At 36.0% G+C, this 115,343-nt stretch carries 101 protein-coding genes and 2 pseudogenes (1 of these 103 running past the window's edge); 59 read left to right on the top strand and 44 right to left on the bottom strand.

Features of this window, described 5'->3' with window-relative positions:
• Both kdpA and CUB63_RS18015 read right to left on the bottom strand, forming a co-directional pair.
• Window positions 1–1,126 carry the 5' portion of a potassium-transporting ATPase subunit KdpA gene (kdpA, locus tag CUB63_RS15905; RefSeq protein WP_109848484.1) on the bottom strand. Its footprint begins 578 nt before the window's first position, so 1,126 of the gene's 1,704 nt are visible here — the first part of the coding sequence; the start codon lies at window positions 1,124–1,126; its stop codon lies off the left edge, out of view.
• A 2-nt stretch (window positions 1,127–1,128) separates the two neighbouring features.
• The gene (locus tag CUB63_RS18015) at window positions 1,129–1,212 is read right to left on the bottom strand and encodes a potassium-transporting ATPase subunit F (RefSeq protein WP_109848483.1); all 84 of its coding nucleotides are present in this window, start codon (window positions 1,210–1,212) and stop codon (window positions 1,129–1,131) included.
• A 228-nt stretch (window positions 1,213–1,440) separates the two neighbouring features.
• On the opposite strand from CUB63_RS18015, the gene CUB63_RS15895 reads away from it, so the two are divergent.
• Both CUB63_RS15895 and CUB63_RS15890 read left to right on the top strand, forming a co-directional pair.
• Window positions 1,441–2,127: an ankyrin repeat domain-containing protein gene (locus CUB63_RS15895; protein WP_109848482.1), complete on the top strand. Its 687-nt coding sequence runs from the start codon at window positions 1,441–1,443 to the stop codon at window positions 2,125–2,127.
• Window positions 2,127–2,588 (top strand): nucleoside deaminase, encoded by a 462-nt coding sequence (locus tag CUB63_RS15890; RefSeq protein ID WP_109848481.1) that lies wholly within the window; start codon window positions 2,127–2,129, stop codon window positions 2,586–2,588. The genes CUB63_RS15895 and CUB63_RS15890 overlap by 1 nt, the downstream gene beginning before the upstream one ends.
• An 86-nt stretch (window positions 2,589–2,674) precedes the next feature.
• On the opposite strand, the gene dmsD is transcribed toward CUB63_RS15890, so the two are convergent.
• From dmsD to dmsA, 4 genes are all read right to left on the bottom strand, one after another.
• Window positions 2,675–3,286: a Tat proofreading chaperone DmsD gene (gene dmsD / locus CUB63_RS15885; RefSeq protein ID WP_072063958.1), complete on the bottom strand. Its 612-nt coding sequence runs from the start codon at window positions 3,284–3,286 to the stop codon at window positions 2,675–2,677.
• A gap of 174 nt (window positions 3,287–3,460) precedes the next feature.
• Window positions 3,461–4,318: a DmsC/YnfH family molybdoenzyme membrane anchor subunit gene (locus CUB63_RS15880; protein WP_006536762.1), complete on the bottom strand. Its 858-nt coding sequence runs from the start codon at window positions 4,316–4,318 to the stop codon at window positions 3,461–3,463.
• 1 nt (window position 4,319) lies between these two features.
• The gene (locus CUB63_RS15875) at window positions 4,320–4,937 is read right to left on the bottom strand and encodes a DMSO/selenate family reductase complex B subunit (protein ID WP_023582154.1); all 618 of its coding nucleotides are present in this window, start codon (window positions 4,935–4,937) and stop codon (window positions 4,320–4,322) included.
• A gap of 11 nt (window positions 4,938–4,948) precedes the next feature.
• Entirely contained in the window at window positions 4,949–7,387 is a 2,439-nt protein-coding gene (gene dmsA / locus CUB63_RS15870) for a dimethylsulfoxide reductase subunit A (protein WP_072063956.1), read from the bottom strand.
• Window positions 7,388–8,069: 682 nt separating this feature from the next.
• Between dmsA and CUB63_RS15865 the strand changes: the two genes are divergently transcribed.
• The 12 genes from CUB63_RS15865 (at window position 8,070) to CUB63_RS15810 (ending at window position 20,254) form a co-directional block, all read left to right on the top strand.
• Window positions 8,070–9,440 (top strand): sucrose-specific PTS transporter subunit IIBC, encoded by a 1,371-nt coding sequence (locus CUB63_RS15865; RefSeq protein ID WP_109400457.1) that lies wholly within the window; start codon window positions 8,070–8,072, stop codon window positions 9,438–9,440.
• On the top strand, window positions 9,441–10,838 hold the full coding sequence (locus CUB63_RS15860; protein WP_072063954.1) for a sucrose-6-phosphate hydrolase: 1,398 nt from the start codon (window positions 9,441–9,443) through the stop codon (window positions 10,836–10,838).
• Between the two features lie 69 nt (window positions 10,839–10,907).
• Window positions 10,908–11,921 (top strand): LacI family DNA-binding transcriptional regulator, encoded by a 1,014-nt coding sequence (locus CUB63_RS15855; RefSeq protein ID WP_109848480.1) that lies wholly within the window; start codon window positions 10,908–10,910, stop codon window positions 11,919–11,921.
• Between the two features lie 156 nt (window positions 11,922–12,077).
• Entirely contained in the window at window positions 12,078–12,791 is a 714-nt protein-coding gene (locus tag CUB63_RS15850) for an AzlC family ABC transporter permease (protein WP_072063952.1), read from the top strand.
• Window positions 12,788–13,102 carry an AzlD domain-containing protein gene (locus tag CUB63_RS15845; RefSeq protein WP_006536773.1) on the top strand — a complete coding sequence of 105 codons (315 nt, stop codon included), beginning with the start codon at window positions 12,788–12,790 and terminating at the stop codon, window positions 13,100–13,102. The genes CUB63_RS15850 and CUB63_RS15845 overlap by 4 nt, the downstream gene beginning before the upstream one ends.
• 314 nt (window positions 13,103–13,416) lie before the next feature.
• Window positions 13,417–14,661, top strand: a complete 1,245-nt coding sequence (locus tag CUB63_RS15840) for a PfkB family carbohydrate kinase (protein WP_109848479.1) — start codon at window positions 13,417–13,419, stop codon at window positions 14,659–14,661.
• Window positions 14,661–15,605 carry a tripartite tricarboxylate transporter substrate binding protein gene (locus CUB63_RS15835; protein WP_109848478.1) on the top strand — a complete coding sequence of 315 codons (945 nt, stop codon included), beginning with the start codon at window positions 14,661–14,663 and terminating at the stop codon, window positions 15,603–15,605. The genes CUB63_RS15840 and CUB63_RS15835 overlap by 1 nt, the downstream gene beginning before the upstream one ends.
• A 31-nt stretch (window positions 15,606–15,636) precedes the next feature.
• Window positions 15,637–16,074 carry a tripartite tricarboxylate transporter TctB family protein gene (locus tag CUB63_RS15830; RefSeq protein ID WP_109400451.1) on the top strand — a complete coding sequence of 146 codons (438 nt, stop codon included), beginning with the start codon at window positions 15,637–15,639 and terminating at the stop codon, window positions 16,072–16,074.
• Between the two features lie 15 nt (window positions 16,075–16,089).
• Entirely contained in the window at window positions 16,090–17,580 is a 1,491-nt protein-coding gene (locus CUB63_RS15825; protein ID WP_109848477.1) for a tripartite tricarboxylate transporter permease, read from the top strand.
• A 143-nt stretch (window positions 17,581–17,723) separates the two neighbouring features.
• Entirely contained in the window at window positions 17,724–18,719 is a 996-nt protein-coding gene (locus CUB63_RS15820) for a dihydroxyacetone kinase subunit DhaK (protein ID WP_109848476.1), read from the top strand.
• Window positions 18,720–18,721: 2 nt separating this feature from the next.
• A complete protein-coding gene (locus CUB63_RS15815; RefSeq protein ID WP_006536785.1) occupies window positions 18,722–19,324 on the top strand; it encodes a dihydroxyacetone kinase subunit L in 603 nt (200 codons plus the stop codon).
• Between the two features lie 18 nt (window positions 19,325–19,342).
• A complete protein-coding gene (locus CUB63_RS15810; RefSeq protein ID WP_109848475.1) occupies window positions 19,343–20,254 on the top strand; it encodes a dihydrodipicolinate synthase family protein in 912 nt (303 codons plus the stop codon).
• A 115-nt stretch (window positions 20,255–20,369) separates the two neighbouring features.
• Here the strand turns inward: CUB63_RS15810 and CUB63_RS15805 are convergent.
• The 8 genes and pseudogenes from CUB63_RS15805 to CUB63_RS15770 form a co-directional block, all read right to left on the bottom strand.
• Window positions 20,370–20,618, bottom strand: a pseudogene (locus CUB63_RS15805) (pyridoxal-phosphate dependent enzyme); the annotation flags it as partial.
• Window positions 20,619–20,731: 113 nt separating this feature from the next.
• Complete coding sequence (locus tag CUB63_RS15800; RefSeq protein WP_109848474.1) at window positions 20,732–21,484, bottom strand: type III secrection system effector, WxxxE family; 753 nt, start codon at window positions 21,482–21,484, stop codon at window positions 20,732–20,734.
• A 237-nt stretch (window positions 21,485–21,721) separates the two neighbouring features.
• Complete coding sequence (gene glgP / locus CUB63_RS15795; RefSeq protein WP_109848473.1) at window positions 21,722–24,172, bottom strand: glycogen/starch/alpha-glucan family phosphorylase; 2,451 nt, start codon at window positions 24,170–24,172, stop codon at window positions 21,722–21,724.
• Window positions 24,173–24,216: 44 nt separating this feature from the next.
• Entirely contained in the window at window positions 24,217–25,650 is a 1,434-nt protein-coding gene (gene glgA / locus CUB63_RS15790; RefSeq protein ID WP_109848472.1) for a glycogen synthase GlgA, read from the bottom strand.
• A complete protein-coding gene (gene glgC, locus CUB63_RS15785) occupies window positions 25,647–26,996 on the bottom strand; it encodes a glucose-1-phosphate adenylyltransferase (protein ID WP_109848471.1) in 1,350 nt (449 codons plus the stop codon). The genes glgA and glgC overlap by 4 nt, the downstream gene beginning before the upstream one ends.
• A 21-nt stretch (window positions 26,997–27,017) precedes the next feature.
• Window positions 27,018–29,087 carry a glycogen debranching protein GlgX gene (glgX, locus tag CUB63_RS15780; protein WP_109848470.1) on the bottom strand — a complete coding sequence of 690 codons (2,070 nt, stop codon included), beginning with the start codon at window positions 29,085–29,087 and terminating at the stop codon, window positions 27,018–27,020.
• 1 nt (window position 29,088) lies between these two features.
• Window positions 29,089–31,272 carry a 1,4-alpha-glucan branching protein GlgB gene (gene glgB / locus CUB63_RS15775; protein ID WP_006536798.1) on the bottom strand — a complete coding sequence of 728 codons (2,184 nt, stop codon included), beginning with the start codon at window positions 31,270–31,272 and terminating at the stop codon, window positions 29,089–29,091.
• A 366-nt stretch (window positions 31,273–31,638) separates the two neighbouring features.
• Window positions 31,639–32,520, bottom strand: a complete 882-nt coding sequence (locus tag CUB63_RS15770) for a LysR substrate-binding domain-containing protein (protein WP_082147359.1) — start codon at window positions 32,518–32,520, stop codon at window positions 31,639–31,641.
• Between the two features lie 142 nt (window positions 32,521–32,662).
• Here CUB63_RS15770 and CUB63_RS15765 point away from each other — a divergent pair, with 142 nt between their 5' ends.
• Entirely contained in the window at window positions 32,663–33,388 is a 726-nt protein-coding gene (locus CUB63_RS15765) for a sulfite exporter TauE/SafE family protein (RefSeq protein WP_167426081.1), read from the top strand.
• A gap of 100 nt (window positions 33,389–33,488) precedes the next feature.
• Here the strand turns inward: CUB63_RS15765 and CUB63_RS15760 are convergent, their stop codons facing one another.
• Complete coding sequence (locus tag CUB63_RS15760) at window positions 33,489–34,256, bottom strand: GNAT family N-acetyltransferase (RefSeq protein WP_072063942.1); 768 nt, start codon at window positions 34,254–34,256, stop codon at window positions 33,489–33,491.
• Between the two features lie 689 nt (window positions 34,257–34,945).
• Here CUB63_RS15760 and leuE point away from each other — a divergent pair.
• Complete coding sequence (gene leuE, locus CUB63_RS15755) at window positions 34,946–35,593, top strand: leucine efflux protein LeuE (protein WP_072063941.1); 648 nt, start codon at window positions 34,946–34,948, stop codon at window positions 35,591–35,593.
• Window positions 35,594–35,659: 66 nt separating this feature from the next.
• On the opposite strand, the gene CUB63_RS15750 is transcribed toward leuE, so the two are convergent.
• Window positions 35,660–36,679, bottom strand: coding sequence for a methyltransferase (locus CUB63_RS15750; protein ID WP_232240042.1), 1,020 nt, complete (start codon window positions 36,677–36,679; stop codon window positions 35,660–35,662).
• 238 nt (window positions 36,680–36,917) lie between these two features.
• On the opposite strand from CUB63_RS15750, the gene CUB63_RS15745 reads away from it, so the two are divergent.
• From CUB63_RS15745 to CUB63_RS15705, 8 genes are all read left to right on the top strand, one after another.
• Window positions 36,918–37,526, top strand: a complete 609-nt coding sequence (locus tag CUB63_RS15745) for a DNA-3-methyladenine glycosylase family protein (RefSeq protein WP_109848468.1) — start codon at window positions 36,918–36,920, stop codon at window positions 37,524–37,526.
• A 78-nt stretch (window positions 37,527–37,604) separates the two neighbouring features.
• On the top strand, window positions 37,605–38,453 hold the full coding sequence (ada, locus tag CUB63_RS15740) for a bifunctional DNA-binding transcriptional regulator/O6-methylguanine-DNA methyltransferase Ada (protein ID WP_109848467.1): 849 nt from the start codon (window positions 37,605–37,607) through the stop codon (window positions 38,451–38,453).
• A 61-nt stretch (window positions 38,454–38,514) separates the two neighbouring features.
• Window positions 38,515–38,835 (top strand): N(4)-acetylcytidine aminohydrolase, encoded by a 321-nt coding sequence (gene yqfB, locus CUB63_RS15735; RefSeq protein WP_006536811.1) that lies wholly within the window; start codon window positions 38,515–38,517, stop codon window positions 38,833–38,835.
• 302 nt (window positions 38,836–39,137) lie between these two features.
• Entirely contained in the window at window positions 39,138–40,238 is a 1,101-nt protein-coding gene (gene ddlA / locus CUB63_RS15730) for a D-alanine--D-alanine ligase (protein ID WP_006536812.1), read from the top strand.
• A 571-nt stretch (window positions 40,239–40,809) separates the two neighbouring features.
• Window positions 40,810–41,187: a lysozyme inhibitor LprI family protein gene (locus CUB63_RS15720; RefSeq protein ID WP_229096593.1), complete on the top strand. Its 378-nt coding sequence runs from the start codon at window positions 40,810–40,812 to the stop codon at window positions 41,185–41,187.
• Window positions 41,188–41,391: 204 nt separating this feature from the next.
• Complete coding sequence (locus tag CUB63_RS15715; protein WP_109848466.1) at window positions 41,392–41,925, top strand: carbapenem self-resistance protein CarG family protein; 534 nt, start codon at window positions 41,392–41,394, stop codon at window positions 41,923–41,925.
• Between the two features lie 218 nt (window positions 41,926–42,143).
• Window positions 42,144–42,944 (top strand): MetQ/NlpA family lipoprotein, encoded by an 801-nt coding sequence (locus tag CUB63_RS15710; protein WP_109848465.1) that lies wholly within the window; start codon window positions 42,144–42,146, stop codon window positions 42,942–42,944.
• 166 nt (window positions 42,945–43,110) lie between these two features.
• Window positions 43,111–44,394 (top strand): cystathionine gamma-synthase family protein, encoded by a 1,284-nt coding sequence (locus tag CUB63_RS15705; RefSeq protein ID WP_109848464.1) that lies wholly within the window; start codon window positions 43,111–43,113, stop codon window positions 44,392–44,394.
• A 65-nt stretch (window positions 44,395–44,459) separates the two neighbouring features.
• On the opposite strand, the gene CUB63_RS15700 is transcribed toward CUB63_RS15705, so the two are convergent.
• Window positions 44,460–45,017 carry a GNAT family N-acetyltransferase gene (locus CUB63_RS15700; RefSeq protein WP_006536819.1) on the bottom strand — a complete coding sequence of 186 codons (558 nt, stop codon included), beginning with the start codon at window positions 45,015–45,017 and terminating at the stop codon, window positions 44,460–44,462.
• Between the two features lie 220 nt (window positions 45,018–45,237).
• Between CUB63_RS15700 and CUB63_RS15695 the strand changes: the two genes are divergently transcribed.
• A complete protein-coding gene (locus CUB63_RS15695) occupies window positions 45,238–46,083 on the top strand; it encodes a helix-turn-helix domain-containing protein (RefSeq protein ID WP_109848463.1) in 846 nt (281 codons plus the stop codon).
• Between the two features lie 132 nt (window positions 46,084–46,215).
• Window positions 46,216–46,752 carry a metallophosphoesterase gene (locus tag CUB63_RS15690; RefSeq protein WP_072068090.1) on the top strand — a complete coding sequence of 179 codons (537 nt, stop codon included), beginning with the start codon at window positions 46,216–46,218 and terminating at the stop codon, window positions 46,750–46,752.
• A 163-nt stretch (window positions 46,753–46,915) separates the two neighbouring features.
• On the opposite strand, the gene ydeE is transcribed toward CUB63_RS15690, so the two are convergent.
• The gene (ydeE, locus tag CUB63_RS15685; RefSeq protein WP_109848462.1) at window positions 46,916–48,103 is read right to left on the bottom strand and encodes an efflux MFS transporter YdeE; all 1,188 of its coding nucleotides are present in this window, start codon (window positions 48,101–48,103) and stop codon (window positions 46,916–46,918) included.
• Window positions 48,104–48,405: 302 nt separating this feature from the next.
• Here ydeE and accA point away from each other — a divergent pair, with 302 nt between their 5' ends.
• Together accA and CUB63_RS15675 are read left to right on the top strand one after the other, a co-directional pair.
• Window positions 48,406–49,368 (top strand): acetyl-CoA carboxylase carboxyl transferase subunit alpha, encoded by a 963-nt coding sequence (gene accA, locus CUB63_RS15680; protein WP_109400427.1) that lies wholly within the window; start codon window positions 48,406–48,408, stop codon window positions 49,366–49,368.
• A gap of 78 nt (window positions 49,369–49,446) precedes the next feature.
• Window positions 49,447–50,334, top strand: a complete 888-nt coding sequence (locus CUB63_RS15675; protein WP_109400624.1) for a LysR family transcriptional regulator — start codon at window positions 49,447–49,449, stop codon at window positions 50,332–50,334.
• A gap of 3 nt (window positions 50,335–50,337) precedes the next feature.
• Here the strand turns inward: CUB63_RS15675 and CUB63_RS17880 are convergent, their stop codons facing one another.
• Window positions 50,338–51,114 (bottom strand): MFS transporter, encoded by a 777-nt coding sequence (locus CUB63_RS17880; protein ID WP_232240044.1) that lies wholly within the window; start codon window positions 51,112–51,114, stop codon window positions 50,338–50,340.
• A complete protein-coding gene (locus tag CUB63_RS17875; RefSeq protein WP_232240045.1) occupies window positions 51,114–51,842 on the bottom strand; it encodes an MFS transporter in 729 nt (242 codons plus the stop codon). The genes CUB63_RS17880 and CUB63_RS17875 overlap by 1 nt, the downstream gene beginning before the upstream one ends.
• Before the next feature lie 152 nt (window positions 51,843–51,994).
• Here CUB63_RS17875 and CUB63_RS15665 point away from each other — a divergent pair, with 152 nt between their 5' ends.
• On the top strand, window positions 51,995–52,591 hold the full coding sequence (locus tag CUB63_RS15665; RefSeq protein WP_006536829.1) for a TetR/AcrR family transcriptional regulator: 597 nt from the start codon (window positions 51,995–51,997) through the stop codon (window positions 52,589–52,591).
• Window positions 52,592–52,663: 72 nt separating this feature from the next.
• Here CUB63_RS15665 and CUB63_RS15660 read toward each other — a convergent pair whose 3' ends face one another.
• Window positions 52,664–53,254 (bottom strand): TetR/AcrR family transcriptional regulator, encoded by a 591-nt coding sequence (locus CUB63_RS15660; RefSeq protein WP_109848461.1) that lies wholly within the window; start codon window positions 53,252–53,254, stop codon window positions 52,664–52,666.
• A 140-nt stretch (window positions 53,255–53,394) separates the two neighbouring features.
• On the opposite strand from CUB63_RS15660, the gene CUB63_RS15655 reads away from it, so the two are divergent.
• Window positions 53,395–54,603 carry an MFS transporter gene (locus CUB63_RS15655; protein WP_109848460.1) on the top strand — a complete coding sequence of 403 codons (1,209 nt, stop codon included), beginning with the start codon at window positions 53,395–53,397 and terminating at the stop codon, window positions 54,601–54,603.
• A 63-nt stretch (window positions 54,604–54,666) separates the two neighbouring features.
• Here CUB63_RS15655 and CUB63_RS17870 read toward each other — a convergent pair whose 3' ends face one another.
• Window positions 54,667–54,792 (bottom strand): hypothetical protein, encoded by a 126-nt coding sequence (locus tag CUB63_RS17870; protein ID WP_006536833.1) that lies wholly within the window; start codon window positions 54,790–54,792, stop codon window positions 54,667–54,669.
• Window positions 54,793–55,169: 377 nt separating this feature from the next.
• On the bottom strand, window positions 55,170–56,768 hold the full coding sequence (locus tag CUB63_RS15650) for an ABC-F family ATPase (RefSeq protein WP_109848459.1): 1,599 nt from the start codon (window positions 56,766–56,768) through the stop codon (window positions 55,170–55,172).
• 253 nt (window positions 56,769–57,021) lie between these two features.
• On the opposite strand from CUB63_RS15650, the gene CUB63_RS15645 reads away from it, so the two are divergent.
• On the top strand, window positions 57,022–57,477 hold the full coding sequence (locus tag CUB63_RS15645; protein ID WP_006536837.1) for a YaiI/YqxD family protein: 456 nt from the start codon (window positions 57,022–57,024) through the stop codon (window positions 57,475–57,477).
• Window positions 57,478–57,580: 103 nt separating this feature from the next.
• On the opposite strand, the gene CUB63_RS15640 is transcribed toward CUB63_RS15645, so the two are convergent.
• Window positions 57,581–58,822 (bottom strand): TerD family protein, encoded by a 1,242-nt coding sequence (locus CUB63_RS15640; protein ID WP_109848458.1) that lies wholly within the window; start codon window positions 58,820–58,822, stop codon window positions 57,581–57,583.
• Window positions 58,823–58,993: 171 nt separating this feature from the next.
• Between CUB63_RS15640 and CUB63_RS15635 the strand changes: the two genes are divergently transcribed.
• The 4 genes from CUB63_RS15635 to CUB63_RS15620 all read left to right on the top strand — a co-directional run bounded on the left by CUB63_RS15635 (window position 58,994) and on the right by CUB63_RS15620 (window position 67,010).
• On the top strand, window positions 58,994–60,394 hold the full coding sequence (locus CUB63_RS15635; protein WP_109400421.1) for an amidohydrolase: 1,401 nt from the start codon (window positions 58,994–58,996) through the stop codon (window positions 60,392–60,394).
• Between the two features lie 389 nt (window positions 60,395–60,783).
• The gene (locus CUB63_RS15630; protein WP_109848457.1) at window positions 60,784–63,714 is read left to right on the top strand and encodes a PolC-type DNA polymerase III family protein; all 2,931 of its coding nucleotides are present in this window, start codon (window positions 60,784–60,786) and stop codon (window positions 63,712–63,714) included.
• 617 nt (window positions 63,715–64,331) lie between these two features.
• The gene (locus tag CUB63_RS15625) at window positions 64,332–65,984 is read left to right on the top strand and encodes a DUF4139 domain-containing protein (RefSeq protein ID WP_229096551.1); all 1,653 of its coding nucleotides are present in this window, start codon (window positions 64,332–64,334) and stop codon (window positions 65,982–65,984) included.
• A 282-nt stretch (window positions 65,985–66,266) separates the two neighbouring features.
• Window positions 66,267–67,010, top strand: a complete 744-nt coding sequence (locus CUB63_RS15620) for a DUF4184 family protein (RefSeq protein WP_006536849.1) — start codon at window positions 66,267–66,269, stop codon at window positions 67,008–67,010.
• An 86-nt stretch (window positions 67,011–67,096) separates the two neighbouring features.
• Here the strand turns inward: CUB63_RS15620 and mnmH are convergent, their stop codons facing one another.
• Complete coding sequence (mnmH, locus tag CUB63_RS15615) at window positions 67,097–68,182, bottom strand: tRNA 2-selenouridine(34) synthase MnmH (protein ID WP_006536850.1); 1,086 nt, start codon at window positions 68,180–68,182, stop codon at window positions 67,097–67,099.
• 362 nt (window positions 68,183–68,544) lie between these two features.
• On the opposite strand from mnmH, the gene CUB63_RS17815 reads away from it, so the two are divergent.
• Genes CUB63_RS17815 through CUB63_RS15595 form a run of 4 tightly spaced genes read left to right on the top strand, consistent with a single transcriptional unit; the run spans window position 68,545 to window position 73,086 of the window.
• The gene (locus CUB63_RS17815) at window positions 68,545–68,730 is read left to right on the top strand and encodes a membrane protein (RefSeq protein WP_006536851.1); all 186 of its coding nucleotides are present in this window, start codon (window positions 68,545–68,547) and stop codon (window positions 68,728–68,730) included.
• A gap of 3 nt (window positions 68,731–68,733) precedes the next feature.
• Window positions 68,734–69,774, top strand: coding sequence for a multidrug transporter subunit MdtN (mdtN, locus tag CUB63_RS15605; RefSeq protein ID WP_109848455.1), 1,041 nt, complete (start codon window positions 68,734–68,736; stop codon window positions 69,772–69,774).
• On the top strand, window positions 69,764–71,617 hold the full coding sequence (locus CUB63_RS15600) for an FUSC family protein (RefSeq protein WP_109848454.1): 1,854 nt from the start codon (window positions 69,764–69,766) through the stop codon (window positions 71,615–71,617). The genes mdtN and CUB63_RS15600 overlap by 11 nt, the downstream gene beginning before the upstream one ends.
• Window positions 71,617–73,086 (top strand): TolC family protein, encoded by a 1,470-nt coding sequence (locus CUB63_RS15595; RefSeq protein WP_109848453.1) that lies wholly within the window; start codon window positions 71,617–71,619, stop codon window positions 73,084–73,086. The genes CUB63_RS15600 and CUB63_RS15595 overlap by 1 nt, the downstream gene beginning before the upstream one ends.
• Before the next feature lie 80 nt (window positions 73,087–73,166).
• Here the strand turns inward: CUB63_RS15595 and CUB63_RS15590 are convergent, their stop codons facing one another.
• Entirely contained in the window at window positions 73,167–74,255 is a 1,089-nt protein-coding gene (locus CUB63_RS15590) for a linear amide C-N hydrolase (RefSeq protein ID WP_161669293.1), read from the bottom strand.
• A 105-nt stretch (window positions 74,256–74,360) separates the two neighbouring features.
• Here CUB63_RS15590 and CUB63_RS15585 point away from each other — a divergent pair, with 105 nt between their 5' ends.
• From CUB63_RS15585 to CUB63_RS15570, 4 genes are all read left to right on the top strand, one after another.
• Window positions 74,361–74,756: a DUF6122 family protein gene (locus CUB63_RS15585; RefSeq protein WP_109848452.1), complete on the top strand. Its 396-nt coding sequence runs from the start codon at window positions 74,361–74,363 to the stop codon at window positions 74,754–74,756.
• A 140-nt stretch (window positions 74,757–74,896) separates the two neighbouring features.
• Window positions 74,897–76,249, top strand: coding sequence for a molecular chaperone (gene yegD, locus CUB63_RS15580; protein WP_109848451.1), 1,353 nt, complete (start codon window positions 74,897–74,899; stop codon window positions 76,247–76,249).
• A 112-nt stretch (window positions 76,250–76,361) separates the two neighbouring features.
• The gene (locus CUB63_RS15575; protein WP_109848450.1) at window positions 76,362–77,387 is read left to right on the top strand and encodes a threonine aldolase family protein; all 1,026 of its coding nucleotides are present in this window, start codon (window positions 76,362–76,364) and stop codon (window positions 77,385–77,387) included.
• A gap of 164 nt (window positions 77,388–77,551) precedes the next feature.
• On the top strand, window positions 77,552–77,815 hold the full coding sequence (locus CUB63_RS15570) for a YjbD family protein (RefSeq protein ID WP_072063915.1): 264 nt from the start codon (window positions 77,552–77,554) through the stop codon (window positions 77,813–77,815).
• A gap of 75 nt (window positions 77,816–77,890) precedes the next feature.
• Here CUB63_RS15570 and xylB read toward each other — a convergent pair.
• The 4 genes and pseudogenes from xylB to CUB63_RS15550 all read right to left on the bottom strand — a co-directional run bounded on the left by xylB (window position 77,891) and on the right by CUB63_RS15550 (window position 83,398).
• A pseudogene (gene xylB / locus CUB63_RS15565) lies at window positions 77,891–79,346 on the bottom strand (xylulokinase).
• Window positions 79,347–79,419: 73 nt separating this feature from the next.
• Complete coding sequence (gene xylA / locus CUB63_RS15560; protein WP_109848449.1) at window positions 79,420–80,736, bottom strand: xylose isomerase; 1,317 nt, start codon at window positions 80,734–80,736, stop codon at window positions 79,420–79,422.
• A 10-nt stretch (window positions 80,737–80,746) separates the two neighbouring features.
• Window positions 80,747–82,222, bottom strand: a complete 1,476-nt coding sequence (gene nhaC / locus CUB63_RS15555) for a Na+/H+ antiporter NhaC (protein ID WP_006536869.1) — start codon at window positions 82,220–82,222, stop codon at window positions 80,747–80,749.
• A 6-nt stretch (window positions 82,223–82,228) separates the two neighbouring features.
• Complete coding sequence (locus tag CUB63_RS15550; RefSeq protein ID WP_109848448.1) at window positions 82,229–83,398, bottom strand: MalY/PatB family protein; 1,170 nt, start codon at window positions 83,396–83,398, stop codon at window positions 82,229–82,231.
• A gap of 188 nt (window positions 83,399–83,586) precedes the next feature.
• On the opposite strand from CUB63_RS15550, the gene CUB63_RS15545 reads away from it, so the two are divergent.
• The gene (locus CUB63_RS15545; protein WP_072063911.1) at window positions 83,587–84,753 is read left to right on the top strand and encodes a XylR family transcriptional regulator; all 1,167 of its coding nucleotides are present in this window, start codon (window positions 83,587–83,589) and stop codon (window positions 84,751–84,753) included.
• Window positions 84,754–84,793: 40 nt separating this feature from the next.
• Here the strand turns inward: CUB63_RS15545 and CUB63_RS15540 are convergent, their stop codons facing one another.
• The 3 genes from CUB63_RS15540 to CUB63_RS15530 all read right to left on the bottom strand — a co-directional run bounded on the left by CUB63_RS15540 (window position 84,794) and on the right by CUB63_RS15530 (window position 88,788).
• Window positions 84,794–85,084, bottom strand: coding sequence for a VF530 family protein (locus CUB63_RS15540; RefSeq protein WP_006536874.1), 291 nt, complete (start codon window positions 85,082–85,084; stop codon window positions 84,794–84,796).
• Between the two features lie 174 nt (window positions 85,085–85,258).
• Entirely contained in the window at window positions 85,259–86,857 is a 1,599-nt protein-coding gene (locus CUB63_RS15535; RefSeq protein WP_109848447.1) for an MFS transporter, read from the bottom strand.
• Window positions 86,858–86,919: 62 nt separating this feature from the next.
• Complete coding sequence (locus tag CUB63_RS15530) at window positions 86,920–88,788, bottom strand: amidohydrolase (RefSeq protein ID WP_109848446.1); 1,869 nt, start codon at window positions 88,786–88,788, stop codon at window positions 86,920–86,922.
• A gap of 693 nt (window positions 88,789–89,481) precedes the next feature.
• Between CUB63_RS15530 and CUB63_RS15525 the strand changes: the two genes are divergently transcribed.
• Window positions 89,482–90,603, top strand: coding sequence for a ribosomal protein uL16 3-hydroxylase (locus CUB63_RS15525; RefSeq protein ID WP_109848445.1), 1,122 nt, complete (start codon window positions 89,482–89,484; stop codon window positions 90,601–90,603).
• Between the two features lie 162 nt (window positions 90,604–90,765).
• Here the strand turns inward: CUB63_RS15525 and arsC are convergent, their stop codons facing one another.
• The 3 genes from arsC to CUB63_RS15510 form a co-directional block, all read right to left on the bottom strand.
• On the bottom strand, window positions 90,766–91,191 hold the full coding sequence (arsC, locus tag CUB63_RS15520; RefSeq protein ID WP_072063906.1) for a glutaredoxin-dependent arsenate reductase: 426 nt from the start codon (window positions 91,189–91,191) through the stop codon (window positions 90,766–90,768).
• 10 nt (window positions 91,192–91,201) lie between these two features.
• Window positions 91,202–92,491, bottom strand: a complete 1,290-nt coding sequence (locus tag CUB63_RS15515; RefSeq protein WP_006536905.1) for an arsenic transporter — start codon at window positions 92,489–92,491, stop codon at window positions 91,202–91,204.
• Window positions 92,492–92,564: 73 nt separating this feature from the next.
• A complete protein-coding gene (locus tag CUB63_RS15510; protein ID WP_006536906.1) occupies window positions 92,565–92,900 on the bottom strand; it encodes a metalloregulator ArsR/SmtB family transcription factor in 336 nt (111 codons plus the stop codon).
• 257 nt (window positions 92,901–93,157) lie between these two features.
• Between CUB63_RS15510 and dhaT the strand changes: the two genes are divergently transcribed.
• The 5 genes from dhaT to CUB63_RS15485 all read left to right on the top strand — a co-directional run bounded on the left by dhaT (window position 93,158) and on the right by CUB63_RS15485 (window position 96,443).
• Window positions 93,158–94,321, top strand: a complete 1,164-nt coding sequence (gene dhaT / locus CUB63_RS15505; protein ID WP_109848444.1) for a 1,3-propanediol dehydrogenase — start codon at window positions 93,158–93,160, stop codon at window positions 94,319–94,321.
• 148 nt (window positions 94,322–94,469) lie between these two features.
• A complete protein-coding gene (gene osmB / locus CUB63_RS15500; RefSeq protein ID WP_006536908.1) occupies window positions 94,470–94,691 on the top strand; it encodes an osmotically-inducible lipoprotein OsmB in 222 nt (73 codons plus the stop codon).
• Window positions 94,692–94,945: 254 nt separating this feature from the next.
• Window positions 94,946–95,695, top strand: coding sequence for a bifunctional NADP-dependent 3-hydroxy acid dehydrogenase/3-hydroxypropionate dehydrogenase YdfG (ydfG, locus tag CUB63_RS15495; protein ID WP_072063902.1), 750 nt, complete (start codon window positions 94,946–94,948; stop codon window positions 95,693–95,695).
• Between the two features lie 100 nt (window positions 95,696–95,795).
• Window positions 95,796–96,152: a DUF1283 family protein gene (locus CUB63_RS15490; protein ID WP_006536911.1), complete on the top strand. Its 357-nt coding sequence runs from the start codon at window positions 95,796–95,798 to the stop codon at window positions 96,150–96,152.
• 54 nt (window positions 96,153–96,206) lie between these two features.
• Entirely contained in the window at window positions 96,207–96,443 is a 237-nt protein-coding gene (locus CUB63_RS15485) for a DUF1161 domain-containing protein (protein ID WP_109848443.1), read from the top strand.
• Between the two features lie 268 nt (window positions 96,444–96,711).
• Here CUB63_RS15485 and bioD read toward each other — a convergent pair whose 3' ends face one another.
• From bioD to CUB63_RS15470, 3 genes are all read right to left on the bottom strand, one after another.
• Entirely contained in the window at window positions 96,712–97,383 is a 672-nt protein-coding gene (gene bioD / locus CUB63_RS15480) for a dethiobiotin synthase (RefSeq protein ID WP_072063901.1), read from the bottom strand.
• A 196-nt stretch (window positions 97,384–97,579) separates the two neighbouring features.
• A complete protein-coding gene (gene mlc / locus CUB63_RS15475; protein WP_109848442.1) occupies window positions 97,580–98,791 on the bottom strand; it encodes a sugar metabolism global transcriptional regulator Mlc in 1,212 nt (403 codons plus the stop codon).
• Window positions 98,792–98,919: 128 nt separating this feature from the next.
• The gene (locus CUB63_RS15470; RefSeq protein WP_006536916.1) at window positions 98,920–99,834 is read right to left on the bottom strand and encodes a LysR family transcriptional regulator; all 915 of its coding nucleotides are present in this window, start codon (window positions 99,832–99,834) and stop codon (window positions 98,920–98,922) included.
• 125 nt (window positions 99,835–99,959) lie between these two features.
• Between CUB63_RS15470 and CUB63_RS15465 the strand changes: the two genes are divergently transcribed.
• Together CUB63_RS15465 and tus are read left to right on the top strand one after the other, a co-directional pair.
• Window positions 99,960–101,243: an MFS transporter gene (locus tag CUB63_RS15465; RefSeq protein WP_109400397.1), complete on the top strand. Its 1,284-nt coding sequence runs from the start codon at window positions 99,960–99,962 to the stop codon at window positions 101,241–101,243.
• A gap of 447 nt (window positions 101,244–101,690) precedes the next feature.
• On the top strand, window positions 101,691–102,620 hold the full coding sequence (gene tus / locus CUB63_RS15460; protein ID WP_109848441.1) for a DNA replication terminus site-binding protein: 930 nt from the start codon (window positions 101,691–101,693) through the stop codon (window positions 102,618–102,620).
• A gap of 8 nt (window positions 102,621–102,628) precedes the next feature.
• Here tus and CUB63_RS15455 read toward each other — a convergent pair whose 3' ends face one another.
• Together CUB63_RS15455 and fumC are read right to left on the bottom strand one after the other, a co-directional pair.
• Window positions 102,629–102,982, bottom strand: a complete 354-nt coding sequence (locus CUB63_RS15455) for a hypothetical protein (protein ID WP_109848440.1) — start codon at window positions 102,980–102,982, stop codon at window positions 102,629–102,631.
• Window positions 102,983–103,057: 75 nt separating this feature from the next.
• Window positions 103,058–104,455, bottom strand: coding sequence for a class II fumarate hydratase (gene fumC, locus CUB63_RS15450; protein ID WP_006536921.1), 1,398 nt, complete (start codon window positions 104,453–104,455; stop codon window positions 103,058–103,060).
• Window positions 104,456–105,035: 580 nt separating this feature from the next.
• Between fumC and CUB63_RS17865 the strand changes: the two genes are divergently transcribed.
• A complete protein-coding gene (locus CUB63_RS17865; RefSeq protein WP_269669705.1) occupies window positions 105,036–105,251 on the top strand; it encodes a DUF945 family protein in 216 nt (71 codons plus the stop codon).
• Complete coding sequence (locus CUB63_RS15445; protein WP_269669706.1) at window positions 105,220–106,728, top strand: YdgA family protein; 1,509 nt, start codon at window positions 105,220–105,222, stop codon at window positions 106,726–106,728. The genes CUB63_RS17865 and CUB63_RS15445 overlap by 32 nt, the downstream gene beginning before the upstream one ends.
• A gap of 91 nt (window positions 106,729–106,819) precedes the next feature.
• Here CUB63_RS15445 and CUB63_RS15440 read toward each other — a convergent pair whose 3' ends face one another.
• Window positions 106,820–107,788, bottom strand: coding sequence for a vWA domain-containing protein (locus CUB63_RS15440; protein ID WP_006536924.1), 969 nt, complete (start codon window positions 107,786–107,788; stop codon window positions 106,820–106,822).
• 668 nt (window positions 107,789–108,456) lie between these two features.
• On the opposite strand from CUB63_RS15440, the gene add reads away from it, so the two are divergent.
• Entirely contained in the window at window positions 108,457–109,458 is a 1,002-nt protein-coding gene (gene add / locus CUB63_RS15435) for an adenosine deaminase (protein WP_109848439.1), read from the top strand.
• A gap of 137 nt (window positions 109,459–109,595) precedes the next feature.
• Here the strand turns inward: add and CUB63_RS15430 are convergent, their stop codons facing one another.
• Window positions 109,596–110,585 (bottom strand): bile acid:sodium symporter family protein, encoded by a 990-nt coding sequence (locus CUB63_RS15430; protein ID WP_109848438.1) that lies wholly within the window; start codon window positions 110,583–110,585, stop codon window positions 109,596–109,598.
• A 22-nt stretch (window positions 110,586–110,607) separates the two neighbouring features.
• On the bottom strand, window positions 110,608–111,651 hold the full coding sequence (locus CUB63_RS15425) for an oxidoreductase (protein ID WP_109848437.1): 1,044 nt from the start codon (window positions 111,649–111,651) through the stop codon (window positions 110,608–110,610).
• 132 nt (window positions 111,652–111,783) lie between these two features.
• Between CUB63_RS15425 and CUB63_RS15420 the strand changes: the two genes are divergently transcribed.
• The 4 genes from CUB63_RS15420 to rsxC form a co-directional block, all read left to right on the top strand.
• Window positions 111,784–112,251: a DUF2569 domain-containing protein gene (locus CUB63_RS15420; RefSeq protein WP_109848436.1), complete on the top strand. Its 468-nt coding sequence runs from the start codon at window positions 111,784–111,786 to the stop codon at window positions 112,249–112,251.
• 94 nt (window positions 112,252–112,345) lie between these two features.
• On the top strand, window positions 112,346–112,927 hold the full coding sequence (gene rsxA / locus CUB63_RS15415; RefSeq protein WP_109848435.1) for an electron transport complex subunit RsxA: 582 nt from the start codon (window positions 112,346–112,348) through the stop codon (window positions 112,925–112,927).
• Window positions 112,927–113,553, top strand: a complete 627-nt coding sequence (gene rsxB / locus CUB63_RS15410) for an electron transport complex subunit RsxB (protein ID WP_109848434.1) — start codon at window positions 112,927–112,929, stop codon at window positions 113,551–113,553. Before rsxA ends, rsxB begins: the two co-directional genes overlap by 1 nt.
• On the top strand, window positions 113,546–115,343 hold a 1,798-nt coding region (gene rsxC / locus CUB63_RS15405; RefSeq protein ID WP_109848433.1), incomplete at its 3' end, for an electron transport complex subunit RsxC. The genes rsxB and rsxC, both read left to right, overlap by 8 nt.

Raw genomic sequence — 115,343 nt, 5'->3', positions numbered from 1 at the left:
CTTCGCCTGTTTGCATTAACCACATTGGTACCATGCCACCTAATGCTGTTAGTGAGTCATGCATCGCATTAACAGCACCACAAGATGCCGCTGTTGTGACGGCAACAAAAATAGCGCTACCTATAATGCCAAAGCGTGTTTCTTTACCTTCCATATTCAACGAACTATCTGTACCCGCAAAGATAAATTCTGGATTTCCTTGCCATTCAGCCCAAGTGATCACACTAACAGCAACAATGAAAATTAACGTCATAGCCCAAAGCAAGGTATGGCCTTGCCGTTGTGTTCCACTTAAACGACCAAAGGCAAAACATAAGGCAGTAGGAATAAGAAAAATAGCGAGTATTTGTAAGAAGTTACTTAATGAAGTTGGATTTTCATAAGGATGTGCAGAGTTTGCCGCAAAATAACCACCGCCATTTGTGCCTAATAACTTAATTGCTTCTTGAGACGCAACAGGCCCCATTGGTAACCATTGTTGTTGCCCATCAAGGCCTTGACTTAATAGTGCTGGGTGAAAGTTTTGTATCACACCTTGGCTGACAAATAACAGTGACCAAATAATAGATAAAGGGAGTAGGACATATAATGTAATGCGTCCAATATCAACCCAAGCATTGCCTAATGAAGTACAAGATGACTGTGTTAGCGCTCTAATTAAAACAAAAGCGACAGCTATACCTGTTGTTGCAGATAAGAAGTTTTGCACTGCAAGCCCCGTCATTTGGCTTAAATAGCTGACAGCCGTTTCACCGCTATACGCTTGCCAATTAGTATTTGTGACAAAGCTAATTGTGGTATTGAACGCTAAATCCCAATTCATATTAGGGGCAAATTGAGGATTTAAAGGTAAATAGCCTTGGTTAAGCAGTGTGACAAATAATAGAATTGCGCCCATTAAATTAAAAATAAGTAGGGCGAGCATATAGTGATACCAGTTCATCGGTTGGATTGCTTTGCCTGCGGGCTTGAAACCACAGCAACGCCAAATAACATGTTCAGTTTGAGTAATCCAATGAGGTAAATCACCTTCGATAAGGCGAGCTAAATAATGCCCAAGCATTTTTCCTATCACAAATAATGTAATTAGAAAAACAGCAAGATATATCAACATTGTTGTTGCCATTTTTAAAATGCCTCTGCGTTAAATAACACATAGATAAGATAAGCAGTGAGCAAAATAACTAACGTCACAGCACCAAATATCAACATTAGAACTATCCTTCATCTATTTAGATTCAGTAAGCGTAATTAAAGGTCTGTAAAGATGTTGATAAAAGAGATAGGGGAAGTGTAAAAAAAGTATAAAAATGCCTTGATAGGCAGTTAATTACCTGTTGATTTGTTGAAATAATGTCATCGCTTTGTTAGATATAATTATGAGTTCAAATAGTATGCTAATTAAGTAAGTCAAAATTAGCATTTTCTAGGAGATATTGAATGAATACTCTCTATTTAAAGAGCAAATGGTTTTTATACTTCTTAAGCCTATTAATAATTTCATCTATCTTTATGGTTAAAGTGATGGCTAATTCTGATAAAGCATATCTGGTTACATTGGCACAAGAGGGAAATTTATCTGAATTGAAACGTCAGATAGAACAAGGTGCTAATATAGAACAACGAGATCTAAAATTGCGCACTCCTTTAATGGCTGCCACACATGCTAACCAAATTGAGGTTGCAAAATATCTGATTGAACAAGGTGCCGATGTTAATGCTCGTGATGCGATTCAAGATTCACCTTATCTTTATTCGGGAGCGAGAGGGTTGCAGGAGATCTTAGAATTAACGTTATCACATGGTGCTTCTCTTAAAAGTGTTAATCGTTATGGTGGAACAGCATTAATTCCAGCTTCTGAGCGAGGACATGTAAAAACGGTAAAAACATTAATTGATGCGGGTGTGGATGTTGATCATATTAATCGTTTAGGTTGGACGGCTTTAATCGAAGCTATTATTTTAGGTGATGGTAGCAAAAAATATGAAGAGATTGTGACTTTACTTATTGAAGGTGGAGCTAACGTTAACCTCGCCGATGGCTCTGGCCACACACCATTAACCTTAGCTAAAGATAAAGGCTATACAAACATCGCTAATATACTTGAAAAAGCGGGGGCAAAATAATGTCAGATAATCAATTTATACAACAAGCCATATCGCTGGCAATGGATAATGTGAAAGTGGGGGGAAGGCCATTTGGCGCGGTCATTGTGAATAATGGTCAAGTAATTGCAAGTGCAGTCAATCAAATAGTAACGACAAATGATCCCACTGCTCATGCTGAATTATTAGCATTACGGGAAGCTGGTAAAGTATTAGGGCGAACAAAGTTAGATGATTGTATTGTTTATGCCAGTGGACAACCTTGTCCAATGTGTCTTGCCGCTATGCGCATGGCGGGGATTTCTAAGATTTTTTATGCCTATTCTAATGAGGATGCCGAGCCTTACGGACTATCAACAGCCAGCATTGCTAAAGCATTAAGAAAGGCGCCAGAACAACAAGAAGGCCTTCAATTTACACAGATAAAAACCGAAGATGAAACACAACCTAGGCTTTATCAATTTTGGTCGAAACAATCTTAAGAACGTTAACTATTTATATATCAAAGCCCTAAAAGCGAGAGTTTTTTCCGTCTTTAGGGCTTCACATTTTTATGGTCTATTGTAAATCAACAAAATAACTGTTTTTCAGCAGGGGTCACATTTAACTGCGATTGCCAACTTTTGAGCGTTAATGTCGCCAACATGGCTAAACCTTCGTAATAAGGGAATGCCCCTTGTAAAGATAACTTTTCTAAATAACGATAAGCCCACGGCAGAAGGTGTTCGGCTAATAGCTCATTGAGCTTTTCAGGACGAGTTTCTGCAATCCAAGCTACCATCATCACCATTAAACCAAAGTGATCTTCCGGCTCATTTTGAGTTAACGCAATATCAATACCATTTTCTAGCATCCATTCGCGTAAATCTAATGTTGAGTTACCGAATAATACATTTTCATGATCAAGGTAAACCGAGCCCCAAGGTGGCGCAGGTAGTGCGTAAGGGCCGATAAATAAACGTTGATATGCTTGTGCTAAAGTTTCTTCTGCCAATGTGGTTTGTGAAAGAAGGCTAGCAATGCGCTGCTTTTCTTCCTCATTGCCATATGGCCATTCTTCAACCCACTTTTGACTCGACAGCAGCTCGACAATGTCACTTTTCTCAGTAGGCGCATAATAAAACGCAGCACCTAAAATACGGGCAGTGAGAGAAATATCAGTAATAAGTTGTTGTTCCATAATATTTTTATAATCCGCTTAGATTTATTGTCTTTACTATATGCGATTTTCTATCTAAACATAATGACGAAGATTAAAAAAGAGTGATACCGCAATATAAAAGGAAAACCGCCATAACAGATAAAAAGTGCGGGCTTTTTAACTATTACAGCGGTTTAAAGGCAGCGTTTTTAATTAACCAACCACCGCCATACCGACAGTCATATGTAAACCATAGAATACACCGCGTCCGATAAACTCACCGGCAAACATTAAAATAAAGCCCAATGCTAATAAAGCAACAGAAGGGTTATTTTTACGCAGAAGTGGTGCAATCCAGCAACTTAAGCCTAAGACTAAAGCCACTAATTTAATTCCCATTAGCGCACCATAGTTAGGGACTAAATCTACTGCTTTTTGCACAGAGGTTTGAATAGCGCCTAATTCAAAGCCTTGTGATGTTGCCACAATCGCACTCACAACAATTGCGATAACACTTAATAATGGCAATGCACTAACGCAGTTTAAGTTAAAGCCTGCAATGCGCATTAAGAGCGCTGCTAAAATAGGACCACTGATAAAGGCTGTCAGCACAAAATTAAATGTGGTATAGCTGTTATACCACGTTGGCACGGTATCAATTTGGTATACACGAGAGATCGCGATAATAAATAATGCGGCTAATACCATAACCAGTGCGACCCATAATTTGCCTAATGCAGCAGGCATTTTATTAAGTACAGCCAGTAACCAGTAAATCCCCCCTAGGGCAAAGAAAATTGAACCGCTGGCTATTTCATTACTTAATGATGAGTGACCAAGACGAAGTAATGAGTTAAATGCGCGTAATGGGGTTCCCATATGCATCATAGATAATAGGAAGCCAATTCCCATTAATGCCCAGAGTCCAAACATGCTGTAATGTACTTTTCGGTTCATTTCTGCGGAGAGTTTACCCGAAAGAATAGCGCATCCCATGATAATAAAAGCGCCAGCAACACTTTGACCGATAACTGTAAAGAACATCAGTGGCCATTCATGCAATCCCACCATCTTACACCTCCTCTGGGTTTGCCAGATGACCGGTGGTATCACCCACAGGACGGCTATTGGCATTTAATTTAAGGACAATATTTGGCTTGGTGTATTTTGCTGAAGGAAGTGGGGCAATTTCAGCTAAATCACCGTATTTAGCGCGTAATTCTTCAATTGGTGCCATATCTAATGCGCGTAGTGGACAAGACTCAACACAAATCGGTTTTTTGCCTTCAGCTACACGTTCATAGCAACCGTCACATTTGGTCATATGACCTTTAACTTCATCAAATTGTGGTGCGCCATAAGGGCATGCCATGTGACAATAACGACAACCGATACAAATATCTTCATTAACGACAACAAAACCATCTTCACGTTTATGCATTGCACCACTTGGGCAAACTTTTGCACAAGCAGGATCGTCACAATGGTTACATGAAATAGATAAGTAATAAGCAAAAACGTTCTGTGTATAAACACCATCTTGCTCTGTCCAATCACCACCGGCATATTCATAGATACGGCGGAAATTGACTTCAGGGGATAAATTTTTAAAATCCTTGCACGCCAGTTCACAGGTTTTGCAGCCGGTGCAACGACTTGAATCAATGTAAAAACCATATTGCGTTGACATAACCAGACTCCTTACGCCTTGACGACTTCAACAAGATTACTGTGAGAAGGATTACCCTTGGCAAGTGGCGAAGGGCGTTGTGTCGTTAACACGTTAATGCTACCTGCGTGATCAATGCGGTTACTATCTGGGTTATACCAAGCACCTTCACTTAAACCGACTACACCGGGTAAAATACGAGGTGTCACTTTTGCGTTGATCCTAACTTCACCACGATCGTTATAAATACGCACTAAATCACCGTGTTTAATACCTCGTTTTGATGCATCAACAGGGTTTATCCATATTTCTTGTGGACATGCCGCTTTTAAAACATCTACGTTGCCATAAGTTGAGTGAGTACGTGATTTATAGTGGAAACCCGTCATTTGTAATGGATATTTTTCCATTGCCGGATCACCATAGCTTTCAAAACCAGCAGAATAAATCGGCAGTGGATCAATGACATCGTCAGATGCAAGTTCCCATGTCGCTTTAATGTCAGCAAGTTGAGAAGAATAAATCTCAATTTTGCCTGATGGTGTCGTTAATGGGTTATTTTCAGGATCTTCACGGAATTTGCGATAAGCAACATGGTGACCTTCTGGGTCGCGTTTTTTGAAGATCCCTTGAGTACGGAATTCTTCAAAAGTTGGAAGTTCTGGTAAGTTTTGACGAGATTGTTCGTAAAGGTGACGTAACCATTCTTCTTGAGTACGATTTTCAGTGAATTTTTCACCTACACCCATGCGTTTTGCAATTTCGCTGGTCATTTCATAGATATTACGGCTTTCAAAGCGAGGTTTAATTGCTTGATCTGCAAAAATGACATACGCCATATTACCCGCCGATGCATCCATACAGAAATCCATCTGTTCTGATGCAGTGCAATCAGGAAGTAGAATATCGGCATATTTAGCAGATGCTGTCATATGGTTATCGATCACCACAATCATTTCGCATTTTTTATCGTCTTGCAAAATGTCGTGAGTACGATTGATTTCAGAATGTTGGTTTACTAAACAGTTACCTGCGTAGTTCCATACCATTTTAATAGGCACATCAAGTTTGTCTTTACCACGAACACCATCACGAGTTGCTGTCATTTCTGGACCACGTAAGATTGCATCCGTCCACATAAACATGGAAATGCTGGTGGTGACAGGGTTAGTGAACGTAGGCATACGAACAAAAGGAATGCTGTAAGAGCCTTCGCGAGCACCAGTGTTACCGCCATTGATGCCCACATTCCCTGTTAAAATGGAGAGCATCGCAATAGCACGAGAAGCAAGTTCACCGTTAGAACGGCGTTGAGGCCCCCAGCCTTGTGTAATATAAGCAGGTTTCGCTGTTGCAATTTCACGGGCTAATTTAACAATGCGTGAAGCAGGAATACCGGTAATTTGCGCTGCCCATTCTGGCGTTTTAGGCTGACCATCTGCGCCATCACCTAAAATATAGGCTTTATAGTGGCCATTTTTTGGCGCACCTTCTGGCATCGTCGTTTCATCGTAACCAACACAATATTTATCTAGGAAAGGCTTATCAACTAAGTCTTCTTTGATCATGACATACGCTAAGGCATTGACTAATGCGGCATCAGTTCCTGGACGAATAGGGATCCACTCATCTTCACGACCTGCACCTGTATCGGTATAACGCGGATCGATGATAATCATTCGTGCATCAGATTTCTCACGAGCTTGTTCAACGTAATAGGTAACACCGCCACCACTCATACGTGTTTCACCTGGATTATTACCGAACATCACGACAAGTTTGGTGTTTTCAATATCTGAAGGGCTATTACCATCTGCCCAACCACCATAGGTATAATTTAAACCTGCTGCGATTTGTGCCGTACTGTAATCACCATAGTGATTAAGATAACCGCCACAACAATTCATTAAACGTGCAATTAGCGTTGCACCTGGTGGCCAAGATTTTGTCATGGTGCCACCTAAAGTTCCTGTACCGTAGTTTAGGTAAATAGATTCATTACCATAATCTTTGATTAAGCGTTTCATGGTATCTGAAATAGTATCAAATGCTTCATCCCATGAAATACGTTCAAATTTACCTTCGCCACGTTTACCCACACGTTTCATTGGGTAGCGTAAACGGTCAGGATTGTAAACACGACGACGCATTGAGCGGCCACGTAAACAGGCACGAACTTGGTGTAATTCTTCGTAGACATCATTGCCTGTATTGTCAGTTTCTACATATTTAATTTCGCCATCAACCACATGCATACGTAATGGGCAGCGGCTACCACAGTTTACTGTACAGGCACTCCATACTACTTTTTCGCTGTTTATTGTTGATTGTGTTTCTGAGGCAACAGCTTGATGAAAGGGAAGGGATAATCCACCCGCAGTTATTGCTAAACCACCCGCTGCACCTGTTTTTACAAAACGACGGCGAGATAAGGGAGTGGAAAGTAACGCCATCTCTTTGATGTTTTTCATACATTACTCACTTGATTATTCACATTTTAAGAAGAAACAGAAGCCAACAAGCTTATAAAGAAATAATTATTGTTATTGTTGTTAAAAAATAACCACTTTAACGTAGGTAATAAAACCCAACTGTTAATGTGGATACTACGTATTTCCTAAAAGTTGTAGTTGCTTTACATCAAAGAAAAGTGATTTATAACAAGAGTTACCAGTTTTTAAAGGTTACCTTAAGTTTATGTATTAGCTATATTTAATCATTTGATTAACATCTTTGTATAAATAAATACATACCGATTGGTTAAGTGTTCTGATGTTATCAGTAACATTTTTAAAGACTGCTTATTCATTTCTATCTATATGATTTTGTTAGTTCAATAGTCATTTTTGTCTAATACTCAAAAGTCATTTTTAGAAGCTATAATTATCTAACAACCGATTAACCTGTTTAGCTAAACAAAAAATTAAAATTTGTTTAGCTAAACGTTATTTTTAACTATTTTTAAAAGTCAAAATATGATTAATAAATGTACTTTTTTGTAACTTGGATCACAATTAAAAGCCCTTTAACTGAGTTTTCATTGCTATCTTGAATTGATTTTTATTTAATCTAATTGTTAGCTAAACCGATTTAGTTTTTTTTGATTAAACTAAATACTCGCTACATAAATAAAAAAGAATCACAGAGGCTATGATGAATATTGAAAAAGTGGCTCACCAGCTTGTACCTTTATTAGGTGGTGCTGAAAACATCGCAAGTGCAGCACATTGCGCTACGCGCCTAAGGCTTGTTCTTGTTGATGACTCAAAAGCAGATAAAGAAGCAATAAACAAATTAGAGGGGGTGAAAGGGTGTTTTAGTAATGCTGGGCAGATCCAAATTATCTTTGGTACTGGCTTAGTCAATAAAGTACATGCTGCCTTTATTGCTGCGGCGGGCATTGGTGAATCAAGCAAATCCGAAGCAGCTAATATTGCGGCTAAAAAGCTCAATCCATTTCAACGAATAGCAAGACTGCTCTCTAATATCTTTGTGCCCATTATTCCTGCCATTGTGGCGTCAGGTTTATTAATGGGGCTACTTGGGTTAATGAAAACTAACCAGTGGGTGAGTCCTGATAATGCACTCTATATCATGCTTGATATGTGCAGCTCTGCGGCATTTATTATTTTGCCTATTTTGATTGGTTTTACTGCGGCAAAAGAGTTTGGCGGAAACCCTTATCTTGGTGCAACACTCGGTGGTATTTTAACGCATCCTGCATTAACTAATGCATGGGGTGTTGCCGCTGGCTTTAACACCATGAATTTCTTTGGGTTAGAAGTTGCCATGATTGGTTACCAAGGTACTGTTTTCCCTGTATTACTTGCCGTTTGGTTTATGAGTGTATTGGAAAAACAATTACGTAAAGTTGTTCCTAATGCTCTTGATTTAATTATCACACCATTTTTAACCGTTATTATTTCGGGCTTTGTGGCGTTATTAGTCATAGGGCCTGTTGGTCGCCTTTTAGGTGATGGTATCTCATTACTATTAAGCACCTTAATTACACAAGCGGGTTGGATAGCAGGGCTAATTTTTGGTGGCCTTTATTCTGTGATTGTTATTACGGGTATTCACCACAGTTTTCATGCTGTCGAGGCGGGTTTATTAGGTAACCCTAATATTGGCGTTAACTTTTTATTGCCGATTTGGGCAATGGCGAATATTGCTCAAGGTGGTGCTTGTATTGCTGTTTGGTTTAAAACTAAAGATGCAAAAATTAAAGCAATCACAATCCCATCAGGTTTTTCCGCGATGTTAGGTATCACTGAAGCGGCAATTTTCGGGATTAATTTGCGTTATGGAAAACCTTTTATTGCTGCGTTAATTGGTGGTGCAGCTGGGGGCGCTTGGGTTGTAGGCTCACATGTTTATATGACAGCTGTAGGATTGACTGCTATTCCGGGTATTGCAATCGTGCAAGCTGGTTCAATTATGAATTATATTATTGGCCTTGTGATTGCCTTTGTGACTGCGTTTGTTATCTCTCTTTTGCTTAAATACAAAGTGGAGTCTGCATAAATGAACACAAACGAAGAGTTATCTGCGATTTTACAATCGGTCATGCGTAATAGCGCTAACGCCATAAAAGATAAATATTATCCACATTGGCATTTAGCGCCAGTAACTGGATTATTAAATGATCCCAATGGGTTTTGTTTTGATGGTGAATATTATCATCTGTTTTATCAATGGAACCCTTTGTCTTGTGAACATAAACATAAATGTTGGGGTCATTGGCGTTCAAAGGATTTGATTACTTGGCAGCATCAACCTATTGCTTTACTGCCTGATGAAATTTATGACAAAGATGGCTGTTATTCCGGTAGTGCTGTGATCCACCAAGGGCAATTAACTCTTTGTTATACCGGTAATGTCAAATTTGAGGATGGCTCTCGTACGGCATGGCAATGTTTAGCCGTTGAAAATCAGCAGGGAGGTTTTGATAAGTTAGGGCCTGTATTAGGGCTTCCTGATGGCTATAGTGGTCATGTCCGTGATCCGAAGGTTTGGCAATATAATGATATCTGGTACATGGTATTAGGCGCACAAAACTTAGATAAACAGGGTAAGGTTTTGCTCTATCGTGCATCTCATTTATATCAATGGCAATTAGTCGGTGAGTTAGCTGGAAGTTATGTAGGGGGCTTAAAGGATGCGGGTTATATGTGGGAATGCCCAGATCTCTTTGAGCTTAATGGACATTTTATTTTATTAACTTGTCCCCAAGGTATAAAAAGAGAGCAACATCGATTTTTAAATTCGCATCCCAGTGCTTATTTAATAGGAAGCTTTGATTATTCAACATTACAATTTCAGCATGGTGAACTAATCGAACTAGATGCAGGTTTTGAGTTTTACGCACCTCAAACAACATTAGCGAATGGCAGACGTCTATTATTTGGTTGGATGGGAGTTCCTGATGGTGAAGAGATGTATCAACCAACTATTGCTAATGGTTGGATACATCAAATGACTTGCCCTCGTGAATTACATATAAAAGAAAATAAGCTTTATCAACAACCTGTAAAAGAGTTACAGCAACTCAGACAAAATCCAGCATATTGGCAGGGTATTGCTGATGATGCACCAGACATTAACGGATTTTTGTTTGAACTTGAAGTAGCGTTATTCGGCTCTCTGACTATTCATTTTTCTGATACTCTTGCTTTAATTATTGAAAATAACCAAGCCGTGTTAAAACGTCGTAGTGTTAAAAATGGAGAATGGCAATCACGTTTCTGGTCTGGTGATATAAAACATCTTCAAATATTATGTGATAACTCTAGTGTGGAAATTTTCTTTAATGGTGGTGCCGGTGTGATGAGCAGCCGTTTTTTCCCTTCAGAAGAGCAGACAATCTGTTTCTTGGGAAAAGACACAATAAACCTCACAACTTGGCAATTAAAGAATGCATGACTTAATTAAATACAATTATATAAACGATAAAATAGTCTACGCTCAGCGAATGTAACATTAAGTTGAATAATAGTGAAAAAACAAAAACGTATCACGATCACCAATATTGCAAAATTAGCAGGCGTTTCAAAAACAACGGCAAGTTTAGTATTAAATGGCCGAGGTAAAGAAATGCGCGTTTCTGATGATACTATTGCGCGTATTACGGCTATTGCTGAACAATATCAGTATCAGCCTAATATTCATGCTCGCTCTTTACGTGATAATCGTAGTTATGCATTAGGATTGGTTATTCCTGATATTACTAACTATGGTTTTGCTTCTGTGGCGTATGAACTAGAAATATTATGTAGAGAAGCGGGTATTCAATTACTTATTTCTTGTACTGATGAAAATGCGGCTCAAGAAACGCTGGCGATAGAACATCTCTTATCACGTCAAATCGATGGTTTGATTGTTGCCTCATGTTTACAAAGTGATGTTGAGTATCAGCGTTTGAGTCAACAAATTCCAGTTGTGTTATTTGACCGTTATTTTGAAGGAACAACGCTGCCTTTTGTTGTCACCGATTCAATAACTACGACACAACAACTTATTGCTGAGATTGCTTCAACAAAAGGTATTGATGAATTTTTTTTCCTAGGTGGGCAATCAACGCTTTCACCAACTAAAGATCGCCTTTTAGGTTTTACGCAAGGACTTTCACAAGCACAAATCAATCTAAAATCCGAGTGGATCATTCATGGACATTACCACCCAAGTTCCGGTTATGAAATGTTTGGCTCTTTGTGTGCCTCTTTAGGGCGCGCGCCTAAGTTTGTTTTTACGTCTGCTTGTGGCTTATTGGATGGCGTGTTGCGTTATCTAAGTCAAAATAAAATTATGCAAAATGAAGTCTATTTAGCGGGTTTTGATGATCACTATTTGTATGATTCATTATCAATTCCAATAGATACTGTTGCACAAAATAATCCTGAATTAGCATCACACTGTTTCCGACTGGTTATGGGATTAATTAACCAGACAAACTTAGAAGTTCATCAAATTTTTGTTCCAGCAAAAATACACCAACGACATGGGTAAGGTTAAGCAATTTTATGCAAGCTGAATATTTACATCACACTTTTTTACATCACACACACGAAAGCTTTTAATAGCAATTTTATACAATCCCATTTATCTTTACTGACTGATAATCATTCTCCATAGAATTAATGTATTAGACGTGAAGACAGGTAAATGGAAAAAATCAAAAATAACACTGAAGATAAGCAAACCATGCGTGCCTTTGGTTTAGGCGCTTTGCATGTTTTGCCTTTATGCCTTGCGGTGATCCCTTGGGGAATACTCGCAGGTTCAATGGCGGTTGATGCAGGATTAACTTTTGCACAAAGTATCGGAATGTCTGCCATTATTTTTGCAGGTGCGGCGCAATTAGTAACATTAGGGTTAGTTGTTTCTGGTGCAGGGATGCTGACCATTATTGTTTCTGTCTTTTTTATTACCGCCCAACATCTTTTATATGGTTTAACCTTACGCCCCCATGTTGCTCATTTAAAATGGTATCAACGTATTACGATAGGTTTCTTATTAACGGATGAGCTTTTTGCGGTTTCAGCACAACCTAAAGTGAAACTAACACCTGCTTATATGATCGGTGCAGGATTATGTTTTTATTTAGCATGGGTGGCGGTCAGTATTGTTGGCATTATTATGGCAAGCCAAGTTGCTGATTTATCGCGTTATCATCTTGATTTTTCTATTGTTGCCACGTTATTGGCAATTGTGATCCCGTTAATAAAAACATTTAGTACATTAGTGGGTGTTATTGTCTCTTTTTGTCTCTCGATTATTTTCAGTTGGTTGAATATAGAAGGTGGCGTCGTTATTGGTGGGTTAACAGGCATGTTTGTTGCTGTTTGTGTTGCTAGAGTCAGAGGGGAACAAAAATGACATGGTCGTTATTATTAATTTTGGCACTCGTCATTTTCCTGTTGCGTTATTTCTTTCTTGAACCGGCGATCCCCGTCAAATTGCCGTCAGTGATCAGGCAAGCATTAGGCTATTCTGCACCTTGTTTATTAACCGCCATTTGTGCACCCATTGTACTGTTAGAAAAAGGTGAATTTAAAGGTATTTTAGATAATCCTTATCTTTGGGGAACCTTATTATGTGTAGGATTAGCGCTTAAAATACGCAATACATTAATGGTGGTTTTACTGACCTTAGTGGGCTTTTATCTGCTTAATGGCTTATTAAACTAAATACCAATGTGATTTTATTTAACATGATATTTACATTTCAAAACTATCATTTCTTGTAATAATATAAGTCGTTATTTTATCAGCCGTCTTTGAACGGCTGATCTTACCTCTCTTTTCTTAATCACTATTCTTTATTCGACTCGTTTCACCTCTCATTTTTAACGTATACCAATTGATGTTATGTTAAAAAAATGTGATCTAAATTGCTTCGATTTGGTTTTGCTTCTGTTTTTGGTTTTTTGTTTTGAATACCATCGCAGAATCACAGACCTGATCTCCTTATTCTCGTTAGCAATGATACGGAGGCACTTTATATGTTTTCAGAAGAACGGCGACAGGAAATTTACACCATCATCAGGGAACAAAAGAAAGTTAAAGTGGCTCAACTTGCGGAAAAATTCAGTGTCACATTGGAAACTATTCGCAGTGATTTGAAATACCTTGAAGGAGAAGGGTTGATCAAACGTTGTCATGGTGGCGCCATACTAGGGAAACAAGAAATTAAAAAAATAAGTAAATTTAGTGATAGTTTTGATATTTCATGTTTATTGCACGATTTATTAATCGTAAGAGAACGAAAAGATAGAAAGCCTGAAGGCAAAGTCTGTGTGCTTGGGTCGTTTGTAGTAGATATTATTGCTAATGTCGAATCTTTTCCAAAAGTCGGTGAATTAATTAATTCAAAAAGCAATTCGATAGGCCCTGGTGGTAAAGGAACAAATCAGGCGATGGCAGCCAGCTTTTCTGATGCCAAAGTCCATTTAATAACGAAAGTCGGTGAAGATCATTTTAGTAAATATGCTTATAAATATTTACAAGAAAGCGGCATTGATTCTTTCACTATTTTTCAAACAGAAATAGAGCCGACAGGCAGTTCTATTAGCTATTTAGCAGATAAAACACAAAACAATATTACAGCAACTTATTTAGGGGCGAATAATACATTCTCAGATCAAGAGATTGATATTTCATTGCCTTATGTAAGTGAAGCGGATGTGTTATTGCTTCAAGGCGAAATTAATATAGATGCCAATATTAAAGCCGCCTTATTTGCTAAGTCGGTTAACAAGATCATCATATTGAATGTTGCGCCTTATAACGAAAACTTAAAACAACTTTATTCACATCTTGATTTTATTACCTTAAATGCGAATCAAGCATCACATTGGGCTGATATTGAAATAAATGATATTAATGACGCTAAACAGGCTATTGGTGTTATCTCAGGTGATGAAAACAAGAAAGTCATTATTTATATGGATGAGCTTGGTGTGGTTTATTTTGATGGTCGAGCCACATTCCATATTCCACCTATGCCATCGTTACGTGTGGATACGATGGCAGCAACAGATGCGTTTAATGGCGCATTTGCATCAAAGATAGCAGCAGGAGGCACAATGCATGAGGGTGTATTATTTGCCAGTGCTTTCCTCTCTGCATTTATAGAACAAAAAGGCGTAACAGCAATGCCGGTTCTTTCCCAAGTTCAGGCTCGCCTTAAATCAAGGCTTGAAGATATTCGGCCACAAATAATCTGCAATGAGAAAAGGTGCATATAATGAAAAAAACACTTCTGGCATTTACCCTATGCAGTTCCATTTTTACACTTCCGGCTTTCGCTCAATATCCTGAAAAACCGATTACTATTGTTGTTCCTTGGGCTGCGGGCGGTAATACCGATACGGTTGCACGTTTAGCAGCAAAAGGGCTACAAGAAGAGTTGGGCGTCACTGTTAATGTGGTTAATAAAACAGGTGGCAGTGGTGTTGTAGGTCATGATGCCATTAAAAATGCAAAACCTGATGGCTACACATTAGGAATTGCAACGGTTGAAATTACCATGATGCATCATCAAGGGATGACTAATTTAACGTATCAAGATTACACACCGATTACGCGTCTTGCTGTTATTTATGGTGGATTACAAGTTGGGAAATCTTCGCCATTTAAAAATGCACAGGAAATTATTGATTACGCGAAAGCCAATCCGGGTAAATTAAAAGCTTCCGGTAGTGGTTTAAATTCAATCTGGCATTTGAATACTATTGGTATGTTGCGTGCAGCTGGATTACCCGATAATGCTATTCGCTTTATTCCTTCTCAAGGTGCGAGTGCGGCATTACAAGAATTAGCATCAGGGGGTGTTGATATAGTGACATCTTCATTAGGTGAAGCCGACAGTATGGTAAAAGCGGGATTAGTAAAACATATGGCCATTATGTCCGATGAGAAATCCGCTTTTTATCCTGATGTCCCATTATTTAAAGAAGCCACACCTTATAATTGGGATTTACAAGCATGGAATATGTTAGTTGCACCTAAAGGGTTAGATAAAGAAGTACAAGACAAACTTACTGCTGCAATGAAAAAAGTGTATGCCTCTGGTGAATTAGCCGAGTTTGCAAATAAACAAGGATTTGAAGTTATTGAACTATATGGCGATGATGCCACTCAATTTATGGCCAATGAAGATAAAAAGTTTGGCGAAATTATAAAGAAATAACTGAGGAAACGGCTGAACAACAGCCGTTTTTATGCCTATGCTAAATCGTCATATTCTATCGCTCATATTTTGTTGCTTTGGTTTATTTCTTATTGTTTATAGTGCGTATTCATTAGGTGATTTTAGTGAATATGGTGCCGCATTTATGCCTTCTATTATTGGCGGTGGCATGATTATATTTTCATTAATAGATATATTTTCACGCAATCAAGAAAGTGATATTCCATTAGTAACGTGGCATGAAATAAAGTTTGTGTTATTCATTATTGGCATTATTCTTTTTTATGTGCTTGCATCTGATTATTTAGGATTTATTTTAACTGGGTTAATTATTACAGCACCACTAATGATGAAATATGCAACAACAAAACCTATATATAGTTTTATTATTTCAGCCAGTGTAGTGTTAGGAGTGTATTACTTATTTACCGCTGTACTGTTAGTACCGCTACCTCAGCTATTTTCATAAATAGAGAACAACAGTATGGATATATTAATTAGCGCACTTGCTTATATTGATTACACAACAATATTTGTCGTTATTGGTGCTTGTTTATTTGGTTTATTTGTTGGTGCAATTCCCGGGTTAACATCAACAATGGCTATCGCATTAATGGTGCCATTTACTTTTTTTCTTGATCCCATTCCTGCATTAGCTTTAATGATTTCTGTCGGAGCGTCTTCTATATTTGCGGGGGATATCCCAGGAGCCTTATTAAATATTCCGGGTACGCCTGCATCGGCAGCTTATACCAATGATGCACATACCTTAGTTAAAGAGGGTAAAACAAACCGTGTATTAGGTATGTCGTTAACAAGCTCTGTGATTGGTGGTGTTATTGGCACGATTATATTAGCCTCAACAGCACCCATTTTAGCTGAGTTTGCTTTAAAATTTAGCTCTTACGAATATATGTGGTTGTCTTTAATCGGTTTAAGTTGTGCAACTATTGTTTCAGGTTCACATATTCGAAAAAGCTTATTAGCACTGTTTTTTGGTATTGCATTAGCCACCATTGGTTATGATGAGTTTACAGGTCAAGCCCGCTTTACTTTCGGTGAAGTTTCTTTAATGCAAGGAGTCAGCTTTATTCCGGCAATGATAGGGTTATTTGCTATTTCTGGTGCTATCAAATATTACGTTGAACGTTGGAAAGAAAAACAAATTACATTAACAGAAATGCATGTGGAAAATAACTCTTACAATATCTTTAAAGGTGTGGGAAGTGTTGTTCGTCAACGTAAGGGCGGTATTTTCCGTAGCGGAATAATAGGAACATTAATTGGTGCTTTACCCGGCGCGGGAGCCGATATTGCAGCATGGATCTCTTATGCCGTTTCAAAGAAACTCTCTAAAAAACCAGAGAAATATGGTCATGGCTCTGAGGAAGGTATTGTTGATGCTTCAGCGAGTAATAATGCAAGCTTAGCCGGAAGTTGGATCCCATCTCTAGTCTTCGGTATTCCCGGTGATTCTGCGGCTGCAATTATTATCGGTGTACTGTATATGAAAGATATGCAACCAGGGCCAACACTATTCTTATTTAATCCCGATAAATTGTATGCTGTTTTTATTATCTTTTTTATTGCTAATATTGTTTTACTGCCGATTGCTTTTATTGTTGTCAATTTATTGAAGAAGATTGTTGCTATTGATAATGCGATTATTTACCCAGCAATCATTCTATTTAGTATCGTTGGTTCATATGCAATCACAAATACGATGTCTTCTATTATTGTTATGTTAGTAATGGGTGTTATCGGTTATTTCCTTCAAGAACGTAAATTCCCCATATCACCTATTATTTTGGGCATGATCTTAGGACCAATGTTAGAAAAAAATTTACTCTCATCATTAATGAAAGCTGATGGTGACTTAATTAACTTTGTTAATAGACCTATTTCGATGGTATTAGCCAGTGTGTTTTTATTTATTGTTATTATGCAAATTAGAGGTGCATTTAAAGCTAAATAAATAACCTATTTAATATTAACTATTTAATAATAAGCATTTATTTATAGAGAGATACTTTTTAAGCATCAGGGAAAACTCATCTTAAATAAAATTAATTTAGGATGTCAGAAATCAGTAGATAACTAAAAATATCGGGTGATCGCATGAAGAAAATATTAAATAAACCAGAAAATTATGTCGATGAAACATTAGCAGGTTTATGCCTTGCTCATAGTGATATTTATCGTCAACCACAGCCAAGATTGATTACTCGTTCAAAAAAAACAGATAAGCCGAAAGTGGGTATTGTAACAGGCGGAGGTTCTGGTCATTTGCCAGTATTCACCGGATATGTCGGTAAAGGCTTATTAGATGCAGCTGCTGTGGGAGATGTTTTTGCTTCACCTTCCGCCGATTTAATGGCAGATGCTATTCGTGAAGCCAATAGTGGCTTAGGTGTATTGCTACTTTATGGCAATTATGGTGGCGATATTATGAATTTTGATATGGCAACTGAAACGGTTGATTTTGAAGATGACATTCGTTGTACAACTGTTTTAGCTACTGACGATGTCGCTTCTGCAAAGCCAGAAGAAGCGCACAAACGCCGTGGTGTTGCTGGGATGATTTATGGTTTTAAAATGGCGGGCGCCAAAGCTGAAGAAGGGGCAACACTTGATGAAGTCACGCGTATTGCTCAAAAAGCCATGGAAAACACCCGAACTATTGGTTGTGCGTTGACATCTTGCACCTTACCCGCAGTAGGGCATCCTACTTTTGAAATTGGTGAAGATGAAATGGAAATGGGTATGGGTATTCATGGCGAACCGGGAATTTGGCGTGATAAATTACGCAGTGCAGATGATATTGCACAAGAGATGTTTGAGCGCTTACAAACAGAATTATCATTAAAAACTGGTGATAAAGTCTCTGTATTAGTTAACTCTTTAGGCGCTACACCATTAGAAGAACTTTATATTTTGTACAACAAAATTGCACAGCTGATTGATCAAGCGGGTGCAACAATTGTGCATCCATTAGTTGGCCGTTATGCCACTTCTATGGAAATGACGGGAGCAAGCTTAACGTTGTGCAAATTAGATGATGAGCTAGAAATTTTGATGAATGCACCAGCTCATTGTGCATTTTGGAGGGTATAGCGATGACTATTACGCTTGAAATGCTCAAACAAGCGGTGAACCGAATCGCTATCGCTTGCGAAAAATTTCAACCAATGTTGTGTGAAGCCGATAGTCGCCTAGGTGATGGAGATTTGGGGATCACCATGCAAAAAGGCTGGCGACAAATTGCAGACGATTCACAAGATTGGCCTGATGATCTAAGCAAAGCACTTTTTCAATGCAGTAAATCATTACAAAAAGCTTGTGCATCTTCTTTTGGCACATTGCAAGCAACCGCTTTTATGGCAATGGCAAAATACTGCAAAGAAAACCAAATTAAAGAAATATCGTCTTCCGACATTTCACCACTATTAACCGTTGCATATCAAAGTATGATGGCGAGAGGAAAAGGGGAATTAGGACAAAAATCCGTACTCGATATTCTTTACCATTTATCTGAAGCACTGAAACCATTAGCTATCGATGATCTAAAAGTAGCGGCCTTACAAAGCGTCGAAAGTACACTTACTGAATTTCGTCAAAAACCTAATTTATTAGGTCGAGCGCGTATGTTTCCAGAAAAATCTATTGGTTTAGATGATCCTGGCATGTTGGCAATTAAAGTTATTGTTGAAGCAATCTGATTTAATAAAGGTCTTAATATGAAAAAATTATTTGGCGTTACAGTGGCAATGGTTACTCCGTTTGATTCAAATGATCAAGTCGATATTAAAGCATTATCTGCATTAACTGACATGCTAGTCACCAAAGGCGTTGATTGCCTTTATCCTTGTGGTACAACAGGGGAAATGTTGCGTTTATCTGCATTAGAACGTAAAAATGTTGCGAAAACCGTTGTTGAAACAGTGAATAAGCGTTTACCGGTCTTTATTCATGTTGGCGCAATGACATTAATCGAAACCATTGAATTAGCGAAACATGCCGTTGAAATTGGTGCCGATGGTATTGGTGTGGTGACGCCACAATTTTTTGGTGCGACAGATAGAGAATTAGAAAACTATTTTGTGACAGTGGCAAATAGCGTACCAGATGATTTTCCTGTTTATTTGTATAATATTCCACAATGTGCCGCAAATAATATCAAGCCAGAATTAGCGGCAAAAGTACAACAACAGTGTAAAAATGTAATTGGTATTAAATACAGTTTTGCTGATAACAATACAACATTAAGTTATCTTGCGATTGCAGACGGTTTTTCAGTCCTTCATGGCTACGATAAATTATTCTTAGGTTTATTAGATGCAGGCTGTGACGGTACGGTTTCAGGTTGTGCATGTGTATTCCCTGAGCCATTTGTGAATATGTATAAAGCCTATATTGCAGGTGATCATCAAAAATCAAAACACTGGCAACAATTTTGTGTGAAATTTAGTGATGCACTTAAGTCTGGCGCGAATATGGCAATATTTAAATCAGCATTAACTATGCGTGGTTTAGATGGCGGTCATATGCGTTTGCCACAGCTCGATTTATTGCCTGAAGAAAATCAAAAATTAAAAGAGAATTTAACGCAATTGTGTAAAGACGCGGGGATCACTTTTTCACTTAATTAAAAAAGACTAAGCAAAAAACACCTTCGTTATCTTAATTGAATGGCAATATATTTATGATTTTAAGCAGTATGAAAAACAATCCATACTGCTTTTTTTAATTGTTAATAATATCTTTTTATTGTGCTAAAAAACGACCATATTGCGCAATATCGACATTACCACCACTAATAATAATGCCTATTTTCTTTCCTTTTAATTTATCACCAAATTGACGAGCTGCCGCCAAACTTAAACACCCCGTTGGCTCTACAATTATTTTCATTCGCTAGGCATAGAACTGCATAGCCGAAATTAATTCTTCATCTGTCACGGTTAAAATATCGTTCACATTGTTACGAATGATCTCAAAAGTATAATTGCCTAGCAAGGGTTTCAATATTTTGTAGTGTAAGATGTGGGGCCATTGTGCTTTTAAAGTAGATAAAACGTACATCCAATTATACATAATATCTAGTATTAGATTAATAGTTTGTTTTTTCACAAAAAAGCAAGAGTATGTTTATAATAAGGAGAAGGTTGAGTTAATTCATCTTTAGGAGTAACCAATGTTCGTTCAGCTATTTCTTTAACTGCTTCTTTTATTTTAGAAAAATCAACTTTATTTTCTGATAAGAAATTATAAATATATTCAGTTATTAAACAATAATTTTCATATTTTAAATATGAATTCTCAGAGCTCCCCAATTCATCTATTGCTTTTACGACTTCAGGGATATCTTGTAAATGTTGGATCATTGTACTTTGCGCAGCATTCTCATCTAAATTTAGATTAAATTTTTTAGAGATTAAAAAAAATAAAATTTGTTTAGTCTCTTTGTTTATAATAACTTTATCTCTTTTATATAAATTATCAATAGTCCGATTAATTATAGAAGAAGGAAGAATTTTTTTTTCATCTTTCCACCAGCCTGATATATCTTTATCTATTTTTTCATAAGCTTTATTTAATAGTTTTATTGATTTTTCTTTGTTTTCTTTACTAACTCTGTAAGAAGATATTTCTGTAGGTGTATAAGTTTTTAGTATTTTTGATAGTAAGGCGCGACTAATTTCTGTAATATTTACACTAACTTTCTTTCCATTACAACCACTAGGAATGTCTATTAAAGGGGTGTTTTTAATATCTTTAATATTATTTAAAAGTTTTACATAACCTTTTAAATTATCGTTATTAAAAACATTTTCTGCATTTTGTCTTTTAATTGCAAAGATATTTGAAATACTTTTCATAAAAACTCCTTTTTTTATTAAAAGAAATTTTGACAGAAAAAATAATAAAATATTTCATAAATAAAACAAATTTTCTTAATAAAAAAGAAGTGAAGATATAATATCTCTTTTTGAATCTATTTTAGAAACTGTAAGACGTTGCGCTTACCGTATAAAAATGTGTTTTGAATGTTCCAAAATAGTAACCGAGCAATAAAGCGCAGTTACTGTTCTACCCTTAGAAATTTAGCTTAGTTTTTACAATGTAATCGCAGAAGCTTTCCAAATTCGTTGCATATATTCTGTTACCGCACGATCCGCAGAAAAATAGCCCATCTGACAGATAGTTAACGCCGATTTTTTCAACCAAGCCTCTTCATCTTGATAGAGAAGATCAACACTATCTTGAGTATCAACATAGCTACGATAATCGGCTAATACCTGATAATGATCGCCAAATTCAATTAAGCTATCGAAAATTGATTTGTACTTATCAGGATAAGTTGGATTAAAGAAACCATTAGCTATTTGATTAAGCGCAGTATGTAACTCAATATCTTCATCGTAATAGCGACGAGGGGAATAACGCTGTCTTAACTCTGCCACTTCTTGTGCATTGTGGCCAAAGATAAACATATTATCAAAACCAATATGTTCACCAATTTCAATATTAGCACCATCAAGTGTGCCGATGGTTAATGCACCATTTAGGGCTAGCTTCATATTTCCTGTACCAGAAGCTTCTGTTCCTGCTAATGATATTTGTTCAGATAAATCTGCCGCTGGGATAATATGTTGCGCTAAACTTACGCCGTAATTAGGAATAAAGATCACTTTTAGTTTGTTTTTAATACGCTCGTCATTATTAATCTTGCTTGCAATATCGTTGATAAGATTGATAATTTTCTTCGCGTTATAATAAGCTGATGCAGCTTTACCGCCAAAAATAAATACGCGAGGCACCCAGTTTTTATCTGGATTTTCTAAAATGCGATTATAACGAGTGATAATGCCTAACACATTGAGAAGTTGACGCTTATATTCATGAATACGTTTTATTTGCACATCAAATAGTGCATTAGGATTAATATCAATATTTAACTCATCCTTAATGAGCAGAGCAAAACTTTGTTTATTGATACTTTTTGAATCTTTTAATTGGTGCAAGAAATTTTTATCTTTTATCAATGGCATTAATTCACCCAATTGCTCTAAATTTGTTCGCCAATTTGTACCAATATGGCTATCAATTGTTTTAGAGAGAGAAGGGTTTGCTAATGCCAACCAACGACGTGGTGTGATCCCATTAGTTATATTGCAAAATTTCTTAGGATAGATCGTCGCAAAATCAGCAAATAAAGATTGCACCATTAATTGGCTATGAAGTTCAGAAACCCCATTAACCTGATGACTAATAATAACCGCTAACCATGCCATACGGACATTACGACCATTTTCTTCATCAATAATAGAAACACGACGTAATAAGTCGTTATCATTAGGATATTGTTCTCTAACTTGCTTTAAGAATTTATCATTAATTTGGAAAATAATTTGTAAATGACGAGGAAGCGAACGACCTAGCATCTCAACAGGCCAAGTCTCTAATGCTTCACCCATTAATGTATGGTTGGTATATGAAAATATCTGAATAGTTTGCTTCCATGCCTCATCCCAGCTAAATTCATGCTTATCCATCAATTGACGCATTAACTCAGGAATAGCCAGCACTGGATGAGTATCATTCAGATGAATTGCAATAAAATCTTTTAGATTATCAAAGCGTTGATGCAGATGGTAATGACGTTGCAAAATATCTTGAACAGAAGCACTCACTAAAAAATATTCTTGTTGTAAACGCAACATTTTACCTGACATTGTTGAATCATCAGGGTAGAGAATACGAGAGATATTTTCAGAGCGATCTTTTGCTTCGGTTGCCTCTAGATATTCACCTTTATTAAATTTACCTAAGTTAAATGCAACATTTGATTTGGCTGACCACAAACGAATAGTATCTGTCGCTTGTGTGTTATAACCCGGAACAATAGAATCATAAGGTTGTGCTATAACATTGAAGGTATCAACCCAATAACTTTTCTCACCTTCTTGTTGTAAACGCCCACCAAAATCGACTTCAAATTGCAGATCATAACGAGGGAATTCCCAAGGATTACCTTTTTCAAGCCAGTTATCCGCAACTTCATGTTGTTCGCCATCTTTAATTTGCTGGCGGAACATGCCGTATTCATAACGAATACCATAACCTGTAACGGGATAACCTAGTGTGGCACAAGAATCAAGAAAGCAAGCAGCTAAACGACCTAAACCACCATTTCCTAAACCTGGATCTGGCTCAAGTTCGATTTGCTTTTCAAGATCAAGTCCTAATTCTTTTAATGCTTCTTTGACTTCGTGATAAACACCTAAAGAGAGCATGGCGTTTGTTAAAAAGCGCCCCATAAGAAACTCCATCGAAATGTAATAAACCTGTTTTACTTTCGGTGAAAGTTCCGCTTTGGTCGATTTTAACCAACGTTCAACTAAACGGTCTCTGATAGCATAAGAAGTTGCATTTAACCAATCTGTTGGTGTTGCATATTTGGGCGATGTACCAACGATAAACATTAGTTTGTAAACAATAGAACGCTTTAATGATTCAATATCTTTATCCGGGGATAGATAATCAAACTCACATAAATTTTTCATTATAAATCTCTTTTATGATCCACTGGTTCAAATAGACTTCATGTCTATAAATGTTGATACAGTGTTGCATACGTTTTCGCAGCGGTTTCCCAACTAAAAATAGTTTGATTCATGCCATCAGTTTGAGTTTGTTTCCACTGCTTTGGCATACTCCATAAGGTAAAGGCACGATTTATAGCCTGACGTAGAGAATCAGGTGTCGCATCATAGAAAACAAAACCCGTAGCTTGGTGATGCGCTAAATTTTCTAATGAACAATCATTAACCGTATCGGCTAATCCACCGGTGTGTCTCACTAAAGGTAAAGCGCCATATTTCAAGCCATATAACTGAGTTAACCCACAAGGTTCAAAACGACTAGGCACCATAATTACATCAGCGCCCGCGACAATTTGGTGTGAAAAGCTTTCATCATAGCCAATATGAACTGCTACATTTTGCGGATATTGTTGTTGTGCGTGTAAAAATGTTGCTTCAAGATGACTATCACCAGTACCTAATAAAACAAATTGACCACCTTGTTTAGCGATATCTGGGAGCGTTTCAATCACTAAATCGAGCCCTTTTTGCGAAGTTAAGCGACTTACAGCCGCAAAAAGAGGGGCATTGTTGTTGACAGGTAAACCACATTTTTTCTGTAATACGGCTTTGTTATCTAAACGCATATTCAGGTTTTGAACATCATAACGACGCGTAATTAACCTATCTATTGAGGGATCCCAAACCTCCTCATCAATACCATTTAAAATGCCACTTAATCGCTGTTCATAAGCACGTTGACGCAATAACCCCTCTAAGCCGTAACCACATTCGTGAGTGGTTATCTCCTTGGCATAAGTTGGGCTGACAGTCGTAATATGGTTAGCATAAAAGAGGCCTGCTTTTAGGAATGAAATTTGTCCGTAATATTCCAATCCATTAATTGAAAAACAGTAATTAGGTAATTCAAGTTGATGCAGATGATAAGGTGAAAACTCACCTTTATAAGCCAGGTTATGAACAGTAAAAACAGATTTTGCAGAGTAATGTTTAATCGCTAAATAAGCACAAGCTAGTCCTGCATGCCAATCATGGGCGTGAACAATATCCACTCGCCATAAAGGATCCAACCCCGCTGATAGTTCACTGGCAACCCAACCTAATAGGGCAAAACGAAAAACATTATCATCATAAGCATGTTGATGTTGATCGTGATAAGGACTACCTGTACGTTGATAAAGATGAGGTGCATCAATAAGATAAATATCAACGCCTCGGTATTGTCCGTAAAGCAGAGAAATATTACCTGCAAATGTATCGATATTAGTTACTAATTTGAGTTCGGGAATATTATCTTTGATAGCAGGATATGCTGGAATAACAACCCGTGCATCTAAACCGATCCTTTTCTGCGCTAAAGGCAAAGAGCCCATAACATCGGCTAATCCCCCTGTTTTTAGCAGAGGGAATAATTCAGAACAACAGTGAAGGACATTCACGAAAATGCCTCCTCATTTTGAAGTTTTTGTTCTGCACTTTTTTCTATTGGATTTTCTTTTTCTTTACGTGCTAATTGCTCCAGCATTTCTCTTGTTACAAGCACGATACCTTCTTCAGTGCGGTGGAAACGTGCAGAATCTTCTTCAGCATTCATCCCAATAACTGTACCTTCTGGAATTGTACAGCTACGTTCAATAATGCAGCGTTTTAAATAGCAATGATGGTTCACTGTCACATCAGGTAAAATGACAGAATCTTCAATGTGGCAGAAAGATTCAACGCGAACTAATGGAAATAGAACAGATGAATAGAGCGTTGAACCATTGATAATACAACCGTCAGCAATCAGCGAGTTCATCATTTGTCCATGTTCATCATGATTATCTTGAACAAACTTGGCTGGCGGTAAAGAGGTTATAAAGGTGCGGATTGGCCAATCTTTTGCGTACATATCAAGCTCTGGTGTTACAGAAACTAAATCGAGGTTAGCAGACCAATATGCTTCAATGGTTCCTACATCGCGCCAGTAGGGAGGAACTGAAGGGTCTGAGTTGACACAAGAGAGTTCAAAAGGGTGCGCAAGAACATCACCACGTTTCGTGATTTTAGGAATAATATCTTGGCCAAAGTCATGGTGTGAATTTGGATCACGGCTATCTTCTTCTAATAAATCAAAAAGGTAATCTCTATCAACCACATAAATGCCCATACTTGCTAATGAGTGTTCAGGATCATTCGGAATACAAGGCGGGTTTGATGGTTTTTCTAAGAAATTAAGCACTCTACGATTTCCATCGATATCCATAATACCAAATTGGAATGCATTTTTTTTAGGAACACGAATACAAGCTACAGTGAATTTTGATTTGTGTTCAACATGATCAAGCAATAAACGCGCATAGTTCATTTTATAAATATGGTCGCCAGCTAAAATCACGACATATTTTGCTTGGTAGTTACGAAGAATATCGAGATTTTGATAGATAGCATCAGCTGTACCCATATACCAATGTTCAGTATTACGGCGTTGCTGGGCGGGTAATAAATCAACGAACTCATTCATATCTTCATTGAAGAATGACCAACCACGCTGAATATGTTGAACCAGCGAGTGCGATTGATATTGGGTGATTACACCAATACGACGGATCCCAGAGTTAAGACAATTTGATAACGTAAAATCGATAATTCGAAATTTTCCACCAAAGAAAACCGCCGGTTTTGCACGTTTTGAAGTCAATGCTTTTAAACGCGTACCACGACCTCCCGCTAAAACGAGTGCAATTGCCTCTTTAGGGAGTTGTTGTGCCAACATTAATTTTTGGCCTTGTTCTGTAGTCATCATAGTTATAGCACTCCAATCAAATCACTTAATCTGGGAGGAAATAATGGGTAATTTTTTAGTAGAAGACTGAGTATAAAAAACACGCTTTCGCCAAAGAGTGATACTGTTAGGTTGTACTTCACAATGTTCAAATTGAGCCGGATGACAATCAGGCCAGCTAGTCGTATCAAGCAAGCAAGACCAATACCCTTCAGGTAAAGAAAAAACTATGCTGTTTCTTAATGGGTTAAACATTAAGATCCATTGTTCAGCGAAAAGAAGTTGTAATGGTGATGGGGGAAGTTGTTGCCAATCTTCATGGCTCATAGGTTGAGCATTCTGATTTAACCAAATAATATTTTGGCTATCTTCCTCCCACCATTTAAGCGAACTTAAAGGTGTAATTTGGTGACGTAATTTAATGAGATGGTGAATGTAATCAGTTAAGTTGTAAGGCCGTTTAAACCATTTGATCCAACTGACTTTATTATCCTGACAATAAGCATTGTTATTACCATATTGCGTATTACCCACTTCATCACCAGCGAGTAAATGAGGTGTTCCTCTAGAAAACAGTAAAGTTGCCAGCATATTCCTTGTTGCAAGCAATCTGTGTTGATTTGTTTTTTCGTTAACTATCAAACCTTCTTCACCAAAATTCACACTATAATTGGTGTTATGCCCATCTAAGTTTGATTCACCATTCTCCTCGTTATGTTTATTCTGATAACTCACTAAATCTCGCAGTGTAAAGCCATCATGGCTCGTTATCATATTGATACTAGAATAGGGAGGCCGACCGTTTTTATGGTATAACTTTGCAGAGCCCGTAATATTGTCTGCAAATGTCGCAATAGAGACGTCACGCCACAACCAAAAACGACGAATAACATCGCGATAGCTATCATTCCATTCTGTAAATGGAACAGGAAAATTACCAACTTGATAACCATCAGAGCCTAAATCCCAAGGCTCCGCAATAAGTTTAATACGAGATAACAGCGGATCTTGCCGTATCGCTGTTAGTAGTGGTGATTGAGTATCAAAATAAGGGACTCGACCAAGACTTGTCGCTAAATCAAAACGAAAACCATCAATATGAAATTCTGTCACCCAATAGCGTAGGCAATCCATCACCCATTGCACCGTTTCAGGGCGGTTTAAATTGAGTGTATTACCACAACCCGTCCAATTTTGAGCTTTGTTTTCGTCGTTTAGCCAATAATAGCTTTGGTTATCAATACCACGTTGCGAAACAATATAACCTTCAAATTGATCACTTAATTCCGCAGTATGGTTAAATACCACATCTAAAATCACCTCAATATTGGCTTTATGTAAGCATCTTACGGCTTCCCGAAATTCATCAATAATATTCCGACCTAAATTAGAATAATATTGAGTCGATAAAGCGAAAGGCGCTAATACGTTATAGCCCCAATAGTTTTTTAAACCAATTTTATGAAGATGTGGCTCTGTTAAATGATATTGAATAGGCAGCAATTCTAATGCCGTAATACCTAGTTTTTTCAGATGTGAAATAAAAGCAGGATGCCCTAATGCTGCATAAGTACCCTGTAAATTTTCGGGTATTTCAGGATGCAGTTTTGTCAGTCCTTTTACATGTCCTTCGTAAATAATAGTTTCTGACCATGGCGTATTTAATCGCTGATAAGTGCCTTTTTCTTTATAAAAATGGCAAAAGCAACCGCTATCATCCGTAATAACTGCTTTAGGTGTAATCGCACTATCATCATGCTCTAATGCATTAAAAACAGGAGAGGTGTAAGGTAATGTATTGTCAACAATACCTGTCACTTGTTTTGCATAAGGATCTAATAATAGCTGCTGAGGTTGATAGAACAATCCTTGATCAGGGTTCCATTCGCCTTCTACACGATAACCATAATGTAACCCAGGTCCAGCACCGGGCAAATATCCATGCCAAATTGCGCCTGTTTTACCCGGTAATGGGTAGCGGATCTCTTTGCCTGCTTTATCAAACAGACAAAGAATGACTTTAGTGGCGTTTTCACTAAAGAGTGTGAAATTTACGCCATAGCCATCATAATGACTCCCCATAGGAAAAGGACGCCCATAATCTAAAGACATATTAATCCTTCAATCTTAAATACAGTGTCGCAAGCGGAGGCAGCGACAATGACAATGAATAAGGTTTGCCATTAAATTCACTTGCGGTTGTTTCTATTTCACCTAAGTTTCCTACGTTACTGCCGTTATAAAACTCAGAATCACTGTTGAGAATTTCCCGATATGTACCTGCTTTATTTACACCAACAACGTAATTGTGATGCACAACAGGCGTGAAATTACTGATGACAATGACTTCATTGTCTTGTGTATCTTTACGACAAAAAGCAAAAACAGAGTTATCGCGATCATCAACGGTAAGCCACTCAAAGCCTTCGCGCTCAAAATCACATTCATAAAGCGGAGCATTAGCTCGGTAGGAAAGATTCAAATCTCGCACAAAATGTTGAATACCTTGATGCGGACTATTTGGCTCTTCAAGAAGATGCCAATCTAAGCTACTGTCATGGTTCCATTCATGCCATTGTGCAAACTCACACCCCATAAAGAGTAATTTTTTGCCAGGATAAGCCCACATAAAGCCGAGATAGGCACGTAAATTGGCAAATTTTTGCCAATCATCGCCAACCATGCGACCAATCAATGAGCCTTTGCCATACACAAATTCGTCGTGAGAAAGAGGCAAAATAAAGTTTTCGTTATAGGCATAGAGCATGCCAAAGGTCATTTGATTATGGTGGTATTTACGATAAATAGGATCACGTTGCATATAAGCTAACGTGTCATGCATCCAACCCATATTCCATTTGTAATTAAAACCTAAGCCACCAGCATCAGGCGGTAAGGTAACACCTGGGAAATCAGTTGATTCTTCTGCAATTGTGATCGTACCCGGACAAGTTGCACCTAATAACTTGTTGGTATGACGAATAAAATCAATGGCTTCTAAGTTTTCCCGTCCACCGTGTTTATTTGGGATCCATTCACCTTCTTTTCGGCTATAGTCACGATAAAGCATTGAGGCAACAGCATCGAAACGAAAGCCATCTAGCGCAAAGTGTTCATGCCAATACAATAAATTGCCTGAAAGGTAATTCAGTACTTCATTGCGTCCATAGTTATAAATCAACGTATTCCAATCGGGATGAAAACCTTCACGTCTATCTGCATATTCATAGAGTGATGTGCCATCAAAATTACGTAAACCATAATCATCTTCGGGAAAATGACCAGGAACCCAATCTAAAATGACATTAATTTCAGCCTGATGAGCTGCTTCGATAAAATCACGAAAATCCATAGGTGAACCAAAGCGACGAGTTGGTGAATATAACCCTAACGGTTGATATCCCCATGAGCCATCGAAGGGGTGCTCATTAATGGGCAATAGTTCGATATGGGTAAAGCCCATTTCTTTAACGTAGGGAATTAACTGTTCGGCTAGTTCACGATAACTTAACCAACTTTGATCGTCAGTGTGTCGGCGCCATGACCCTAGATGAACTTCATAAATAGAGATAGGTGCATTACGTTGATTCGCCTGCTGACGCGATAATGGCATTGGTTTGATGGGGGGTAATGTATTGATAATTGAGGCAGTTTCAGGGCGTATTTGTGTTTCAAAAGCATAAGGATCTGCTTTTAAACGACGTTCACCATTCGCATCAAGGATAGAATATTTATAGCAATCCCCAAGATGCGCTTGGGGAAGGAAAAGCTCCCACATTCCACTTTCACGACGTAGTCGCATTGGAAAACGTCGTTCATCCCAGAATGAAAAATCGCCTACAACGCTTACGCTTTTTGCGTTGGGTGCCCATACAGCAAAAGTAATACCATCAATATCACCCAATTTGGCAGGGTGAGCGCCTAAACATTGATAAGGGCGGGAGTGATGGCCTTGAGCTAAAAACCAAATATCCATTTCTTGCAATAAAATGCCAAATTGATAGGGATCATCAACAACACCTTGTGCATTTTCCCACGTTATATCTAAACAGTAACTAAAACGACGTTTACGTCGAGGGATCGCGCCACAAAAAAAACCACTGGGGTGTATACGCTCTAGTGTTGCGACTTTTCGTCCATTCTTTCTATCAATAACACTAACTGCAACTGCATCTGGTAAAAAAGCACGAACCTCTAAGCCAACTGATGTTTCATGCATACCAAGAAGTGCAAAAGGATCAGGCTCATATCCATTAATTAGTTTTTCTACTGATTTTTTGGTCACAGCTACAGACATCTTATCGTCCTTCGTTGTCAGCAAATAAATTAATAAAACTTATATTTATATATCAGCATAGAACGTTAATTTAAGTTAAACAATAAGTGTCTATAACCGATTATTTAAAATTAAAATAATTTATATAGGTTAATTTTCTTATTTATTGAATTTACTTAATTGAATTAAAACAATTTTAATGTATTTGGTAGAGAGGGGGTATGAATTATAAAAATAGCACAATTAGCTTTTTCAGATATTCATAAAAAAGAAGTTATCATTAGGTATTTTTAATAAATTGGCTGGTGGATAGTTCTAAAAAGTGTCATTAATAGGATTTAAATCGCCATTTTTATGAAAAAAAATCAATTATTTCATTAATAATGATTAACTTTTTTGTTGGGTGAGCCATTGTTCAAAATCAAGATGTGTTTTGTTTTTTTGTACTCCTAATGGTGTTAAAGCGTAGTAACTTATTGGTGCAATTTGGATATCAGGAAATAATACTTTTAAAGTACCGTTATTTATTTCATTCGATAAAATAGAAACAGGACCAATGCCTAGACCTAATCCTTCAATAATGGCTTGAAGAGAAATATGAAAGTGATCAAAGCGATAGTGACGTAAGAATGAGCGTTGTGTATTAAGGTGGGTCGCCATTAACCATTGCTGCCAATGACCAGGACGAGTAAGCGTATCGATAACAGGACAGTCAAAAACATCTTCAAATTTAGTGACACTGTAACGTCTTAAGAGTTTTTCAGAAGCAATTAAACAATGCTTATCCTCTAAAAAAACAACAGATGAATACTCTTGTTGCTGAGGTTGAGGGCGAATAATCAGATCATCATGACTAATTAAATGAAATCGTTCACTATTTGCAGAGGCAATTTGGATATTTGCATTAGGGTATTGAAGATAAAAATCCTCCATTCGCGGAATAAGCCATTTTAAACAAAGTGTTGTAGGAACACTGATATTTAAAATATCGTTTTTTCCACCATTACCATAACGAAAACCAATATCATTTAATTTATCAAAAACGTCACTTAACTCTTGCGCCAGTGTCAATGCATAAGGAGTGGGGACTCGACGTAAACCTTGTTTATTGAATAAAGTGACACCAAACCATTTTTCTATAACTTGGATATGGCGACTGATCGCTCCATGAGTGACACATAATGTTTGTGCGGCTTCAGTATAACTTTGGCTATGACAAGCGACTAAGAAAGCACGCAATGAAGGCAGTGGAGGAAGATTTCTCATCATAATTTCTCATTATGGTTTATTTATCATAAATAAAGCGACTATCTGATTAAAACTCACAATACCGTGACATTTTATCACAGGTAAAAATAAAGAAGATAGGTATGATACAGCGTCTTTAACTTATTGAACTTTAAGGATGATAATGAGTTTTATCGCAGTTATTTTATTGGCAATCTTGTCTGGCTTAATCAGTGGCGTTGTGGGAACGGGATCTTCTATTTTATTAATACCTGCTTTGACTTATGTATTTGGTGCCAAGGAAGCCGTACCTATCATGGCATTAGCTTCAGTAATGGGAAATTTGTCTCGCATTTACTTATGGCGTCATAGTATCCGTTTTAAGCCACTTTTTTATTATTTATTACTTGGTATTCCTGCGGTTATTTTAGGAGCCAATACATTATGGGTTATGTCTGAAAAATGGCTCAATATCGGGATGGGGCTGTTCTTCATTTTGATGATCCCCGTGCTCCACTTACTACGCAAATATCAAATCCAAATGAAAACCTACCAAGTTATTATGGCTGGTGCTGTTATCGGCTATTTAACGGGAGTGGTGTTTTCCACAGGACCATTAACGATCCCTATATTCTCGGCATATGGTCTAACATTAGGACCATTACTTGCGACTGAAGCTGCTGCCTCATTTGTTATCTATCTCACCAAAGCCCTGACATTTAGCCAACTTGGTGCAGTTAATAGCTTTATCTTAATTAGCGGGGTATTAGTAGGTTGTGGCTTAACAGTAGGAAATTATCTTGGCAAGAAACTGGTATTAAAACTAACACCAAGACTTTTTCAATGGTTATTGGATGCCATGTTGATCTTTGCAGGTAGTTCACTGTTTATTAATGGAATTATCAATTAGTTAAATTTTTATATTGTTAAGTAAGATGTGTAGTATTTTATAAGTAAATTTGTGCATTAAAAAAGAAGGCTCAATAGAGTGATTGAACCTTCTTATGAAATTATTTGTTAATAAAGCTTAAATAGTTAAAGAGTGGTTTAAAACCAAATTTACGATAGAGTGCCAAACCATCTGCTGATGCATCTAAAAAGCAGCGTTCTACACCTTGCTCACGACAAAACTCTAACACATGCTTAATCAAATGAGTTGCATAACCATTGCCTTGATAAGCAATATCGGTTCCAATATCGTCAAATCGCGCTAATTTATCATGTAATGTTAGCGTTAATGACGATACAGGTTGACCTTCAACTAATAAAGCATAATGGAAAATAGTGGCACCATTATCTAATGCTTTCTGGTGATAGCGAATATATTCATTAACAATCGTATCATCACTATCATCTCCCACTGGAAACGCTGTTTTTAATGGGCGCGCCCACTGCTCAAGATTGTGATTGGTTAAAATAATATCGCAAGGATTATTACTATAAGACGGGAATATTGCTTCCGATAATGTTAAATACATTGCTGTTGTCATACCATCACCAGTATAACCTGCATTTTTTATTATTCCTTCAAATTCAGGTAATAATGCCTCTGGTAATACCAAAATATGGTCTTTTTTCTGTGAAGTAAAAAGGATGCTGGCTTGCTGAAATGAGCTTTCTGTTGCGCCTTGGCGTAGATAAATAAAGTTAAAAATGGCAGCATCCATAGGTGTCATAAAGCAATGAGTATGATCACCAATACGAATATTATTTTCACAAATTTCTGACCAAAAAGCTTTTTCTACTATTTTAAATTCTTTATACAGTTGTGCATCCATAATGGTTCTCTAGCTGAGTCGTGATACGCGATATGGCGTTAATAAAGGTTCCGCTTTTTGTAAATGCGTGTTGTTCAACGCATTTGTAAAATAAAGGTGACAATGTCACGATAGCGTGCATAGTAACAATATATCCCCTCAGATAAGGAGATATTTCTCCAATAATTAGCATTTGATCTTTAGGCATAGACCTTTCACTAACTGTTTTATTGTTAGTTTACCTGTTTGCATAAAATTATCATAAAAAATCGTTTATACATGGCATACAATACGTTCAGGGTGATGTTTATCACTATTATCAATGTAATAGGTGAGATTGTTTGGGTTTTAAAAGTAGTAAATAGGTTCAAGATCACAAAAAGAATAATAAACTATAACAAAAAACAAACAATAGAATATTACATCCAAAGATAACCAAAAATACAGATTATAATTCTATGTATTAGTTTTTAGGTGATTATTAAATCTGTATAAAATTTAATTTCAGTATCATACTATAACGCATGTTTAAACTGGTTTTTAACTCTAAAAAATAAAATAAAGAAAGAGGTATAAACTGCTTTTTATATCAAAATGTGGAGTAATTAACTTATCTTTATTAATTATGAAGATTATTGTTTTACAAAAATATTATTATGGATATGATGGCTCACATATTCAGCATGTTATTTTTTTGACAAAGGCGTCGTATGTTAGAAAGTATCGGTATTTCAAATATTTGGACATACCTTTTAGGCGTTATTTTTATTACCTTAGTACCAGGTCCAAACTCGATTTTCGTTCTTACTTCCAGTGCGAAGCATGGCGTAAAAGGGGGGTATAAAGCCGCTCTTGGTGTTTTTACGGGTGATGCATTATTAATCTTTTTGGCATTTTTGGGGGTTGCTTCATTAGTCAAGACTTCACCCGTTTTCTTTATTATTATTAAGTATGCAGGTGCTCTTTACTTAACCTATTTAGGATTAAAAACGTTATATACAACGTTTCAAAAGAAAAATGAGACACCAGAGCAAGTTACTGAAGTTACAGTAAAAGCAAAAGATGGTCTTTATGTTAAGGCGTTATTTTTGAGCATGCTTAACCCAAAAATGATCATTTTTTATGTTTCTTTCTTTATTCAGTTTATCGATCCTAAGTATGAAAATGCAGGTATACCATTCTTTGTATTAGGTGTTATTTTAGAAATATGCAGTATGCTTTATTTATCAGTCCTTATTTTTGGCGGTGTTGCAATTACCAATAAAGTAAAACATAACAAACGGTTAGCTTCATTATCAAATAGTTGTATTGGTGCCGTATTCTTACTTTTTGGTGCAAAACTGGCATTAACTGCATAATTTTATTTAAAAAGCCACTTCCTAAAGTGGCTTTTTTTAATACAAACAAATGACCATCTCAATAGATTATTTAATAACAACCTCTAATATTGAGTTATATGTTTCTGTCTTTATCACATTATTTATTTTTAAATCTGCTTTATCCAATAAAGCTATAAATTCATCTTCTGTACGCTCACCTGATTCTGGGAATGCACTCATGCAAAGAACATCCATATACTTAGCAACATCAGGTATATTCTTCTTAAAAATAACAGGTTCAATAATAAGCACTTTTGAATCTTTCTTCATAGCTTTACGGAAGTTTTTAAATATTTTAATAACACTGTCATTATCCCAATCATGGATAATATATTTAATTAAATAGATATCAGATTCAGGATAATCTCCAAATAGATCACCAGGTATTAATTTCCATCGACTATCATCACCTAATTCAACTAATTTCGTTCTTTCTAACACATGCTGGCGATCAAACAACTGTCCTTTTAACGTCGGATTATTCTTTAAGACTTCTAATAATAATCCACCTAATCCTCCAGCAATGTCTGTCACTGTTTTATTCTCTGGAAAATTATAATGCTTAATAATAAAATAATTTTCTATTTTTGATAGTGAGCTCATACCCGCTTGAAAATCATGATCTTTTCTTACATTATCTTGCCAATATTGATAAAAAGACATGCCATATAGATTTTCAAAAGCGGGATTACCTTGAACAGACTCAATGACATCACCTACTGGGCGCCATAACGTTTCATTTGTTAACATTAGCACGGCATCACGTAAGCTATATTTATGATCGCTTAATAAAAACTGTCCTGCTGGAGCAAGAGAATAGCGAGAGCCTTCCGATTCATAAAATATACTTTCAGATGCTAACATTCTTAATATTCTATTTAGAACATAGGGAATTGAATTCGTTTTTTTTGCAAGTTCATTTATATCTTTAGGTCCTTCTTTTAATAAATCAGCAATTTTTAATTTAGCTGCAACTCTTAAAGCGGCAGGAATAGTAAAGCACATAGATTTTTTCATTAATTCTAATGCTGCTGACTTATTATTTAAATCTAAACTATTACTCATGATATTAATCTCCATTATATAATACATATTGGTTTATAAAAATAAGTATTTAGAATGAAGTATAGAATGTTTTTTTAAATTAGATAAATTTATAAATATTTAATTTCATTGTTTTTAATTGTGATTTTTCTATAATTATTATTAATGACATGAAAATAAAAAAAGCAAGAAATGGAGTGCATAATACCTTATTTTTCAAGTTATACTGTCATCTAGTATATTTTAATATGAGATAGTTATGTATTTTCAGTATGGCGAGAAAGAGATAAATACTTTAAAAAATCGTGATAAGCGTTTAGCCGCGCTTATTGAAAGAATAGGGGATATTAAACGGCCTCTTACTCCTGATTTATTTACAGCATTAATTAAAAACATTATTGAACAACAAATTTCAGTTTCTGCTGCCGAAACCGTTAATCTACGATTACTCAAATTATGTGAGGGAATTTACACACCAGAACGTATTGCAAAATTATCAGAACAAGAGATACAGCAGTGTGGAATGACTATGCGCAAAGCCGGTTATATTATCGGTATTGCGGACGCAGTTATTTCAGAAAAACTAAATCTAAATAAAATTCCTGATATGACAGATAAAGAAGTTATCGATACTTTAATTCAATTAAAAGGTATTGGGGTTTGGACTGCAGAAATGCTATTAATCTCTTCGCTTAATCGACCAGATATTTTAAGTTGGGGAGATTTAGCTATTCAACGTGGAATTATGCGTCTTTATCGTCATAAAACATTAGATAAAGTACGCTTTGCACGCTATCGAAAACGCTATTCACCCTATGGTTCTACGGCATCGCTTTATCTATGGGCATTATCTAAAGAACCAGAGTAATTGAGCAATAAACGGAGTTCTTTATTCATTATATTTTGTTACTAATAGCTATAATTCTGCATTTAAAGGACTACCATAATGGAAAATAAACATAATCAACTTATTGAGCAAGCCTGCCGTTTTATTGAAAAAAATAACGGTGACGTGTCGCTAACCAGTATAGCAGAGCATGTGATGGCAAGCCCATATCATTTCCATCGCTTATTTAAATCAACGATGGGGATCACTCCAAAAGATTATGCTAATGCTTATCGTCAAAAATTAATAAAAAAGGCGTTAGTTCAAGATGGCAGTATTACAGATGCGATTTATCAATCTGGCTTCAATGCTAATAGTCGTTTCTATGAAAATGCAAAAGCAATATTAGGTATGACACCAACGAATTGGCGTACAGGGGGCAAGAATATTGCTATCTTTTTTGCTATCGCGCAGTGTTCTTTAGGAAGTATTCTTGTGGCGCAAAGTGAAAAGGGGATTTGTGCCATTATGTTAGGTGATGATGCGGCGTTGCTATTAGACGATTTACAAAAACAATTCCCTCTGGCTGAATTAATTGGTGCGAATGAAGAATTTGAGCAAGTCATTGCACAAGTTATCGGCTTTATTGAGTTACCCAAACAACCCTTATCTTTACCTCTTGATATCCAAGGTACTGTATTTCAACAGAAAGTTTGGCGGGCATTATTAGATATTCCTTTTGGAAGCACGATGACTTACCAGGAAATTGCCGATAAAATTGGGGCGCCTAAGGCATATCGTGCTGTCGCTAATGCCTGTGCGGCTAATAAGTTAGCAGTTGCTATTCCGTGTCATCGTGTTATTCGACAAAATGGTGAATTATCAGGTTATCGTTGGGGAATTGAGCGCAAAGCTAAGTTGCTTCAGACAGAGGCGTTGAATAACCCTAATTTTGGCAAAAAAGAATAATAAGTCATTATTGCATGATAAGATAATCAGCAGATTATCAATAATTTTATGAGTCAATATTATGTCGGCAATACCAACAGAAATTACTTTTTTCGAGCGTTTAATTCCTTCTATTCTTGAAGAAAAAAAAGTGATTACTATCCGAGATGAGAGTGAAAGTAATTACAAGCCAGGAAGCATTGTTGAATTATTTGCTAATGAACATCGTACTTATTATGGAAAATTGAAAATCATAACGGTATCACCTTTACGTTATGACGAAATCAATGAGTATCACGCGCAACAGGAAGGCATGACACTCCCAGTATTGAAAGCGCTTATTAAAGATATTTATCCGACGACACAATCTTTATATCTTATTGAATATCAGCTAATAAAATAAGAACAAAGAAAGGATCGCATCGTGATCCTTTTTGCTTAAGCAAAATCTTCTTAAATTATCTTAAGTGTAATTTTCATTTCGGTTGGTTTACATCAGCCATGGTGTTTACCTTACACCAATAGAATTGATCTTGTTATTGCATCACTATATCTTGAAATAGTGACGTTTTAACACTCTAAATCATAGAATTTCATCATTTTATCGTAATTTTTCTCAGATAAGAACTATCTACCTACATTGGGGGTTTTTATCATGATATATTGCTACCTATTCGCTATAGCTGTCCTATAAAAGGTTAGAAAATGAGTAAATTAAGAGTCGCTATTATTTTTGGTGGTAAATCCACAGAACATCAAGTTTCATTACAGTCAGCAAAAAATATTATTAATGAATTAGATCGAACGAAATTCGACCTTTGCTTAATCGGTATTAATGAACAAGGTCAGTGGCATGAATATTCAGAAACTGATTATTTACTAAATAGCGATAATCCTAAAACTATTTCATTAAGTAAACCTTTAAGGGCAGTTGCTATTATTCCAGGTAGTGTAAAAAAACAATTTATTTCACTTGAAGATGGTCAGGCATTACCTCAAATCGACGTGGTATTCCCAATTGTCCATGGTGCATACGGTGAAGATGGGACACTCCAAGGCTTATTACACATGATTGATATGCCTTATGTGGGGCCTAATATCATGAGTTCAGCAGCTTGTATGGATAAAGATATTACTAAACGTCTACTTGATGGTGCAGGATTAGCGGTTGCACCATTTATTACCATTATGGCACATCAAATTAATGATATTCATTACAATGAAATGGTGCGTCAATTAGGACTTCCTTTATTTATTAAACCTGCGAACCTAGGCTCTTCAGTAGGAATTAGCAAAGTTAATAATGAAGAAGAATTCAACGCTGCATTAGAAATGGCTTTTGAATACGATCTTAAAGTAATTGTTGAAAGTGCTATTGTAGGTCGTGAAATAGAGTGTGCTGTTTTGGGTAATGAAGATCCAGAGGTTAGTCCTTGTGGTGAAATCGTATTAAACGATGCTTTCTATGCCTATAACACAAAATATATTGATGAAGATGGTGCTAAAGTTGTTGTTCCTGCAGTAATGGATGAAAACACAAGTTTGCATATTCGCCAAGTTGCCTTAAAAGCATACCGTGTTCTTAATTGCTTAGGTATGGCTCGTGTAGATGTGTTCTTAACACAAGATAATCGTGTTGTGATTAATGAAATAAACACACTGCCTGGTTTTACTAATATCAGCATGTATCCTAAATTATGGCAGAGTGCAGGTTTAGGCTATCAATCATTAATTACTAAATTAATTGAGTTAGCACTAGACCACCATAGAAAAACGGCTGTTTTAAAAACGAAGTGTGAACTTTAATTGATGTATAAAAAGTGGGTGCTTGATAAAAATTACATATCTCAATCAATTTAGTATTAACTGTTGCTGGTATTCAGATAACCTGTAATTTTTATCATCGCGTATTAGCAGGCTTTAACGTTATTACGTTTAAAGAAGTACGCAAAGCACTCACTTTTGGCTCTCAAAAAATAAATATTCATCAAGTAGGGATAGAGCATCAAGGGAATAACTATCTCGTCCTTGATAGTTCTGATTAGATAAAATCAATGTTCCAGATAATGTGCCTATTTTAGAAGAAAAGCTAATTGGTGTTATTGTTGATGTATTCAATTCAAAATCAGAATGCTGACTACGAATCATGATAATCAAACATTTTGCTTAATTTTTTTTGCAAACGATATTTATTTCTAAAAAACATAAATATTTAAAAGTATTAACATGGTTATTCAGCGTTAATACTTATTATCCAATAATAGAGTTATTTTTCCTTGTCTTTACTTAATTGCCATATAAAAACTTTGTTAAAATGATAAAGAACTTATTTTTTATTTTCTAAAACTATGTTTTTAATCAAAAAATGGACGGTGCGATGAAAAAACTTATCCTATTCGGTACAATATCTGGCGGTATACTATTTTGGTCTATACATTTACAAGCAGATAATTTTGATTGTCGAAATGCTGCGACTCAAACTGAAATTAACCAATGTGTATATCAAGATTTTCAGCAGAAAGATGAAGAGCTTAACCATATTTATCAGCAATATTATGCTAAGTTAGAAGGTGTTCGAAAAGATCAACTTAAACAAGCTCAGTTGGTTTGGATTAATTTTAGAGATCTCTCTTGCCAATATGAAGCTGATTATTATCAAGGTGGTAGTTTAGCACCAATGGTGTATAGCAGTTGTTTAAAAGATAAAACAACAGAAAGAATTAGTGATCTTAAAAATTACATTGCTCTATATTAACTGGAAACATTAAACCTAAAAAAACATATATTAAAAATATCTTCTTTTTATAATGGTTAAATAAATATAGTGATCGTCATAAAAATATTTTATAAATGGTGAAAATGTAAATTCTGTATTATTTTGAAACATAAAAAATCTTGACTAATCATTATCACAAAGTAGTCTGATGCGCAAGTAACAAGCAAAAAAGAACAGAATATAATGAATAAGATATTAAAACTTGGGCTAGGATTACTTTTTTTATCGCTACCATTTGCTTCAGTATCATCAGATATTAAACTCGAATATGGCGTAAATCTTATCGATTTTAATGGTGATGGTATTCCTGATGTTGTTGTTAAATCTAGACGATCATTTGATGATTCAACATCTGTTGATATGACAACTGTTTATATCAAAGGAAGTGATCAAAAGGTTTATATTGTTCCGTCTATCTATGCTAACGCTTTGAGTCTTTTTAACAATAAGATTAAAGGTACAAATATCACCATCTCTGATTTCAAATTTATTGAGAAAAAAACACACATTATATTGTTAAGTGCTGAAAAGATAGGAAACAATCTACAAAAACCCACTCCAGTTCGCTTTTCAAGCCATTCTATTTCAGAAAATAAAAAAAGTGATGAAACTCAGTTTAAATGGCAATTTAATACTTATTGTGTAACTGAATCAGCCTATCTCAGCGTAGAAGATGCATATTCTGATAATTGTATAAACAAAATCATTAATGAATAAATTTACAAATTAAATTGCAAACACATCATATTATGATGTGTTATTTTTTTATTTTATAAAACAATGTATTGTAAAAATATAAGCAATATTCTTTTCTTTATATGCATTTGGGACTTGTATCATTTCTTATTCCTTGTTATTAATCTATTGTTAGGATGATTCTTAATCAAAATAATTTTTATGGCACTGTTTTATCAAAGTTTGTTTTAGAGGGAGATATGAAGGAAATTATTACAGGTTTACTTCTAGCCTCAATATCATTATTTACTGTATCTTGTACACAAGAAGATACGCATAAAGTAAAAGTGGCAATTAATACAGGGCCTGATCAAGTGATTTGGGATGAAGTTATTCGTTTAGCGAAATTAACAGAAGGGTTAGACGTTGAAGTTGTCGCTTTTAATGACTATGTACTTCCTAATAAGGCATTAAATAATAAAGAAGTTGATGCGAATGCATTCCAATCCATTCCTTACCTTCAAACACAAATGAAAGAAAATGGTTATAAATTTCATATCGCGGGTAAAACCTATATTTTTCCTTTAGCTGCATACTCTAAAAAAATTAGCGATATAAATGAGTTACAATTAGGATCTCTTGTTGCTATCTCAAATGAAGCTAGTATGAGAGGCCGAGCACTTCTATTATTAGCAGAAAACCATCTTATTACTCTCAATGAGGGCGTAGGTTTCACCCCAACAGTAGACGACATTATCTATAACCCCAAAGAAATTAAGTTTATTGAAGTCGATACGCCACAGCTCACTGAAGCACTAAATGATCCAGCAGTCACAATAGCCATTATTAATAATAATTTTTCGTCTCAAATTGGGTTAATTGCAACTCGAGATGGATTAATTCTAGAAAATAAAAACTCACCTTATGCCAATGTTATCGTGACCCGTGAAGATAACAAAGATGATGAAAATATAAAGAAGTTGATTTCAGTGCTTCACTCACGACAAATCGAGTTGAAGTTTAAAGAAATGTATAAAGGTGATGCACTAAGAGCATGGTAACGTCTTAACTTAAAGATAGAGAGAATTCTTTTTATCTTTAAGTTTTTATTCCTAATTTCGCTATTTTTATATAACTGCTAGTTTTTATACTTTATAAAACATTCTAACAACATGAATTTTTTTCAGTATGATAACTCATCCTCCATTCCACAGAAGAAATAAAAAAATGGCTGACTCTCAACTAAAAAAACAATATATCGGTGAACATAAGCTATCACCTGAAACACTTATGATGAGTTATGGCTATGATCCATTACTTTCTGAAGGTTCAGTAAAACCACCTGTGTTTTTAACATCGACCTTTATTTTTAAAAGTGCAGAAGAAGGCAAAGCTTTCTTTGATACAGTGAGCGGAAGAAAGCCTTTACCAGAAGGTGAAAAAGCAGGTTTAGTTTATTCTCGTTTTAATCAACCTAATAGTGAAATTGTTGAAGACAGATTGGCTGTTTATGAAAATACGCAATCTTGTGTATTATTTTCATCAGGAATGTCTGCAATTACCACAACATTAATGGCATTAACGCAACCTGGTGATGTTATTTTACACTCACAGCCACTTTATGGCGGAACTGAGACATTAATTGCCAAAACACTGGCTAAATTTGGTATTCAAGCAACGGCATTTACTGACGGATTAAATCTTTCACTTATTCAAAAACAAGCAGAGAAAGCCAGTCAAAAAGGGCGTGTATCTGTTATTTTTGCAGAAACGCCTGCAAACCCAACTAACTCATTAGTAGATATTGAAGCATTAAAAAACGTTGCTGATCAATTAGAAAAAACGCAAGGTTATCGTCCTATTATTGTTTGTGATAACACACTACTTGGTCCTCTATATCAGCATCCGATAGAACAAGGTGCTGATATCTCAGTCTATTCTTTAACTAAATATGTCGGTGGGCACTCAGATTTAGTTGCAGGTGCTGCAATGGGCTCTCGTGAGACTATTAATCAAATCAGATTATTAAGAGGAGCCATCGGGACTCAACTGGATCCGCATTCTTGCTGGATGTTAGGTCGTTCATTAGAAACGTTACAAATTAGAATGGAAAAGGCCAATCAGAATGCATTATTAGTTGCAGAGTTTCTGCGTGATCATGAAAAAGTAAAAGCTATTCACTATTTGCCTTTTGCAGATAAAAACTCGGTTGAAGGTCACGTATTTGCAAAACAATGTACAGGTGCGGGTTCAACATTCTCATTTGATATTGTGGGTGGAGAGAGTGAAGCTTTCCGTTTTCTTAATGCTATGAAAATTTTTAAACTTGCAGTTAGTCTGGGAGGAACAGAGTCTTTAGCCTGCCATCCTGGCTCAACAACTCATTCTGGCGTACCGATAGCATTACGTCATAATATTGGTATTCAAGACACTACCATTCGTTTATCTATTGGTATTGAAAATCCTCAAGATTTAATTGCTGATTTATCCCAAGCATTAGCAAGTGCTTAATTAAATTGCCGTATTAATATTAAAAAACACCAGATAATATGAATTTCACAATCTGGTGTTTTGTTTTAATCGGTCTGTTCTTGGATTTCAATCCATTCATCTTTAGTTAAGCGACAAATATTTTCAACTTTCACTTCATCTAAAAACTCCATGTACTGTTCTTCAATAACGTGATGGAATTTAAATCCACATTTTTCTTGTGTTTTTTGTGATTTCTCATTATCAGCAAAATAGCCACACCATAAATTATCTAATTCCAATGTTTCAAAACTATGCCGACTGATTTCTTTTACGGCTTCTGGTATTAAACCTTTGCCCCAAAAAGGAACACCAATCCAATAAGAAACTTCAGCATCATTATCCCCAATCAGGAAATTACTCTCATTTGCAAAAGATAGTCCAACCAAGCCAATGGCAAGATCGTCATCAATTAACGTAACAGCATAAACTTCATCACGCATAAATATAGTGCGAATAATTTCGGCACTTTCTTCAACACTTTTATGTATTGGCCAACCTGCAATTGGCCCAACTCGTTCATCTTTTGCATATTGATACAAACTTGACGCATCAGAAAGTTTCCATGGGCGTAATGTAAGTCTTTCCGTTTTTAATGTTTTCATTTAATAAGCTCTCTTAATTTTTAAATATTTTGCAGTTTATCTTGCGTCTTTAAGATGTGTTTATTCTAAAGAAAACGACTAAAAAACGAATGTCATAAAAAAGGTAAAATCGGTACTTTTGACAACTAAATAGAAGGAAATACTTGTTATTAAGTTCAATATCATCAAATATAAAAACAGCAAATGAGCTAGGTAAGAATTAAAAGAGGTTAATTGATTTATGTTGAGTCAAGTTTTGTCACAACTTAATGCATCATCGCAACATGTCATAATGGGTGAAAGTAATATGACGAATGAAATAAGTTGTCCTCTACCACTATCTTATATTGTGGTCATGATTTGTTTAGAAGGAAGGGCTATAATCAATATTGGTTTTCAAGAACAGGCGATCAAAGCGAATGACATTCTTATTTTAGGTAATGACATGATGGCGGTTTTGCGTCAAAAATCAGCAAACTTCCGCTTATTTTACTGTTTTCTGGATAAATCTTTTGCCTCAGAAATTGCTTACTCTCTTTCTAATACTTTATTTGCTTTTCTCCATGAAAATCCCATTTGCTCCCCCCAAAAAGAACAAAAAGAAGCCTTAAATAGATGGGTAGAACAACTAAAATATATAGATAATCATTATTCTGAACATCGAAAGTTGATGTTAAAAAACCATCTACAAAATCTCTTTTTTGCAATCACAGAATCAATACCAATATATTTCTCTATCGCTAAAAAAGAATTTAGTCGCAAAGAAAAACTTTGTTGGCAATTTTGGGAATTAATTGGAAAACATTGTTTAAAGCATAGAGAAGTTGCTTTTTATGCAAATTGTCTTAATATTACGCCGTTTTATTTATCACAAATAACAAAACAATTTTTTAATGATTCACCTAAGACGTTGATTAATCGTCAAGTTATTCTTGAAATAAAAGCATTATTAATGCACACTTCACTTTCAGTAAATGAGATATCAATAAAACTTCATTTTGATGATCCTTCTTATTTATGCCGATATTTCAAAAGAGAGACGGGGCATTCTTTATCTGGTTACCGTAAACAACATCAACGACAATAAAACAGATGATATTGTACTTATTGTTCTATTTCTAGCGAAAGGAGGTAATTATGTTGAAAAAATATCACTATACAGACCGATGGAAAATACTTTCTTAAGGTTAAGATTTTTATTGATTATTAAGAACTTACTATGATTTACTTTACTTCTGATACACATTTTTGCCATTCAAATATCCTCAATCTTTGTGATCGTCCTTTCAATAGTGTAAGCCATATGAATGATACATTAATCCATAATTGGAACGCTTATGTATCTGATCATGACGAAATCTATATTTTAGGTGATTTTCTCTATCGAGGAACAGGGCAAGATGCCAACCGAATTTTACGTCGGTTAAATGGTAAAAAGTACCTTATCCGTGGAAATCATGACAAATTTCTCGATGATCCGGAATTTGACGCATCAGTATTCGAATGGGTGAAAGACTACTTTGAATTGGATTATAAAAAACGAAAAATTGTGATGTTTCATTATCCTATATTAGAATGGGGTGGTTTTTTCCGTGATGCTATTCATTTATATGGTCATGTGCACAATTCACAAAAAGATCCAACTCAACGTAAACGTTTAGATGTTTTAGGAAAAAATGCAATTAATGTCGGTGTTGATGTGAATGACTTTTTCCCTATTAGCATTGAAACTATTCTAAAAAGAACATCAAAATAATTTGAGTATGTTGTGTTTTTATTTAATTAAGGTAATAGCATTAACTCACCGTATAACTCAACTTTGAAAAGAAAAAATAGAGACTAATAACTCATCAAATTTCTATCTAAAACCCATAAAAAAGACACCAAGATGTCTTTTTAGTACGCTAAATTGATTAAAACTAAAGAGCAATTGTTCTTTCTTTATGGACATTCATACCTTGGATCATACAAAACCAAGCTAATGCAGATACTACCATTAAAATAGCGAATAAAGAGGCTGGCGGAAATGCAGTTAAAATAAAGCCACTAGCAAGCGGATTAAGTGCTGCACCTAACCAACCGAGTGATTGTGCAGAAAAATAACTAGCTTTCATCCCTAATGGTGCAATGTTATCAATCATCATATACTCACCAGGTGCATAAATTAATTCACCGAAGGTAAATACAGCGATAGCTAACGCCCAAAAGATTAAATTGTTGCCTGCAAACATAAACCCAAGTAAACCCATCATAAAAAATAGCGTACCAAGCGTCATTAATTTACGAAGTCTTTCGGCTGTAACATGCTTACCTACAATATATTGTAGCGAGACAACAATGGCAGCGTTTACTGGTAATACAACCGCAATGACAGATTCTGCTAATTTTGCATCGTAAACCACTAAAATATATTGCGAAATACACGAAGCAAAAGAGCCAAATGTTAATGTACCGAAAAAAGTAGAGAGCACAAACCAACTTAATGCTCTGTCTTTTAGCATTATTTTTGGATCCCATTTCACACTATTTTCTTCACCAACATTTATTGTTTTAGAACGTTGAACAAATAACTGGATCATAAAAAGTGGAACACTGGCAGAAATAGCTGCAAGCCAAAACGGTAATTGTGTTCCATACATTAATAATAAAGTGCCAATAGGTGGGCCAACCGTCCACCCCATATTAATAAAGGTATAGTTTAGAGAAAATATTTTAGGTTTTGCTGAAACTGACAACGTTTCAGAAAAATAGGCCTTTAACACGGTTGAGAATACTAAATAAGAGCAGTTAATCATCGAGAAAAAAATAACGACTAAAACAGTACTATGAACAATAGGTATTGCCGCAAATCCAAAGATAAACGTTATAATAGAGAGGAGCATATAACGTTTTTTCTCAAATTTATCAGCAAGCATCCCAAAGCCAAGGCTGAAAAAAATACCAGTTGTTAATGCAATAGACATGGCAATACCAATATCATCAACAGGTAATTGATACTCCCGCGATAAATAGATTGCCATAAATGGTAATGTCGCACCTCTTCCTATTGTAAGAAGAAGTGATGAAAATAACAGTGCAGTTGTTGATCGTGTTTTTTTTGAGAACATATTATCTTTATTCTAATTATTTGTATTTTATGGGATGTTTTATAAATTTTGCGATTTTTTACGGGTGAAAAATGAATAAATTCGCACTGTATATTAATACATGACTTAATAATTTCTGTATAGCCTAAAGTTAGAGAAAAAGCTCTTTTTGATCTTGTCTTTTTTCTTGCTAATCTTGTAGTAAGGTTTAATTATCCCATTTTTGATAATAGTGTTTATCAAATTCCTCTCTATCAACACACTGATCTTTTTTCTAAACTGCCAATTATTGTTTTATTTACCGCATTAAATCCGAGGTAGTTATGTCTTTTATTCATCTTGAATTTGAAAAACCCATTGTTGAATTAGACGAAAAAATAGATGCATTGCTCACTTTTAAGCAATCTCAAGATGAACCAACAGGTATTAATTTAGATGAAGAAATCGCACGTTTAAGGCAAAAAAGCCTTTCGCTGACCAAATCTATTTTTACTGATTTAGGTGCTTGGGAAATTGTGCAACTCGCTCGTCATCCCATGCGCCCATACACACTTGACTATATTAAAGCGATTTTTACTGATTTTCAGGAATTAGCGGGTGATAGGGCTTATGCCGATGATAAAGCGATTGTTGCGGGTTTAGCGCGTTTGGACAAAAAGGCAGTTATGGTGATTGGACAACAAAAAGGGCGTGATACAAAAGAAAAAATTCTTCGCAATTTTGGTATGCCATCACCAGAAGGTTATAGGAAAGCACTTCGTTTAATGAAAATGGCTGAACGTTTTCATCTACCCGTTATTATTTTTATTGATTCTGCGGGAGCTTATCCTGGTGTTGGTGCTGAAGAACGAGGGCAAGCAGAAGCTATCGCTCGTAATATTCTTGAAATGTCACGATTAAAAACACCTATTATTTGCACTATTACTGGTGAAGGATTCTCTGGCGGCGCGCTAGCCATTGGTGTTGGTGATAAAGTTAATATGTTGCAATACAGCACTTATGCAGCAATCTCACCAGAAGGCTGTGCTTCTATTTTATGGAAAAGTTCTGATAAAGCGCCAATAGCGGCAGAAACCATGGGAATGACTGCACCTAAATTACAATCATTAGGCATTATCGACGCTGTTATTCCTGAGCCATTAGGTGGAGCTCATCGTGATCATCAACAAGCTGCTGAATTTCTTAAACAACAATTATTAACCGACTTAACCTTATTAAAAAGCTATTCAACCGAGGAACTTTTAGATAAACGTTATCAAAAACTCATGTCTCATGGCTACTGTTAATTATTAACGAGATAAAAGAAAATGAATGATACACTGCCTATATTAAGCAATAGAAAGACAGTAGGCAGTGAATTATTTATGCAAATCGATCTTAATTTATTACGTATTTTTTCTGCCGTAGCAGAGCAAGGACAATTTGCCGCGGCTGCTCGATTATTATCTATGCCTACCTCAAATATCAGTCGCGCAATTAAACAGCTTGAACAGCAACTCAATTGTAAACTTATTGATAGAACAACGCGAAAGATGCGCCTTACTGAACAAGGTAAATTACTCTATCAGCAAGGAAAGAAAACCTTAACTGAATTAGACAATGTTGTTAGCAATATTACCAGTGATGGACCATTAACGGGCACTTTCCGTTTAACTATTCCAAGTGAATATGGTAGTGAACTACTGGCTGATATTTTGGCTGATTTTGCTGCACTTCATCCTAATTTACTTATTCAATGTGATACCCAATTAATGCCAAGAAATATCATCGATGATGATATGGATTTACTATTAACTTTTCATCGCGGAAATCTAGCAGATAGCAGTTACCATTCGCGGTTAATTAAATCGTGGCGCAGTATTGTTGTTGCATCTAATGAGTTATTAGAAAAAACAGGCGTTCCAACTCATATTGAACAATTAAGTCAAATGCCTTGTATTTCTAGTTTAAGCGCACTAGAAGGGCAGCCTTGGATATTTATTGATGAACATAAAAAACCAATAAAAGTTACTATTAATAGCCATTATCGAGTAAATAGCGCCATATTGGCAAGAGCTGCGGTATTAAAAGGATTAGGGTTTGCTATTTTAGCTGAGCATTGTTGCTTTGATGCAATTAAAGCAGGGGATTTGCGAGCTATTGAATTTCCTCAACAGCCCGCCAGTATCAATTTAATCGCAATATATGCAAGTCGTAGTGCGCTTTCTCGTAATATTGGATCTTTTCTTGAGTTTCTCACTCAACGTTTATAAATGTTAATCTGTGATTTGTTGAGTAAGTGCCTTATGTTTTGCTTTAACCGGAAAGAGCACAATAAATAAAGTCACAAAACATGAGATCCCCGCGGTTGCAATTGCATAAGCAAACCCAGAATTAAATGCCTCTGGTAGTAAAGTGGTGAATCCTTTGTCTAAATTGCTCGTAGCATTTTCAGTTACCAGGCTGACAATATCGATATAGTTTACAGATATTCCCAATGTCTGACTTTGCATAACCATATAATGGATTGCTTGTTGCACCATTAATGTACCGAGTAAAGCAATCCCCATTGTCATTCCTGTTTGTCTTAATGCATTCATGGTTGCAGACGCCATACCAGAGCGAGATGGTGAAACACTTTTCATCACTAAAGCACCAATTGCAGGTGTTGACAAGCCCATTCCAGCACCTAATACAAATAGGTAACTTCCAGTTATTCCATAGTGGCTATTTGTTGCCAATGTTGCTAATAAGCAAGAAGAAATAGCAATAAACAAGAAACCACAGATCATGAGTTTTCTGACTGAAAAATATGCAGATAAACGTCCAAAAGACATAGAAAACAGTGCCATCGCAATAAATTCAGGTGCCATTCTCCAGCCAGTTTCTAATGCACTCCAGCCTTGTGCTTTTTGCAGAAAAAAGGCAATAAAAAAGACATTACTATAAGTGGCAAAGCCCAAAGTGAAAGAAGAAAGGTTATATTGAAAAAATGCACGATCTTTAAATAAAGTAAGTGGTAATAAAGGGCGTTTAACGCGTTTTTCTATCATTAAAAAAAGGACAAGGAATATAATATGCCCACAATCAATGTCGATAAAGTTCGATAATGCGACCAACCAACCGATCCGGCTTCAATTAAACCATAAGTTATCAAGCCTAATCCTAACATACTGGTTAATTGACCAAAGGGATCGAGTGCAACATTTTCAGGATCGGCACTTTCACTTAATCCATACCAACCCAGTAATACAGTAATTATGCCTATAGGAATATTAATAAGGAATATACTTGCCCAACCATTAGTATGAACTAAAACACCACCTAAAATAGGACCAATGATGAGTGATAATGCACTAACAGAAGACCATATTCCTATGATGCGAACCCGTTCAATATCAATAGGAAAAGCATGAGTGATTAAAGACAGTGCACCCGGAATAAGTGCAGCAGCAGCAATACCTTGAATAATACGTCCAAGAATTAATATTTCATGTTGCTGTGCAATTGCACAAATTACTGAGCCTAATGTGAAGATAATCACACCCCATAACCACACTTTTTTTCGTCCAAAGCGGTCACTTAAAGGGCCTGATGACAAAATACAGGCAGATAAACAGAGCGCATAAGCATCGACAATCCACTGTAAGGTTGCCATATCAGCATGGATATCATTTTGAATAGTGGGTAATGCTACATTCACAATACTAATATCAAGTGTTGCCATAAAAGTACCTAAACAAATGGCACAGATAAGTGACAGTCGTTTCAAATAAGTCATAAGATTTATTGCCTTAATGATGAATAATAATGGCATAATAATACTCGACTGACCGTCGGTCAATACCTATTGATAATGAGTTTCATTTGTTATCATTGTGAATCACTTTAATATAAAGTACTCTTTACAAGCGGCTTTGAGGGAGATAAGCAATGTTATTAGAAGAACAAACCACAGATAAACCAAGAACAAAACCCGCCGAGGTTCGTTTAGAAGAGTTAATGAATGCGGCAGAAACGTTATTTCTTGATAAAGGTTTTGATGTCACAACCGTTAGCGATATCGTAAAAAAAGCAGGGGTAGCCAAAGGAACGTATTACCACTATTTTTCTGCCAAAACAGACGTTCTTGATGCACTCAGAACACGTTATATGGATTGGTATTTAAATAAAATAGATAACGCAATGGACGCCTGCTCACAACAAGATCATCGTGAAAAATTAAAACAATGGTGTGAAATTAGCGTTATTGCTTATGTTGAGAAACAAGCATTACACGATATGCTTTTTCATCAAGTATTTCATCAAAGCAGTAATATTCATGAAAATAGGGCATTGCAACAAATACAAACATTGTTAATTGCGGGAACTGAGAATAAAACGTGGCACGTCACACAGCCTGAATTAACCAGTACATTAATTTATCATGGTATGCATGCAGCTGTTGATAATTTAGACTATAGCAAAGAATATACCGCAAAAACATTAGGTAATATGTTATATCAGCAATTTACTCAATTGCTAAAATAAATGAAATCTTATCGTGACAGTGTCACGACATAAGGTTTTGATAAGAGAAAAGGGTAAAATTACCCTTTTTATTTATTCTGTCGAATTACGTAGACTGTTTAATAAACTATCTAATGTTGATTTAGCCTGCTCTAGTTGAGTTTTACCATCAAGACTATTCGCTATCCATAAAGCAGTCGCTTCTAAACTACCATAAATAAATAGAGCCAACATTTTTGAGTCGGTTTTGATAATTATTTTATTTTCGATAAGTTTATCAATCATATTGCTCATTGATATTACACAATGAGTGGGGAGTTCCATCAATTTATCACTTAATACGGCACGTGAATCTCGCATAATAATACGTTGAATTTCAGGCTCTAAAGCCATTTCTAAATAGGTATGACAACGCATTGAGAATGCCAACCAAGGATCATCAATAATATCGGAAATAGCCTGCAAACGCACATCCATCTCTGCATCTATTTGTGCAACAACAGCAGATAACAATCCTTTTTTATCACCAAAATGGTGATATAACGCCCCCCGAGTTAATCCTGCTTGCGCCGTTAAGTCATCCATTGATGCTTCTGCATAACCTTGTTCACAAAAGACTTTTCTCGCTGTTTGTAGCAATAATAGTCGTGTTTCTTCCATTTCGGCACGCGTACGTCTAGCCATTTCATCTCCTTTTTCAAATATACATACGTATTGTTTGTATATTTACATTCAGTTCGTATGTATATATGATTTATACATACGCAATGTATGTATTATCTTTAACCCTCGTCAAAATGGCAAGGGCAAACTTAAGGAAAACGATGATAAGCACTTATCGAACACTGTTTAGCTATAAAGGCACTCTATCTTTCACCTTAGCGGGAATGGTTGCAAGATTACCATTACCAATGATGGGGATTGGTATCATAATGATGATTTCACAACTTACAGGGAGTTATGCATTAGCGGGAACAATCTCTGCTAGTTTTGTATTTACTTACGCAATTCTATCACCCCAAATATCACGTTTAGTTGATAATTATGGGCAATATAGAATTTTACCTTTATTCACATCAATTAGTGTGATTGGGATCGTGGGGATGCTATTAGCCACATGGTTACAGTGGCATATTAGTTTATTATTTATTTTTGCAGTACTGATTGGTTTTATGCCGTGTATTTCTGCCATGATCAGAGCGAGATGGACTGCAATTTATAAAGAAGATAGTCGTTTACAAACAGCTTATTCATTAGAAAGTGTGTTTGATGAAGTGACATTTATTATTGGTCCACCCATTTCAGTCACATTAAGTGTCGCTTTTTTTCCTCAAGCAGGGTTATTACTAGCCGCTTTTTTTCTTATTATTGGTGTGTTATTACTCGTTTTACAACGTGATACAGAGCCGGCAATAATATCAATATCGTCTGAATCAACATCTCATAAAACACACTCTGTGATCCGTTTTTCTCTTGTCAAAATCTTAACTGTTATTATGATTTTTATGGGCGTTATTGTAGGTACTATTGATATTTTTAGTGTGGCTTTTGCCAATGCCCAAAAAATACCCGCAGGAGCCAGTTTTGTATTAGCAGCCTATGCGGTTGGCTCTTGTTTTGCAGGCTTATTTTTTGGCACGTTAAAATTATCAACACCTTTACACCATTTATTATGCTTAGGTGGCATCGCAACTTTCCTTACTATTTTGCCTCTTATTTTCGTCGGCTCTATTTATAGCTTAAGTTTTGTCGTATTAATTTCGGGGATCTTCTTTGCTCCTATGATAATCGTGACTATGTCACTTATTGAGAAAAATGTACCAGAAAATCAGCTAACTGAAGGAATGACATGGTTACTTGCAGGGTTAAATGTAGGTACAGCAATTGGTGCAACATTAACAGGGCAACGGATTGATTATTCCGGTGTTCAATCTGGTATATGGGTTGCAATTGGAGCAAGTGCTTTAGTGATGTTAATTGCATTTTTAGGTTTTCAACGCATTAATCATAAAAACAGTAAAAGTTATGTGTGATTAATAACGCACAAAGCCTAAGATATCAGCAAAAATTAATGACAATATCTTAGGCTTTTTAAATCAACGGCTACGATTTAACAACATTAAACAAAGGAAATAGCTACCACCTAAAATCGCCACCAACGTTCCTGCTGCAATTTGAGTGGGATAAATAAATATTTGCCCAAGCCAATCAGCCCACCCCATTAAGGTAAATTAATTTATGCAAAAATATCTATAAATGATAATTTTTGGGGTTAATTAATTGTTTATATCAATTCAAGTCGCCTTCCTCTGACAGAAGTGCTGCTATGCTACGCATGATGGGTTAAACATAAAGTTCGCATTCCTGCTACCTGCTGTAAATACTAAGCTCGAGCGCGCATTAAAGTGCTTGGCCACAATGGCGTTAAAATCACCATCCATTAATCCTGCAGGATAACCATTATTTTCGGGTGCGCCGTTATAGTGTTTTATTGAAAAAATAGTAGGGCAAAATTATTGTGATCTTTTTGATAACAATAAAAAAAGCTTGATAAAGAGTATCAAGCCTCATTTATTTATTGCTCTAATTTATTATGAAATTAAAGTGTAATGCCTTTTTTCGCAAGGAACTCATCATAAGTACCTTGGAAATTAGTCACTTTTTCAGGTGTAATTTCAATAATACGATTTGCCAATGAGCTCACGAATTCACGGTCATGAGAAACAAAAATCAGAGTACCTTGATAAAGCTCTAATGCCATATTCAGTGATTCGATAGATTCCATATCCAAGTGGTTGGTTGGTTCATCCATAATCAGAATGTTTGGTTTTTGCATCATCAGCTTACCAAATAACATTCTGCCTTTTTCACCACCAGATAACACTTGAACTGATTTTTTCAAGTCATCTTGAGAGAACAGTAAACGACCTAACACGCTGCGTACAGATTGCTCGTCATCTTCTGGTTTCATCCATAAGCTCATCCAATCAAACACTGTCATATCTACTTCAAAATCAGTAGCGTGATCTTGTGCATAATAACCAATATTTGAGTTTTCAGACCATTTTAAACGGCCTGTATCTGGTGTTAATTCACCGACTAATGTTTTGATCATCGTCGATTTACCTACACCGTTATTACCTAAAATAGCCACTTTTTCACCGACTTCAAGCATCATATTGACGTTTTTAAACAGTGGGCCATTATCATCATAACCTTTAGAGATATTTTCTACTTCAAGCGCATTACGGAATAATTTTTTCTCTTGCTCAAAGCGAATGAATGGGTTTTGACGACTAGATGCTTTAACTTCAGCTAATTGAATTTTCTCAATTTGTTTTGCACGAGAGGTCGCTTGGCGTGATTTAGAGGCATTAGCACTAAAGCGACTTACGAAAGATTGTAATTCACTAATTTGTGCTTTTTTCTTCGCATTGTCCGCTAATAAGCGTTCACGCGCTTGGGTTGCAGCAAACATATATTCATCATAGTTACCCGGATGAACAGCAAGTGCACCATAGTCTAAGTCAGCCATGTGCGTACATACCATATTTAGAAAATGACGGTCATGGGAAATAATGATCATGGTACTGCTACGTTCATTTAGCGTTTGCTCAAGCCAACGAATAGCATCAATATCCAAGTTATTCGTCGGTTCATCCAGTAACAAAATATCAGGATCAGCAAACAAGGCTTGTGCAAGTAACACCCGCAATTTCCAACCTGGAGCCACTTCACTCATAGGACCATTATGTTGTTCTAATGGAATACCTACGTTTAGCAATAATTCGCCAGCACGAGATTCAACGGTATAACCATCCATTTCACCAAATTTGACTTCAAGATCGGCAACACGTAAACCGTCTTCTTCACTCATTTCAGGTAAGTTATAGATGCGTTCACGCTCTTGTTTAACTTCCCAAAGTTCAGTGTGACCCATAATTACCGTATCAAGGACAGTAAATTCTTCATAAGCAAACTGGTCTTGTTTTAGTTTTCCAAGACGTTCATTAGGATCGAGGAATACGTTGCCACTAGTTGGCACTAAATCGCCACCTAAAATTTTCATAAAGGTTGATTTACCGCTACCATTGGCACCGATTAAACCATAGCGATTTCCGCCACCGAATTTGACAGAAATGTTTTCAAACAGTGGCTTTGAGCCAAACTGCATAGTGATATTATTGCTGATTAACAAGACGAATACTCATTATTAGTGAATGACAAAAGGTAATGGGGCGGCATTATGCCACAAGTTCCCCCTATTAAGACAGTAAAGCGACGAATGTCTGTTAAGAAATTATTGCCATAAGAGAAAAACTCATCTTTAAGTGAAATATTAGAAAAACGAGAAAGATTAAAGTTTCAATCAATTAGTCACAATTAATATGTTATTTTAAGCGCCATAAATACAGACTATTTTAATACTAAATAACAAAGAGAGTGTTGTTATGCCTATATGGGTTGATGCTGATGCATGTCCAAAAGTAATCAAAGAAGTGTTATATCGTGCAGCAGACAGAGAAAAAGTGATTATTACTTTTGTTGCTAATCAACGATTAACCGTACCCGCATCGCCTTTCTTACGTACATTACAAGTTTCTGCGGGGTTTGATGTAGCTGATAACGAAATTGTCCGCCGTACTAATAAAGATGATTTGGTTATTACCGCTGATATTCCATTAGCAGCCGAAGTCATAGAAAAGGGCGCAGTAGCTTTGAATCCTAGAGGTGAACGTTATACTGAAGCAACTATTCGAGAACGTTTAAATATACGTGATTTTATGGATACAATGAGAGCAAGTGGTATCCAAACTGGCGGGCCTGCTAGTTTAAGTCAACGTGATCGCCAACTTTTTGCGAATGAATTAGATAAATGGCTTTTGCAACAAAAGAAACACGCTTAATTACTCAGAACTAAACGCGTTAAATAAACGACAAACGGGCATAGTCATTATTGCCCGTTCTTCCTTAAGATAAACTTTATCTTATTTCTTTTTTAGAATGAGCTCAGACATAACGCTTTGTACCTAAAATACTCGGTTTCTTCCCTTTAAAAACATGAGGGCCATCCATCGTTAATTTAAGCTCATCACCAATACGAGTTAACCAAGGAGTGGCTTCACTGCCTGCTCTTGATGTCACCCCTGAAGGTTTTAACGTAATACTGTCTTGATCGATTTCAATAATACCAATGACATAGGTGTAAATCATATTATTGAAAAAGCCTTTTTTGTATTCACAAGAGCACTCAACGATTTGATTACCATACTCCATGCGCATTGTTGGTTTTAATGAAGCAACAGAAACACAACCATTACTAATAGCAGAGTAAACACTACAAACTAATGCCACTTTTCCGCCCATTAATTGAGAAATAGCAGGGTTTATTTCAACTGTTTCACAGCCGGGCTGATCTTGACTAACACTGACCACATCACCAGTATGGAAAACAAAAGGATCTGAATTAAAAGCACCACTTTTATCTGGAGCTTGAATAATAGACATTTGACCATTGGGGCGCAAAATACCCACACGAAGATCTAAATCATCGTTATCCTTACCATCACCATTATCTATCCACGTTGCACTGACTAAAATGCGCTTAGGTGCATCACTCCCTTTTAGTAAAGAAACACGGTGGCTACTATCTGGTTTTGTCAGTTTCACCACACTTTTTTGTATATTAACAGGTGGTGTTGACACTGGTGCAATAACGGGGGCAGGCTCTTCAACTTCAACGCCATAAAGGTTACATAAACCAGCAAGCCCAGAAGCAAAACCTTGCCAAACAGAACGAACTTTATTTTGACCATTTCTAACATAAAGCTCTAAAACGATAATACCTGTCTCTTGTGAAAACTGGCTTGGTGCTAACTCAATAATTTCATTATTTAGCAACACGTGTGCTTTTAACTGCTGAACAATAGCAAAACCGCCAGCACTGCCATCTTGCGTTAATGTGATGGCTATTTTAGTAATATTTGAAGGTAAACGAGAAAAATCAAAATCAATACTATGAATAACTGTTGAGCCTTGGGTTATCGGTGAAATAAATGAAGCAGAACCAGAAGCATGATGAGGCGCATTGAAGAAAACCATATCCTCGTCATTAACGACTTTTCCTGATCCTGTTACTAAAAATGCAGTCAGATTAATATCAAGATTATCGCCTACAGCATGAGAAACTTTAACTTGTCCTTTATTTTCGTTAAGTGATGTATTTTCACCAGGTTGCAACGTTTTACTCATAATACCGCTCCTTGATTGATAAGACTAACTGCAAAAAATTTAAGCCACAATGTAATAATAATCTTAATTAATTATTTATTCGGTGATCACATTCACTTTCAATTGATATCAAAAGCCAATGAATTTATTTATAATCTTAAGGAAATTTTCCCATCAAGACGAGAGGTAATGATGTCATTTTCTAAATCTATGCTTGCTTTGGCTGTAATGGCGATCTCATTTTCTAGTTACGCGACAAAACAAGCTGATTTGATGATAGTTGACGGCACAGTTCTGACTATGGATCAGCAAAATAAAATCATTGAACAGGGTACTGTTGTCGTAAAAGAAAATAAAATTATTGCCGTTGGTGGCCCTGAGCTTTCCAAAGAATATCAAGCTAATAAAGTATTAGATGTAGATGGTGATATTGTAATGCCAGGTTTAATTAACACCCATACTCACGGATCAATGACTGTATTTCGTTCATTAGCCGATGATGTGCCAGATCGACTTCATCGTTATATTTTCCCACTTGAAAGCAAAATGGTTTCTCGTGAAATGGTCAGAGTGGGTGCTGATCTAGCAAATATCGAAATGGTAAAAGGTGGCGTAACAACTTACGTTGATATGTATTATTTTGAAGATGAAGTCGCCAAAACGGTTGATAAAATGGGGAATCGAGCGGTATTAGGCGAATCTGTGATTAATTTCCCTGTTGCCGATGCAAAAACACCTGAAGAGGGTATCCAATATGCAGTAAACTTTATTAAAGAATATAAAGATCACCCTCGTATTACCCCTGCATTTGCTCCACATGCTCCTTATACAAACACCACAGAAAACCTTCAGAAAATTGCTAAATTATCAATAGAACTTGATGTTCCTGTTATGATCCATTTAGCTGAAACTGATCGTGAAAAAGAAGAAATCGCCAAACGTACAGGAGGTAAAAGCCCTGTTCAATATATGGCAGATATCGGAGCGTTAAATAATAAAGTTATCGCGGCTCATGCAATTATGGTGGATGATAAAGATATTGATTTACTGAAAAAATATGATGTTGGTGTTGCTCATAATATCAGTGCAAATACTAAATCAGCGAAAGGTGTAGCGCCTGTCGTCGCGATGCTAGAGAAAGGTGTCCGTGTCGGTTTAGGGACTGATGGCCCAATGTCGAGTAATACGCTAACAACCATGAACGAACTCAATCTTGTAGGTAAAATCCATAAATTAGAGAATAAAGATCGTGCTGCTATGCCACCATTAACTGTTGTAGAATTGGCGACAATGGGTTCGGCGAAAGTCTTGCATATGGAAGATAAATTGGGCTCATTAGAATCAGGCAAACTAGCAGATATTATCGTTGTTGATACTAAATCACCTAATATGGTGCCTATGTATAGCCCTTATGCGGCATTAGTGTATGGTGCAAATGGCAGTAATGTTCGCCACACCATTGTAGATGGAAAAATCTTAATGGAAGATCGCCAACTATTAACAGTTGATGAGAAAGCGATTATTAAAGAGGCACAAGATTTCTCTGATAAAGTACGTAAAACTGTTATCGACAGCGGTGAAGTTGTTAAATAAAAATTGATAACAAACATCTTGATCCTAGGCAGTTTGCTTTTAAACTGCCTTTTTATTATGGCAAAAATGAATTTGTTACTTAGCTGAGCTTTTCGTGTAATTTAATAGAAAGCTGATCTTGGGTTCTCATTTTTTTCGACTAGACCAAATTAACGCAGGTGCTCCAATAGCTGCGACTATCACCCCACTTCAATAAAAATAGCCATGTATTTTAAGTGAAAGTAATGAAATGGATGATATTTTATATATTCATTTTTAAAAATTAATTAACTTTATTATATTATACAATCTTTATTTTAGGCTATTATGAATAAATTATATATAAACAGAACCTATATCAAACAAAATAAAATAGATCAACTTTCAATTGAAAAAAAACAGATGACATCATGTCATATATAGATAAATTTAAAGATTTTTTTAGTAAAAATAAAGAAAAAACCGCTTTAAATTTAATATATGACATATATTATAATCCTAATGTATCCCTTCTAGAAAAATTAGATAAATATAATAAATTAAAAGATATTACTGGGGATAATTATAAACATTCTTTTGGTCTATCTTTTTATGATAAAAAAATTACTTTTTATATTTTTAATAAAGAGAAAGCCACTTTTAGCTTAGATAAAATAATTGACAGTATAGTTATGGATAGAGTAGAAAAAAATAATGGTATTCAATATGACTTCTCTACCGAAGAAATCTCAAAACACATTATAAAAAACATAAAAAATAAAAAAATCATAAAATATGATAGCAAACTATGCGATGTAATTAAATATATAAACGAGGAATATTTTAATCTTATCACTGACAAAGTAAACGATGAAAAAAAACACAACTTTAAAAATATAAGATATGAAAACATTAATTATATATTTAAAGAATATGAAAACATTGATACTATTCAGTGCTTAAAAGATCTTTTCTCTAATAAAGAAGAATCAAGTATCTCCATTGGTGAAAAGATCAAAACATTTAATTTACTCAAAGGTATCGCCAAGGATGAATATCAAAAATTCTTCTCATTAAATATAGATAATAATAATGAAATAACATTAAGTATTGGTAAGCTTATTATAAAGAGTGATTTTGATGATTTTATAAATGAAATGAAAGAATTAACAGAGCATGAATACAATAAAAATAGGCTTATTGAAAATAAAATCACATTAAACGATACTATAAATGAAGAAATTAAAAATAAAACACTACTATTAGAAACATTAGAAAATTTTGAAAAGCAACATTTTGAAAATATAAATAATTTAAAATACACATCTATATATGAAAAAAATATTAACCTTATCCAAGTGACTAAAAATGAAATAACAGAGAGATTACTAACCAAAGAAATCGAAAACTCAGAATTAAATTATAAGGAAATAAATAAAATTTTACATAATATCGGGGGAATAGGAGAAAATTATACAATATTTATAAACTATTTAATAGATAAGAAAGAGGCTTCAGATAATTTAAAGATAGAAATTATTAAATTTTTATTATCAAAAATAGACAGTAGTGGGTTAGGTAAAACAAATATCATCATTGATGATACCTCTATAAAATTAATCATTTATGGAAAGAATAACGAGAATGTTGAACTCGTAAACTTTAAAACAAAAAACAATTACTCATTTTTAAATGATATCGACAATGATAGTTTTAGATTTGGCATTAACATTACTGACAAACTATTAATTTTATCAGAAATAATACGCAAGTCTAATTCATCAAAAGTCTTTGAATTAGATAATGATCTAATTGCTAACTTTATATTAAAAGCGGTTAATAATAAAAAGTTATTTATTTCTTATGTGAATGGTTTAATGGATGATGTTAAATGTACCTATAAATTAAATGAAGATGAAACTTTATTGAAAGAAAATAACATTATATTAAAAGATAAATTTATTAAATATATTAGTAATCTATTTAATGATAAATTAAATCGTTATATGATGGAACAAACTGAATTAAAATTTTTATATTCAGTTATAAGTAATAAATCCCATCCTTATTATAGTGAGTTAAAAAACATAGCTGATACTTATAATAAATTAATAGAAAAATCAAATGATAAAAAATTGGTAGCTAATAACTATATCTCTTTATTCTTTAATGATAATAATTTAACCGATATTGAAAAAATAAAATATTTTGAAAATTTAAAATTAGACTTAAATGAAAATATTTTAGATTTTAATATTAATGATGATACTATTGATTTTTTTATAAAAAAAGATTCAAATAATGGTTTAGAAGAAAATATAAATTCTAAAATAATATCAACCAATGTAAAATTAAGTGATGAAATTTATGATAAATTAAAGTCATCAGATAGACAAGATAAAGCCACTCTATTAAAAAAGATAATAGAAATAGACAAAAAAAATAAAACAATACTTGCTGATGAAAAAAAACAAAACGAGTTTATTGAAAAATTAAATAAATATGTTAAAAGTGATTTATATGAAAACTTATATGAGGATTTTCTTAAAGTTAACGAAAGCCCTTCAGATTCTGAAAAAATAGAATTTATTTATAGCATAATGAATAACTTAGAAATTTATACTCTTGTTAATAAAGAAACCAGAATACAAGTTGATCATTCTTCACTAACATTAAAAGTTAAACCCAATTCCGTTGGAAAAATAATTGATTTAATTAAAATAAAAACGAACAAAGATTTATCCCACTTGAATAATTTAAGTACTTTTTATAATGGAAAAAATAAACTTGATATTATTCTAGAATTAGAAAAACCTAGTAATAATATAGAGTTAAATGAAGATTTAATGGTGACTTATTTAAGCGATAATTACTCTAATAAATCTCTATATAATAATTATAATAAGTTAATAAATGATTATATTGACAAAAATAAATCTTATTATAAAGAAGAAATCTTTTCTAAATCTGGAATAGATATTAATAACATTAATTATGATATAGATAATGATGAAGTAGATCAACGAAGAAAATTTCACCCCATAATAGTGGAGAATATAGAATATCACTCAGAAGAATCGGCTATTGATGTAAATAATAAAATAAATCAACTAAGATTTATTTATTCAGTAATAAATGATGAAAATAATAAACATTATGAAGTGTTAACAACATTAAAAAATAATTATCTTCGGTTAAAAAAAGAATATAATTTAAATATAGAATCCGAAGAATTCGTTTCTTTATTAGAAAAGGAAGAATTCCATGATTTATTTTTTAATAATAAAATATCTCTAAAAGAAAAATTAAATGCTTTTAATGACCTTGAGAAAAAATTAGCTAAAGATAATCAATTTATTTAAATTTTCCTATACTAGATAGTAGAGTTTTATTTCTTCTCAAAAAAATATCTCAACCAATCATAACAAAGACGATTTTAGTGACAAGGTGAAGAGTTATGTTTCCTTTGAACATATCGTCGAAACTAATATATTAAGTTTAGATAAAGAGGCTTAATGGAATTATATTCAAAACTTACCAGATTAAACATCAGAAATTAATCTATCTGAATAAAAACATTATACTCATAGACATAAATAAAAAAGGCTTGGTCAATTAAATTTGAACAAGCTTTTCATTATTTAGGCACAGTTGGTAACAAACCCTTATAGGGTAAGAGCAAACTACCCGTTTTACGGGGGGTTATGATCTTTATCCAAACAGGACTAATTAAGACCAAATAACTACTAAACCTTTCACCATTACTAAGATAGTCTTGATTATTTATAATGATTATTCTGTCTAATGCAGTAACACTCTGTTTTATCGTATTTTTTATATTCTTATGCCATTTTTTCTTTCGGTTTATTCTGTTATCTAAATGATTAGAGATGCAATACTATCTCAATATACTTATGCAATAGTGCATTCTTATTTAGCATCCTGACAACACTGTTCATCAACTATGGATAGAATAAAAATGATGATTAAACCTAATAAACTCACTCTGTCACTTTTTATATTATCAATTATTAGTACATCTAACGCTTTGGCTAATGAACCTAACTCAGCAGAGCTAACTAAAGCGCTTTATCAAGATGTAAAACTTAATCAAGCCACTATTTTCTTACGAGGCGCAGAGCTTGAAAATAGTACAACGCTCAATTTGCCTGCAGGGCAAAGTGAAGTTGTTTTATCCAATGTTGCAAATAATATTGATCCTAAGAGCTTATCAATTAGCCTTGATAATGACGATGTAGTTATTAACACAATTAACGTTAAAAAAATTCCTATTGCCCCTAGTTATCCTTCTGCAATTACCGTATTGATGGAAAAGCAGAGAGATCTTAACAAGAGAATTGAAGAGCTCAACATCAATATTAATGTGGGCGATGAACAAATTGCCTTACTAAAAGATCAATCTTTTTTTGGTTATGGCGAAACTCAGTCATTAGAACAATCATCACAAAAATTTGATTTTATTAGCAAAAAAATGACATCTATTTTAAATCAGCAAAAAATGGCACGTGAAGAAATTGCTGAACTGACAGAAAAACTTGAAGAATTAAGCCGACAATTAGAAATTGATATGCCTATTATTGCCAAAGAGAAAACACAAATTGTTCTATCTTTAGGTACATCAAAAAATCTAACCAGTAAAATGCGTATTTCTTATATAACACCAGATGCAGGGTGGTCGCCCGCTTATGATATTCGAAGCCAAGGAATGGGTAAGCCGATATTACTCACCTACAAAGCAGATGTTATTCAAAATACAGGTCTAAATTGGGATAAAGTAAAATTGGTTTTAACATCAACTAATCCATCACTTAATATTACTGCACCAACTTTATCACCTTGGTATCTCGCTCTTTATAATGATAATGCGAAATTTAGAAGCAAAAGTATGAGCATGGATATGGCAGCTCCAGTAGTGCCATCCCCAGCATTAATGGGAGAGGAAAGCTATGAAAAACAATTAAATAAAGGCGTAACAAGATATGTAACAACAAATAACAATGGTATTAATTTAAGTCACACCATCGCGTTACCTTACACCTTAAAAAATAGCACAGAGACTAATACATTAGTGATTAATCAAAAAGAAGTTACTGCAGATTATCGCTATTTAACCACACCAAAATTAGTTGAAGAAGTCTATTTACAAGCTGAAGTAAAAGATTGGGAAAATTTAAACTTACTCAATGGTCGTGCGAATATCTACTATATGAATAGCTTTGTAGGTAATACTTATATTAATACTAATGAATTAACAGAATTACTTAATATTCCGCTTGGAATAGATAAAAACATTCAAATTAGTCGCATTAATAATGAAAAAATAAGAAAAGAACCAATCTTTATTGGCACCACAATAGAACAAAAAGAAAGCTATACCATTAAAGTAAGGAATACTTATGACACACCGGTTAAAGTGACAATTTATGATCAATTACCACTTAGCCAGGAAAATAATATTAACGTGGCGAACGCTGATTATAAAGACGGCGTACTTGATAAAGATACAGGTGAAATAGAGTGGAGTATCACGTTAGGGGCAAAACAAGAAAAATCCTTACCATTAAATTATACGCTTTCTTACCCTAAAAATAGACAAGTTATGGGGCTATAATTACATTTTTCAGGTCGGTAAAAATAGAAGAGGGTGCAATTGCACCTTTTTCTATTTTAAGGAGGTCAATTTTATATTTTTTATCATATTATCTATTTTTTTACCTACTAATTAAGCAAAATTTTTTCCGATCCAATTGCAAGTAAATCAACATCATAATTTCACGATTAAAGTGCATTTTATAAATTTATCAGAACATAGTGATATCAGATAGAACTTAACTCATCTGCTGATATACTCATGCTTATTTTGTTATTAACTTTGTTATGTAGAGATATTTCTATGCCGTGGACTTTTTCACATCCTTCCATTGTTTTCCCGATAAAACAGTCCCGAATAGGTAAATACCTTAATTTACCTGCATTAATTATAGGAAGCACTTCACCTGATTTACTCTATTCTTTTGGTTTATATCAATCAGCAACAACAGCACATGGTTTATTGGGCTGGTTTTATACTGCATTTCCTTTTTGTATCTTCGTTTTTATCTTAAATTACTTATTCAGAAATCCATTAAAATGTGTATCACCCATACCTTTATATGATCCCCTAAAATTCAATCTTCGGACATTGAGCCTATTTGTTTTATCCCTGTATATTGGCGCAATAACACATATTATATGGGATTCATTTACCCATGAAACAGGAACTGCCGTTAGATTTTTTTCTGTATTACAGGCACAATTATTCCAAGGAATGACAGATAGCCAAGAGATTGCTATTTATAAATTATTACAACATTTAGGCTCGGCATTAGGGCTACTTTATTTGTGTTGGAAATACATTCAATATCAGCGTAAACAAGACCATCTAATACAAAAAGAAAACCGTATTAAATTATATCGCTTAGTTGGAATAGGCTTCCTGTCTGGGTTATGTGCTTTACCTTTAGCTTTGCAATTCTCAAATAGAGGGCAGGGAATTAACATTAACCGGTTTATTTTCTTAGAACTATCTTTAGCTGTACCTTTTTTCTTTAGCTTAATGATAATTTTAGGGATATGGTTATATCGAACTAAAACTTAACCAAGTAAACTAAAAAGCCCCGTAATATAAATTTACAGAGCTTTTCTTCGGTATATGCATTTAATACAAGAAATCTTAGCTATCTACTAATTTTTAAACCACTGCATGACTTCTTCGTAACTGCCTTGGTAAATAATTTTATCTTCCTTTTTGCTTAATTGATAACGATACATCGGATCGTAATACTCTTTAAGTAAAGGGATTAACCAAGAAAAATGTGCCTCTGTGTCGGACACTTTTTTCTGTATTTCTAAGGCATTATCTAGCAACTTGGTCAATTCCATTGCTCTTTGAGATCCCAATCGGCGACGGATAGCAAATAAACCATGGTGCAAATAATCACTGTATGCTTGCCAACCTTTTTCTTCGCCATACGCTTCCAGATAATCATGTGTCATGCGATCAAAGTATTCTGCCTTCAAACGTTCTATACGTCGTTCGAAGGGATCATCAACAACAACTATTGAAGCCTCAAGCATTTTTACTCGTAAACATTCAGGTAATCCATTAGCACCAATAGCGCGACCTTCATCCTCAAGTACCCATCGTGTATATTTTGGTGCTTTCTGTAACATTTCAACACCAAGGTGGTTTTCAAATGTAGCTTGAGGAAATTGATCTTCTACTATACGGCCAAAAGATGAGCCTCGATGGTGCGCAATACCCTCAAGATCAATACCTTCAGGAAGCGAATGCACTAAAGTCGTTTTTCCATTACCTGTACATCCACCAATTAAGATAATAGGCCGTTGAACTAATTCATTTGTCATTTCAATGATAGTCTGTCTTATTACCTTATATCCACCTTCAATTAATGGGTAATCTATACCTATTTCTTTAAGCCATTGCTGAACGATATGAGAACGCATTCCTCCTCGAGCACAGCAAATATAACCATTGGGAAATTGCTCACAAGCTTCACGCCACGCTGCAATGCGCTTATCACGAATTTCACCACTAACCAATTGATGACCTAAATCGACCGCTTTTTGTGAGCCTTGTTGTTTATAACAAGTCCCCACAGCAGCACGCTCTTGATCATTCATTAAAGGCAAATTGATCGCATTAGGGATAGAGCCTTGATTAAATTCAATAGGCGCACGCACATCAATAATAGGTGTGTTATTAGCAAGAATATGTCGAATATTTTGAGCAGAAAACGCTGATTCCATAATAAAAATTGTAATATCTAGTCAGGCTGAAAGATTAGCTACTATACTCTTAAAATCATATAACGCCCATGATTACAGTCATATTGAAAACGACACTCCACTTTCAATAAGAAAAATTTAAGATAATGTATGGATTGATGAATGAAAAACATCTAACATCTATTCGATATGATGTTTTTGATTAAGTCATTAAACAACTGTAAGTAAAAACACTATAGTGTTTAAACGAATAATAAAATTTATCTAAAAATGACAGGTACATTACCTTGGACATAATAAGAAAATATTATCATATTACTAGCTTGAGTATAATTGCATTGCTATTGTCTGGTTGTTCTCAAGGTCATTCTCCTTTTATTACTATGTTAGGCGCCTATTTTCCATATTGGATGCTATGTACCTTTATCGGCTTATTAGGAGCCTTGATAGTACGTGTATTACTTATCTATTGGGGTATTGATGATAAATTACCGCTTCCTTTAATTTTTTATTTTGCGATATTGTTATCAATTTCTTTAACTATCTCTCTATTTTATTTTTCTTATTAAATTATGGATAAAAAAATCAAAAAAAAGCTGGCGCTCATAATCACTGTGATTGTTTTTACGATTACATTCATCTTATTGTGGAAGAATATTCAGTTATCAGCGCTAAATCCACTCAGCGAAGATGCAATAATTGATGCTAACAAAATTAATATATCATCAACTGTACCTGGACGAATTAGCGCTATTTATGTTAAAGAAAATAGTAAAGTCAATAAAGGGGACTTATTGTTTACTATCGATCCCACCATGTATGCATTAAGAGTTCAGCAAGCGAAAGAACAACTCATGATTGCTGAAGCAACATTAAGTAATAAACAGCGCATTATTATTGCAGAAACATCAAATTCAGAAATTACAGAAGCGCAAATAAAACGAGCTCAAGTCAATTTGTTATTAGCAACTCAATCTCTTAATAGATTAGAGCCGTTATTGGCAAAGGGATTTGTGACGGCACAACAAGTTGATGATGCAAGAACATTAAAACACGATGCAGAAGTCACATTAAAACAGGCACAAAAACAAAATGTCGCCTCAGAAGCCTTAATTAATAACACTGATTCAGAAATAGCATTAGTGAAATCGTTAAAAACCTCTCTGGCAATGGCTGAATGGGAATTAAGTAATACAGAAGTAAAAGCACCAAGTAATGGCTATGTTGCTGGATTAGTATTGTCTCCTGGTGAATTTATTCTTTCTGGGCAATCTGTCTTTACCTTAATTAACTCAGACAGTTGGTATGCTTCAGCTTATTTTAAAGAGACAGATTTAAATAATATAAAAATAGGTGACTGCGTGGTTGTCTATTCAATGATTGATAGTAAACATCCTATTAAAGGCAAAGTAGAGGGAGTTAGCTGGGGGATCATGTCAACTGATCTTATTAATATTCCAAGGGACTTACCTTATGTACCTAAATCACTGAATTGGGTTAGAGTTCAACAACGATTTCCTGTTAAAGTTACTATCACCAATCCACCAGAATATCTTATGCGGGTTGGCGCTACAGCAACTGTTAATATAATAGCCAATGACGATGATTGTTAAACCCTCACTAATAGTGAAACAAGTCAAAAAAGACTTGTTACCCTTTGACTTTCGTTTAGCGACGACTTGGCGCATAGCATTGCTTTGCGCCTTAATGGCTGCTATTGCGATGGTATATGAAATTCCCGAATCTGCTATAAGTTGCTATTTGATTATTTATTTAATCAAAGCTGATGCAGTACAAAATATATTATTATCTATTGGTGTTATTATTTTATGTTCCATTGTAGTGTGTGTTATTTTTTTACTTTTTAATCTCACGATACAAAACATTATTTTACGATTCTTTTTTATGGCTTTGTTTTCAGCCATTTTTATGTATTTAGCCTCTGCAAGTAGCCTTGGTGATATTGGTAATTTAGTTGCTTTAGTTATCGCCTTTTTAATGACTTTAATTGATGATATTCCTGTTGGAGATGTGGCAACAAGAGCACTGCTTTATGCGTTACTTATGGCAGTTTCTCCAATGTTATTGGTCATTTTATTTAATTACTTTTTTGGAATTAGTCCTAGAAAATTGCTGTTAAACAAAATCGCCACACGCTTTTCTACTGCAAGTGATTTCTTTTTAGGAAGAAAGGAAAGTCAACTCGATATCAGTGAATTATTAAGTACACAAACAGAGTGTAAACGCTATTTAATGTTTATTAAGATATTTTATTTACGAGGAAGAGAAGATATTCACTGGTTGGAGAATATGGTTGACAACTCTTATCAAATATTGATTATGTCATTAACTTTTGATAAAAAAACGCCAGCTTCTATACGTTTTCTTCTTTCTAAAAAATGTTTATATCTTTTAGACTGTTTCAAGCATCATCAAATAGAAAAAATAAAAGATAAAATACAAACTAAAAATAAAATAAGTAAACTACACTTATTAAATACTTTTGATAAAATTCTATTTACTGAAAGAGAATCTAAACCTGTACAGAAAAAAACACCTTTCTTTGTTAGTGATGCGTTTACAAATCCTAACCATAAGTACTTTGCCATTAAAACCACGATAGCCGCCATTCTATGTTATATTTTTTATGATTATTTTAAATGGCAGGGTATTCATACTGCAATGATCACTTGTTATGTTGTGGCATTAACATCTGTTGGCGAAACGGTTCATAAATTAACATTACGGATCACGGGTTGTCTAATTGGAGCGCTAATTGGCATAATTTCACTGCTCTATATTATTCCTAATTTATCTGATATTTTTGAATTGATGGTATTGATCTTTTTCTGCCTATTGCCCGCAGCTTGGGTTGCTGTAGGTAATGAGCGTATCTCTTATGCTGGTGTACAAGTCGGGTTAGCATTTTTATTGACAACATTACATGGATTTAAACCTAGCTTTGATATGAATGTAGTGTCTGATCGTATTCTAGGAATTTTGTTAGGTAATATTGTCATGTACATCATTTTTACAAAAGTGTGGCCAACAAGTATTATTAATACAATATATAAACAAATTAGTTCTATTCTAGATAATTATACTGAATTAAGCTATTCAACAAATAAAAATGACATGTTGGATTTAGTTTCATCCGTGAATGAAGCTATTACACAATCAAAAGACAACATAGACTTACTTATCTTCGAAAAAGAAGATAGAGAAAGAAATAAGAATATAATGTTTTTTTTCAAGGAATCATTAAATAAAATTTCTTATATTAGCTATCACAATTATGCTCATAAATTTATTTTTGAAGATAAGCTCTCTTATTCAGATATCAATAAAGAGCCAAAAGATGTATTTAAAAAAAATATTCTTAATAATGAAATAAAAACATTACCAACAAATGAAAGAGAGCTTGTATTTAAACATTTAATAAGAGAAAAATCATAATGGTAAATTTAATCATTAATAATAAGAAAAACATTCTGCCATCTCTGTTAAGCCTATTACTTGTTGGTTGTATTGACACAAGCAGTTCATTTAAACAATATTCTCAACAACCTATTAATTATGATAATACCAAATATATTGCCTCACCCTCTGAGCAATATTTATCGTCAACTCAAGAGAAAACGATTAAATCTAGTTATTCGTTAGCCGATCTTATCGATTTAGGACAACAAAATAATCCAGATACACGTATTGCATGGGAGTTAGCAAAAAAATCAGCGACTGATATTGGTATGGTAGAGAGTACATATTTGCCAATTATCACAGCAACAGCACTCGCAGGGTATCAACACGGGAAAATTGATTTACCTAAAAATCCTATTGTTGATGATATAAAAACATCTAGTAGCGCTTTTATTCCAGCACTCACATTTAGATGGCTTATTTTTGATTTTGGTAAAAGAGGGGCATTAGTTGATGCTGCCAAGCATGCTTCTTTAGCGACAAACCTTAATTTTAATCTGATGCATCAGAAAATTATTCATGATGTCTCTGTTGCATATTTTAGTTATGGTGCGGCACGAAAAAAGGTGAATATCACCCAAAAAGCCCTTCAGAGAAGTAAAGACATTTTATATGCTGTTGAACAAAAACGAATCAAGGGATTAGCAACAGTATTAGATGTAGCATTGGCTAAACAACAAGTGGCACAAGTTGAATTACAAAACGTGTTAGCCAAAGGTCATGAAAAAGATCAATATCAAATCTTATTGTCAGCTATTGGCGTTTCACCTTTTGAAAAAATAACCATTAATTATGCCGATGATAATTTTCTTCCAGATGATATTTCACCATTAACTCATGATGTGATAAAAAAAGCACTTGCACAACGTCCGGATGTTTTAGCGCAATATGAATTACAACAAGCCGCAATCAAGGCTGCTAATTCCGTCGAATCTGACTATTTTCCTAAAGTATATCTTGCTGGTGCACTTGCTGGAGGAACAGGTAGCTTTGATGTTCAGGGGCTTCCTGATATTAGCCAAAGAACATCATCTTCTAATATTCTGATTGGGGTAAGTATTCCATTATATGAAGGCGGAATGCGTCAATCAAGAATGGTAAATGCACAGTCAGAAATTAGGCTAGCACAAGAAAATTTACGCAAAAGCCAAGATATGGCGATAAAAGAGATTTCAATTAGTGAAAATGCTCTGAAATCAGCGCTTGAGGCAAATAAAGCATCTAAAAACTTAGTAGAGACAACACAGTTAACCTATACCGCTAGTGTGGAATTTTATCATAATGGGTTAGGAACAGTAACCGATATTAATACCGCAGAGATTGCATTATTAAATGCACAAATGTCTCAGATTGATGCCTATACAGGCTCACAAATTGCGGCTGTTGATTTAGCATTTGCATTAGGCGAAATAGATAAAGCATTGCCTAATTCGACATTACATTAAACTATTTGTTTTATATATTGATATTTTAGTAGAGGCGGCGTTAATAATAAGCCGCCAGCCTCTAACGCAACGATGAAAGATTATTTATTCAAGTTAATCTGTTCAAAAACAGGTTTATTCATATCTTTAAACTGTGAAAGAGAATATTCGGTATAGTTCATATCGTTATAGCCTCTTATTTTCATTACACCATTCGTTAAATCAGATAACGTTGTCCAAACAGTGTATTCCGTTTGCAGTTGATTACTGGTGCTTTGACTTTCTCCCATGATATCAGCCGTGATATTTTTTGTTCTATCAAAGCGATTCATAATGTGCGCTAGGGTATTCATCGCTTCAGGTGTCGATTCGGCTGTTGGTGCGTAGGTTGAAAAATAAACCGCGCGAATAAAACGGCCAACAGACGTATCTGATGAAGGTAATTGAGATGTTGCAATGCCGCTATCAGGCTGTACAACATTGATATTTGCTAATTTTCCTGAAGATTTATCGATATTAGTTAATTGACTATAGTTGTTAAGGTTTGTTAAATGCCAAGGAAAATCTGGACCATTTGTCATTACACGGGTTGGGTTTTGATAAACGTGTAATTTACCGTTTGTGGCTTCAACGACAATACTGCCACCTTTTTTATCATAGAAAGCATAGTGAAAAGGCGATTTTAGATTACCAAAGTTTTTTAACACGGGAGCCCAAAAATAACCTGACTCAACCGCTTTTTGTACTTCTTCAACCGTAGAGAAATTAGCTAATGCCCATTCACCTAACGAAGTAACGGGAATGGCTTTATCATAATCATTTTTATCAAGTGGTGATAATTCAGCTTCTGTTATCATGTTCGCGCTAAATGATAACCCCGCACTATTTAAACCTTGTAATAAGTTATGATCATCACCATCAAAAAAAATATCTGTTGTAACGGCTAATATGTCATATTTATTGCTATAACTTAGGCCATTTTCACCATTAGGCGTTTTTTTTGTAAATTGTGTATTTTTAGGATAATAAGTGATCCATGAAGGTAAATCAGCCGTTAGTTCAAGAGTTCTACCTTGATAAACGTTATTATTTTTATCAAGTATAGCCAAACTAGAGCAGGCTTCACTAGCCATAGAAATAGAGAGTAATGAGGATAATAGAGCAACCAATATTTTATTGCGTTTCATTATGAATTCCTAAATTAAAAAAACTCCTTTAAATTTAGTTCAAATAAAAAAGACAACAACTATTTGGTATATTAAGTGACAAGTATTTTTAGAAATATCGGAGATTTTGTGATATTTGAAATCAGCAGAACAATTTTACATTACGGGTTACATTTTTTAGTGCCTATTTTATTGGGGTATCTTTTCTGGCGTAAAAATTGGAAGTTTGCCTCACTGCTTATGATAGGAACAATGGCGATTGATATTGACCATTTGTTAGCAACACCTATTTTTGATCCCAATCGTTGTAGCATTGGCTTTCATCCATTACACACTGTTTGGGCCGCTTTGGTTTATTTGGGTGTATGGTTTTTACCCTCATGGAAATTAAAAGCCATTGCAGTAGGGTGCTTATTTCATTTATTTACCGACTCGGTTGACTGCTATTTAGGTGGGTTAAAACCCAACCTAACAATAATGAGTTGTGATAAAAATTACTTTTTATCTGATCTAAATGATAAATAGGGATTACTAACGCACATTGAACGAAAATTATTACAACACTTATTTTCTCTCTTTTAAGCCCCATAATCTGATGGTAATTGCAAAAAGCTTGATGTAGAGTGCTCAGTCTTTTTTTAATGAAAGTCTATTGGGGAGGCTAAATGTTTATTGGCTTTGACTACGGAACATCAAATTGTTCTGTTGCAATTATGAAAGAGGGAAAACCCACTCTTTTGCCTTTAGAAGGTAATGATGTCTATATTCCATCGACCCTTTGTGCGCCAACCCGTGAATCTGTTTCTGAGCACTTATTTCGCCATTTAAATATTAAACCTTCCAGTGAAATTGGCGAACAATTACTAAGAAAGTCGATTGCGTTTAATCGAGAAGAAGATATTGAATTAGTACCCGAAGATATTCTTTTCGGACAATCCGCACTAAGTTTATATCTACGTGATCCGCGCGATGTCTATTACGTTAAATCGCCTAAATCCTTTTTAGGTGCTTCAGGCCTACACGATATACAAATTAGCTTCTTTGAAGATTTAGTTTGTGCCATGATGGCAAATATTAAGTACCAAGCAGAAAAAAGTACACAAGAAGCGATCACAGATACTGTTATTGGCAAACCAATTAACTTTAATGGGTTAGGTGGTGAATCTTCAAATAAACAAGCAGAAAGTATTCTTATCCGCGCAGCTAAAAGAGCTGGGTTTAAGAATATTATGTTTGAATTTGAACCTGTTGCTGCTGGGCTTGAATATGAATCGACATTGACTAAAGACCAAACTGTATTAGTCGTTGATATTGGTGGTGGTACAACTGATTGCTCATTAATTCAAATGGGGCCGAGTTATCAAGGAAAAACTGACCGTTCAAATACCTTACTTGCCCATAGTGGACAGCGTGTTGGTGGTAATGATCTTGATATTTATCTTGCTTTTAAACAGCTTATGCCTTTATTCGGTATGACAGGATTAACTTCTTCTGGCATTAAATTACCGCTGAAACAGTTCTGGGACCCTATTGCGATTAATAATGTCGAAGCGCAAAAAGATTTTTATTCTCGTCAAAATTTGGCTGCATTAAATCAACTTAGACGAGATGCAAAAGAACCAGAGAAAATAGCTCGTCTAATCGAAGTGTATAATGAAACACTGGGTTACAGCATTGTTCGACGTGCTGAAGAGGCTAAAATTGCCTTATCAGATTCTCCTGAATATATTGCTAATATCGCCTTATTAAATGAAACATTAGAATGTACCATTGAGCGTGAACAAATGGTGGAATCGATTGAATCCCCTAAAAGTAAAATGATTGAATTAGTTAATGACGCTGTTCGACAAGGGGGAATAAAACCTGACGCTATCTTTATGACTGGTGGCTCAGCGCGTTCACCGATTTTATGCCAAGCAATAGAACAACAATTACCTAATATTCCTATTGTGAAAGGAAATGACTTCGGTTCGGTTACCGCAGGTTTAGCGCGTTGGGGCGAGGTCTGCTTTAAATAACTTACTTTTTCAAGATATTAAAGCGCTTTACATTTAATCGATGTATTGATTAGATGTAGAGCGTTTTTCTTTATAAAACACGATAAAAACACAACATTCGACAGGAGAACACATGTACCGCTTCCAAAATGATTATAATGAAATTGCACACCCTGCGGTCATGAAGGCAATCACGGATACAGTGGGGCAACGCTATGATGGATATGGCATGGATATGCTTTGTCATCAAGCGGCTCAATCAATAAAACAGCGTATTCAACAGCCTGATGCGGATATTCACTTTTTTAATGGTGGTACCATCACTAATTTAACCGCGATTTCTCATTTTTTACGTCCACACCAAGCAGTTATTTCTGTGAGTACAGGACATATTGCTACACATGAAACCGGCGCTATTGAAGCTACAGGGCATAAAGTTATCACCACATTTTCTGCTGATGGCAAATTAACTCCCGCATTGTTAAAACCTATTCTGGCTGAGCATAATGATGAACATTGGGTGCAACCTAAGCTTGTTTATATAACCAATGCCACAGAAATTGGTACGGTTTATCGCAAAGCGGAGTTACAAGCGCTACGTAACTTCTGTAACGAGCATAATTTATGGCTATATCTTGATGGTGCGCGTTTAGCCGCAGGATTAATGTCCGCACAAAGTGATCTGACTATTGAAGATATCGCCAGTTTAACCGATGCTTTTTATATTGGTGGTACAAAAATTGGTGCAATGTCAGCTGAAACCTTAGTGATTTGTCATCCTGCATTGAAAACTGATTTCCGTTTTAGCTTGAAACAAAAGGGTGGATTACAAGCAAAAGGCTGGTTATTAGGCGCGCAATTTGAAGCTTTATTTAAAGATGATCTCTATTTTAAATTAGGTAAACACCTTAATGAAATGGCATCACAATTAACTGAATTCTTTACTGCACAAGGTTTTGAATTTTTAGCACCGCCAGAATCTAACCAAGTTTTTGTTATTTTGCCAAATACACTTGCGGAAAAATTAACTCAACAATTTGTTTTCCACCGTATTTTACTTGATGATCCTAATTTAAGTTGTTTACGTCTTTGTACTTCGTGGGCAACAACACAGCAAGACATTGATGGATTTAAAGCCGCATTTCTTCAATTAGTTTAATTTATTATTTAAAGTTATTGTTTATGCATTACGCACATATTCAGGCGTAATGCATCTTTAATGTAATAAGAAATTAATTACCCAAATTTAAAATATAATGATGGAGAGGTGTCTTAATAATGCTATATTAATAGCTCCTCACTCAACATAAGTAGGGTAATAGAATGAAGAAACTGACACTCCAAGAAATGACAGATGCCCAACAAATGCGAGTAAGAACCCGAATAGGTCAAGAGAAAAAGAAATTAGGCCGTGAGTTAACTAACGCCGAAATGAATAAAGTCAAAGACTCCATTATTACCGAAATCTCCCTCGAAGTTGAAAAAGCCACCAAAAAAGCACAAGCCCTCAAGAAGAAGCAAAAACTAGCCCCTAGTGATGAAACCTACAGTTGGTCAGCTAAAAACCATACTCGGGGATATCGTTAATTATTGATAAAATGGCGCTAACTTTATAAATAAAAATTAGCGCTATTAATTTACCCTGATATTGACGCAATATTGTTATATTTCCATCGTCTCTATTAATGAATATAACTTTTTAAAAGCATGATATTTTTTTTCGTATGTTTTATGTTTTTCTAAATTTGGCGTATGGCGTTGTTCAAGCTTAGGTTGAGAAAGAATAACGTGTGATGAATAAGCTGGATTTACGGCTAATTGTGCGAGTCTTGCAGCACCAAGAGCGGGACCAACATCACCACCTTGACGATAATCGAGATTTTTTCCAGTAATATCTGCAAGAAGTTGTCGCCAATATTCACTTCGGGCACCACCGCCAATTAACGTAATATTATCAGCTAATTGTCCAGCATTATCAGCAACTTCAATCCCTTGTCGTAATGCAAAACTCACACCTTCAAGAACAGCTTGGCATAAGTCAGCTCTTTGATGTTCATGGGTTAATCCCCAAAAGATACCTTTCGCATTAGGGTTATTATAAGGTGTCCGTTCACCAGAAAGATAAGGTAAAAACAGCAGGGGATTCTGAGCAAAAGTAGCGTGTTTAATTTCTTCAAACATCGCACTCACACTCTCAATTCCTGTCAATTGACACACCCAATCAAGACATGATGCTGCACTTAACATCACTGACATTAAATGCCAAGTATTGGGTAATGCGTGACAAAAACTGTGTACTGCGTTATCACTATTTTGGAGAAATTTTTCGCTAACAACAAAATAAACGCCTGAAGTACCCAAAGAGAGCATTGCCTGACCAGGTTGATAAACACCAACACCAATTGCCCCCGCCGCATTATCTCCAGCACCAGCAATAATAGGTACTTGCTTCATTTGCCATTTTTCAGCAATATCAGCCAATAGATAGCCCGTTATTTGATTACCTTCAAACAATGTTGGCATCTGCCGACGTGTTAATCCTGTCGCATTTAAAAGTTCATCACTCCAATCTCGCTTTTGCATATCTAACCAAAGCGTACCGGCTGAATCTGACATATCACTAGCAAAATTACCGCTCATCTTCCAACGTAAAAAATCTTTAGGTAATAAAACATGTGCAATACGTTGAAAGATTTCAGGTTCATGTTCAGCAACCCATTGTAGTTTTGGGGCTGTAAAGCCGGGCATAACTAAGTTACCAGTGATTTTTTTTAAACTGAGGATATTGCGCCTCAAGCGTCTGACACTGTTTAAAACTACGCCCATCGTTCCATAGGATGGCGGGACGTAGCACCGCTTGTTGTGCATCAAGTAAAACGGCGCCATGCATTTGTCCGCTTAATCCAATCGCTTCGATTTTATCCATCGGATAACTGCGCCCAAGCTGAAGAATGGCTTCTTCCGTTGCTTGCCACCATTGCAGTGGATCTTGTTCTGACCATTGAGGGTGAGGGCGTGATATTGCTAAAGAAACAGAATGACTGGCAACAACTTTGCCTTGCTCATTCATGATGATCGCTTTAACGCTTGAAGTGCCTAGATCTAGCCCTAAATACATGAAATTACCTCATGACCTGTATCTAATTAATAAACACAGCGGAAAAACCCGCTGTGTTATTACGTTTATACCATTAACCAAAAATATAGCGATTCACTAAACTTTCTAGCATTTCTTGGCGCCCACTTTGTAACTGTGGCGCTAATGTATTGCTTTGTGCGTATTTCGCCACATCTTCAAGGCTTAATTTGCCTTGTAAGATATTTTGACCAAACTCCGCACTCCAACCTGAATAACGTTGTGCCGTAAATTTATCAAGGCCGCCATCTTGGATCATTTTTGCCGCAATGCGTAATGCCATTGCCATTGTGTCCATTCCTGAAATATGCCCGTAGAATAGGTCATATTTATCATTGCTTTGGCGACGAACTTTAGCATCAAAGTTTAATCCACCTGTAGTAAAGCCACCTGATTTAAGAATTTCATACATGACTAGTGCATTTTCTTCTACGCTATTTGGGAATTGGTCTGTATCCCAACCTAATTGAGGATCACCACGGTTAGCATCAACAGAGCCTAAAATGCCTAACGCAATCGCAGTTGCAATCTCATGGTGGAAACTATGTCCTGCTAATGTCGCGTGGTTTGCTTCAATGTTTACTTTTACTTCTTTTTCAAGGCCAAACTGCTTTAAGAAGCCATAAACGGTTGCAGTATCATAATCATACTGATGTTTTGTTGGCTCTTGAGGTTTGGGTTCAATCAATAATGTGCCTTGGAAACCAATTTTATGCTTGTGCTCGACCACCATCTGCATAAAGCGGCCAATTTGCTCCCTTTCTTGGCGTAAATCAGTATTTAGTAGGGTTTCATAACCTTCACGCCCGCCCCATAATACATAGTTTTCACCACCCAGTGCTTTTGTCGCTTTCATCGCTTCACACACTTGTGTTGCGGCCCATGCAAAAACATCAGGATCAGGATTTGTTGCCGCGCCCGCGCCATAACGAGGATTAGTGAAGCAATTTGCCGTTCCCCATAATAGCTTAACGTTAGTCTCTTCTTGTTTTTCCGCTAATACGTCGGTGATCGCCGCCATGTTAGAAATATATTCATTGATGCTATTCCCTTCGGAAATCACATCCACATCATGAAAACAATAGAAAGGAACATTTAGCTTATGAAAGAATTCAAAGGCCACATCAGCTTTACGCTTAGCTTGCTCTAAAGCTTCACCTGGTGTTTGCCAAGGTCTATCAAAAGTACCGATACCGAACATATCAGAACCATTCCAGCAGAAGTTATGCCAATAACAAGCTGCGAATCTTAAGTGATCTTCCATTCGTTTACCCAAAATAATCTCATCAGGGTTATAGTAACGAAACGCTAATGGGTTATCGCTTGTTGTGCCTTCATATTGAATTTGTTCAATTTTATCAAAGTAAGACATGGAACCGTCCTTATTTAGTATCAAGTTGTAATTCTGAATGTGATCCAAGTTCAGCAGTCATTTCTTCCTGCTCTTCTGGTGTTAATTTGGCAATGCCAAAGCCCGTAAAACCCCACAGCATGGCAAAGAAGATGCCACTCCAGCACAATACAGCCCAAGGTAAGTAACTTAAGGTTGCAACACCTAATGTACCCGCCATATAAGCGCCGGCAGCGGTCCACGGTAAAATAGGTTCAAAGATAGTGGCGGAGTCTTCTACAGTACGTGCCAGATTTTTAGGATGTAAGCCTCGTTCAATATAGGCACCACGTAACATTTCGATAGGAATAAGGATTGAGATTTGTCCATTACAGGTCACGCCAATCATAGTTAGTCCACAAACAATTGTGGCTAAGATCATCGAACCTGTTGAGTGCACCATTTTTAACAATGCATGAACAATCACTTCTAATGCGCCACTTAACGATAAAGTACCAGCAAAAGAGAGGGCGCAGAAACAGATAAGCAGAGTGCTCATCATGGAATTCATGCCACCACGATTTAGTAAATTACCTAACAATTCAGGAACTTCTTTACCTTGGATCATCGAGACATTGAAACCATCAACCGCACTTTTTACTATGTCATGTAAACCAAAGCCTTGAATAAGATAAGCGTTAAACATCGCAATTGCGGCAGAGGCTAGCATCACAGGGATAGTGGGCTTTTTCGTTACTGAACCATATAGAATTACCAATACAGGAATGAGAAGAATAAGATTGAAGTTATAAACATTCTCAAGACCATTGGTAATTAAGGTCACTTTTTCTGGCACACCTTGACCCGCTAAATCGCCATTCATGCCATAAACAGTCATCACAATCGCCGTTAAAATTAGCGAAGGCAATGTGGTATAAAGTAAATGCCAAATATGTTGATAAAGGTCGATCCTTGCTGCCATTGCGGCAAGGTTGGTATCACCTGATAATGGTGAGAGCTTGTCACCAAAATAAGCCCCTGCAACCACAGCACCGGCTGTTGCCGCAAGGTTTGCTTCCATGCCCACTGCAACGCCCATAAATGCAACACCAATGGTTCCAGCAGAACCCCATGATGTTCCCGTACAGACCGATACCAATGACGTGACCAATAATGCTGTGACATATAGCATTTCAGGGCTAATCATTTTCAAGCCGTAATAGATCATCAGTGGAATGGTGCCACCAATCATCCATGTTCCTATTAACAAGCCCACACTGATTAAAATCAGCAATGCAGGCATAGTTTTAGCAATCTTTTGTGAGATAGCAGTTAAGATCTCGTCATAGCGATATCCCAACCGTTTTACTAACAGTGCAGCCACAACAGTCGAAAGCACCATTAATGGTTCTGGTGGTAAATCAAAAGCGGCGTAGCCTCCTCCTAATAACACCACCATAGTGAGAATAGGAAAGAGTGATTCAAGAAGCGTAGGCGTTCTTGGGCTGTTTATCGTTTGCGTTTTCATTATAATTTATTCCAAACTGGCGTGAGGTAAGGTACGAATAAGCCGAGTGAAAACGGTTTCTAATATTGAACGAGGTGTCGCGATATTAATGCGGAAAAAACCATCCCCAACCGCACCAAAACCACGCCCCCAACTCATTTCCACTTCGGCTAATGAAACAAACCAATGTTTTAGTTGTTTTTCGGTTAACTGCATTTTTTGGTAATTAACCCATAGCATGTAGGTGCCATGACTTTGTGTGACAACCCAATCGGGAAAATAACGTTCACATTGTTCTTTTACCCAACGTCGGTTATCAGCAAGGTACGTTTTTAATTCACCAACCCATTGTTGGCCTTGTAAGGTGTAAGCTTGTAAAAAAGCGGGAACTGAAAAATAACCAGGATTATGAATACCTGCAGCAATTAAGCATTGCTTGAATTTTTCACGGTATTCAGGGTTAGCAATCACAATATTCGCTATCTCTAGTCCTGCTAAATTGAAAGTTTTAGCTGGAGATGTGCAAATAAAAGAGTGTTGTTCTACATAGGTGTTTAAGGATGAAATAGGGTGATAGCGAGCATCATCAAAAACAAAATCTGCGTGTACATCATCAGAAATAATAAAAACGTGATATTTTTGTGCAAGCTTCGCTATTTTTATTAAATCAGTTTGCTGCCATACCGTACCTGTTGGATTGTGTGGTGAAAGCAACATAAAACAGACCGATTGTTTAAACTTATTTTCTAGATCGTCAAAATCAATTTCATAGTAACCGTCACGATAAATTAACGGGCTTTCTAATAACTCGCGGTTATTTACACAAACAGCATTACTAATAGGATGATAAGCCGGAGATAGCGTTGTGATTTTATCGCCTATTTGTGTGAAATTCTGGATATAAAGTGAAACCGCTTGTATAACACGAGGACAAAATACAATCGTCTCAGGAGCAACTATCCATTGATATTGGCTTTTAAACCAATTAGCAGCAACGTTATTCCAATCATGGCTAAGATCGGTATAACCATAAATTCCCTTGTGATTAAATTCAGCAAGTCTGTTTGTAATAAAATCAGGCGCAGCAATTTCCATATCCGCAACAGATAATGGAATAACATTAGCGTTACTATTACACCATTTTGCGCTATAGGTATTTTGCCTAGAAATTAATTTATTAAAGTTATTCTGATACATGAAAAATCTCCTCGGCAATCGTGTTTAAAAACAAAATACTCGTTGTTCTTAACATTGGTTATTCCTATTTTTTACTTTGCTATTACGAAATTTGGCTTGTGTGATAGTAATCACATAGCGATGAAAGCAAGTTCTAGCAAAATTAAAGCTGTGGTTTAATGCGTAGCTGGATAATCAGGTAGAGTAAAATGAAAAAAGATAAATACTTTCGTATTGTGCTGTTATTCAACGCTAATAAAGTCTATGACCGACAAGTAGTTGAGGGTGTTGGAGAATATCTTCAGGCATCGCAGTGCCATTGGGATGTATTTATTGAAGAAGATTTTCGTACTCGAGTGGATAATATTAATCACTGGGTTTGTGACGGTATTATTGCAGATTTTGATGATCCGATTATTGCGAAACATTTAAGCCAATCATCGTTAGCGGTAATTGGTGTAGGTGGCTCTTATCATCAAGAAAAAAGTTACCCGCCTGTACCTTATATCGCCACTGATAATTATGAATTAGTTCAACAAGCCTTTTTACATTTAAAACAGAAAGGGCTGAAACACTTTGCTTTTTATGGCCTACCAGCAAAAGATCATCCTCATTGGTCTAATGAACGTGAGCACGCTTTTCGCCAATTAGTCACCAGTGAAAAATATCCAGGCATTGTTTATAACGGCATGGATATAACGCAAGAAAATTGGCAACACGCGCAAAATCGTTTATCTGATTGGATACAAACGTTACCACCACAAACTGGCATTATTGCGGTAACAGATGCACGAGCGCGTCATTTACTGCAAGTCTGCGATAATTTAAATATAAATGTACCTGAAGAGATCAGTATTATTGGTATTGATGATGAAGATATGACCCGTTATTTATCTCGTATTGCATTATCTTCTGTTGTGCAAGGTTCACGACAAATGGGATATTTAGCTGCAAAGCTATTACATCAAACCCTAGAAGGGCATGTAACAGATAAACAGCAAAGAATATTAGTTCCCCCCGTTAAAATTGTTGAACGGCGCTCAACTGACTTTCACTCATTTAACGATCCCACTGTTGTTCAAGCTATGCATTATATTTATTACAATGCCTGTAAAGGGATAAAAACAGAACAAGTTTTAGATGCAGTTAATATGTCGCGTTCTAATTTAGAGCAACGGTTTAAAAAGGAAATTGGCAAAACAATTCATACTGTTATTTATGAAGAGAAACTCAAACGCGCTCAAAATTTATTAGCCACAACAACACTCGCAATCCAAGAAATTTCAGTGATGTGTGGCTATCCGTCATTACAATACTTTTATTCTATCTTTAAAAAAGAATTTGGCATGACACCGAAGGAGTTTAGAGATGAGTGAGAGTAATATTTTCGGTACTATTTTATCGATGCTAGATATTTTACTTTCGACGGCTATTCGCCCACGGATCACAATCTGGATGATCGAAAACTTCAATCACATCATCAATATCAGCTTCAAGAGAATCAAGATAAAGCGCTTCTACTTCAGCCCGTGCCCACGGAGTTCTACGCAAAAACTTTAAACTCGATTTCACGCTAGGCTCACTTCTAAAGCAGTTAATTTTGATAAGTTGTCCTAATTTAGCCCAACCATATTTTGCCACTAGCGCATTTACTTGCATTTCAAGAGTAACGCCGTGTAGCGGATCTTTAGAACGATGTCCTGTCATGATTTTCTCAAATACGTTTTAATTATTTCAAAGGTAAGAAGCGGTGCAGAGTACAAGAAAGCCATAGTAGTATCAATAAAAGGTATCGAATAAAATAAATATGGCATGTATTCTAAAGCCAAGCCATTAAATTAATCTATATTTAATAAGCTTTAATGACTTGGTTACTACTTATTACTTCTTACGCGAAAAAGCAGAAAAAGAGTGAGTCACTTTTTTAGTACTGATTATTTTATCTAATTGTTGTTGCAGCTGTTTATCATCGATTGTCGCGCGATCATGTTGACGAAGATGCTCAGCCCAAGAAGCCACCATAAAAGTTTCCATATACGTTCGAACGTTATTTTCTGTAATCGCATCAGATAAAACAAATAGTCCCCATGAATAACCGCCATCTCTTAAACGAACCGTTTTTAATCGATTCATTAAACTTAGGAATTGCTCATGGTGATTGACTCCAATTTGATAATTCACGGTAATTAACACAGGGCCTTTATCTGTTGTAATATCAATCAGTCCATCATCCAAAATAAAGTGTTCTGAGTGCTGTAAGTTGATGTTATCATGTTCCAATTTGACGCGAAAAACACATAACCAAACTAAAATAATCCCAACGGTTGCACACAGCAAAGCCACCGTCACTGACGTATGTGAAGCAACTTGTCCCCAGATAAGGGAACCTAACGCCATTGAGCCAGAAAATACGGTTAAATAGAGCGCAAGACCTCTCGCACGAACCCAATTAGGCAATGCTGTTTGTGCTGAGACCATTAATGTGGAAAGGGTGATTATCCAGCTAAATCCAGCAAGCATACTAGCAAAAATAGCTAAATATTTTGAAGTCGCACTGGCGAAAATAAATAACACTAATGCAGTCACCACAGTGCCAACAGCGATTAGTGTGCTGGTACTCCATTTTTCACGCAATGTTGATAAGCTAAATGCACCAGCCACTGCACCAATACCAATGCTGGTGGTAAGTAACCCATATAATGTTGCATCACCATGTAGTGAGACCCGAGCGACTAGCGGTAACATTGCCCAATAAGCGCTTGCAAAAATAAAAAAGCTGGCTGCTCTTATAATCGTTTTTATTAATGCAGGGCTATAACGTGCATAGCGTAAACCGGAGATCATTGCAGCCACAACAGATTCAGCAGGGAGTTTTTCCTCTTCTTTTTTCTCACCATCCCACCACCAGACAGCCAGAATAATGGCGATAAAGCTTAAAGCATTAAGTAAAAATGGAAGATAAAGACCGACTTGGGAAATCAAAATACCTGCAAGTGCTGGGCCTATTGCGCGACTGATATTAATTCCCATACTGTTTAAGGCAATACCTGATTTTAATTCATTGGGTTCGATAATACTTGGTACTATCGCTTGCCATGCAGGACCTAAAAATGCTGCGCCAGAGCCCAAAACAAAAGTAATTAATAATAACCAGCCAATGCTGATAACATCGAAATACACTAAAACAGCCAATAATGAAGCCGCACAGAGCATTAACATATTGACGAAAATAAGCAGCTTTCGTTTATCGAAAATATCAGCAATAGCTCCTGCTGGAAGTGCCAATAAGAAAACAGGTAATGTTGTCATGGCTTGAATAGCGGCAATCATTACGGGATCAGGGCTTAGGTTTGTCATCAACCAACCGGCACCCACATCATTCATCCAAGTACCAATATTAGAAAATAGCGTTGCCATCCATAATACGAAAAAAATACGATTACGTAAGGGCGACCATGCAGAGGTGCGTTGCGTTGTCATCGTCTTATCTCTTTTGTTTGAGATGGTTGGCAAGCAATGACCAACCATCGTTATCATAAAAATTAGAATGCAAAGCAAGAACAGCCTAAAGCACCCCAAAATGCATTATCATCTGAAACAGGAATGGATGATTGGCGAGCAATATCATGTTGATGCCCATGAACATGGCAGGCACCACAGCATTGATGTAGCTGATTTAATACCGCTGTTTTTGTCTCTTGTCGCAAATAAGAATAGTGACCAAGTACTTTGATCACCGGTGACCAATCAGGTAATATAGGAATAGAAGGCGGTGTTAATGATGAAAAATCACCATTTGCATACACTATCTTGCCATCTACGACGGTTAAAAGTGATTCAATAGCTTTGATTTCATTTTCCGGTACTCGAAAATAATCAGCAGAAAGGGCGATAAAGTCGGCAAATTGACCTACTTTAATTTGACCTTTTTTACCTTGTTCATTGGAGAACCATGAACTTCCCATCGTCCATAACATAAGCGCTGTATCTCTGTCTAAACGATTATCGCCGTCATACATTTGCATCCCCCCTACAGTACGCCCTGACACTAACCAATAAAGCGCTGTCCACGGATTGTAACTAGCAACACGAGTTGCATCTGTACCTAATCCAACAGGAACTTGTGCATTTAACATTTTGGCGACAGAGGGTGTTTGTTTCAGTGCTTTTGTACCATAACGTTGTGCAAAATATTCACCTTGGAATGCCATACGATGTTGAATTGCTAATCCACCGCCAAGCGCTTTAACGCGTTCAATATTTTTCTCACTGATGGTTTCAGCATGATCGAAAAACCAATGCAAGCCATCGAAAGGAATGTCTTTATTTACTTTTTCAAAAACATTTAACATGCGACTAATGGATTCGTTATAAGTGGCATGTAAACGAAATGGCCAGCGATGTTCGACTAAATGACGGATCACTTTCTCTAATTCTGCTTCCATGTTTTCAGGAAGATCAGGCCTTGGCTGTAAGAAGTCTTCAAAATCTGCCGCAGAAAAAACCAACATTTCACCAGCACCGTTATGACGATAAAAATCACTGCCATCACCGGGTGATACCATTGATGTCCATTGTTGGAAATCTTCAAACTCTTGCTTTGGTCTTTGAGTAAATAAATTATATGCGATACGAATCGTTAATTGATTATTCTTAGCAAGCTCATCAACAACTTGATAATCTTCAGGGTAATTTTGAAAACCACCACCTGCATCAATAGCGCTCGTTACACCAAGACGATTCAATTCTCTCATAAATTGACGGGTTGAATTCACTTGATATTCAAGAGGTAATTTAGGGCCTTTTGCTAATGCAGAATAGAGCAACATCGCGTTAGGTTTTGCTATCAATAATCCGGTAGCATTGCCATGTTCATCACGCTGAATTTCACCACCTGGTGGATTGGGTGTCTCTTTGGTATAACCAATCGCACGCAATGCTGCTTTGTTTAGCAATGCGCTATCATAGAGGTGTAATACAAAAACAGGCGTATCAGGAGAAACCGCATTAATTTCGTCTAGCGTTGGCATGCGACGCTCTGCGAATTGAAACTCGCTCCAACCACCAACAACACGTACCCATTGCGGTGACGGTGTCACTTGGGCTTGAGCCTTTAACATATCAAGGGCAATAGAAAGAGAAGGGACGCCTTCCCACCGTAATTCTAGGTTGTAGTTTAATCCACCGCGGATCAAATGAAGATGAGAGTCATTAAGCCCAGGAATAATAACGTGTTTTTTTAGATCGATGATTTTTGTTTCTGCATTTTGAAATTGCATCACTTCATCATTTGAGCCAATAAAAAGAAATTTACCTTGATAGACAGCGATCGCTTGAGCGAGAGGATTTTCTCTATCAAGAGTATGGACCTCGCCATTGATAAATATTTCGGTCGCAAAAGTTTTATTCATGATTATTGATTTCCTATTTAAAAGGAATTAACCCTTTATTAAGTAAAAGGTGTGATCGTACCGAGCTGTATTAGCAATACAGCTAACTATTTATTTTTAAAAATAAATTAAAGATAAGAAGGCAGTTTTTTATATTTATTCCAGCAGGTTTATTAAATTGTAGCTTAAGTTTATTTCATTACCATTTAAAACATTTGCTTTAAGAGAACAAAAAAAATGAACAAGATAAAAATGAGCTAATCTATTGATATTTAATTGAATAATAAGTTTTTCACCTGAGCATGGTTTTAGCACAGTATCGAAGATAAGAAGTGACTATCAATAAGTAAGAAAGAATATAAAGCCGTTGGTTCAATACTTTAATATAAAAAATAATCAGTATTAATAGGGCTTAATTAATAGGGCTCAAAGATGATGATACACAGACCTAGAATAAAGTTACATGCTTCATTTAACATAATATACATTATGCGAACCTTGGTATCTAAATACGGATAGGTCTTGAAATCTCTATTTTTTGGCTAATTAGATTTTATGTTGGTTCTTTTTAAACATAACTTTTTATATCGTCACTTTCTATATCAAATTCCTATTCCTATTAGTGTTATTAACTGCCATTTGATGCCAAACAAAAATATCACCTTGTATTACTTCTATAATGACCAGCCTATTCATTGATACAGACGTGATCACATGGTTAACAAACTGAATCTTAATTGGCCTGAATTTTTAGAAAAATACTGGCAAAAGAAACCTGTTGTACTGAAAAATGCATTTCCTAATTTTGTCGATCCAATCACTCCAGATGAACTGGCAGGTCTAGCAATGGAACCGGAAATCGACAGCCGCCTTGTCAGTTTCACAGGCAACAAATGGCAGGCAAGTCACGGTCCGTTTGAAGATTTCAGCAAATTAGGCGAAAAAGGATGGTCACTACTGGTACAGGCAGTTAACCATTGGCATATGCCAGCAGCTGAACTGGTAAAACCATTTCGAGTGCTACCTGAATGGCGTCTTGATGATCTGATGATTTCCTATTCAGTGCCCGGAGGTGGTGTCGGACCTCATATTGATAACTATGATGTTTTTATCATTCAAGGAATGGGACGCCGTCGTTGGCGCGTAGGTGACGCCCTGCCAATGCGTCAGTTCTGCCCGCATCCTGCATTACTGCATGTTGATCCATTTGAGCCAATTATTGATGTAGAAATGGCACCGGGAGATATTCTGTATATTCCACCAGGATTCCCTCACGATGGCTTTACTTTCGAAGATACCATGAACTATTCTGTCGGCTTTCGTGGACCCAATGGTCGTGATTTGCTAAGTAGCTTTGCAGATTATGCACTTGAACAGGATCTGGGCGGAATAAATTATGGCGATCCTGATCTGACAGTACGCGATAACGCAGGAAGAATGGAGTCTCATGAAGTTGAACGCCTGCGCGCTATGATGATTGAAATGATCAACAAGCCTGATGATTTTGAACAGTGGTTAGGCCGTTTTGCAACCACACCACGCCACGAACTCGATATTGCCCTTGCAGAACCACCATATCAGCCAGACGAAGTACTAAGTGCGTTAAATGCGGGTGAAAAACTGAACCGACTAAGCGGACTGCGCGTCCTACGTATCGAGAATGATTTCTTTGTGAATACAGAAGCTTGGGCTACCAAGGAAATGAAAGGAGCAGATGCATTATGCCAGTTTACGGAAGTTGGCACAGATGAACTCGGTGAAGCATTGAAAAATCCGGCCTTTGTTGCGGAATTAACCGAATTTATCAATCAAGGATATTGGTACTTCGAAGAATAAACAATAATTGCTGGATATGATAAAGCACCTGCTTACGGGTGCTTTATTTTTTCGTTTCCGCCCTTTCTTTCTCAAGCCCTGTGGTGTTGGCTGATTAATTACAACAAGAAAACCCCGCCTTAACGAGGCTTCTATTATCCTAAAAATAGTTAATAAACTCTTTTATAGCAGCCTATTCCCTTTTTCATCGATAACATTTTGTCCATCTTCTTTTGAAAAGGCACCTTTCTGTGCTTTTGGAAGAATATCTAAGACGACTTCTGAAGGCCTGCATAACTGAGTTCCTAAAGGTGTCACAACAATAGGTCTATTGATTAATATTGGATATTTCAACATATAATCAATAAGTTGCTCATCAGTAACATTAACATGATCAAGTTCTAATTTATCATAAGGTTCAACATTCTTTCGTAATAGTGCTTTCACCGAAATTCCCATATCAGCAATCAATTTCTCTAAAACATGCTTAGAGGGTGGCGTCTCAAGATAATGGATAATTTCAGGCTCTATACCACTGTTTCGTATCATTTCAAGCGTGTTTCGTGATGTGCCACAATTAGGATTGTGATAAATTACAATGCGATTCATTTTTTCACCACTAATTCATTAATGTAAGTCTAAGTGCTAATGCAATCAGAGTTACTGTAAGCACAGGGATGGTCATAATAATGCCCGTTTTAAAATAATATCCCCATGTAATGGTCATGTTTTTTTGCGACAAAACATGTAACCACAATAATGTCGCTAAACTTCCTATTGGTGTAATTTTAGGACCTAAATCTGCACCTATGACATTGGCATAAATCATTGCATCTTTAATTAAACCGGAGGCATTACTGCCTTCAATTGATAAGGCTCCAACAAGCACTGTCGGCATATTGTTCATTATTGATGATAAAAATGCGGTGATATATCCCGTTCCTAGTGTTGCAATCCATACGCCTTTACTTGATAGAAAATCGAGAATTTCTGATAGATATTGAGTCAAGCCTGCATTACGTAATCCATAAACAACAAGGTACATGCCAAGGGAGAAAACCACAATTTGCCAAGGTGCTCCTCGTAAAACTTTTCGAGTATTAATCGTCTTTCCTTGTGCCGCAATAAACCACAAAATTACAGCACCAATAGCAGCAATAGCACTAATTGGAATACCCAAAGGTTCCAGTATGAAAAATCCAAGTAATAAAAGAAGCAATACCAACCAACCTGCTTTAAATGTTTTCACATCTTTAATCACTGTCGCTGGTATCGCTAATTTAGAGGTGTCATATTGCTGAGGAATATCTTTGCGGAAAAACCAATGCAACATAATTAATGTCGCGATTATCGCCGCAATATCAACGGGAACCATCACGGAGGCATATTCCGTAAATCCAATATCAAAAAAATCAGCAGAGACAATATTGACTAAATTTGAAACAATTAAAGGCAAGCTTGCTGTATCTGCAATAAATCCTGCAGCCATAACAAAAGCTAATGTTGTTCCTTTGCTAAACCCGAGTGCTAATAACATTGCAATCACAATGGGCGTTAAAATCAGTGCAGCGCCATCATTGGCAAAAAGTGCCGCAACAGATGCGCCTAATAAGATAATATAGCTAAATAAAAGACGACCTTTACCACCGCCCCATTTTGCAACATGAAGTGCAGCCCATTCAAAGAAACCACTTTCATCAAGGATCAGGCTAATGATAATAACAGCAACAAATGTGGCGGTTGCGTTCCAGACAATATTCCAAACCATGGGAATATCTTGGAGATTAATGACACCGAGTAATAATGCGATTAACGCACCAATTGTTGCACTCCAACCAATCCCCAATCCTTTGGGCTGCCAAATAACAAAAGTAATTGTTAGAACAAATATTAATACTGCAATAAGCATAAAAACCTCTTTCAGAAGACTCTTCCTTTAACTTTTCATATCTGCTTTTTCATATATATTAAGTTAAAAAATTTTATTCAGGGCAACAACTCACAGCCCCCTTCTTTTCAATAGATTGAAGTAAATCTGCTATTTTATTTTTCTCAGTCTCATAGGTGACTTCAATGATATTTTTCACCCACGGCAATAAGGTAGGAGACAAACGATAATGAACCCATTTCCCGTGTTTAGAATCAAGTAATAATCCACTTTCTCGCAACATAGCTAGATGGCGAGAAGTTTTCGGTTGGGATAAATTTAGCGCTGTATAAATGTCACAAACACACAATTCGCCAGATGCTTTAAGTAGCAACACTATATCTAGCCTTGTTTGATCACTTAATACCTTAAATAATTGCAACGGTTCCATATTTGCTCCTTTCTTTAAGAAATTCTAACGTACTCCCGGAATACAAATCTGTCAAACCATATATGTTAGAATGGTTATTTTCTTAACCTCACATCATCAAATAAGCATATCCCGTTGACTTATATCAAATGAACCAACGTTAAATGAATCGATTCATCTCATTGGTGAGCGACTTCCTTGACTTAATAATCAACGAGGTGAGAATGCACTAATACTTTAATTTATTTTAATAATAATCTGATATTGGAAGGTTTATCATGAGCTATCGTATATTTGATTACTTGGTACCGAATGTTAACTTTTTTGGTCCTGGTGCTATCTCTGTTGTTGGCGAACGTTGCAAATTATTAGGCGGTAAAAAAGCCCTATTGGTGACAGATAAAGGCCTACGAGCGATAAAAGATGGTGCCGTAGATAAAACTATCAGTTATCTAAAAGAAGCGGGTATTGATGTTGCCGTATTTGATGGCACTGAACCTAATCCCAAAGACACGAATGTGCTTGAAGGCCTTGCAATGTTCCGCAAAGAACAATGCGACATGATAATTACAGTGGGAGGTGGCAGTCCACACGACTGTGGTAAAGGTATCGGTATTGCAGCCACTCATGAAGGTGACCTTTATAATTATGCCGGTATTGAAACACTAACAAACCCACTTCCACCGATTATTGCAGTGAATACAACTGCCGGTACAGCAAGTGAAGTCACTCGCCACTGTGTTCTGACCAATACAAAAACTAAAGTTAAATTTGTTATTGTGAGTTGGCGTAACCTCCCTTCTGTTTCTATTAACGATCCATTGCTGATGATTGGCAAACCCGCCGGACTGACTGCAGCAACAGGTATGGATGCGCTAACTCATGCGGTTGAAGCTTATATTTCTAAAGATGCTAACCCTGTCACTGATGCTTCAGCTATTCAAGCTATCCATTTGATTTCTCGGAATTTACGCCAAGCCGTAGCCTTGGGGACAAACCTAAAAGCTCGTGAAAATATGGCTTATGCTTCTCTTTTAGCAGGAATGGCATTTAATAACGCTAACCTTGGTTACGTGCATGCAATGGCTCACCAATTAGGTGGCTTATATGATATGCCACACGGTGTGGCCAATGCCGTATTACTCCCACATGTATTACGTTATAACCTGATCGCGAATCCAGAAAAATTTGCTGATATTGCTGAATTTATGGGGGAAAATGTCGCAGGTTTATCCGTCATGGATGCAGCTGAACGTGCTATTGCGGCTATCGCTCGCCTCTCTGCGGATATCGGTATTCCGCAACATTTAAGTGAGTTGGGTGTGAAAGAATCTGATTTCCCATATATGGCGGAAATGGCACTTAAAGACGGTAATGCATTCTCTAATCCTCGTAAAGGTAATGAAAAAGAGATCATTGAAATTTTCCGTCAAGCATTCTAATTTTTTAAAAGAAACACCAATAAATATTAACCCACTATAATGTGGGTTAATTTAAGAATTTTCTCTCCGTTGTTCCCGAATATTCCGATCCTAGTATAAATACGATAGGTTTATTTTTATATTGTCCTTTATATCGGAGTTTATAAAAATGAATATCACGTTAAAAAAGATTGGAACACTGTGTGTCGCTTCTGTTCTGCTTTTTTCACTTGCGGGCTGTTCTAGCATGACAAAACGCGACCGTAATACAGCAATTGGCGCTGGCGCAGGTGCTATCGGTGGTGCTATTTTAACAGATGGTAGCGCATTAGGTACCATTGGTGGTGGTGTCTTAGGTGGCGTTATTGGCCATCAAGTCGGTAAAAAATAACTGACATTGCCTTATTCAACTAGGCTGGGTTTTTCTCAATAAACCCAGTCTCCGAGTCGTTAATTGCCCTATCTTCCCCTTCTTATATTGCAGTTTAAAACAAAAATCTTATTTATTATTAAAGATAAAAATCTTTCATATAAGAAAACGAGCTGATTTTTAGCCTGATTTATCTCAAAGCCGCGTTTTAAACTTGACTCTTTCTAGTGATAGCCTTTTACTTTCAATTATTATAACTATTGAGGGGAAATTAAATGATTATTTTTATCACGGGTGCTTCTGCTGGCTTTGGTGAAGCCATTGCTCGTCATTTTATCAGCCATGGGCATAAAGTTATTGGTACTGCTCGTCGTTTGGATAAACTTAATAGCTTACATAAAGAGCTGGGTGAACAATTTTATCCATTGCAGTTAGATGTTACTGATAAAAAAGCCGTTAGTGAGATTTTCAAGCAATTACCTGAAAAATGGCATGAAATTGATGTATTAGTCAATAATGCTGGCTTAGCCTTAGGTTTAAATACCGCTGATAAAGCAAGCCTTGATGACTGGGATACAATGATCGAGACAAACAATAAAGGTTTAGTTCATGTCACTCGTGCTATTCTTCCTTTTATGGTCGAAAGAAACAAAGGTCATGTTATTAATATCAGCTCAACAGCAGCGTCTTGGCCTTATCTAGGTGGTAATGTTTATGGCGCCACTAAAGCCTTTGTTAAGCAATTTAGTTTAGGATTACGTGCTGATCTCCAAGGTAAAAAAGTCCGCGTGACCGATATTGAGCCGGGACTGGTTGGTGGTACAGAATTTTCATTAATTCGTTTTAAAGGTGATAATGATAAAGTTGAACAGACTTATGCTAATGCAAATGCGTTAACACCTGAAGATGTGGCTGAAGCGGTATATTGGACAGCAACATTACCTGCTCATGTGAATATCAATACGCTAGAAATGATGCCAGTGAGTCAGTCATTTGCAGGGTTAAGTGTCCATCGTCAAAATTAAACACACTGAAAACACATTTTTTATTAAGGTATCAGCTATAATTATTAAGATATAATCGTCATTGAGAGCAATAGCTACATAACTTTAGAGGATAGCAACCATGATAAACACACTAACTAAGAAACAAGCCATCAGAACCATGATGTTCTCTTTATTTCTTGGTTTATCAGTGTCTTCTTTTTCTTCTGTTGCCGCTTCGACTAATGTAACCATTAATGGCGATGGCTATGACAATGTTTTAGATAAAGAACAAGCTCGACAAATGAAAGAAGATTGGGATCAAAAGCGTGAACTTCGTACCCAAATCAATCAGCGGGAAAAAATCGAATTTAATAAAGTAGATAAAGCCATTGATGAGCGAGATGCTTGTCTGAAAAGCACAAATATCTATGCATATTGGGAATCAGAAACGCGTCGTTGTTTAGACAGTAATACTGGTCGCCCTGTTAACCCGTAAGTAAATAGTGTAAAACAGTGATGTTTTTGCCCGCTAAAACAAGGAGAGAATAATATGAAAAAATATGTATTTGCTGTAATGACCGCACTGGTTGCGTTTGTACCTTTAGCTGCGAATGCAGGTTGTGATGAAGTCGTTGAGTCTATTCAACAAAAAATCATTAATAATAGTGTGCCAGCCGCTAACTTTACTTTAACTGTCGTTGAAAACGACCAAATAGCACAAACAGAAGGTAAAGTTGTCGGAACTTGTGAAAATGATAGCAAGAAAATCATCTATACCCGTCATTAATCTATAGTTAATAAAATCTTGTGATTAAAAAAGGGCGCAATATTAGCGCCCTTTCTCTTTGTCACTATTTATCAACATGTTATCTAATTCATTCTATATTATTTAGCCTTAACTTTATGTGTCATTTTTATCATTAGCTATATTTGAGACTAAATCAGAAAAAACAAAAACACCCAATGAATTTACTCATCAGGCGCTTAAAAGTAACAAGTTTGGTATCGTTTAAAAACTGATAGCAATCCACTTGATTACTTATTTATATTCTCTCTTAAGCAGGTACCGCGATTTCTAACTGACTTAAATCGAGGTAACAAGAGAGATCACGTTCTTCAGGACGTAACAAATACGGGATTTCACCAATCAACGGTGCAGGAATATGCTGAGACAGCCTTTCCACAATTTTCGCGTAATAAGGTAATCCTGGATTTATTCTGTTCGCAACCCAACCTACTAATTTTACACCATCATTGATAATAGATTGCGCAGTTAATATTGAGTGATTGACACAGCCTGGTTGAATACCAACAACCAAAACGACTGGGATTTGTTCTTTCACCACCCAATCAGAATAAAAGGTATTATCATCAAGTAAATAACGCCAACCACCATTACCCTCGATAACAACACACTCTGCTTTTTTACTTAAATTGTCGAGTTCATTTGAAATTTTATTAAAATCAATTTCATTTTCACTAATATAACAATTATCCAGCAAAATAGGATTAATTTCGTCGTAGCGAACTTCAACTGGCGATGAATTATGAATAATCATAGCATCACGATTACGTTCACCTTCAGCCGTTTCATGCAATTCTGTTGCAATAGGCTTATAACCCACTGCCGTTGACCCGCCACGATTTATTGACTGAAGAAGTGCTCGGGTTACAACAGTTTTACCCACGTTGGTATCTGTCCCCGTAACAAAAAAGCGTGTTAACATATAATTTACTTCCGTTATGACAGATAAATCAGGTTCATAAAAAATGACAGAGATTAGAGTTTAGGGTAACACTGTTTCTGGTGGCTTGAGATAGCTCAATTTTTTAGTTAATTGGTCGAAAATAGAGAATTCGTTAATGATCAATTGGGGTATTTACGCTTGCAAAACACTTCTGTTACGATTTTTTACACTTCATTTAGCCTTGCATCAATTCAATTAACAAAGAACCATTGTATAGGGCCTCTTTAACTAAAGAGGCCGCGGGTAAAGTACCTTTGTTTCTTAACTCTGTTTCTTCAATAGTTAAAGACTGAGCATAACGTGGCATGACATGCTGTTGAATTTGGTTCAAGATCAAAGGAAAAAGAATAGATTTAGCGCGACAAAGCGGTGAACCTATTAATATTTTTTGTGGATTAAAGATATTAATCATCACAGCCAAAATAAAACCTAATCGCTGAGCGACTAAATTAACAATTTCTAGCGCTGATTTATCGCCAACTAATATTGCATCACACAATGTCTCAACAGTAATAGGATATTTGTTTAGCAACGAAGTGGGATCTTCTTGTGCTAATAATTGAGCTTTCTTAATTAATTGAGGTATAGCAATTTCGGTTTCTAAACATCCCTTCGCCCCACAATAGCAACTATTTTCAGAGTCGATGACTTTAGTGTGTCCAATTTCAACCGCACTGTGACTGTGAGAATGTAATGTTTTTCCATTGTTTATCACGCCAGCACCAACAATATCATCGATAACAATTTGTAGAACGTCTAAATTGTTTTTTGCCGCACCATATAAATATTCAGCCATTGTCCATGCGGTTACGCTATGCTGTAAAAATACAGAGACACCTGTTTTTTCATGGATTTTATCAGCAAGTGGTATGTCTTTAATATCATAATAAGGCGAGCTATAAATAACACCACTAATGGGATCTACAATGGCATTCATTGTAATGCTAATGGCCGTCAGTCTTTCAACATGAGATTGATAACGTTCAAAGAATTTATCAATTGCAACTAAAAAGTGATTAAGAAAATCATCGCTATATTCTTTGGGAAAATCAAACGTATCTTCAGTAACCAGTTTGCTGTCTAATTCTCTTAAACTAAAAAGCAAGTTACCTTTATTGACGCGGATACAGAGAAATTGCCAGCCCTGACTTTCTAATTTTAATCCAACTGCAGGTCTGCCACGAAATCCTACATCTGGAAACTCCGTTTCATGAATAAGATGCGCTTCAACTAATTCTCGCGTGATCTTAGTAATACTTGCTGGTGCAAGCTCTGCCTTTTTCGACAATGAAATACGCGAAATGGGACCATGTTCATCAATCAAACGAAAGACTGTGCCAAGATTAAATTGTTTTACGTGATCGATGTGGCTAGGTTGGTTCCCCATTGAATGCTTCCTTAATTAAAGAGCCATAATTAATTCGAGGCTCCAAATAATTCATTACCGATTATGTCGTCAATTTGTGATAATTGTACAATACTTACATAAAAATCGTGATCAAAAACACAGATAAATCAAGATTTTTGGTGATCTAGGATATTTTTTAGCAGTAATTGCGTTAATCGATTCGCCGCTGCGGGTATAGCACGTTTATTATGTGAAACTAACCAAACTTCAGAGAACGCTTGAGAATTGGCAAAATGTAGATAATGCACCCCATCAACTTTCATTCGCGTAAATGATTTTGTCACAATGGAAATACCAAGCCCAGCGGCAACTAATCCTAAAATCGTCATGGCTTCACCCGCTTCTTGTGCAATAGTTGGCGTAATTCCTGACAGACTAAGTAGTTGAATGATCTCATCATAAAGTGCTGTACCGACATCTCTTTCAAAGAAAACAAAAGGATATTGTCCAATATCGTGAATATTGACTCCCGTTTCTTTGTAAGCAAGCAGAGGATGCCCTTCATAAACCGCCAAAATAAAAGGCTCACGAAATAACAGCTGGTGGTGCAAATTTTCGGGTAATGTCGTGTTTCGCATGATCCCAAGATCAATACGCCCAGTCAGTAACGGTGATATCTGTTGTTTTGTATTCATTTGATGCATATGAATACCGACCTCTGGGTAATTTTCTCTAAACTGCCGCAAACTTAAGGTGACTAAATGCATAAAAGGCGTTGTTGAAGTAAAACCAATTGAAATCTCACCTAACTCACCCTTTTCCATTCTAGCGGCGCGCGTTGTGGCTGCGTTAACCTGCGCCATTATTTGATATGACTCTTTTAAAAACATTTGTCCTGCGGGTGTTAACGAAACAGAACGGTTAGTTCGTTCTAAGAGTCTAGCGCCGATTTCACTTTCAAGTGCTTGTATTTGTTGGCTCAGCGGTGGTTGCGAAATATTTAATCTTTCGGCTGCTTTGCCAAAGTGAAGTTCTTCTGCAACAGCAATAAAATAACGTAAATGCCTAAGTTCAATATTCATATTTTTCTCATATTGTTATTGATACTTTAAAAGTCTTATTTCTAATGATTAATATATTAGACAAAAAAATCAAATATTTTTAACATTGACATAAATCAAATTTAAGTAATGGAAGTTTAATCAATATGGACACTCACGAAATAGACAGTAAAAGTATGAGCTTAGGCACTGATATTTCAGACAATACATCAAGTATAGAAAAGCCTGCTCATCGCCAATCTAATCCTAAACACTATATTCAGCGTGATGATGCACTGTACATAAAAGTGACAGTGTCATTTTTTATGGTCGGTTTAGCGACATTCGCTTTACTCTATTTTGTGCAACCCATATTGCCAGTGCTATCTAACGAATTTTCTATTAGTCCAGCAACCAGTAGTCTGGCGCTCTCACTTTCAACCGCTTTAATGGCATGTGGTTTATTAATCACCGGACCACTTTCAGACGCTTTTGGGCGTAAAAATGTTATGGTTATCGCACTGTTTTGTGCCGCATTTTTTACATTATTAAGTGCAACCATGAATAGCTGGACAGGTATTTTAATTACGCGAGCTTTAGTTGGACTGTCATTAAGTGGTGTTGCTGCGGTGGCAATGACTTATTTAAGCGAAGAGATCCATCCGGCCTACTTAGCTCTATCAATGGGGTTATATATTAGTGGCAACTCTATTGGTGGGATGAGTGGTCGTGTCATTACTGGGGTATTAAGTGATTATTATTCTTGGCGTCTATCTGTCGTTATTCTCGGTATTTTTGCCCTTTTTGCTGCGATTACTTTCTGGAAGATATTACCTGCTTCACAGCACTTTAGACCGACAGCATTAAAGCCTCGTAATCTTCTTATTACCACTAAATTGCATTTTAGAGATAAAGGGCTGCCTTTGTTATTTATTGAAGGTGGTTTATTAATGGGCGGTTTTGTTACTTTATTTAACTATATTGGCTATCGTTTATTAGATGCACCTTATTCATTAAGTCAAACCACAGTAGGGCTGATTTCTATCGTCTATTTAAGTGGTACTTATAGCGCATCTAAGGCGGGTTTATTAACCACTAAATACGGTTTAGGCAAGGTCTTTATTGCAGGCATTTCAATGATGTTAATTGGCATATTGATTACCTTAATTGAATCACTGCCCGTTATTTTTATTGGGATGCTTATCTTAACAACAGGTTTCTTTGCGGCACATGCTGTCGCAAGTAGTTGGGTTGGTCGTCGTGCAAAACGAGGACGAGCCCAAGCCTCTTCCCTTTATCTTTTTACTTACTACGCAGGCTCTAGTCTTGCAGGTACCGTAGGTGGATTATTCTGGGTGAGTTTCGGTTGGCTTGGTGTAGGATTATTTATCGCCATTTTAATGTTAACTGCCTTATTAATAGCATTACACTTAAACAAAGTTGCCCAATAAATTTATTGATAATAAAGTGTAAAGGCAAATTAATACGGTTGTTGTCGATTTTGCACTCCTTCTTAAGGTATAAACTTCTTCTTTAAGAAGGAACAACGATTATATCTATTATAAAACTGTCCGTTACTCTATCTTTTCTCTTTTTTACCTCTCTTACGAGTGCATTTACAGAACACTCTCCCCAACAAAACCAGATTGTGATGTTACTCATGATCCATTAGCACGACAGAGTGAAAAACAGACCGTTTTTGATTTAAAAACCATCAAATAATCTCTTTTTAGGAAAAACATCATCCTAATATGCCCTTTTCACGGTATACTGTATAAATAAACAGTATACCGTGTTTTTGGCATTTCTCTTTGTTAAGCAATGTACTTTCCACTGAAGCTGATGTATTGTTTTAAACAAAGGCCAATTGTATGTTGTAACTAAATAAGGATATGAAAGTGAACAAATATGATTTAATCGAGCAATTTAACCGTTGCTTTAAATTGTTAGAAACAGAGATTGAGGCTTTGTCGACTTCGCTTAGAAAGCTGACTTTATTACCTTCTGCTGTATTTGAATTACCCGATGTGAGTAAAGAAGAAGAACATGATGAAGTTGCTTATGTTACAGTGTCACCAAGCTATAACGAAGACGCATTGAATCTTACCTTAAAACTTATTGCCAACCTGTTTATTTATGATAATGCCCCACATATCAGTAGTAAACGCGCTATTCGTTTACCTGGTGTGCTTTGCTTTAGTACCAATAACCAAACATTTAAATCTGTAAAAAAACAAGTTGAGCAAATTAATTTATTAAAAAAACAGCTTTCTGATATTGTTACTAAAGAATCAGGTATATCGAAAGAAGAACGCTTTGATTTCGTCCATAATCAATTAAAAGGCTTAATTACGCTCAATGCTTATCGTACCCTCACCCTGCTATCTGATCCAGATACTGTTCGTTTTGGTTGGGCGAATAAGAATATTATTAAAAATTTAACGCGTAATGAGGTATTAGCTCAATTAGAAAAAAGCCGTGAGGCTAATCGTGCCGTTCCACCTTATACCAGTGAACAATGGGCTGAACGTCTGGACAAAGAGATCATCACCCTTTCCCAATTACCTGAAAATGCAAAATTAAAGATAAAGCGCCCCGTAAAAGTACAACCTATTGCGCGCGTTTGGTATTCAGAACTTCAAAAACAAGTGCAATATGCATGCCCCTTGCCTTTATTAGCTTTCTATATTGATAAAGAGAACGATTTTAAACCGATTATTGGCGAACTACCTGATTATGATGCCGATAACATTCAAATTCGCCATCGCCCTAAAGCTAAAAAGCTACAATTAATTATTCCAAGAATGCATTTGTATCTTGAAAAGTAGAGGATGTCTTATTTTTCAATAAGTTTAATTGAGCTTCCTTGAAGAATTTGCTGAAGATAATCATTAAGCTGAATAAAGTGATTGTCTTCAATATCTAAATAGATTGTTATTACCACATTGTTTTTTAATGTAAGGGTAATATTTTTTCGATCAAGAGTAATTTTTACGAGCGTATTAATGGCTTCAATATCAGATAAATGAGTCATTAAACCAATTGAATTATCTATATCTTCTTCATCAAATCTTGAAAGGATAATGAAATGATCAGGAGAAACTACATCATCCCCTATTCCAATAATGGTGACATCATCTTCGACATAGCAATTCACTTCTGTCGCTGTAAACCTCATTTCTTCAATCATTATTTTTCCTATAAGATCTAAAAATCCCGCCATGATAGCGGGATTTAATATCGGTTAAATAAGTGTGTTTAACACTTATTTTTTCATGCTACCAACCATATCTTCTGGACGTACCCAGCTATCGAATTCTTCCGATGTCAGGTAATTCAGTTTCAATGCAGATTCTTTTAGCGTTAAGCCTTCTTTATGCGCTTTCTTCGCAATTTCAGCGGCTTTATCGTAACCAATATGAGTATTTAACGCAGTAACTAACATTAATGATTCGTGCAGTAGTTTATTGATACGTTCACGGTTTGGCTCAATGCCAATTGCACAGTGCTCATTGAAACTACGCATACCATCAGCCAGTAAACGCACTGATTGTAAGAAATTATCAATGATCATTGGACGATAAACGTTCAGTTCAAAGTTACCCGATGCACCACCAATATTAATTGCAACATCATTACCCATTACTTGAGCACATAACATTGTTAATGCTTCACATTGTGTTGGGTTAACTTTGCCTGGCATGATTGAACTACCGGGTTCGTTTTCTGGGATCGAGATTTCACCAATACCACAACGAGGGCCAGAAGCTAACCAACGTACGTCATTAGCAATCTTCATTAATGATGCCGCTAAACCTTTTAATGCACCATGAGCATGAACTAATGCATCACAAGTTGCTAATGCTTCAAATTTATTAGGTGCTGTTACAAAAGGCTGACCTGATAATTCAGCGATGCGCTTAGCAACACGCACAGCATATTCTGGATGGGTATTTAATCCCGTACCTACTGCTGTACCACCTAGCGCTAATTCACAAACATGAGGAACTGAGTCATCGATATGTTTAATGCTATGCTCAAGCATAGCAGCCCAACCAGAGATCTCTTGGCCTAATGTCAGAGGTGTCGCATCTTGCAGGTGAGTACGACCAATTTTAACGATGTCATGGAAAGCTTCTGCTTTCTCTTTGAATACTTTCAGCAGTGATTTTAATTCTGGCAATAAATCCTGACGTAATGCAATAACAGCAGCGACATGCATGGCAGTTGGAAACACATCATTTGAACTTTGACTTTTATTAACATCATCATTCGGATGGATTTTGCGCTCCATGCCACGGATACCACCAAGTATCTCACTACCACGGTTAGCTAACACTTCATTCATATTCATGTTTGATTGAGTGCCAGAACCGGTCTGCCAGATTGCTAATGGGAATTCAGTTGGGTGTTTACCTGCAAGCACTTCGTCTGCAGCTGCGATAATTGCATCAGCGCGCTCTTTGGGTAATAAACCTAAATCCATGTTAACACCCGCGGCTGCTTTCTTCGTGAGAGCAAGCGCATGGATAAGTGCAACAGGCATTTTTTCAACTGAAATACGGAAGTGTTCAAGAGAACGCTGCGTTTGAGCTCCCCATAACTGGTCAGCTGGTACTTCGATTTGTCCCATTGAGTCTTTTTCAATGCGAGTGGCTGCCATTTCAATCTCCTTAAGTACACAGAATAATTGATTAATTCCGAATCACTTTCTAGTAAATAACTCGGATACCAGTATCATGCCATAAACAGAATAATAAATATGAGAGCTAAAGCGAGCTTATGAAATTTATAACAGAATGAAATCTGTTGATTTTTTGGGAAAAGTACGATTAGCAATCTTATTTTATTGTCAATGTTATTATTTAAGCTTTCATATTTATATCCATACTTATTATGAGCCTTTATTATTCATCATAAATAGAATCACATCACAATTAAATATTGTCCAAATCGAAAAATGAGTAAAAAAAGAGAGTTTTAATGATTATTTGAATTATCTTATAAATCATATCCATTTTGCTTTAAACTCATTATGTTAGCGAGTAACTAAGTAAGTTCTGATTGCGATTTTATTCCACTAAATCTATATTTACAGTTAATATAGGTGGCGATGTATATATGTGGATTATCTATATTTAAATTTAGTAAAATTTATCACCAATTTATCGGGTTGTTTAAGGGTTACAAAACAGCCTTTATAACGTACATCGCCAGATGTACACAGAGGATGGACTAGAATTATGAAGAAATCGCTTGTCGCTGTTGGTGTTATCGTCGCACTAGGTGTTGTTTGGACTGGTGCGTCGTGGTACATGGGCAGCAAAATTGAAAGTCGCTTACAGGAAGAAACGAAACTAGCAAATGTCCAATTAGCGCAACTTGCTAAAACTGCACAATTTGGTGCTGATATTAAACTTGAAATTCGTGACTATAAAAAAAGGGGTATTCACTTCTAATGCAGACTTTGCTGTCGTGATTTCAAAAGATGCTAGTGAAATTGTTGAAGACCAGGATAAAAAAGTAGAAGAGATTATCTTCACTACTGATATTGATCACGGTCCATTCCCTCTTTCTGATTTGGCTAGATTTAATTTAGTACCAAAATTAGCAGCCATGAATAATACGTTGGTCAACAATGATACAACTAAAGAATTATTCAAGCTGACTAAAGATAAATCTCTTTTTGATATCCATACATCTTTAGCTTTTGATGGTGCAGTATCAGGTGAAGCTAAACTAAATCCTATCGATTTCGCTGAAAACGGTGGCACAGTTAAAACAACACCATTAACAATTGAATTCTCATCAGATAAAACCGCAACCAACTTCACTACCGCCGTAAAAGGTGATCAAGTTGTTGTCACTAAAGATGGTGAAGAAACTTTCACAATTAAAAATATTGCAGGTTCTGTTGCTGGAACTAAAGTTAACAACGATCAATATTTATTTAATGAGCAGTTATTAAGTTTTGCTGAAATTACACATACCAGCAAAGAAAAAGCATCGGATTTCTCGCTGAAAGATTTTTCTCTGACAACCAAAAGTGATATCAAAGATAAGCTCTTTAACATTTCTCAAACTTATTACTTTAAGTCACTGAATGTTGCAGGACTAGAATTTGGTGCTGGTAAATTTGGCTATTCAATTGATAAAGCTGATCCAGATGCAATGTTGTTATTAACCAAAGTTTATAACAACTCATTATTGCCATGGAATAAAAATCATTTCGACAATTCTGAAATGGTTGAACAAGCCGTTCGTGATGTGCTAGAAAAAGGCTTAGTTTTCCGTATTGATGAAGCTTCTTTAACCAATAAAAGTGGTGCAAGTAAGTTAACTTTTAACTTAGACTTAAATGCTTTTAACGTTAAAACATTAGAAAACCAAGAGAAATCACCAGCAGAGTTATTTAACTATCTGTTTAAAAACATCGATTTCAATATTGATTTATCTCTTCCAATGTTAGCTGAATTCCGTAACACCACTCAATATCTTGATGCTGCTCGTTACCAAGAAACCGCATTGACAGATGAAGAGAAAAAAGAGATCGAAGCAGCAACAGCAACAGATATTGAACAATTAAAAACTGAATTACAGCAAAATATCAACCAAATTTCTCAAGATGAGAAAGATGCATTACCTCTGATGCTACTTGCACAAGATGGTAAAGCATTAAGCATGAAACTGAACTATGCGGCAGATAAATTTACCATGAATGGTAAAACTTATACTTTTGATGAGTTTATGGAAGTAACCCAAGCTCCACAAATGTTAGGTTTAGCAGCCATGTTATTCGGTATGGGCGCATCATCTTATGATTACGATGATTCTGATTATTCAGAAGAAGGTTATCAAGAAGAAATGACAGAAGATCCAGCCATTATCGAAGAACAAGATATTTTAATTCCTGAGCAACCTGTACAAGCTCAATAATTAACTTTTTGTTCGAACGATCAGTCGTTAAAACAATAAATACCCCATTTGTGAATAACATAATGGGGTATTTTTTAACATCGTGTTTTAATTAACAATCGCGATCTTTAGCTGGAATATGGTGATTACTCCATTCCTCTTTACAACAAGAATCAATAGTTTTATTAATTATTCCAGCAAGAGTATTTACGGTTGAAATAATAGAAGTGAGTTGTGCGCAGATCTGACTACAGTTAGATGTTTTTTCATCCGGCTTAGGAATATTCGGTAACGTCAAGCTATCGCAGAGTATTTCTTGTAATACTAATGAGAACTGTGCAATGCCTGTAGTATAGATATATGAACGCCCTCCTGTCTGTTTTGCTAAGCGCTCATATTCTTTTGTAATACTATCTCTATCAGCAATACTTGGGAAACGATCTAAATTCGTTATCTTATCGTCAGGTGTCCCTTGATAGGTATAGACTTTAACTTTTTCGTTCTGAGCTACAGAGATAGCTTCATCATTCTTTCTAACTGCATCATTTGTAAGAACACCACCTCCTCCTTCCATCCCTTCATCACCCAACACAAAAATAGCGCGACGAGCACCGTCACGCCAATCAAAATACTTACTTAAATCAATCACTGCACGACACAAATCCTCTTTATTGCCCGCATGATCACGCCCATCAGCCTCTTTAAAGGGTTTTCTTGCCTGTAAACGATTTTCAGGAACCCCTAGAGCTTTTAAATAGTCACTAGCTGATTGATCAAATTTAGTATCATCCCATGTACCTTCTATACCTAAAAAGGTCACTCTCAGTTTTGATGGACATTTTTCAAGTGCAGCTTGTATTGCATCATCCACTTCTTTACTTAAATCCGACGATTCATCAGACATTGAACCGCTGGTATCAATCACGACAACTAAATCTAACGCAATCATACCATCACCAGTAACGACTTGTGATCCATAAGTAAGATTATTTGAGGATGAAGGTGGAAGTATTTGGGACATTAATTGGTCTTTTATTTTATTATTTTTATTTTCAAAACTAAAATCAGAATTCTCATTCATATTTATTTTCCTTAACTTTAAACAAATAGAGATCTATTAAAAAATCATTGTGTAAATAATTATATTCAGCTAAATACATCTAGTTCACAGCAACCTATTATGGCAATAATCACCTATCATTTAATCCTTATTTAATAAAAGAGATGTTCTATTTTTTAGTTCCATTTTATTTTCTATAAATAAACTCAAATATAAATTAACTTTATTATTTTTATAGAAATAATTTTTTATTCTTTGTCTGAAAATCATCTCAAACCAATATAAACAACAATTTATCAAATAAAATCATGATCAAATAATATTTCAGCCGTTTTTACACCGCTTTCACTTAACACTATCAATGTAGCTGATAAGAGATTTCAATTATAATGATAAATCTTTTCCAAATTAATATTTAATGTATCAATTTACCTGATAATACACGTCAATTAGATTGAATATTGTAGCGAATAAATAAACACCTCTTTTTTCTATTTTTTATTTTTTAACTTAAAATTAAGAAAAAACTGTATTTTTAGTTTTAAAAATAACCAATTTAAGTTTATTTATTAGTGAATAAAATAAAAATCAGTCATAATAATCTGCAACTCATTTATATTTACCCGATTATAAGAAAATCACTATAAACGATAGATTTTCATTATTTCTATTAAAAAGGAAAATAACACGTGATTGACACACAGTTGCCTTTAACCGATTTACATCGTCATTTAGATGGTAATATCCGTCCACAAACTATTTTAGATTTAGCAAAACAACACAATATTGCACTCCCTGCTTATGAGTTAGAAGCTTTGCGTCCTCATGTGCAAATTACAAAAAATGAGCCAAGTCTTGTGAGCTTCTTACAAAAATTAGATTGGGGAGTGGCGGTTTTAGCAGACTTAGATGCGTGTCATCGTGTTGCTTATGAAAACGTGGTGGATGTGGTTAATGCGGGTATTGATTACGCTGAACTACGATTCTCTCCTTATTATATGGCAATGAAACACCAGTTGCCTGTTGAAGGTGTCGTGGAAGCCATTGTTGATGGTGTGCAAAGCGCACTGCAATCACATGATGTAGATATTCGTTTAATCGGTATTTTAAGCCGTACTTTTGGTGAAGATGCTTGCCAACAAGAATTAAATGGATTGTTGAAACATCAAGATAAAATTACTGCGCTTGATTTAGCGGGTGATGAATTAGGTTTTCCGGGTCACTTATTCCAATCTCATTTTAATCGTGCTCGTGACACAGGCTGGAATATTACTGTTCATGCCGGTGAAGCGGCGGGTGCTGAAAGTATCTGGCACGCAATTAAAGAATTAGGCGCAAGTCGTATCGGTCATGGTGTTAAGGCTATTGAAGATCCTCGTCTAATGGATTATCTCGCAGAGCATCAAATTGGTATTGAATCTTGCTTAACCTCAAATATTCAAACCAGTACGATCAATTCATTAGCAGAACATCCTCTAAAAACCTTCTTAGAGCATGGCATTATTGCATCGCTTAATACCGATGATCCTGCTGTTGAAGGCATTGAATTAAAGCACGAATATAACGTTGCAGCACCGGCTGCTGGATTAACACCAGAGCAAATTCGCCAAACTCAAATTAATGGTTTAAAAATGGCGTTTATTAGCCAAGCAGAACGTGAAGCATTAATTAAAAAAGCCAGTCAACGCTAATATAAAATAGTTTAATAGAAAAGCATCTGTCTTAAACTGCCCCTGTTTATTGAACAGTTTAAATTAGAGAGATGCTTTTTCAATTAACTACCGTTTAGTTTCATATTATCTTTAAATTTACTACCATCAGCATAAATTTATTTTTTTTCTGTCACTTTATTTTGATTAGCGTAGCGCTGTGCTAATACCGCACAAACCATTAATTGGATCTGATGGAATATCATTAGTGGTAATAACATTACTCCAACAGTCGCAGCAGGAAATAATACATTCGCCATGGGTACACCATTTGCTAAGCTCTTTTTAGAGCCACAAAAAACAATGGTGATTTCATCTTCTTTATTAAAACCAAGCAACCTTGCACTGTACATATTCACAAAAATCACAATCGCTAACAAAATACAACTTACTACTGCAATCGTTAATAGCGACCAACCATCAATTTTATGCCAGATCCCTTCAACAACCGCCTCACTAAATGCCACATAAACCACCAGCAAAATAGACGAGCGATCCGTTCTATTAACTAATTTTTTATGATTATCAACCCAACGACCAATCAAAGGGCGAGATAAATGTCCAATAATAAAAGGCACCATTAATTGCAGTAAAATAGATTGAATAGCACCGACAGTATCAAAGTCACTTGCAGAGCCTTGCGTTTGCATTAAAAAACCGACTAATACCGGTGAAAGAAAAACACCAAGAATACTGGATGCAGATGCACTACAAATAGCCGCAGCGACATTTCCCCCAGCCACAGAAGTAAAGGCAATCGCAGATTGCACCGTCGCTGGTAACGCACAAAGATATAAAAAACCCATATAGACAGTTGGTGACATCCATTCAGGCACAATCACTTGTAATCCAAGACCCAAAATAGGGAAAAGAATAAAAGTACTGGCAAATACGGTAAGATGTAAACGCCAATGCCCAAGCCCTGCCAATATCGCTTCTCGAGAAAGCTTTGCGCCATGCAAAAAGAACAGCAGTGCTATCGCGCCGGTCGTAAGATATTGGAATAGGACTTTAATATCGCCTTGTGCGGGTAGTAGCGTTGCTAGTGTTACCACACAAATCATTATCATGAGAAAAGGATCGAGTTTTAATTTTTGCCACCAAGACATTAGATTTAGCGCTCCCTTTAGCTTATAGCGTAATAGTTTGTTTTAAACGATTTGAAATTTCGCCAGCTTCAATCAAACGCATAATGGCTGTTGCTTGTATTGGCGTAACGGGATTGTCTTCACCCAATGTAATTGCACGATAAATTTGTTGATAGTAAGCGGGATAATCACCAGAAAGTGTAGTTAGTGTCGTTGTCTCTAATTCACCAGACTCTGATAGTATTGTTAATTCACCATCACTATGATCCATTCCCCAATTATAAGTTTGATTAGGAAGATAACCGGCTTTTAAGGCATCTTCTTGGGTATCTAAACCATATTTAACATAACTTCCTTTTGTTCCATGAATGGCAAAAATAGGTGTTGGAGATGCGACGAGCATAGAAGCGTGAAGAACAACTCTAAGATTGTCATATTCTAATAATGCATGAAAATAATCGGCATTTTTTGCATTAGGACGTAATTGAGCAATATCTGCAGTAATTGCTTTAGGCTCCCCAAATAGGCAAACAGCTTGATCAAGAACATGGGGCGCTAAATCATACCAAAGCCCGCCCCCCATTCCGGCATCTTCTCGCCAACGTTGACGCACGGTTGGGCGAAACCGATCAAAATGCGCTTCATAGGCACTAATCTCACCGAGTGTTTTATCTGCTAAAAGTTTTTTAACTGTTAAGAAACCGGAGTCCCAACGGCGATTATGAAAGACAGACAGAAGTTTACCAGCATCGGTTGCTTGCTGAGTCAATTTTTCAGCTTCTTCCAGTGTCAGTGTAAACGGTTTATCCACAATGACATGTTTACCTTTTTTCAGGGCCTGTGAAGCCAGTGAATAGTGAGTATTATTCGGTGTAGGGATAATGATTAAATCTATTGAGGGATCATTAATAAGTGCTTGAGGATCTGCATAAACCGTAATCTGAGGAAAATCTTGTCTGACTTTATTTTCATCAGAACTTGAAATTGCACTAAGATTTAAGCCATCGGTTGTTGTTATTAGCGGTGCATGAAAAGTTTTACTTGCATAGCCATACCCGATAATTCCAACATTGAGTTTAATTGCCATAACCCTATCCTATTTTTATATGCTTTTTTTATTAACAAAAATCACTTTCACTTTTGTAGTTAAATAAATAATAACAAAGTTTGTGATAATATCCCGTTTAGTTCTATACATACGAGTAGGAATAATTAATTAATGAAATTTGATCTCAAAGCAAACACGCAGAATAACCTTTCAGGAAAAGCGCCTATTACCGGGTGGTTGCTTGCGCCATTGGCTTATATGATCTTGTCAGTTATTGGTTCTGGGTTGATGTCTGTTCTCTATATTATTAAATATTTTTCAGATTTTTCGATCCTCCACCAGCTTCCTTTTCATTTGATATCAAGCTGGTATCTTTCCGCGTTAACAACATGGGTAATGTTTAGCTTTACACTTTACCTACTAAGACAATTTTTTTATCGTGCTAAAAACTTTCCGCGCCTATTTGTTTTTTGGTTGCTTATCAACTTACTATTAGCAATTAAGAGCTTTGGCTTTGCGCCCGTAGATGACCAAACAGCATTACAATCCCTTCTATGGTCTGTTTTCTCGACTGTCTGCTTTGTGCCCTATATCAAGTACTCTAAACGTGTGCGTGAAACTTTCACACAAGTTCGATAACTTCGCGTCTTTACCCTTGATATTATATACACTTGTTTAGCCTCTTTATTTCAGGAGGCTTTTTGTTTCTCTGTTTAACAATTTTGGCATAACAATGACTGATTACTTGCTTCTATTCGTCGGCACCGTATTGGTGAATAACTTTGTACTCGTCAAATTCCTAGGTTTATGCCCATTTATGGGTGTATCAAAAAAATTAGAAACCGCGATTGGAATGGGATTTGCGACGACCTTTGTTATGACTCTCGCCTCGATTAGTTCTTGGCTGATGGATAATTTTATTTTAGTTCCTTTGGACTTACTTTATTTACGCACACTGAGCTTTATTTTAGTTATTGCAGTAGTTGTACAATTCACTGAAATGGTCGTAAGAAAAACAAGCCCGACACTCTATCGTTTGTTGGGGATCTTCTTACCTTTAATTACCACAAACTGTGCTGTCTTAGGCGTTGCGTTATTAAATATCAATCAAGCACACACGTTTATGCAGTCAGCTGTTTATGGTTTTGGTGCAGCCGTAGGTTTTTCTCTTGTGATGGTATTATTTGCCGCCATTAGAGAAAGATTAGCAGTGGCAAATGTCCCTGCGCCATTTAGAGGTGCTTCAATTGGTTTAATTACCGCAGGTTTAATGTCTCTCGCCTTTATGGGTTTTAGTGGTTTGGTGAAACTGTAATGAATTCTTTATGGATAGCAATTGGCGTACTTGGTGCGCTAGGTCTTATCTTTGGGCTAATTTTGGGATATTCCGCACGCCGTTTCAAAGTGGAAGAAGATCCTATTGTTGAAAAAATTGACGCGATATTACCGCAAAGTCAATGCGGACAATGTGGTCATCCGGGGTGTCGCCCTTATGCCGACGCGGTTGCAAACGATGGTGAAATGATTAACCGTTGTGCACCAGGTGGCGAACAAGTGATGTTAAAAATCGCAGAATTGATGGGTGTTGATCCTCAACCGCTTGATGGTGACGAAGAAGCGTTAAATCCAATTAGAAAAGTCGCCTTAATTGATGAAGATAATTGCATAGGATGCACTAAGTGTATTCAAGCGTGCCCTGTTGATGCCATTGTCGGTGCAACGCGCGCAATGCATACGGTTATTGAAGACTTATGTACTGGATGTGACTTATGCGTTCCTCCTTGCCCTACTGACTGTATTACCTTAGTGCCCGTCAAAGTAACAACCTCAAATTGGAAATGGGATTTAAATACCATCCCAGTAAAAAACATTCCAGCAGAGCCGGAAGAAACACCTGAAGATGAACCGTCATTAAAGACGGAGGATAACGCTCATGTTTAATCTCTTTTCGTTATTTAAAAAAGATAAAATCTGGGATTTTAAAGGTGGTATTCATCCTCCTGAAATGAAATTGCAGTCAAGTCGTACACCAATGCGTATAGCGCAATTACCTGATGAAGTCATTATTCCTATTCATCAGCACTTAGGTGTACCGGGTCAACTTTGTGTCAATGTAGGCGAACATGTATTAAAAGGTCAACCGTTAACAAAAGGGGTTGGCAGGACATTACCTGTACATGCCTCTATCTCTGGTATAGTTACAGCAATAGAACCTTTTCCAAGTACTCACCCTTCTGGGTTACCTGAAATTGCAGTAAGAATTCAATCTGACGGTAAAGATGAGTGGCGTGAACAATTCCCTCTTGTGGATTATCAATCACAAAGTAAAGAGGTTTTACTCACTCGTATTCATGAAGCGGGTATAGCGGGATTAGGCGGAGCTGGATTTCCAACAGCCACAAAATTAAAAGGTGGTGGCGATCTTATTAAGACACTTATCATCAATGCAGCAGAATGTGAGCCATATATTACTGCCGACGATCGCTTAATGCAGGAGCATGCTGATGAAGTGATTGCAGGGTGTCAGATCTTAATTCACCTTCTCTCTCCCGATGAAGTGTTAATTGGTATTGAAGATAACAAGCCTGAAGCCATCGAGTCATTAAAACATGCCTTAAGTGCAGTACCTGATGAAAAACGTATTTTCATTCGTGTTATCCCAACAAAATACCCATCAGGTGGTGCGAAACAACTCACCAAAATCTTAACAGGCAAAGAAGTGCCATCAGGTGGTCGTTCATCTGATATTGGTGTTTTGATGCAAAACGTCGGTACTGTTGTTGCCATCAAACGTGCCATTATTGATGATGAGCCTTTAATTGAGCGTGTTGTCACGGTCACTGGTAATGGTACCAAAACACCAGGTAACTTCTGGGCGCGTTTAGGTACCCCTATTTATTCATTGCTAAAACAAGCGGGATTTGTTGCTGGCTCTGAACAAATGGTGATTATGGGGGGGCCATTAATGGGCTTTACCTTACCCGACTTAAATGCCCCTGTAGTTAAGATAACCAACTGTCTACTTATCCCTTCTGTTGAAGAGATGGATACAGATAACCTTGAAGAAGCCTGTATCCGTTGTGGTCATTGTGTTGATGCTTGCCCTAGTGGCTTATTACCGCAACAACTTTACTGGTTTAGTAAAGGTAAAGAGCATGAGAAGGCACAACAACATAATTTATTTGATTGTATTGAATGTGGTGCTTGTGCATTTGTTTGCCCAAGTAATATTCCGTTAGTTCAATACTATCGCCAAGAAAAGGCTGAAATTCGTGAAATTGATGCGGAAGCCAAACGAGCAGCTGAAGCTAAAGCGCGTTTTGAAGCCAAAAAATTACGTATGGAGCGTGAAAAACTTGAGCGTGAAGCAAGGCATCAACGTGCGGCAGTTAAACTTGATGATAAAGAACACAGTGAAGTTCAATCAGCACTTTCTCGTGTAAAAGCGAAACAAAGTATCGGGAAAATTATTTCTGTTAAAGCGGGAGAAGAGCCGGATAACGCAGCCGCTATTGCCGCACGTAAAAAACGTAAAGAAGAAGTTAGAGCAAAACAAGCGGCTAAATTAGCACAGCAAAAGGCACTAGAAACCTCAAGTGAGAGTATAACGAGTAAGAGTGAAGATGCTGATCCACGTAAAGCTGCCGTTGCCGCTGCATTGGCTCGTGTGAAAGCAAAGAAAGCACAGCAAGCTTCCCAAGCAACGCCAGCCGTTGAAGCGCCTGTTGAAA

Origin of the sequence: Proteus penneri, from assembly GCF_003144535.1 — a bacterium.
Taxonomy (GTDB): Bacteria; Pseudomonadota; Gammaproteobacteria; order Enterobacterales; family Enterobacteriaceae; genus Proteus; species Proteus penneri.
This window is presented reverse-complemented; position numbering and strand designations above follow the sequence as displayed.

Excerpts from the sequence above, each read along its gene's own strand:
- CUB63_RS18015 (WP_109848483.1), bottom strand. The coding sequence starts at position 1,212 with ATGTTGATATTTGGTGCTGTGACGTTAGTTATTTTGCTCACTGCTTAT.
- CUB63_RS15895 (WP_109848482.1), top strand. The coding sequence starts at position 1,441 with ATGAATACTCTCTATTTAAAGAGCAAATGGTTTTTATACTTCTTAAGC.
- CUB63_RS15890 (WP_109848481.1), top strand. The coding sequence starts at position 2,127 with ATGTCAGATAATCAATTTATACAACAAGCCATATCGCTGGCAATGGAT.
- dmsD (WP_072063958.1), bottom strand. The coding sequence starts at position 3,286 with ATGGAACAACAACTTATTACTGATATTTCTCTCACTGCCCGTATTTTA.
- CUB63_RS15880 (WP_006536762.1), bottom strand. The coding sequence starts at position 4,318 with ATGGTGGGATTGCATGAATGGCCACTGATGTTCTTTACAGTTATCGGT.
- CUB63_RS15875 (WP_023582154.1), bottom strand. The coding sequence starts at position 4,937 with ATGTCAACGCAATATGGTTTTTACATTGATTCAAGTCGTTGCACCGGC.
- dmsA (WP_072063956.1), bottom strand. The coding sequence starts at position 7,387 with ATGAAAAACATCAAAGAGATGGCGTTACTTTCCACTCCCTTATCTCGC.
- CUB63_RS15865 (WP_109400457.1), top strand. The coding sequence starts at position 8,070 with ATGAATATTGAAAAAGTGGCTCACCAGCTTGTACCTTTATTAGGTGGT.
- CUB63_RS15860 (WP_072063954.1), top strand. The coding sequence starts at position 9,441 with ATGAACACAAACGAAGAGTTATCTGCGATTTTACAATCGGTCATGCGT.
- CUB63_RS15850 (WP_072063952.1), top strand. The coding sequence starts at position 12,078 with ATGGAAAAAATCAAAAATAACACTGAAGATAAGCAAACCATGCGTGCC.
- CUB63_RS15845 (WP_006536773.1), top strand. The coding sequence starts at position 12,788 with ATGACATGGTCGTTATTATTAATTTTGGCACTCGTCATTTTCCTGTTG.
- CUB63_RS15840 (WP_109848479.1), top strand. The coding sequence starts at position 13,417 with ATGTTTTCAGAAGAACGGCGACAGGAAATTTACACCATCATCAGGGAA.
- CUB63_RS15835 (WP_109848478.1), top strand. The coding sequence starts at position 14,661 with ATGAAAAAAACACTTCTGGCATTTACCCTATGCAGTTCCATTTTTACA.
- CUB63_RS15830 (WP_109400451.1), top strand. The coding sequence starts at position 15,637 with ATGCCTATGCTAAATCGTCATATTCTATCGCTCATATTTTGTTGCTTT.
- CUB63_RS15825 (WP_109848477.1), top strand. The coding sequence starts at position 16,090 with ATGGATATATTAATTAGCGCACTTGCTTATATTGATTACACAACAATA.
- CUB63_RS15820 (WP_109848476.1), top strand. The coding sequence starts at position 17,724 with ATGAAGAAAATATTAAATAAACCAGAAAATTATGTCGATGAAACATTA.
- CUB63_RS15815 (WP_006536785.1), top strand. The coding sequence starts at position 18,722 with ATGACTATTACGCTTGAAATGCTCAAACAAGCGGTGAACCGAATCGCT.
- CUB63_RS15810 (WP_109848475.1), top strand. The coding sequence starts at position 19,343 with ATGAAAAAATTATTTGGCGTTACAGTGGCAATGGTTACTCCGTTTGAT.
- CUB63_RS15800 (WP_109848474.1), bottom strand. The coding sequence starts at position 21,484 with ATGAAAAGTATTTCAAATATCTTTGCAATTAAAAGACAAAATGCAGAA.
- glgP (WP_109848473.1), bottom strand. The coding sequence starts at position 24,172 with ATGAAAAATTTATGTGAGTTTGATTATCTATCCCCGGATAAAGATATT.
- glgC (WP_109848471.1), bottom strand. The coding sequence starts at position 26,996 with ATGATGACTACAGAACAAGGCCAAAAATTAATGTTGGCACAACAACTC.
- glgX (WP_109848470.1), bottom strand. The coding sequence starts at position 29,087 with ATGTCTTTAGATTATGGGCGTCCTTTTCCTATGGGGAGTCATTATGAT.
- glgB (WP_006536798.1), bottom strand. The coding sequence starts at position 31,272 with ATGTCTGTAGCTGTGACCAAAAAATCAGTAGAAAAACTAATTAATGGA.
- CUB63_RS15770 (WP_082147359.1), bottom strand. The coding sequence starts at position 32,520 with ATGATGAGAAATCTTCCTCCACTGCCTTCATTGCGTGCTTTCTTAGTC.
- CUB63_RS15765 (WP_167426081.1), top strand. The coding sequence starts at position 32,663 with ATGAGTTTTATCGCAGTTATTTTATTGGCAATCTTGTCTGGCTTAATC.
- CUB63_RS15760 (WP_072063942.1), bottom strand. The coding sequence starts at position 34,256 with ATGGATGCACAACTGTATAAAGAATTTAAAATAGTAGAAAAAGCTTTT.
- leuE (WP_072063941.1), top strand. The coding sequence starts at position 34,946 with ATGTTAGAAAGTATCGGTATTTCAAATATTTGGACATACCTTTTAGGC.
- CUB63_RS15750 (WP_232240042.1), bottom strand. The coding sequence starts at position 36,679 with ATGAGTAATAGTTTAGATTTAAATAATAAGTCAGCAGCATTAGAATTA.
- CUB63_RS15745 (WP_109848468.1), top strand. The coding sequence starts at position 36,918 with ATGTATTTTCAGTATGGCGAGAAAGAGATAAATACTTTAAAAAATCGT.
- ada (WP_109848467.1), top strand. The coding sequence starts at position 37,605 with ATGGAAAATAAACATAATCAACTTATTGAGCAAGCCTGCCGTTTTATT.
- yqfB (WP_006536811.1), top strand. The coding sequence starts at position 38,515 with ATGTCGGCAATACCAACAGAAATTACTTTTTTCGAGCGTTTAATTCCT.
- ddlA (WP_006536812.1), top strand. The coding sequence starts at position 39,138 with ATGAGTAAATTAAGAGTCGCTATTATTTTTGGTGGTAAATCCACAGAA.
- CUB63_RS15720 (WP_229096593.1), top strand. The coding sequence starts at position 40,810 with ATGAAAAAACTTATCCTATTCGGTACAATATCTGGCGGTATACTATTT.
- CUB63_RS15715 (WP_109848466.1), top strand. The coding sequence starts at position 41,392 with ATGAATAAGATATTAAAACTTGGGCTAGGATTACTTTTTTTATCGCTA.
- CUB63_RS15710 (WP_109848465.1), top strand. The coding sequence starts at position 42,144 with ATGAAGGAAATTATTACAGGTTTACTTCTAGCCTCAATATCATTATTT.
- CUB63_RS15705 (WP_109848464.1), top strand. The coding sequence starts at position 43,111 with ATGGCTGACTCTCAACTAAAAAAACAATATATCGGTGAACATAAGCTA.
- CUB63_RS15700 (WP_006536819.1), bottom strand. The coding sequence starts at position 45,017 with ATGAAAACATTAAAAACGGAAAGACTTACATTACGCCCATGGAAACTT.
- CUB63_RS15695 (WP_109848463.1), top strand. The coding sequence starts at position 45,238 with ATGTTGAGTCAAGTTTTGTCACAACTTAATGCATCATCGCAACATGTC.
- CUB63_RS15690 (WP_072068090.1), top strand. The coding sequence starts at position 46,216 with ATGATTTACTTTACTTCTGATACACATTTTTGCCATTCAAATATCCTC.
- ydeE (WP_109848462.1), bottom strand. The coding sequence starts at position 48,103 with ATGTTCTCAAAAAAAACACGATCAACAACTGCACTGTTATTTTCATCA.
- accA (WP_109400427.1), top strand. The coding sequence starts at position 48,406 with ATGTCTTTTATTCATCTTGAATTTGAAAAACCCATTGTTGAATTAGAC.
- CUB63_RS15675 (WP_109400624.1), top strand. The coding sequence starts at position 49,447 with ATGCAAATCGATCTTAATTTATTACGTATTTTTTCTGCCGTAGCAGAG.
- CUB63_RS17880 (WP_232240044.1), bottom strand. The coding sequence starts at position 51,114 with ATGATAGAAAAACGCGTTAAACGCCCTTTATTACCACTTACTTTATTT.
- CUB63_RS17875 (WP_232240045.1), bottom strand. The coding sequence starts at position 51,842 with ATGACTTATTTGAAACGACTGTCACTTATCTGTGCCATTTGTTTAGGT.
- CUB63_RS15665 (WP_006536829.1), top strand. The coding sequence starts at position 51,995 with ATGTTATTAGAAGAACAAACCACAGATAAACCAAGAACAAAACCCGCC.
- CUB63_RS15660 (WP_109848461.1), bottom strand. The coding sequence starts at position 53,254 with ATGGCTAGACGTACGCGTGCCGAAATGGAAGAAACACGACTATTATTG.
- CUB63_RS15655 (WP_109848460.1), top strand. The coding sequence starts at position 53,395 with ATGATAAGCACTTATCGAACACTGTTTAGCTATAAAGGCACTCTATCT.
- CUB63_RS17870 (WP_006536833.1), bottom strand. The coding sequence starts at position 54,792 with ATGGGGTGGGCTGATTGGCTTGGGCAAATATTTATTTATCCCACTCAA.
- CUB63_RS15645 (WP_006536837.1), top strand. The coding sequence starts at position 57,022 with ATGCCTATATGGGTTGATGCTGATGCATGTCCAAAAGTAATCAAAGAA.
- CUB63_RS15640 (WP_109848458.1), bottom strand. The coding sequence starts at position 58,822 with ATGAGTAAAACGTTGCAACCTGGTGAAAATACATCACTTAACGAAAAT.
- CUB63_RS15635 (WP_109400421.1), top strand. The coding sequence starts at position 58,994 with ATGTCATTTTCTAAATCTATGCTTGCTTTGGCTGTAATGGCGATCTCA.
- CUB63_RS15630 (WP_109848457.1), top strand. The coding sequence starts at position 60,784 with ATGTCATATATAGATAAATTTAAAGATTTTTTTAGTAAAAATAAAGAA.
- CUB63_RS15625 (WP_229096551.1), top strand. The coding sequence starts at position 64,332 with ATGATGATTAAACCTAATAAACTCACTCTGTCACTTTTTATATTATCA.
- CUB63_RS15620 (WP_006536849.1), top strand. The coding sequence starts at position 66,267 with ATGCCGTGGACTTTTTCACATCCTTCCATTGTTTTCCCGATAAAACAG.
- mnmH (WP_006536850.1), bottom strand. The coding sequence starts at position 68,182 with ATGGAATCAGCGTTTTCTGCTCAAAATATTCGACATATTCTTGCTAAT.
- CUB63_RS17815 (WP_006536851.1), top strand. The coding sequence starts at position 68,545 with ATGTTAGGCGCCTATTTTCCATATTGGATGCTATGTACCTTTATCGGC.
- mdtN (WP_109848455.1), top strand. The coding sequence starts at position 68,734 with ATGGATAAAAAAATCAAAAAAAAGCTGGCGCTCATAATCACTGTGATT.
- CUB63_RS15600 (WP_109848454.1), top strand. The coding sequence starts at position 69,764 with ATGATTGTTAAACCCTCACTAATAGTGAAACAAGTCAAAAAAGACTTG.
- CUB63_RS15595 (WP_109848453.1), top strand. The coding sequence starts at position 71,617 with ATGGTAAATTTAATCATTAATAATAAGAAAAACATTCTGCCATCTCTG.
- yegD (WP_109848451.1), top strand. The coding sequence starts at position 74,897 with ATGTTTATTGGCTTTGACTACGGAACATCAAATTGTTCTGTTGCAATT.
- CUB63_RS15575 (WP_109848450.1), top strand. The coding sequence starts at position 76,362 with ATGTACCGCTTCCAAAATGATTATAATGAAATTGCACACCCTGCGGTC.
- CUB63_RS15570 (WP_072063915.1), top strand. The coding sequence starts at position 77,552 with ATGAAGAAACTGACACTCCAAGAAATGACAGATGCCCAACAAATGCGA.
- xylA (WP_109848449.1), bottom strand. The coding sequence starts at position 80,736 with ATGTCTTACTTTGATAAAATTGAACAAATTCAATATGAAGGCACAACA.
- nhaC (WP_006536869.1), bottom strand. The coding sequence starts at position 82,222 with ATGAAAACGCAAACGATAAACAGCCCAAGAACGCCTACGCTTCTTGAA.
- CUB63_RS15550 (WP_109848448.1), bottom strand. The coding sequence starts at position 83,398 with ATGTATCAGAATAACTTTAATAAATTAATTTCTAGGCAAAATACCTAT.
- CUB63_RS15545 (WP_072063911.1), top strand. The coding sequence starts at position 83,587 with ATGAAAAAAGATAAATACTTTCGTATTGTGCTGTTATTCAACGCTAAT.
- CUB63_RS15540 (WP_006536874.1), bottom strand. The coding sequence starts at position 85,084 with ATGACAGGACATCGTTCTAAAGATCCGCTACACGGCGTTACTCTTGAA.
- CUB63_RS15535 (WP_109848447.1), bottom strand. The coding sequence starts at position 86,857 with ATGACAACGCAACGCACCTCTGCATGGTCGCCCTTACGTAATCGTATT.
- CUB63_RS15530 (WP_109848446.1), bottom strand. The coding sequence starts at position 88,788 with ATGAATAAAACTTTTGCGACCGAAATATTTATCAATGGCGAGGTCCAT.
- CUB63_RS15525 (WP_109848445.1), top strand. The coding sequence starts at position 89,482 with ATGGTTAACAAACTGAATCTTAATTGGCCTGAATTTTTAGAAAAATAC.
- arsC (WP_072063906.1), bottom strand. The coding sequence starts at position 91,191 with ATGAATCGCATTGTAATTTATCACAATCCTAATTGTGGCACATCACGA.
- CUB63_RS15515 (WP_006536905.1), bottom strand. The coding sequence starts at position 92,491 with ATGCTTATTGCAGTATTAATATTTGTTCTAACAATTACTTTTGTTATT.
- CUB63_RS15510 (WP_006536906.1), bottom strand. The coding sequence starts at position 92,900 with ATGGAACCGTTGCAATTATTTAAGGTATTAAGTGATCAAACAAGGCTA.
- dhaT (WP_109848444.1), top strand. The coding sequence starts at position 93,158 with ATGAGCTATCGTATATTTGATTACTTGGTACCGAATGTTAACTTTTTT.
- osmB (WP_006536908.1), top strand. The coding sequence starts at position 94,470 with ATGAATATCACGTTAAAAAAGATTGGAACACTGTGTGTCGCTTCTGTT.
- ydfG (WP_072063902.1), top strand. The coding sequence starts at position 94,946 with ATGATTATTTTTATCACGGGTGCTTCTGCTGGCTTTGGTGAAGCCATT.
- CUB63_RS15490 (WP_006536911.1), top strand. The coding sequence starts at position 95,796 with ATGATAAACACACTAACTAAGAAACAAGCCATCAGAACCATGATGTTC.
- CUB63_RS15485 (WP_109848443.1), top strand. The coding sequence starts at position 96,207 with ATGAAAAAATATGTATTTGCTGTAATGACCGCACTGGTTGCGTTTGTA.
- bioD (WP_072063901.1), bottom strand. The coding sequence starts at position 97,383 with ATGTTAACACGCTTTTTTGTTACGGGGACAGATACCAACGTGGGTAAA.
- mlc (WP_109848442.1), bottom strand. The coding sequence starts at position 98,791 with ATGGGGAACCAACCTAGCCACATCGATCACGTAAAACAATTTAATCTT.
- CUB63_RS15470 (WP_006536916.1), bottom strand. The coding sequence starts at position 99,834 with ATGAATATTGAACTTAGGCATTTACGTTATTTTATTGCTGTTGCAGAA.
- CUB63_RS15465 (WP_109400397.1), top strand. The coding sequence starts at position 99,960 with ATGGACACTCACGAAATAGACAGTAAAAGTATGAGCTTAGGCACTGAT.
- CUB63_RS15455 (WP_109848440.1), bottom strand. The coding sequence starts at position 102,982 with ATGATTGAAGAAATGAGGTTTACAGCGACAGAAGTGAATTGCTATGTC.
- fumC (WP_006536921.1), bottom strand. The coding sequence starts at position 104,455 with ATGGCAGCCACTCGCATTGAAAAAGACTCAATGGGACAAATCGAAGTA.
- CUB63_RS17865 (WP_269669705.1), top strand. The coding sequence starts at position 105,036 with ATGAAGAAATCGCTTGTCGCTGTTGGTGTTATCGTCGCACTAGGTGTT.
- CUB63_RS15440 (WP_006536924.1), bottom strand. The coding sequence starts at position 107,788 with ATGAATGAGAATTCTGATTTTAGTTTTGAAAATAAAAATAATAAAATA.
- CUB63_RS15430 (WP_109848438.1), bottom strand. The coding sequence starts at position 110,585 with ATGTCTTGGTGGCAAAAATTAAAACTCGATCCTTTTCTCATGATAATG.
- CUB63_RS15425 (WP_109848437.1), bottom strand. The coding sequence starts at position 111,651 with ATGGCAATTAAACTCAATGTTGGAATTATCGGGTATGGCTATGCAAGT.
- CUB63_RS15420 (WP_109848436.1), top strand. The coding sequence starts at position 111,784 with ATGAAATTTGATCTCAAAGCAAACACGCAGAATAACCTTTCAGGAAAA.
- rsxA (WP_109848435.1), top strand. The coding sequence starts at position 112,346 with ATGACTGATTACTTGCTTCTATTCGTCGGCACCGTATTGGTGAATAAC.
- rsxB (WP_109848434.1), top strand. The coding sequence starts at position 112,927 with ATGAATTCTTTATGGATAGCAATTGGCGTACTTGGTGCGCTAGGTCTT.